Origin of the sequence: Christiangramia oceanisediminis (assembly GCF_022570735.2) — a bacterium.
Classification (GTDB): domain Bacteria; phylum Bacteroidota; class Bacteroidia; order Flavobacteriales; family Flavobacteriaceae; genus Christiangramia; species Christiangramia oceanisediminis.
The window spans coordinates 865,073-980,415 of record NZ_JANCNS010000002.1 but is presented as its reverse complement, the minus strand read 5'-3'; the positions used below and the strand labels follow the sequence as shown (position 1 = coordinate 980,415).

Annotated in this window: 108 protein-coding genes, 1 tRNA gene and 1 pseudogene (1 of these 110 cut by a window edge); 79 read left to right on the top strand and 31 right to left on the bottom strand. The window is 36.9% G+C overall.

The annotated features are described in order from the left end of the window. Positions 1-1,212: 1,212 nt before the first annotated feature. From MKO06_RS11905 to MKO06_RS11755, 31 genes are all read left to right on the top strand, one after another. Complete coding sequence (locus tag MKO06_RS11905; protein WP_241551373.1) at positions 1,213-1,632, top strand: HYC_CC_PP family protein; 420 nt, start codon at positions 1,213-1,215, stop codon at positions 1,630-1,632. A 128-nt stretch (positions 1,633-1,760) separates the two neighbouring features. Next, positions 1,761-5,546 (top strand): efflux RND transporter permease subunit, encoded by a 3,786-nt coding sequence (locus tag MKO06_RS11900; RefSeq protein WP_241551372.1) that lies wholly within the window; start codon positions 1,761-1,763, stop codon positions 5,544-5,546. Beyond that, positions 5,543-6,838, top strand: coding sequence for a TolC family protein (locus MKO06_RS11895; protein WP_241551371.1), 1,296 nt, complete (start codon positions 5,543-5,545; stop codon positions 6,836-6,838). The genes MKO06_RS11900 and MKO06_RS11895 overlap by 4 nt, the downstream gene beginning before the upstream one ends. 5 nt (positions 6,839-6,843) lie before the next feature. Beyond that, positions 6,844-7,410 (top strand): helix-turn-helix domain-containing protein, encoded by a 567-nt coding sequence (locus tag MKO06_RS11890; RefSeq protein ID WP_241551370.1) that lies wholly within the window; start codon positions 6,844-6,846, stop codon positions 7,408-7,410. A gap of 74 nt (positions 7,411-7,484) precedes the next feature. Continuing rightward, on the top strand, positions 7,485-9,854 hold the full coding sequence (locus MKO06_RS11885; RefSeq protein WP_241551369.1) for a multicopper oxidase domain-containing protein: 2,370 nt from the start codon (positions 7,485-7,487) through the stop codon (positions 9,852-9,854). Positions 9,855-9,879: 25 nt separating this feature from the next. After that, positions 9,880-10,473, top strand: coding sequence for a DUF3347 domain-containing protein (locus MKO06_RS11880; RefSeq protein WP_241551368.1), 594 nt, complete (start codon positions 9,880-9,882; stop codon positions 10,471-10,473). Then, positions 10,474-10,929, top strand: coding sequence for a heme-binding domain-containing protein (locus tag MKO06_RS11875; protein WP_241551367.1), 456 nt, complete (start codon positions 10,474-10,476; stop codon positions 10,927-10,929). 566 nt (positions 10,930-11,495) lie between these two features. Beyond that, entirely contained in the window at positions 11,496-12,143 is a 648-nt protein-coding gene (locus MKO06_RS11870; RefSeq protein ID WP_241551366.1) for a DUF2231 domain-containing protein, read from the top strand. A 9-nt stretch (positions 12,144-12,152) separates the two neighbouring features. Further along, positions 12,153-13,652, top strand: a complete 1,500-nt coding sequence (locus MKO06_RS11865) for an FMN-binding glutamate synthase family protein (protein WP_241551365.1) — start codon at positions 12,153-12,155, stop codon at positions 13,650-13,652. Positions 13,653-13,654: 2 nt separating this feature from the next. Beyond that, positions 13,655-14,203, top strand: coding sequence for an ion channel (locus tag MKO06_RS11860; protein ID WP_241551364.1), 549 nt, complete (start codon positions 13,655-13,657; stop codon positions 14,201-14,203). Positions 14,204-14,220: 17 nt separating this feature from the next. Continuing rightward, on the top strand, positions 14,221-14,697 hold the full coding sequence (locus MKO06_RS11855) for a nuclear transport factor 2 family protein (protein ID WP_241551363.1): 477 nt from the start codon (positions 14,221-14,223) through the stop codon (positions 14,695-14,697). A gap of 9 nt (positions 14,698-14,706) precedes the next feature. After that, positions 14,707-15,933 carry a permease gene (locus MKO06_RS11850; protein ID WP_241551362.1) on the top strand — a complete coding sequence of 409 codons (1,227 nt, stop codon included), beginning with the start codon at positions 14,707-14,709 and terminating at the stop codon, positions 15,931-15,933. 2 nt (positions 15,934-15,935) lie between these two features. Beyond that, positions 15,936-18,458 carry a heavy metal translocating P-type ATPase gene (locus tag MKO06_RS11845; RefSeq protein WP_241551361.1) on the top strand — a complete coding sequence of 841 codons (2,523 nt, stop codon included), beginning with the start codon at positions 15,936-15,938 and terminating at the stop codon, positions 18,456-18,458. 13 nt (positions 18,459-18,471) lie between these two features. Further along, entirely contained in the window at positions 18,472-19,059 is a 588-nt protein-coding gene (locus MKO06_RS11840; protein WP_241551360.1) for a DUF2911 domain-containing protein, read from the top strand. A gap of 1 nt (position 19,060) precedes the next feature. After that, positions 19,061-19,771: a PepSY domain-containing protein gene (locus MKO06_RS11835; RefSeq protein WP_241551359.1), complete on the top strand. Its 711-nt coding sequence runs from the start codon at positions 19,061-19,063 to the stop codon at positions 19,769-19,771. A gap of 144 nt (positions 19,772-19,915) precedes the next feature. Further along, positions 19,916-20,479, top strand: a complete 564-nt coding sequence (locus MKO06_RS11830; RefSeq protein ID WP_241551358.1) for a DUF305 domain-containing protein — start codon at positions 19,916-19,918, stop codon at positions 20,477-20,479. A 217-nt stretch (positions 20,480-20,696) separates the two neighbouring features. Continuing rightward, complete coding sequence (locus MKO06_RS11825; RefSeq protein ID WP_241551357.1) at positions 20,697-22,439, top strand: efflux RND transporter periplasmic adaptor subunit; 1,743 nt, start codon at positions 20,697-20,699, stop codon at positions 22,437-22,439. Positions 22,440-22,702: 263 nt separating this feature from the next. Then, positions 22,703-22,981, top strand: a complete 279-nt coding sequence (locus MKO06_RS11820) for a hypothetical protein (RefSeq protein WP_241551356.1) — start codon at positions 22,703-22,705, stop codon at positions 22,979-22,981. A 44-nt stretch (positions 22,982-23,025) separates the two neighbouring features. Beyond that, on the top strand, positions 23,026-23,220 hold the full coding sequence (locus MKO06_RS11815) for a DUF932 domain-containing protein (RefSeq protein ID WP_241552053.1): 195 nt from the start codon (positions 23,026-23,028) through the stop codon (positions 23,218-23,220). 753 nt (positions 23,221-23,973) lie between these two features. After that, a complete protein-coding gene (locus tag MKO06_RS11810) occupies positions 23,974-24,213 on the top strand; it encodes a hypothetical protein (protein ID WP_241551355.1) in 240 nt (79 codons plus the stop codon). 11 nt (positions 24,214-24,224) lie between these two features. Then, positions 24,225-24,581: a single-stranded DNA-binding protein gene (locus MKO06_RS11805; RefSeq protein ID WP_241551354.1), complete on the top strand. Its 357-nt coding sequence runs from the start codon at positions 24,225-24,227 to the stop codon at positions 24,579-24,581. 77 nt (positions 24,582-24,658) lie between these two features. Next, the gene (locus MKO06_RS11800) at positions 24,659-25,108 is read left to right on the top strand and encodes a JAB domain-containing protein (protein WP_241551353.1); all 450 of its coding nucleotides are present in this window, start codon (positions 24,659-24,661) and stop codon (positions 25,106-25,108) included. Between the two features lie 11 nt (positions 25,109-25,119). Further along, positions 25,120-25,317: a hypothetical protein gene (locus MKO06_RS11795; RefSeq protein ID WP_241551352.1), complete on the top strand. Its 198-nt coding sequence runs from the start codon at positions 25,120-25,122 to the stop codon at positions 25,315-25,317. Between the two features lie 442 nt (positions 25,318-25,759). Next, positions 25,760-26,110, top strand: a complete 351-nt coding sequence (locus MKO06_RS11790) for a BfmA/BtgA family mobilization protein (protein ID WP_241551351.1) — start codon at positions 25,760-25,762, stop codon at positions 26,108-26,110. 11 nt (positions 26,111-26,121) lie between these two features. Further along, entirely contained in the window at positions 26,122-27,153 is a 1,032-nt protein-coding gene (mobB, locus tag MKO06_RS11785) for a MobB family relaxase (protein ID WP_241551350.1), read from the top strand. Between the two features lie 13 nt (positions 27,154-27,166). After that, positions 27,167-28,750: a type IV secretory system conjugative DNA transfer family protein gene (locus tag MKO06_RS11780; protein ID WP_241552052.1), complete on the top strand. Its 1,584-nt coding sequence runs from the start codon at positions 27,167-27,169 to the stop codon at positions 28,748-28,750. 190 nt (positions 28,751-28,940) lie between these two features. Further along, positions 28,941-32,564 carry a DUF7149 domain-containing protein gene (locus MKO06_RS11775; RefSeq protein ID WP_241551349.1) on the top strand — a complete coding sequence of 1,208 codons (3,624 nt, stop codon included), beginning with the start codon at positions 28,941-28,943 and terminating at the stop codon, positions 32,562-32,564. 87 nt (positions 32,565-32,651) lie between these two features. Further along, a complete protein-coding gene (locus tag MKO06_RS11770) occupies positions 32,652-33,422 on the top strand; it encodes a DUF1883 domain-containing protein (protein WP_241551348.1) in 771 nt (256 codons plus the stop codon). A 169-nt stretch (positions 33,423-33,591) separates the two neighbouring features. Further along, complete coding sequence (locus tag MKO06_RS11765) at positions 33,592-35,616, top strand: hypothetical protein (protein WP_241551347.1); 2,025 nt, start codon at positions 33,592-33,594, stop codon at positions 35,614-35,616. Between the two features lie 157 nt (positions 35,617-35,773). Then, entirely contained in the window at positions 35,774-36,565 is a 792-nt protein-coding gene (locus MKO06_RS11760) for a type IV toxin-antitoxin system AbiEi family antitoxin domain-containing protein (RefSeq protein WP_241551346.1), read from the top strand. Beyond that, positions 36,562-37,350, top strand: coding sequence for a nucleotidyl transferase AbiEii/AbiGii toxin family protein (locus MKO06_RS11755; RefSeq protein ID WP_241551345.1), 789 nt, complete (start codon positions 36,562-36,564; stop codon positions 37,348-37,350). Before MKO06_RS11760 ends, MKO06_RS11755 begins: the two co-directional genes overlap by 4 nt. 4 nt (positions 37,351-37,354) lie before the next feature. Here MKO06_RS11755 and MKO06_RS11750 read toward each other — a convergent pair whose 3' ends face one another. From MKO06_RS11750 to MKO06_RS11710, 9 genes are read right to left on the bottom strand one after another with little or no spacing between them, the layout of a single operon-like run. Continuing rightward, positions 37,355-37,714: a hypothetical protein gene (locus MKO06_RS11750; RefSeq protein ID WP_241551344.1), complete on the bottom strand. Its 360-nt coding sequence runs from the start codon at positions 37,712-37,714 to the stop codon at positions 37,355-37,357. An 8-nt stretch (positions 37,715-37,722) separates the two neighbouring features. Further along, positions 37,723-38,583, bottom strand: a complete 861-nt coding sequence (locus MKO06_RS11745; RefSeq protein WP_241551343.1) for a DUF4138 domain-containing protein — start codon at positions 38,581-38,583, stop codon at positions 37,723-37,725. Between the two features lie 14 nt (positions 38,584-38,597). Beyond that, positions 38,598-39,533, bottom strand: coding sequence for a conjugative transposon protein TraM (traM, locus tag MKO06_RS11740; protein WP_241551342.1), 936 nt, complete (start codon positions 39,531-39,533; stop codon positions 38,598-38,600). After that, the gene (locus MKO06_RS11735; protein ID WP_241551341.1) at positions 39,523-40,137 is read right to left on the bottom strand and encodes a conjugal transfer protein TraK; all 615 of its coding nucleotides are present in this window, start codon (positions 40,135-40,137) and stop codon (positions 39,523-39,525) included. The genes traM and MKO06_RS11735 overlap by 11 nt, the downstream gene beginning before the upstream one ends. Positions 40,138-40,157: 20 nt before the next feature. Next, the gene (locus MKO06_RS11730) at positions 40,158-40,994 is read right to left on the bottom strand and encodes a hypothetical protein (RefSeq protein ID WP_241551340.1); all 837 of its coding nucleotides are present in this window, start codon (positions 40,992-40,994) and stop codon (positions 40,158-40,160) included. 9 nt (positions 40,995-41,003) lie between these two features. Continuing rightward, entirely contained in the window at positions 41,004-41,585 is a 582-nt protein-coding gene (locus tag MKO06_RS11725) for a conjugal transfer protein (RefSeq protein WP_241551339.1), read from the bottom strand. A gap of 4 nt (positions 41,586-41,589) precedes the next feature. Then, on the bottom strand, positions 41,590-43,992 hold the full coding sequence (locus MKO06_RS11720) for a TraG family conjugative transposon ATPase (protein WP_241551338.1): 2,403 nt from the start codon (positions 43,990-43,992) through the stop codon (positions 41,590-41,592). Continuing rightward, positions 43,979-44,263 carry a hypothetical protein gene (locus MKO06_RS11715; protein ID WP_241551337.1) on the bottom strand — a complete coding sequence of 95 codons (285 nt, stop codon included), beginning with the start codon at positions 44,261-44,263 and terminating at the stop codon, positions 43,979-43,981. Before MKO06_RS11715 ends, MKO06_RS11720 begins: the two co-directional genes overlap by 14 nt. A gap of 30 nt (positions 44,264-44,293) precedes the next feature. Next, positions 44,294-44,581, bottom strand: a complete 288-nt coding sequence (locus MKO06_RS11710; RefSeq protein WP_241551336.1) for a hypothetical protein — start codon at positions 44,579-44,581, stop codon at positions 44,294-44,296. 189 nt (positions 44,582-44,770) lie between these two features. On the opposite strand from MKO06_RS11710, the gene MKO06_RS11705 reads away from it, so the two are divergent. From MKO06_RS11705 to MKO06_RS11680, 6 genes are all read left to right on the top strand, one after another. Continuing rightward, the gene (locus MKO06_RS11705; protein ID WP_241551335.1) at positions 44,771-45,403 is read left to right on the top strand and encodes an N-acetylmuramoyl-L-alanine amidase family protein; all 633 of its coding nucleotides are present in this window, start codon (positions 44,771-44,773) and stop codon (positions 45,401-45,403) included. A 189-nt stretch (positions 45,404-45,592) separates the two neighbouring features. Further along, the gene (locus tag MKO06_RS11700; protein WP_241551334.1) at positions 45,593-47,494 is read left to right on the top strand and encodes a hypothetical protein; all 1,902 of its coding nucleotides are present in this window, start codon (positions 45,593-45,595) and stop codon (positions 47,492-47,494) included. Next, positions 47,491-48,579, top strand: coding sequence for a phosphoribosyltransferase-like protein (locus MKO06_RS11695; RefSeq protein ID WP_241551333.1), 1,089 nt, complete (start codon positions 47,491-47,493; stop codon positions 48,577-48,579). The genes MKO06_RS11700 and MKO06_RS11695 overlap by 4 nt, the downstream gene beginning before the upstream one ends. A 29-nt stretch (positions 48,580-48,608) precedes the next feature. Beyond that, on the top strand, positions 48,609-50,462 hold the full coding sequence (locus MKO06_RS11690) for an ORC-CDC6 family AAA ATPase (RefSeq protein WP_241551332.1): 1,854 nt from the start codon (positions 48,609-48,611) through the stop codon (positions 50,460-50,462). Next, positions 50,447-51,583 (top strand): hypothetical protein, encoded by a 1,137-nt coding sequence (locus tag MKO06_RS11685; protein WP_241551331.1) that lies wholly within the window; start codon positions 50,447-50,449, stop codon positions 51,581-51,583. The genes MKO06_RS11690 and MKO06_RS11685 overlap by 16 nt, the downstream gene beginning before the upstream one ends. Positions 51,584-51,591: 8 nt before the next feature. Then, complete coding sequence (locus MKO06_RS11680; RefSeq protein WP_241551330.1) at positions 51,592-52,611, top strand: PfkB family carbohydrate kinase; 1,020 nt, start codon at positions 51,592-51,594, stop codon at positions 52,609-52,611. Positions 52,612-52,620: 9 nt separating this feature from the next. Here MKO06_RS11680 and MKO06_RS11675 read toward each other — a convergent pair whose 3' ends face one another. The 5 genes from MKO06_RS11675 to MKO06_RS11655 form a co-directional block, all read right to left on the bottom strand. Further along, positions 52,621-53,274, bottom strand: a complete 654-nt coding sequence (locus tag MKO06_RS11675; RefSeq protein ID WP_241551329.1) for a P-loop NTPase family protein — start codon at positions 53,272-53,274, stop codon at positions 52,621-52,623. Beyond that, positions 53,258-54,010 carry a hypothetical protein gene (locus MKO06_RS11670; protein WP_241551328.1) on the bottom strand — a complete coding sequence of 251 codons (753 nt, stop codon included), beginning with the start codon at positions 54,008-54,010 and terminating at the stop codon, positions 53,258-53,260. Before MKO06_RS11670 ends, MKO06_RS11675 begins: the two co-directional genes overlap by 17 nt. 3 nt (positions 54,011-54,013) lie before the next feature. Then, on the bottom strand, positions 54,014-54,298 hold the full coding sequence (locus tag MKO06_RS11665; protein WP_241551327.1) for a helix-turn-helix domain-containing protein: 285 nt from the start codon (positions 54,296-54,298) through the stop codon (positions 54,014-54,016). A gap of 283 nt (positions 54,299-54,581) precedes the next feature. Next, the gene (locus MKO06_RS11660; RefSeq protein ID WP_241551326.1) at positions 54,582-55,415 is read right to left on the bottom strand and encodes an RteC domain-containing protein; all 834 of its coding nucleotides are present in this window, start codon (positions 55,413-55,415) and stop codon (positions 54,582-54,584) included. A gap of 101 nt (positions 55,416-55,516) precedes the next feature. Beyond that, positions 55,517-57,925, bottom strand: a complete 2,409-nt coding sequence (locus tag MKO06_RS11655) for a bifunctional aminotransferase class I/II-fold pyridoxal phosphate-dependent enzyme/GNAT family N-acetyltransferase (protein WP_241551325.1) — start codon at positions 57,923-57,925, stop codon at positions 55,517-55,519. Positions 57,926-58,099: 174 nt separating this feature from the next. Here MKO06_RS11655 and MKO06_RS11650 point away from each other — a divergent pair, with 174 nt between their 5' ends. The 3 genes from MKO06_RS11650 (at position 58,100) to MKO06_RS11640 (ending at position 59,887) form a co-directional block, all read left to right on the top strand. Next, positions 58,100-58,522 carry a DUF7793 family protein gene (locus tag MKO06_RS11650; RefSeq protein WP_241551324.1) on the top strand — a complete coding sequence of 141 codons (423 nt, stop codon included), beginning with the start codon at positions 58,100-58,102 and terminating at the stop codon, positions 58,520-58,522. 18 nt (positions 58,523-58,540) lie between these two features. Beyond that, a complete protein-coding gene (locus MKO06_RS11645; protein WP_241551323.1) occupies positions 58,541-59,461 on the top strand; it encodes a helix-turn-helix domain-containing protein in 921 nt (306 codons plus the stop codon). A 138-nt stretch (positions 59,462-59,599) separates the two neighbouring features. Then, complete coding sequence (locus MKO06_RS11640; protein WP_241551322.1) at positions 59,600-59,887, top strand: DUF6520 family protein; 288 nt, start codon at positions 59,600-59,602, stop codon at positions 59,885-59,887. A gap of 66 nt (positions 59,888-59,953) precedes the next feature. On the opposite strand, the gene MKO06_RS11635 is transcribed toward MKO06_RS11640, so the two are convergent. The 3 genes from MKO06_RS11635 to MKO06_RS11625 are packed head-to-tail and all read right to left on the bottom strand — an operon-like array spanning position 59,954 to position 67,176. After that, positions 59,954-62,785 (bottom strand): M16 family metallopeptidase, encoded by a 2,832-nt coding sequence (locus MKO06_RS11635; protein WP_241551321.1) that lies wholly within the window; start codon positions 62,783-62,785, stop codon positions 59,954-59,956. Further along, on the bottom strand, positions 62,772-64,178 hold the full coding sequence (locus tag MKO06_RS11630; RefSeq protein WP_256946181.1) for a RagB/SusD family nutrient uptake outer membrane protein: 1,407 nt from the start codon (positions 64,176-64,178) through the stop codon (positions 62,772-62,774). Before MKO06_RS11630 ends, MKO06_RS11635 begins: the two co-directional genes overlap by 14 nt. Positions 64,179-64,188: 10 nt before the next feature. Continuing rightward, entirely contained in the window at positions 64,189-67,176 is a 2,988-nt protein-coding gene (locus MKO06_RS11625) for a SusC/RagA family TonB-linked outer membrane protein (protein ID WP_241551319.1), read from the bottom strand. A gap of 738 nt (positions 67,177-67,914) precedes the next feature. Between MKO06_RS11625 and MKO06_RS11620 the strand changes: the two genes are divergently transcribed. The 7 genes from MKO06_RS11620 to MKO06_RS11595 all read left to right on the top strand — a co-directional run bounded on the left by MKO06_RS11620 (position 67,915) and on the right by MKO06_RS11595 (position 72,023). Further along, positions 67,915-68,163 (top strand): transcriptional regulator, encoded by a 249-nt coding sequence (locus tag MKO06_RS11620; RefSeq protein ID WP_241551318.1) that lies wholly within the window; start codon positions 67,915-67,917, stop codon positions 68,161-68,163. Positions 68,164-68,255: 92 nt separating this feature from the next. Beyond that, positions 68,256-68,375, top strand: coding sequence for a helix-turn-helix domain-containing protein (locus tag MKO06_RS17175; protein ID WP_425248413.1), 120 nt, complete (start codon positions 68,256-68,258; stop codon positions 68,373-68,375). 105 nt (positions 68,376-68,480) lie between these two features. Continuing rightward, positions 68,481-69,113 (top strand): ribonuclease H1 domain-containing protein, encoded by a 633-nt coding sequence (locus tag MKO06_RS11615; RefSeq protein ID WP_241551317.1) that lies wholly within the window; start codon positions 68,481-68,483, stop codon positions 69,111-69,113. 165 nt (positions 69,114-69,278) lie between these two features. Then, the gene (locus tag MKO06_RS11610; RefSeq protein ID WP_241551316.1) at positions 69,279-70,070 is read left to right on the top strand and encodes a hypothetical protein; all 792 of its coding nucleotides are present in this window, start codon (positions 69,279-69,281) and stop codon (positions 70,068-70,070) included. A 60-nt stretch (positions 70,071-70,130) separates the two neighbouring features. Further along, complete coding sequence (locus MKO06_RS11605; RefSeq protein ID WP_241551315.1) at positions 70,131-71,111, top strand: hypothetical protein; 981 nt, start codon at positions 70,131-70,133, stop codon at positions 71,109-71,111. 23 nt (positions 71,112-71,134) lie between these two features. Continuing rightward, positions 71,135-71,491: an STAS-like domain-containing protein gene (locus tag MKO06_RS11600; protein WP_241551314.1), complete on the top strand. Its 357-nt coding sequence runs from the start codon at positions 71,135-71,137 to the stop codon at positions 71,489-71,491. Beyond that, positions 71,451-72,023: a PIN domain-containing protein gene (locus tag MKO06_RS11595; protein WP_241551313.1), complete on the top strand. Its 573-nt coding sequence runs from the start codon at positions 71,451-71,453 to the stop codon at positions 72,021-72,023. Before MKO06_RS11600 ends, MKO06_RS11595 begins: the two co-directional genes overlap by 41 nt. A 186-nt stretch (positions 72,024-72,209) precedes the next feature. Here MKO06_RS11595 and MKO06_RS11590 read toward each other — a convergent pair whose 3' ends face one another. Together MKO06_RS11590 and MKO06_RS11585 are read right to left on the bottom strand one after the other, a co-directional pair. Continuing rightward, entirely contained in the window at positions 72,210-72,566 is a 357-nt protein-coding gene (locus tag MKO06_RS11590) for a hypothetical protein (protein ID WP_241551312.1), read from the bottom strand. Positions 72,567-72,869: 303 nt separating this feature from the next. Beyond that, positions 72,870-72,983: pseudogene (locus MKO06_RS11585) on the bottom strand (IS110 family transposase); the annotation flags it as partial. Between the two features lie 381 nt (positions 72,984-73,364). On the opposite strand from MKO06_RS11585, the gene MKO06_RS11580 reads away from it, so the two are divergent. The 17 genes from MKO06_RS11580 to MKO06_RS11500 all read left to right on the top strand — a co-directional run bounded on the left by MKO06_RS11580 (position 73,365) and on the right by MKO06_RS11500 (position 90,731). Continuing rightward, positions 73,365-73,910 carry a DUF3347 domain-containing protein gene (locus MKO06_RS11580; RefSeq protein WP_241551311.1) on the top strand — a complete coding sequence of 182 codons (546 nt, stop codon included), beginning with the start codon at positions 73,365-73,367 and terminating at the stop codon, positions 73,908-73,910. A 30-nt stretch (positions 73,911-73,940) separates the two neighbouring features. Then, complete coding sequence (locus MKO06_RS11575) at positions 73,941-74,432, top strand: DUF305 domain-containing protein (protein ID WP_241551310.1); 492 nt, start codon at positions 73,941-73,943, stop codon at positions 74,430-74,432. Positions 74,433-74,477: 45 nt separating this feature from the next. Continuing rightward, on the top strand, positions 74,478-76,868 hold the full coding sequence (locus MKO06_RS11570) for a multicopper oxidase domain-containing protein (protein ID WP_241551309.1): 2,391 nt from the start codon (positions 74,478-74,480) through the stop codon (positions 76,866-76,868). 147 nt (positions 76,869-77,015) lie between these two features. After that, positions 77,016-77,714 (top strand): DUF2231 domain-containing protein, encoded by a 699-nt coding sequence (locus tag MKO06_RS11565; RefSeq protein ID WP_241551308.1) that lies wholly within the window; start codon positions 77,016-77,018, stop codon positions 77,712-77,714. 433 nt (positions 77,715-78,147) lie between these two features. After that, the gene (locus tag MKO06_RS11560) at positions 78,148-79,143 is read left to right on the top strand and encodes a potassium channel family protein (RefSeq protein ID WP_241551307.1); all 996 of its coding nucleotides are present in this window, start codon (positions 78,148-78,150) and stop codon (positions 79,141-79,143) included. 647 nt (positions 79,144-79,790) lie between these two features. Continuing rightward, a complete protein-coding gene (locus MKO06_RS11555) occupies positions 79,791-80,606 on the top strand; it encodes a sulfite exporter TauE/SafE family protein (RefSeq protein ID WP_241551306.1) in 816 nt (271 codons plus the stop codon). A gap of 23 nt (positions 80,607-80,629) precedes the next feature. Then, positions 80,630-80,947, top strand: coding sequence for a rhodanese-like domain-containing protein (locus MKO06_RS11550; RefSeq protein ID WP_241551305.1), 318 nt, complete (start codon positions 80,630-80,632; stop codon positions 80,945-80,947). A gap of 15 nt (positions 80,948-80,962) precedes the next feature. After that, on the top strand, positions 80,963-81,571 hold the full coding sequence (locus MKO06_RS11545) for a class I SAM-dependent methyltransferase (RefSeq protein WP_241551304.1): 609 nt from the start codon (positions 80,963-80,965) through the stop codon (positions 81,569-81,571). Between the two features lie 80 nt (positions 81,572-81,651). Beyond that, positions 81,652-82,992: an MBL fold metallo-hydrolase gene (locus MKO06_RS11540; protein WP_241551303.1), complete on the top strand. Its 1,341-nt coding sequence runs from the start codon at positions 81,652-81,654 to the stop codon at positions 82,990-82,992. Next, entirely contained in the window at positions 82,992-84,206 is a 1,215-nt protein-coding gene (locus MKO06_RS11535) for an MFS transporter (RefSeq protein WP_256946180.1), read from the top strand. Before MKO06_RS11540 ends, MKO06_RS11535 begins: the two co-directional genes overlap by 1 nt. A gap of 126 nt (positions 84,207-84,332) precedes the next feature. Then, positions 84,333-84,890 carry a YeeE/YedE family protein gene (locus MKO06_RS11530; protein WP_083645683.1) on the top strand — a complete coding sequence of 186 codons (558 nt, stop codon included), beginning with the start codon at positions 84,333-84,335 and terminating at the stop codon, positions 84,888-84,890. A gap of 3 nt (positions 84,891-84,893) precedes the next feature. Further along, positions 84,894-85,307 (top strand): DUF6691 family protein, encoded by a 414-nt coding sequence (locus tag MKO06_RS11525; RefSeq protein ID WP_083646230.1) that lies wholly within the window; start codon positions 84,894-84,896, stop codon positions 85,305-85,307. A 13-nt stretch (positions 85,308-85,320) separates the two neighbouring features. Next, complete coding sequence (locus MKO06_RS11520; RefSeq protein WP_083646232.1) at positions 85,321-85,953, top strand: Crp/Fnr family transcriptional regulator; 633 nt, start codon at positions 85,321-85,323, stop codon at positions 85,951-85,953. A gap of 105 nt (positions 85,954-86,058) precedes the next feature. Continuing rightward, the gene (locus tag MKO06_RS11515; protein ID WP_241551302.1) at positions 86,059-86,367 is read left to right on the top strand and encodes a hypothetical protein; all 309 of its coding nucleotides are present in this window, start codon (positions 86,059-86,061) and stop codon (positions 86,365-86,367) included. A gap of 154 nt (positions 86,368-86,521) precedes the next feature. Further along, complete coding sequence (locus MKO06_RS11510; protein ID WP_083645681.1) at positions 86,522-87,115, top strand: TlpA family protein disulfide reductase; 594 nt, start codon at positions 86,522-86,524, stop codon at positions 87,113-87,115. A gap of 36 nt (positions 87,116-87,151) precedes the next feature. Further along, positions 87,152-89,230 (top strand): protein-disulfide reductase DsbD family protein, encoded by a 2,079-nt coding sequence (locus MKO06_RS11505; protein WP_241551301.1) that lies wholly within the window; start codon positions 87,152-87,154, stop codon positions 89,228-89,230. A gap of 73 nt (positions 89,231-89,303) precedes the next feature. Next, positions 89,304-90,731, top strand: a complete 1,428-nt coding sequence (locus MKO06_RS11500) for a bifunctional metallophosphatase/5'-nucleotidase (protein WP_083645679.1) — start codon at positions 89,304-89,306, stop codon at positions 90,729-90,731. A 51-nt stretch (positions 90,732-90,782) separates the two neighbouring features. Here MKO06_RS11500 and MKO06_RS11495 read toward each other — a convergent pair whose 3' ends face one another. Beyond that, positions 90,783-91,310: a DsrE family protein gene (locus tag MKO06_RS11495; RefSeq protein WP_083645678.1), complete on the bottom strand. Its 528-nt coding sequence runs from the start codon at positions 91,308-91,310 to the stop codon at positions 90,783-90,785. 28 nt (positions 91,311-91,338) lie between these two features. Next, positions 91,339-92,946: a bifunctional metallophosphatase/5'-nucleotidase gene (locus MKO06_RS11490; protein WP_241551300.1), complete on the bottom strand. Its 1,608-nt coding sequence runs from the start codon at positions 92,944-92,946 to the stop codon at positions 91,339-91,341. A gap of 163 nt (positions 92,947-93,109) precedes the next feature. Between MKO06_RS11490 and MKO06_RS11485 the strand changes: the two genes are divergently transcribed. After that, complete coding sequence (locus MKO06_RS11485; protein ID WP_083645676.1) at positions 93,110-94,141, top strand: c-type cytochrome; 1,032 nt, start codon at positions 93,110-93,112, stop codon at positions 94,139-94,141. Positions 94,142-94,191: 50 nt separating this feature from the next. Continuing rightward, positions 94,192-95,493, top strand: a complete 1,302-nt coding sequence (locus MKO06_RS11480; RefSeq protein ID WP_256946179.1) for an OprD family outer membrane porin — start codon at positions 94,192-94,194, stop codon at positions 95,491-95,493. Positions 95,494-95,524: 31 nt separating this feature from the next. Here MKO06_RS11480 and MKO06_RS11475 read toward each other — a convergent pair whose 3' ends face one another. Further along, positions 95,525-95,911, bottom strand: a complete 387-nt coding sequence (locus tag MKO06_RS11475; RefSeq protein ID WP_083645675.1) for a DUF302 domain-containing protein — start codon at positions 95,909-95,911, stop codon at positions 95,525-95,527. Positions 95,912-96,084: 173 nt separating this feature from the next. On the opposite strand from MKO06_RS11475, the gene MKO06_RS11470 reads away from it, so the two are divergent. The 8 genes from MKO06_RS11470 (at position 96,085) to MKO06_RS11435 (ending at position 104,043) form a co-directional block, all read left to right on the top strand. Next, entirely contained in the window at positions 96,085-96,417 is a 333-nt protein-coding gene (locus tag MKO06_RS11470; protein ID WP_083645674.1) for a hypothetical protein, read from the top strand. A 62-nt stretch (positions 96,418-96,479) separates the two neighbouring features. Further along, complete coding sequence (locus MKO06_RS11465) at positions 96,480-96,887, top strand: DoxX family protein (protein WP_083645673.1); 408 nt, start codon at positions 96,480-96,482, stop codon at positions 96,885-96,887. Beyond that, on the top strand, positions 96,884-97,306 hold the full coding sequence (locus MKO06_RS11460) for a DsrE family protein (RefSeq protein WP_083645672.1): 423 nt from the start codon (positions 96,884-96,886) through the stop codon (positions 97,304-97,306). Before MKO06_RS11465 ends, MKO06_RS11460 begins: the two co-directional genes overlap by 4 nt. A gap of 162 nt (positions 97,307-97,468) precedes the next feature. Then, the gene (locus MKO06_RS11455) at positions 97,469-97,852 is read left to right on the top strand and encodes a hypothetical protein (protein WP_236995823.1); all 384 of its coding nucleotides are present in this window, start codon (positions 97,469-97,471) and stop codon (positions 97,850-97,852) included. A 73-nt stretch (positions 97,853-97,925) separates the two neighbouring features. Continuing rightward, positions 97,926-99,110: a TolC family protein gene (locus tag MKO06_RS11450; protein ID WP_083645671.1), complete on the top strand. Its 1,185-nt coding sequence runs from the start codon at positions 97,926-97,928 to the stop codon at positions 99,108-99,110. A 15-nt stretch (positions 99,111-99,125) separates the two neighbouring features. Continuing rightward, complete coding sequence (locus MKO06_RS11445) at positions 99,126-99,401, top strand: hypothetical protein (protein WP_083645670.1); 276 nt, start codon at positions 99,126-99,128, stop codon at positions 99,399-99,401. A 16-nt stretch (positions 99,402-99,417) separates the two neighbouring features. After that, positions 99,418-100,920, top strand: coding sequence for an efflux RND transporter periplasmic adaptor subunit (locus MKO06_RS11440; protein WP_083645669.1), 1,503 nt, complete (start codon positions 99,418-99,420; stop codon positions 100,918-100,920). Between the two features lie 18 nt (positions 100,921-100,938). Further along, a complete protein-coding gene (locus tag MKO06_RS11435) occupies positions 100,939-104,043 on the top strand; it encodes an efflux RND transporter permease subunit (RefSeq protein ID WP_083645668.1) in 3,105 nt (1,034 codons plus the stop codon). Between the two features lie 290 nt (positions 104,044-104,333). Here the strand turns inward: MKO06_RS11435 and MKO06_RS11430 are convergent, their stop codons facing one another. The 6 genes from MKO06_RS11430 to MKO06_RS11405 form a co-directional block, all read right to left on the bottom strand. Continuing rightward, the gene (locus MKO06_RS11430) at positions 104,334-104,540 is read right to left on the bottom strand and encodes a GDCCVxC domain-containing (seleno)protein (protein WP_083645667.1); all 207 of its coding nucleotides are present in this window, start codon (positions 104,538-104,540) and stop codon (positions 104,334-104,336) included. A gap of 17 nt (positions 104,541-104,557) precedes the next feature. After that, positions 104,558-105,904, bottom strand: a complete 1,347-nt coding sequence (locus MKO06_RS11425) for a dihydrolipoyl dehydrogenase family protein (RefSeq protein WP_083645666.1) — start codon at positions 105,902-105,904, stop codon at positions 104,558-104,560. Between the two features lies 1 nt (position 105,905). Further along, the gene (gene merTP, locus MKO06_RS11420; protein ID WP_241551299.1) at positions 105,906-106,526 is read right to left on the bottom strand and encodes a mercuric transport protein MerTP; all 621 of its coding nucleotides are present in this window, start codon (positions 106,524-106,526) and stop codon (positions 105,906-105,908) included. A gap of 5 nt (positions 106,527-106,531) precedes the next feature. Then, complete coding sequence (locus MKO06_RS11415; protein WP_083645664.1) at positions 106,532-106,897, bottom strand: ArsR/SmtB family transcription factor; 366 nt, start codon at positions 106,895-106,897, stop codon at positions 106,532-106,534. A 699-nt stretch (positions 106,898-107,596) separates the two neighbouring features. Next, positions 107,597-107,670: transfer RNA gene (locus MKO06_RS11410), tRNA-Arg, on the bottom strand. A 204-nt stretch (positions 107,671-107,874) separates the two neighbouring features. Next, positions 107,875-108,129, bottom strand: a complete 255-nt coding sequence (locus MKO06_RS11405) for a hypothetical protein (protein WP_241551298.1) — start codon at positions 108,127-108,129, stop codon at positions 107,875-107,877. Positions 108,130-108,312: 183 nt separating this feature from the next. On the opposite strand from MKO06_RS11405, the gene MKO06_RS11400 reads away from it, so the two are divergent. The 5 genes from MKO06_RS11400 to MKO06_RS11380 are packed head-to-tail and all read left to right on the top strand — an operon-like array spanning position 108,313 to position 112,358. Beyond that, entirely contained in the window at positions 108,313-108,456 is a 144-nt protein-coding gene (locus MKO06_RS11400) for a hypothetical protein (RefSeq protein WP_241551297.1), read from the top strand. After that, positions 108,453-109,169 (top strand): glycosyltransferase family 2 protein, encoded by a 717-nt coding sequence (locus tag MKO06_RS11395; RefSeq protein ID WP_241551296.1) that lies wholly within the window; start codon positions 108,453-108,455, stop codon positions 109,167-109,169. The genes MKO06_RS11400 and MKO06_RS11395 overlap by 4 nt, the downstream gene beginning before the upstream one ends. Continuing rightward, positions 109,162-109,788 (top strand): lipid-A-disaccharide synthase N-terminal domain-containing protein, encoded by a 627-nt coding sequence (locus tag MKO06_RS11390; RefSeq protein WP_241551295.1) that lies wholly within the window; start codon positions 109,162-109,164, stop codon positions 109,786-109,788. Before MKO06_RS11395 ends, MKO06_RS11390 begins: the two co-directional genes overlap by 8 nt. Then, positions 109,772-111,397 carry an ArnT family glycosyltransferase gene (locus MKO06_RS11385; protein WP_241551294.1) on the top strand — a complete coding sequence of 542 codons (1,626 nt, stop codon included), beginning with the start codon at positions 109,772-109,774 and terminating at the stop codon, positions 111,395-111,397. The genes MKO06_RS11390 and MKO06_RS11385 overlap by 17 nt, the downstream gene beginning before the upstream one ends. After that, positions 111,390-112,358 carry a type I phosphomannose isomerase catalytic subunit gene (locus MKO06_RS11380; protein WP_241551293.1) on the top strand — a complete coding sequence of 323 codons (969 nt, stop codon included), beginning with the start codon at positions 111,390-111,392 and terminating at the stop codon, positions 112,356-112,358. Before MKO06_RS11385 ends, MKO06_RS11380 begins: the two co-directional genes overlap by 8 nt. Before the next feature lie 17 nt (positions 112,359-112,375). Here MKO06_RS11380 and MKO06_RS11375 read toward each other — a convergent pair whose 3' ends face one another. The 3 genes from MKO06_RS11375 to MKO06_RS11365 form a co-directional block, all read right to left on the bottom strand. Next, the gene (locus MKO06_RS11375; protein WP_256946178.1) at positions 112,376-113,347 is read right to left on the bottom strand and encodes a quinone oxidoreductase family protein; all 972 of its coding nucleotides are present in this window, start codon (positions 113,345-113,347) and stop codon (positions 112,376-112,378) included. A gap of 11 nt (positions 113,348-113,358) precedes the next feature. After that, complete coding sequence (mgrA, locus tag MKO06_RS11370) at positions 113,359-114,354, bottom strand: L-glyceraldehyde 3-phosphate reductase (protein ID WP_241551292.1); 996 nt, start codon at positions 114,352-114,354, stop codon at positions 113,359-113,361. A 558-nt stretch (positions 114,355-114,912) separates the two neighbouring features. Continuing rightward, positions 114,913-115,343, bottom strand: partial view of a hypothetical protein gene (locus MKO06_RS11365; protein ID WP_241551291.1) — the 3' portion only. It continues 28 nt past the right edge of the window; only the last 431 of its 459 coding nucleotides appear in the window; its start codon lies off the right edge, out of view; its stop codon occupies positions 114,913-114,915.

The following is a 115,343-nucleotide window of genomic DNA, read 5'->3' as shown; positions in this document are numbered from 1 at the left end:
CAACGAAATTTCGTATCTCATTAGTTTTTTTGAGGGATTCCAATACAATTTCAGCAGTACTTATATGTTGTGTTACTAAACTAAGTTCTTAAGAAGGTATTTTGGTAGATTCCGTATTAGACCATATTAACGCAGATTTTTGGTTATAGGCTGCAAGAACAACTATAGTATATAGATTAGAATGCTTTGGAACGTTATTATCATATTATTTTCTCGTTAAGTATTGGAGTCTAAAATTTATTGTACTTCTGTAATATGTCCAGCCAGGGGATTCTTAATTCTACGGCTCTTTAAATATTTTGTAAATATTCTATATAGCTAGTTTCATCATTATAAAAAAAAAGATTGGCGTTCTGGCTTAATTACTCCCTTTATGGCCGGCTTTCATCTTCATAATATTGTAGTTGGATTTGTATTAAGGTAAGGAAAAGGGAAAGGTTCTTTTGCCAATTCTATGCCCAATTTCAAGTCTTAAAGTCAATTTTCTCGAATATCTTTACTCACTTTAGTCGCCTGAATGCTTTCCCTTTGTTCAACAAAGAACAAAGGGAAATCTATTCTAATTTACCAGGCATAAAGAACCTTTTGACCATTTGTCTGTTGGTTGGCAAGGTGGACACTTAAATCGTTTAAAAGCTAAGATCTTGTAATTTTAATTTCCTTTCAGAAAACCCTATTTGAGATCCCTGAAATTTTAATAAAAAAATTTTTTTTGAAGGAGAGGGAGCGTTGTTTCAATTTGGTAATAGTGGTGGAAATGAAAAGGAAGCTTCTTATTAGTGGCAAGTGTTTAGGGTTAAATGTAGCAAATACTGCAAATTTCACTCCTTTATTAATACAGACAATTTAAGTTGAAAGTAAAATTCACCTGTACTTAAAAATGGAAAGAATTCCTTTAGTAATACAATTGATATAGAGATTTATAATTATCCTGAAGTTATTAAATCGGAATTTAAACGTTATAATAGTTTTTTAAATATTGACAAAGCGAATTTGGTTGCTCTGGTAGAAGCCTCAGAATTCGGGTCTGATAAATAATTCATAATGATACTATACGGAATCAAATGAATATAAAGAACATTTTTCATGCCTTATTTCCATAGCATTTATAGCTTCTAATAAAGAAAAATAGCTTTTTCAGAGCTACTATTAGCAAGATAAATAAATGTTAATCTTAATAAGAATTGTTAATTTTTTGTAATTTTGCATTAAATGAAGCAATTGATTCACAAATCAATGACAGTTTTTATGGCAGCCGTAGTTCTTATGACTACGATGTCATTTACTATTGATATGCACTATTGTGGAGATTCATTGGTAGATTTTTCATTTGTTCAGAAAGCGGAAACCTGCGGAATGGAGAAAGCAAAAACTACTAACAGTTGTTCAAACCCAACGATTTCAGAAAAGTCTTGTTGTTCAGATCAGCAACTTATCATTGAAGGCCAAGACGATTTAAAACAAGATTTTACACAACTAACTTTTGAACAACAAATCTTTGTTGCATCTTTTACTTATTCTTACATAATTATTTTTGAAGGGTCTCAATCAAAAGTGATTCCTTTCTCAGATCACTCGCCTCCATTTATCAGGCAGGATTTGCAGGTATTGTACCAGACATTCATAATTTGATTTATTAGACAGTTCCGGTTTTATCCGGGATTAAAGCTCTACGATCCATCGTTAGGGTAGATTTTGTTATTTCCAATCATTTGAAAATAACCCAATATTCATGTGTAACTGTCTAATTACCAATATGTATGCTAAATAAAAGCATTAAATTTCTTATAGAGAATAAACTTGTTGCGGTACTCATACTAACCCTGTTTGTAGGTTGGGGAGTTGTTACTGCACCCTTCAATTGGGAAACAGGTATTTTACCGACTGATCCTGTAGCAGTGGATGCCATACCAGATATTGGCGAAAACCAGCAAATCGTATTCACCAAATGGCAAGGACGTTCACCGCAGGACATCGAAGACCAGATTACCTATCCACTTACAACTTCATTATTGGGAATCCCTGGGGTCAAGACAATCCGAAGCTCTTCAATGTTCGGTTTTTCAAGTATTTATATCATTTTCGAAGAAGATGTAGAATTTTATTGGTCGCGCAGCCGTATTCTGGAAAAGCTTAATTCACTTCCTGCTAATTTATTGCCCGATGGTGTAAACCCTGCATTGGGTCCAGACGCGACGGGATTAGGTCAGATATTTTGGTACACTCTGGAAGGTCGTGATAAAGATGGCAACGTAACTGGTGGTTGGGATTTACAAGAATTACGCAGCATACAGGATTATTATGTGAAATACGGCTTGTCTTCTGCAAGCGGTGTTTCCGAAGTGGCCTCAATTGGTGGTTATGTCCAGGAATACCAAGTGGATGTTGACCCTGAAAAAATGCGACAGTACAACATCGGTTTGACCGATATTGTAATGGCGGTCAAAGAAAGTAACCAGGACATTGGTGCTCAGACTTTGGAAATCAATCAAGCTGAGTACTTGGTTCGTGGTTTGGGATACGTAAAGTCCATAGCAGATATTGAAAATGCAGTTGTCACCTCAGAAGACTTTACTTCAATTCGAATTAAAGACATTGCGAAGGTTCATCTAGGACCACAAACTCGACGTGGTATTCTAGATAAAGAAGGAGCCGAAGTGGTAGGCGGGGTAGTGGTAGCTCGTTACGGTGCTAACCCATTGGAAGTCATCAATAATGTAAAAGATCAAATTGCCGAATTATCATCCGGATTACCTACAAAAACCTTGGCAGATGGTCGTACTTCACAAGTGACTATCGTTCCCTTTTACGACCGTACACAACTTATTCAGGAAACACTTCACACGCTCAATGAAGCTCTCACGCTTGAAATCTTAATTACCATTTTGGTCATCATCGTAATGGTGTTCAACCTGCGTGCATCCATTCTAATCTCTGGCCTATTGCCTGTTGCCGTTTTAATGGTTTTCATAACAATGAAGATTTTTAATGTAGATGCCAACATTGTTGCCTTGTCAGGAATTGCCATTGCTATCGGTACGATGGTAGACGTGGGCGTCATACTTGCTGAAAATATGATTCGGCATTTGGAAGATGAAAAATTACGCTTTCGCGAAAACGGGATAGAATACAGTACGAACGAAATTATTTATAACGCCACCTCGGAAGTTTCTGGGGCTATCTTGACCGCAGTACTGACAACCATAATCAGTTTCCTGCCGGTATTCACTATGATAGGCGCTGAGGGGAAATTATTTCGGCCACTCGCCTTTACAAAAACAATGGCACTAGCTGCATCACTTGTCATCGCTTTGTTTTTGATTCCACCCTTTGCAGCATTCTTGTTTAGAAAAACCTCTTTACGGGAGCACACAAAATATGCGATTAATGGCCTATTAATTATTTTGGGAATCGTTTCAATCTTCTTTGGGAATTGGCTTGGACTTATTCTCATAGCTTTCGGAATCAATGGTATATATTTCATAAGAGCTAAAGAAAAAAAACAAAGCGTTTCCCTTTCTGGATTTCATTTCGACCTCACCCAAAATCTCATTAATATTATCATTTCAGTGGCAGCTATTGTATTCCTACTGGCTGAATACTGGCGACCGCTTGGTTTCGATCGCAGTATTTTTATGAACTTGGTTTTTGTGGCAATAATCTGCTTTGGGTTGTTGGGTATGTTCTCATTGTTCCGCAGATACTATGACAGCATTTTACGCTGGGCACTTCAAAATCGATACCTGTTTTTAATCATCCCAACAACAGTGATGATTTTAGGAGCTATCATAATGGGCAATACAGGAAAAGAATTTATGCCCGCACTTAATGAAGGTTCATTCTTATTAATGCCTACATCCTTACCACATGCTGGAGTTGAAGAAAATAAGCGTGTTCTACAACAACTGGATATGGCTGTGGCAAGCATCCCTGAAATAGAAACCGTGGTTGGGAAAGCGGGTAGAACGGAATCTGCTCTTGACCCAGCGCCACTCTCGATGTATGAAAATGTCATTCAATACAAGTCTGAATATATGCGAAATCAGAATGGCGAAAGACAACGCTACCGTGTGAACGATGATGGTTTATTTGTTCTTAAATATGACAAGTTCATTATAAACCCCAATAATGAAATTGACAATGGTGCAAATTATGAAGCATCACAACTAAAAACAAGTGCAACTCGCGACGATTTGATTGAAGATAGCGATGGGGAATACTACCGTAACTGGCGACCGGAGATAGGTAGCCCTGATGATATATGGAATGAAATTGTAAAGGTGACCAAGTTACCAGGCGTGACTTCCGCACCCAAATTACAGCCCATTGAGACTCGACTGGTGATGTTACAAACGGGTATGCGGGCACCAATGGGAATTAAGGTAAAAGGACCTGATTTGAAAACCATAGAAAACTTTGGTCTGCAACTGGAAGACATCCTAAAACAAGCCGAAGGTATCAAAGAACAAGCCGTTTTTGCAGACCGTATTGTGGGTAAACCTTATATGCTAATTGATATCAAGCGAGAACAATTGGCACGTTACGGTGTATCCATTATGGATGTGCAGGAAATCTTACAGGTGGCCGTAGGCGGTATGCCGCTTACCCAAACAGTAGAAGGACGTGAGCGCTATGGTGTTAGAGTTCGTTATCCGCGAGAATTACGTGCAAATCCAGAGGATTTAAAAAGTATTTATGTTCCTGTTGAAAATGGTAGTCCGGTTCCTTTGGGCGAATTGGTAGATATACGCTATGAGCAAGGCCCGCAGGTCATTAAAAGTGAAGACACTTTCTTGATTGGCTACGTGCTGTTTGACAAGCTTGATGGCTTTGCTGAAGTAGATGTTGTGGAAAATGCACAAGCGCTCATTCAGCAAAAAATCGATAATGGCGATCTGGTCGTACCACAAGGTATCAGTTACCGATTTACAGGAACGTACGAAAATCAAATTAGGGCTGAAAGAACCCTTTCTGTAGTTGTGCCTTTGGCATTGCTAATAATTTTCTTGATTCTGTATTTCCAGTTCCGTTCGGTTTCCACATCATTGATGGTCTTTACAGGTATTACCGTAGCTTTTGGTGGTGGTTTTATAATGATTTGGCTATACGGTCAAGATTGGTTCTTCAATTTCAGTTTTTTTGGTGAAAACCTACGCGATTTGTTCAATATGAAAACCATAAATTTAAGTGTGGCCGTTTGGGTCGGTTTTATAGCCCTTTTCGGTATTGCAACTGATGATGGTGTTGTTATGGCAACCTATTTAGATCAATCTTTCAAAAGCAATGAGCCAGACAGCAAAAAAGGCATACGTCTCGCCACATTGGAAGCGGCAGGAAAACGTATACGCCCGTGTTTGATGACCACCGTGACCACAGTTTTGGCATTGTTGCCAGTACTCACATCGACAGGAAAAGGAAGCGATATAATGATACCGATGGCCATTCCAATTTTTGGCGGAATGATAATCGATGTCACATCTTATTTCCTCTTACCAGTATTATATAGCTGGAAAAAAGAATACCAACTTAAAAGGGCAAACAAATGAAGAAATTGAAATATATACTGGTGTTTTTGTTCGTCTCAACAGTAACTTGTATTGAGCGCAGTCGAAGCGCGAAAGCTTACCTGAACGCAGTTCTAATATTGAGCGTTGGACTGATTTCAATCGGCGGGCAGGCGCAACAACTACAAAGCTATATCGAAGAAGCCGAAAGTAATAACCCAGAGATTCAGGCTTTTGAATTGCAATACAATATTGCCGAAGAAAAAGTCAATGAAGCGAACTGGCTACCCAATACGGAAGTAAGTGCAGGCTATTTTGTAAGTGAGCCTGAAACAAGAGTGGGCGCACAACGAGCACGGATTGGCGTAAAACAGATGTTGCCTTGGTTCGGTACTATTAACGCACGTGAAAATTATGCGACTTCAATGGCGGAAGCTGAATATGTGGAAATCACAATCGCCAAACGAAAATTGGCGCTTTCAGTAGCCCAATCCTATTATAGATTGTATGAAACAAGAGCAAAGCAAAAAATACTTGAAGAGAACATTCAACTATTAAAAACCTATGAGCAACTTGCCCTTACCTCGGTAGAAGTGAGCAAGGCATCTGCAGTAGATGTACTGCGGTTGCAGATTCGTCAAAATGAATTGCAACAACAAAAAGAGGTATTAGAAGAAGAATTCAATTCAGAACAAACAACCTTCAACAATCTTCTAAATCGGAACGAAAATATGTCGGTTGATATAGTTGCAGCAATGGCAATACCAGATAAAGACCCCATATATGGCACGGAAGCATTATCGCTCAATCCTGAACTAATCAAATACGAAAAACTTTACGAATCCATATCTCAATCAGAATTACTCAATCAACGTGAGAGCCTACCTATGGTTGGCTTTGGCGTGGATTACCTGCCAGTAACTGCACGTGATGATGCAATGTTCACTGATAACGGAAAAGATATCTTGATGCCTATGGTTTCGGTTTCCATACCCATTTTTAACAATAGGTACAAGTCTATTTCAAGGCAAAATGAGTTACGCCAAAAGAAGATCGAAACCCAAAAAGAGCAACAATTGAATGTTTTGGAATCAGCTTTCGCAAAAGCGATATCCCAACGCAACCAGGCTCGAATTAAATTCAACACCCAAGCTAAGAATTTAATGCAAGCCAATGATGCCGAGCAAATTCTTATCAAGAATTATGAAACGGGAACCATAGATTTTAATGACGTACTCGATATACAGGAACTGCAATTGAAATTTCAGATGAATCAGATAGAATCGGTTCAGATGTATTACGTGCAACAATCCATAATCAATTATTTAATTTAATAGCAATGGTAAAAGATTTTCACATAAAAAATATGGTGTGCGACCGTTGCATCAAGGTTTTAGAGGATGAACTATTTAAGGCTAACATTAGTCTGTTGGATATTGAGTTAGGTAGGCTTCGATTGAATATCAATGAAAAAGAACAATTGAACAAACTAATCGAAATTTTAGAAAGAAATGGATTTGCACTCATCACTTCTACCGAGGATAAATTAACCGAGAAAGTAAAAATTGAATTGATAAAGTTAATGGATGAATTGCCACTTAAAATCGATGGAAAGTTATCAGATTTTCTTGCGAATAAATTACAAAGAGACTATTCAAAAATCAGCAAGATGTTTTCCATTACAGAAGGCATTACTATTGAAAAATATTTTATCAAACTGAGGATAGAAAAGGTCAAGGAACTTATCCAAACACCCGATTATAATTTCACCGAAATAAGCCAATTGCTCGATTACAGCAACGTCAATCATCTAAGCAAGCAATTTAAAAGTGAGACTGGAATGAGTCTGAGCGATTATAAGGATGGACAGAAAAATTTTAGAAATCCTTTGGACAAGATTGTATAGATATAAACCAAAATTATAACACAACAAGCTGAGTGTCAATAATATTTTTGTTAAACAATAACTATGAGAAAACTATGAAATTCCTAACAATTATCACATTACTGCTATTTTCTTCTATTGCATTTGCCCAAGTGGGAACTAACGGACAGGATAGAAAAGAAGAAGGAAGACCTGTTAAGGAGTACAACCTTACTATTGAAGAAAATGAAATGACACTCGCTGGTGTAACCGCTAAAGGAATGACCATCAATGGTGGTATTCCTGGACCGGTTTTGGAATTTAATGAAGGAGACCTTGCTATTATCAATGTAACCAATAAAATGGATGAAGAAACTTCTGTGCACTGGCACGGGTTAATACTTCCCAATTTTTATGATGGTGTACCTTATTTAACAACACCGCCAATAAAACCCGGTACGACATTTCAATATAGAATTCCTATTAATCAATCAGGAACCTATTGGTACCATTCCCATACGATGCTACAGGAGCAAAGCGGTGTTTATGGTTCAATAATCATTCAACCTAAAGAAAAAACATTGGATTATGACAAAGATTTGGTAGTTGTTCTATCAGATTGGACCAACGAAGATCCAATGAATGTATTGCGAAACCTTAAAAGGGGGAATGAATGGTATCAAGTTAAAAAAGGAACAGCAGTACCATTAAGTAGAGTCATAAAAGAAGGTGCCTTGGGAGCACAATTTAAGTTCTGGCGAGATAGAATGGAAGGTGCTGATATAGCAGACATTTATTATCCCGCATTCTTGAGCAATGGTAAATCTCTTGCAGAATATCCAGAATTTAAACCAGGGGAAAAAGTACGTCTTCGCTTTATTAATGCCTCGGCTTCTACTTACTACTGGGTGGATTTCGGTGGCGGTAATCCATTGTTAGTTGCAAGTGACGGTGTTGATGTGCAGCCCGTTTCTAAAAGCAGGTTTCTCTTTGGTATAGCTGAGACATATGATGTTATCGTTACTATTCCTGAAGGTACTTTAGAGGTTACTGCTACGGCACAAGATGGCTCTGGTCATACCTCTATACAATTAGGGAACGGGACTCTCTATCCAGCTAAAAGAGTTGACAGACCTGATAAAGTGGAGATGATGATGCAAATGGCTGAAATGGATATGAAAATGGGCGCACCTGCAATGGTAGGTAACGAAAAGAAGAAAACACCAGAATATTTGAAGGAGAATTATGGAATGAAGATGGATATGAAGGACGGTCAGATGAAAATGGGGATGCACGATAAGAAATCAATGAAAGACAATAAAATGAGCGACCAGATGAAGATGGGTGATACGATGGGAATGAAAAAGGACAAAATGAAAATGAACCAAGCAGGGGATTCAGACAAAATGAGCGATCATATGCAGCACGATATGTCCAAGATGCAGAAGGATACATCTTTATTTGATTACGAAACCCGTAAAACCTATTTCAATTACGATTTTTTAAAGGCAAAAGAGAATACTACATATAATGATGATTTGCCAGTAAACGATATCCTGTTGAACCTGACCGGCAATATGCAACGATATGTTTGGAGTATGAATGGCGTACCATTATCAGAAACCGACAAAATTAAAATAAGAGGAGGTGAAGTAACCAGAATTACACTTAATAACCTCACGATGATGCATCATCCAATGCATTTGCACGGACATTACTTTAGGGTCATCAACGAAAATGGTGAACGCTCGCCATTGAAACATACGGTCAATGTGCCACCGATGCAGAAAGTGGTCATCGAGTTTTATAACGAGGAGTATGGTGATTGGTTCTTTCACTGCCATATCCTGTACCATATGATGGGTGGTATGGCACGCATTTTCAGTTATGATACCCCAAGGGACGAAAGGATGCAGGATTTTCCTGTTCAAAAACTGATTGACGAAACTGACCATTATTATTCGTGGGGGATGGCGCGCTTGGGCTCAAACTTCAATGAACTCTTTCTAATGTCAAGCAATATCCGCAATGAGTTCGGACTAAGGGCCGAATTTGACTATGACAAAAACCTTGAAGCCGAAGTGAACTACAACAGATACTTGAATGATTGGGTGCGCCTATATGCAGGGGTAAATACAGAAACAGAAATGCCTAATTCCTTCGATGAGTTCAATACCGTAGGATTGGTCGGGGTAAAGTATTTTACGCCATATAGATTTTTTGTAGATGTGAGTATGGACCATCAACTACGCCCAAGAATTCGTCTGGACAGGGAAATCCTGATTTTTCCAAGAATTTTTCTGGAAGGCGAATATGAGTATAGGGCAGACTTTGGGTGGGTCAATGATTTAGAGGATAACAAATCCTTTGAAAGTGAAACTCAATGGTTGGTAGGAGCATCTTATATTATCTCGCGTAATTTTTCAATTCAAGCAAATTATAACAATCGATATGGCTGGGGTGGCGGCTTATTAGCCCGATTTTAGAAAATAATAACTTAAAACAACGAAAATGAAATCAGTAAAAAGAACAATGGGTACAATGGCACTTGCTGCTATAATGATTTTAACGGTTTCCTGTAAAGACGGAAACAAAGAGGAAGCTCCTACGCCTATGAGCAGTGAAATGCACCAAGAAACGATGAGTGGTGATGAAATGGCAATGAACAATGGTCAAGATGCAAAAGCAGAAGCTATTTTGCACGAATACTTTAATTTAAAGGACGCTTTGGTTAACGATGATAATGGTAAAGCAAAAGAGCTTGGTAACACATTAGCGAAATCACTTAAAGCTTTTGATGTATCCAACTATTCCGATAATGAACAAAGTGAATTAAAAGACATAATTGAAGATGCCACAGAACACGCGGAGCATATTGGAGAGAGCGATATTAAGCATCAACGCGAGCATTTTAAGACGTTGAGCAAAGACGTTACCGATATGGTAGCCATTACCGGAACCGATAAAAAACTCTATGAGCAGTTCTGCCCTATGTACAACAAAAACGAAGGCGGAGCTTGGCTGAGTATGAATAAAGAAATCAGGAATCCCTATTTCGGTGCCCAAATGCTGAAATGTGGTAAAGTGCAACGTGAAATAAACTAATTGAAAGTTTTAAAATTCATAGCGTGGATAGCATTAATTGCTTTTGTGGTCATTCAGTTCTTTCCGATAGATTATAACCAGAGTGAGACTGTACCGCAAACAGATTTTATGCTTGTCAATAAAGTGCCTGTAACGGTTGAGAAATCGTTGCAGGTTTCCTGTTATGATTGCCATAGTAACAATACCGATTATCCCTGGTACAGTAAGATACAACCTTCTGCTTGGTATTTGGAAGATCATATCAAAAACGGTAAAAAGGAATTGAATTTCAACGAATGGGGCAACCTTTCCGACCGAAGGAAAAACAGCAAATTACGGTCTATCATAAAACAGATTGAGAATGGGGAAATGCCTTTGGATAGCTATACGCTCATTCATAAGGATGCTATTTTTTCAAAAGAGGAAAAGGAAGCAGTATTGAACTATATGAAAACTTTGAAAGATGATTTAGAGTAAAGTCCTGATACGGGAAGGGAACTTTTTTCATTGATGGTTGGTTAGTTAGAACCCCTTCCCATCTCAGGCAAATATTAAGTCCTAATAAGAGAGAAGGCTCATATTTATGATTAGTTACATAACGCCTTTTCTCTTAATTAGGCACAATAAATTTATTGAAAAAGAAAAGTTGATTTAGTTAACAGTAGCCCGAATATGGAAGAGACGATGCATTAATTAGTGATGATGAAGATCTTCCCTTTCCGGGCAAAATTGAGAATTATTGAAAAAGAGAAGTTTAGTGAAGAGTACTTGATTTTGGAATGTGGGGATTTCAGATTGGTTTATTGGTTAATACCAGTTGGTCTCTCATTTTCAAGTATAGCCTAATAATTTCAGTTCCATAATTTCAAGCTGAAAAATATATGAAGTTGATGAAGGATTGCTGCAATACAAATAATGGCAAAGCGCCAAGTAAAAGTCTATTTAGGAAGTGGACTAGCTATATAGTCTATGCAATTATTGTTGTCATAGTTATAGGAGCTTTGGTATTGCAAATATTAGGTAAAAATTAAGAACTGTAAGAAATGAAAACAATAAAAATCTTTTCAATTATTTTGGTCATTGCCTTTTCAGGCAGTTTCACCAATGTTTTTGCCCTAACTGAAAAACGAAACGATTTTGATAAAATTGAATTATCGACTAATATAACATCAATTACACAATCGGACGACATAAAAGCAGATTTTGATGCGTTTCCCAACCTGCATCCTATGGTGGTACATTTTCCTATCGTACTGCTCATTATTGCAGTTCTCTTGCAGCTCATACAGCTTTTTACATTGAATCGAACAATGGATTGGGTTATGCTCTTAATGGTAGGGGCAGGGTTTATAGGCGCATATGTAGCCAGCACTTTGGTGCATCCGCACACTGCAGAATTGACCGAAATAGCCCAAAGAATATTAGACCAACACGATAAATATGCGGAATGGACACTGTGGTCCAGCGCTCTTGCTGCGATTTTAAAAATAGTAAGTCTGTTCTGGGTCAAATTAAAGCGCGGCTTCGAAATAGCGGTTTTTTTGGTTATGGCATTTTCGGCATTTTCGGTTTCGGAAGCTGGACATTATGGTTCGCAGCTGGTATATATAGAAGGAGTTGGTCCACAAGGAAAATATATCGAGATTGAAAATGAAGAAAGCCAAGGCGAAAGTGACGAACATTCACATTAAACAAAACCAATGAGAAAGGGATTTATTATCACGGGCATCATCTTGATTTTGGCATTAGCTGCCATAATTATTCTATACCCATTTTTGTGGTGGTTGGCTTTGATACTACTTCCAATTCTATTTTTGGGTCTAATAGATTATTTTCAAAAATCCAATAATATAAGACGCACCTATCCTCTGCTGGGAAGAATTACCAATCTATTGGAAAAACAACGTCACGTCGTTCAAGAAACGGTTTTATTGAATAGAACAGAGGGAAAACCTTTCAATTGGATACAGAAAGAAATTGTTTATAAACGTGCCGAGGACGCGGTCAAAAACCAACCCTTTGGAACGCAGATTCCGTATGACGAAGTTGGTCGCGAATGGTTTACCCATTCTACGTATCCTGCAAAGGAAATCAAAGATGATTTTAGGGTTACCATAGGGAGTTCAAAATGCTCAAAACCCTATTCAGCAAGTATTCTAAATCTGGCAGGGATGAGCTATGGTTCCATAAGCAAAAATGCGACCCTAGCCTTTAATGGCGGTGCAAAAATCGCAGGCTTTGCCCAAAATACTGGCGAAGGTGGATTTACGCCCTACCATCAGGAATATGGAGCCGATGTTATTTTTCAGTTTGGTACTGGATATTTTGGATGTAGAACAGAAGAAGGGGATTTCGACCCTAAAAAATTTGCTGAAATCGCATCCAATGAGGTGGTCAAAATGATTGAGATAAAAGTCTCACAAGGTGCAAAACCCGGTTTTGGGGCCATTCTTCCTGCCAAAAAAAATACCGAGGAAATCGCAAAGTACAGGGACGTAGAAAAAGGAACCGAAATTCTATCGCCACCACATCACGCCGCATTTAGCAATGATTCGGAAATGATTGCCTTTATACAAGAATTACGAAAACTTTCTGGAGGAAAGCCCATAGGGATTAAAATGTGCATCGGACAGAAAGACGAATTCGAACGAATGGTTCGCACTTTTGCTGAAAAGCAAAACTATCCAGATTTTATATCCATTGACGGCGCAGAAGGCGGTTCGGGTGCTGCACATATGGAATCGCTGCATTGGGCCGGGCTTCCCATAATTGAAGCCATACATTTTGCACAATCCATTTTAGAGAAATATAAGCTTCGTGATGAGATAAAATTAATGGCAGCAGGAAAAATAATATCAGCTTTTGATATCTATAGAATGTTGGCACTTGGTGCCGATGCTTGCTATAGTGCCAGAGGGATGATGTTTGCCTTGGGCTGCGTACAATCCTTAAAATGCAATCTAGATACCTGCCCTACGGGAATCACCACAATGGAACCTTCAAGGGTCGCATCATTGGTAGTAGAAGATAAAAAGACCAAAGTAGCCAACTACCATAAAAACACCATTGAAGCTTTTAAGGAGCTGCTAAAATCAATGGGGATTGAAAATAGAAGAAGTATCGACAAAAAGTATATAATAAGAAGAATAAATGAGAACGATACAAAGACGTATGATGAGATTTTTATAGATAACCAATAAGAATGGATAAAGAAAAAGACATAGAAACCACAAGGGCGTTTTATGGGCAGCTTTTCAACAGCTCAAAGTATGTTCTATTGGTGCTGCTTATTGCTTCAGTAATCGAACTGTATGCGCTACCTACTATGGAAGGGCCTTATACTATGATTATCCTACTGGCCTTAACATTACTAAAGATAGGATTCATTATAGCCTTGTCCTTTAACCAACTAATGAAGATAATTGGTCAGAGCCATCTATTGAGCCACGTACTGGTGTTGTTCGGATACCTGATTGTGTTGATAGTTTTCTCGTTTGCAATAGATTACACAGCGTTGCAGTTTGTGGATGCTATTCATTTTAAAATGAACAACAGTATAGGCAATGATGGACTGTCGGTATTTTTTGATTTATCCTATTTCAGTTTGATAACATTCTCATCAGTAGGATATGGTGATATAGTGCCCATTTCCCTACCTGCAAAAACCTTGGTGGTGCTTGAAGTGGCACTGCGGTTTTTCGTCCTCGTCTTTGGTATAGCAAATGTGAATAGAATTCGGGTAAATAAATAACCCTTAAAACTTAAAGAATGAAAACAATAAAATTAACTACGGTGGTAATGTTGCTCATAATAGCGACAAGCCCACTATTTGGACAAGATGCAAACACGGAAAAAGAAGCAGTGCTTACAGTAATGAAAACCTATAAGGGTGCTATACAAAACCTTACGACCGATGGAACTTTCGAATTATTTACCGAGAATTCCGAGGTTTTTGAATCGGGAGGTGTCGAGGGTACGTACAGCCACTATATAGAGCATCATTTAGGACCGGAATTAGGTCATTTTGAAAAATTTGAATTTACAGATTATGAAATCAATGTAAAGGTAGATGTGCCCTACGCCTTTACTACCGAAACGTACATATATACAATTGTCCTTAATCCGGACGATAAAAGAAATAACCGGACTATAAAGAAAAAAGGGGTAGCAACGTCAATCCTTGAAAAAATAGATGGAAAATGGAAGATTACAAAAATGCATTCGTCTTCCAGAAACGTGAAATAAATTGAATATATGACTGATTTCCTAAAACAATGGGGCGAAGCCGCATATACGACTACCGGATTTTTCTGGATGGCTTTATGGGCGTTTATATTGGGCTATATCATCAGTAGCATGATACAGATTTTTGTGACCGAAAAACGAATGCAAAAAGCAATGGGCGAAAAGGAAGGAAAAAGTATGCTCTTGGGTACTTTTTTCGGCTTTATAAGTAGCTCGTGCAGTTTTGCCGCGCTGGCGGGAACTAAATCAATCTTCAAGAAAGGCGCAAGTTTTTCATCTTCCATAGCGTATCTACTGGCATCTACAAATTTGGTTATAGAATTGGGAATCATCATTTCCATTTTTCTGGGATGGCAATTTGTTGTGGGCGAGTATGTAGGTGGCATATTGCTAATTCTCATTTGTTGGATATTGATACGCATGATCAATCCTAAGAAGCTTATTGAGAAAACACGAAAAAATCTTGAAAGTGAAGAGGATGATGCGATGGACGGTTCCAAGGATTGGAAAAAACAGATTAAGAAGGAAGAGAGCTGGGCACGTGTAGCTAAAAAATATAAGATGGAATGGCAAATGGTCTGGAAGGACGTAACCGTAGGCTTTACCATCGCTGGGATTGTAGCGGCATTCGTTCCCGATTCCTTTTTTCAGACCTTGTTTATCAATAGTGGTCAAGGCAATACAGATTTTACTTTTCTTGAAATTCTGGAACATATCGTGGTCGGTCCGGTTGCTGCGTTTTTGACGTTTATCGGTTCAATGGGTAATATTCCTTTGGCAGCTTTACTCTTTGGTAAGGGCGTAAGTTTTGCAGGGGTTATGGCATTTATTTTTAGCGACTTGGTCGTTTTTCCCGTATTGCGTATCAATGCAAAATACTACGGATGGAAGATGTCATTGTTTATATTATTCCTGCTGTTTACGGCTTTGATTGGTACATCACTGGCCTTACATTATAGTTTCGACTTGCTTAGTATACTGCCAGACCCCTCGCAGGTAAAAATTCAGGATAGCGAGTACTTCAAGATTGACTACACTTTCTTTTTGAACATCGCCTTTTTAGCAATTTCAGGTTATATGATTTACTTGGGTTTTTATAAGAAGAAAGATGTTGAGCACTCTATGAGCGAGATGGCACCAAAAAGCCAATTGCTGGAAACCATCTTAAAATATGCAGCATTCATTTGCTATGTATGGCTTGCAGGTGGTTTGATTGTAAAATTCATAATTCAATAAAAATGAAACACACCTATCACATACAAGGAATGACCTGCAACGGTTGTCGAAATCACGTAGAGCAGACACTTTCAAAAGTGGAAGGTGTGACCAATGCTTCGGTTAATTTAGAAAAAGAAGAGGCGACCATTGAAATGGAATCGCATATTCCTATCGAAACATTTCAGGAAGCACTAAAACAAGATGGTGGTTCGTATAGCATCCACAAACCAGGCGAGCATCATCATAAAGATGATTCCGCTTCTGCGAAAGCGAAAAAAGAAAAACAGACAGGTAATGGCACAGGTACTTTCTATTGCCCAATGCATTGCGAAGGCGATAAAACTTATAACAAACCAGGAGATTGCCCAGTCTGCGGAATGGATTTAGTTGAAGAGCAAAATTTGTCAGCTACAACTACTAGTGAACAGTGGACCTGCCCAATGCATCCTGAAATCGTAAAGGACGAGCCGGGAAGCTGTCCTATATGCGGTATGGATTTGGTGCCGATGGAACCTGATTTATCTACCGAAGAGAAGACCTATAAGAATTTACTCAAGAAATTTTGGATAGCAGTAGCCTTTACGCTTCCTATTTTCCTAATCGCTATGAGTGAGATGATTCCCAACAATCCGCTATACGATGTAATGGAGCAGAAATGGTGGAACTGGATTCAATTTGGGCTATCGATTCCTGTGGTGTTTTATGCCACTTGGATGTTCTTTGAACGTGCCTACCGAAGTATCAAAACGTGGAATCTCAATATGTTCACACTAATTGGTATTGGTGCGGGCGTGGCCTGGCTCTTTAGTGTTTTTGGGATGCTGTTTCCAGATTTTTTTCCAGAACAATTTAAAACAGAATCTGGTGCGGTTCACGTGTATTTTGAAGCCGCTACTGTCATCCTCACATTGGTTTTGATGGGTCAGGTTTTGGAAGCCCGTGCGCATAGCAAAACCAATTCAGCAGTCAAAGAATTATTGAAACTTGCACCCAATAAAGCAGTACGCGTAGTGGATGGAAACGAAGAAGAAGTTTCCATAGACCAAATTGAAAAAGGCGATGTGCTCCGAGTAAAGCCAGGAGATAAAATTCCTGTGGATGGCAAAATTACCGAAGGAGAAACTACCGTAGATGAATCAATGATTTCGGGAGAGCCTATTCCAGTTAATAAAACTATTGATGATAAAGTAAGTAGCGGTACCATTAACGGGAACCAGTCTTTCTTGATGGAAGCCGAAAAAGTAGGTAGCGACACCTTGCTTTCCCAAATCATACATATGGTAAACGATGCCAGTCGCAGTCGCGCCCCTATCCAGAAACTGGCAGATACCGTTTCAGGATATTTTGTACCTGTAGTGGTTATCATTGCGGTCATCACCTTTATTGTCTGGGCAATTTGGGGACCAGAGCCAGCTTATGTTTTTGCCCTTGTAAATGCCATTGCCGTATTGATTATTGCCTGTCCGTGTGCGTTAGGATTGGCAACGCCGATGTCCGTTATGGTAGGTGTTGGTAAAGGAGCACAAAATGGTGTGTTGATTAAAAATGCCGAAGCTCTTGAGAAAATGGACAAAGTGGACACACTTATCGTGGATAAAACAGGAACCATTACCGAAGGAAAACCTACGGTTGAGAAAATTGGGTCGTTTGATGAATCTCGCTTTCGCAAAAGCGAAATTCTATATCTTATCGCATCCCTAAACAGTTCCAGCGAGCATCCCCTTGCCGAAGCAACCGTAAAATTCGGAAAGGAGCAGAAGGTCGAAATATCAAAAACCGAAAACTTTAGCGCAGTAACCGGAAAAGGCGTAGAAGGAACAGTTGATGGCAAGAAGCTCGATTTGGGAAATGCCAAAATGATGGAGTATGCCAATGCCACACTATCGTCTGAAATGGAGAGCGAAGCACAATCCTTTCAAAAACAGGGCAAAACGGTTTCCTACTTATCCATTGATGGCGAAGTTTCAGGCTATGTGGTTATTGGCGATAAAATAAAAGAAACGAGTGCCAAGGCAATCAAAGAATTACAGGACAAAGGCATTGAAGTGATAATGCTTACCGGAGATAATCACGACACCGCCCAGGCAGTTGCCAGCGAACTCAATCTCGCTGACTTCAAAGCAGGAATGTTACCTGAAAACAAACTGGACGAGGTTAAAAAACTTCAAGAAAAAGGTCACGTAGTTGCAATGGCAGGGGATGGTATAAACGATGCGCCAGCACTGGCAAAAAGTGATGTGGGTATCGCAATGGGTACAGGAACCGATGTCGCTATAGAAAGCGCGATGATAACCTTGGTAAAAGGCGATTTGCACGGTATCGTAAAAGCAAGAAACCTTAGCCACAAAGTTATGCGTAACATAAAACAAAATCTATTTTTTGCTATGATATACAATACGCTGGGTGTACCGATTGCGGCAGGTGTATTATTCCCATTTTTCGGAATTCTATTATCGCCTATGATTGCAGCTTTGGCAATGAGTTTTAGTTCAGTTTCTGTAATAGCAAACGCACTTAGACTCAGAACAAAATCAATTAACTAAACCATCCTATATAATGAAAAACAGTATAATTCTATTATGTATTATCCTTTTAGCCTCTTGTAAAGAAACTTCAAAGGAAGCACAAGAATTGCCCATTACCGAAAAAACAGAGCACAATTCAACAAGTGCAGAACCTGCTAAGAAAAAACCACTAAGTCCGCATACAAGCGCAATGGCGATGGTGGGCGATGCACATATTCATATTGATTATTCATCACCAGGTGTTCGTAAACGAATCATTTTCGGTGGTTTACTGCCTTATGATACCGTTTGGCAAGCAGGAGCCCATATGGCCACTTGGATGGAAACCAATAAGGATTTGACCATTGAAGGTAAAGAGTTGAAGGCAGGAAAATATGGATTTTTTGTTATTCCAAATCAAGAGGAATGGACAATTATTTTTAATACAAACTGGAACCAGCACGGCAAAGATGAATATGACGAGAAAGATGATGTGTTGCGATTTAAAGTTACCCCTAAAATTTCCGAAGAAATCCAGGAACATTTAGAATATAAAGTAACAAAGACTACCGATGATTCAGGAACAATTAGCTTGAGTTGGGAAAAGGTTTTTATTGAATTTCCTTTTGAAGTAAAATAAAATGGTCAAAAGAAAAACCGCACTTAAAATAAGAAAGGCGCATCGCTATCTGGGTATCTTTTTAGGTATTCAGTTCTTGATGTGGACGATTAGCGGAATGTATTTCAGCTGGACAGATATTGATGAGATACACGGCGACCATTTCAAAAAAGAGATTCCTGAACAAACTGCATTTTCAGATTTAGTGGGAAGTTCTCAACTGAATATTCAGCAACCGATTAAGTCATTAGAATTACTTGAAATAGCGGATGCGCCCTATTATTGGATTAATGAGACTGTGCTTTACAATGCACTTACAGGAACAGAGAAAGAGGAACTCACAGAACAAGAAGCAATCAAAGTAGCAGAACGCTATATGTTGGCCGATTTAGAATTTGACCAAATACAACGGATTGAATCTGTAGGCGACCACCACGAGTACCGCGAAAGACCATTACCAGCTTATGAGATTTCATATAAAACCGATGCAAATTTAAAAGCCTATGTGGCGATTGAAAATGGAGCTTTTCAAACAGTACGTCATCGCGATTGGCGTTGGTTCGATTTTCTCTGGATGACGCATACTATGGACTACCAAGGACGAGACAATTTTAATACAATAGTGCTAAGAGCTTTTTCGCTTTTAGGCTTGATAACGGTGTTTAGTGGATTTCTACTTTGGTACACCAGTTCACCCACAATTAGAAAAATAATTAAAACAAAACGTAAATAATTAATTTAAAATCAACTATTATGGAAAATTCAAATGAACACAAAAAGAAAAATCAGTATACAAATTTTGTAGGAATGCTCACTTACTTTTTGTAACGATGTAAACCACAAATTAACTAAATCTTTAATTCTAAATTTAAATAAAATGGAAAACAAACATAACAACAAAGGAAAATACGGTAAATTCTTTGCAATGATTGCAACTTCAATGGTCGCAATGTTTTTTTTAATGTACACGCATTCGTATCAGATTATAGATCATTTCTGGTACAGTGAGACCAGATTTTTTATGACACTAATTATGGGTGGTTCAATGGTCATAATTATGCTATTATATATGCTAAATATGTACAAAGACCGAAATAAAAATTTAATGATATTAAGCCTAGGCGTTTTACTCATTGCAGGCGGAATCGGGTTAGTTAGGAGTCAGGTTACGGTTTCTGGTACAGATTATATGGAAGGAATGATTCCCCATCACTCTATAGCTATTTTAACTAGCGAACGATCTAAAATTAAGGATATCCGGGTAAGAAAACTTGCCGACGAAATCATAAAAGCACAACGCCGGGAAATAATGGAAATGGAATGGTTAATTAAGGATATAAAAGAAAATGGAATTGTTGAAACAGAAAATGAAAGGCAAAATAGACCTGTGCCAAAATTTGAAGGCAAGTTAGATCAAGAAACAAAGAATATTGAAAATTAAAAAATGATAGCAGTTGATAAAGGTAAACTACCTTTAAATCTAGTATAGGTAATTACCTGTTCTCAACTGCTTTTGAAAGCATATAATCCTGACAATCGAGCGTGTCAATATTTAAGATCTGGAGGTAGAGAGACTTGCCGAAGATATTATCAAAGCACAACGAAAGGAATTGAAGAAATAAAGCAAATGATTGATAGGTTGCAAAACGAAACATAGTATGAACAAAAACATTTTATATATAGCAATTGCAGTAATCGTAGGACTATTGGCGGGCTGGCTCATTTTTGGTCGTTCCGGTAGTGAAGCAAGTGCAAACATGGACGTTTCTGAAATGTCAGATACCCACGACCACTCTGGCGAATCAGAGAACCAAATGTGGACCTGCTCAATGCACCCACAGATTATGCAGCCCGAACCAGGCGACTGCCCTATATGTGGAATGGATTTGATACCTGCTGAATCTGGTGCCGATGGCCTCGCAATGAATGAGATTAAAATGACAGAGAACGCAATGGCGCTGGCCAACATTCAAACTACTATTGTGGGTAATGGCACTAGGTCAGAAGATGATGGAATGATTTCGCTTTCGGGCAAAATCGCCACCAACGAAGAAAACAATGCTGTACAAGCAAGCTATTTTGATGGGCGTATCGAACGTTTGAATGTTAATTATGAAGGCCAAAAAGTAAATCGTGGTCAAATACTGGCTACCATTTATGCACCAAATTTGGTCGCTGCACAGCAAGAATTGCTCACAACAGCTTCATTAAAAGAATCGCAACCTGAACTGTACAAGGCAGTGCGAAAAAAATTGAAAAATTGGAAGCTTTCCGAAAGCCAGATTGATGCCATAGAATCCTCTGGAAACGTGCGCGATAATTTCCCTGTATATGCCACCGTTTCAGGAACGGTTTCAGAAGTGATGGCACGTGAAGGCGACTATGTAAAACAAGGTCAGCCTATTTTGAAAGTAAGCGATTTAAATTCAATTTGGGCAGAATTTGATGCCTATGAAAATCAAATTTCAAATTTAAAAGTAGGCCAAAAAATAAAAGTAGTAACCAATGCTTATGCCAATAAAGAATTTGACGCTACGGTTTCTTTTATTGACCCAATATTGAACAATGCAACGAGAACGGTTACCGTTAGAGCAACACTTAAAAATACAGATAACCTCTTTAAACCAGGAATGTTTGTAACGGGTAAACTCAAAGGAGAAATGAAGATGAACAATCAAGTTATTATAGTTCCTGCAAGTGCCGTAATGTGGACAGGCGAACGCTCTTTGGTCTACATGAAAACCAATCCGAACGAACCCGTTTTTGAAATGCGTGAAGTTACCATTGGAAACCGTAATGGCGAAAATTATACTATTACAGAGGGCTTACAAAATGGCGATGAGATTGTGACCAACGGAACATTTACAGTAGATGCAGCAGCGCAATTACAAGGCAAAAAATCAATGATGAATCAGGGAAAGAAAGAGAGTTCAATGATGCCAATGTCTGAAATGGAAATGGAATTTTCAGAGAATTTTCAGAGGCAATTTAAAATGGCGCTCAAGCCTTATTTACGGATGAAAGATGCTTTGGTAGCGGGCGATGCAAATCAGGTTTCCGCTTTCGCGGAAGCAACATCAACTTCTTTAAAATCCACAGATATTAAAAGTCTCGGTAGTATGGAACAATCACATGTCAAGAAAAGTATCGAAATGCTCGATGCCATTGCAACGAACGATATTCTTGAAAATCAACGTGGACATTTCGTGATATTAAATGAAAATTTGGTACCCATTGTGATGAGTGTAAATGGAACTGATGCGATGCTATATGTTCAGAAATGCCCTATGGCCAATAATAATAAAGGCGCAATTTGGCTAAGCGCTGAAAAGGACATACGCAACCCTTATTATGGTGATGCAATGCTTACTTGCGGTAGTGTGATTGAGGAAATTGAATAGTTTTTTCCTTTAGCGTTCTAAGAAGTTAAGTCCCGATTACCTTTAAGATACTTTTCAATTTTTTATAACCCCTTTCGATAGAGAGGGGTTTATTTTCATACAATATATGCGCAAGGTAAACTCGTAAAATACTAGTATCAAAAAACTACGGCATAAAGCCAAGTTCTTCTCCCACTACTCATTTGTTCCGTTTCCTTTGAAGCTGATATTTTAGCTTCCGTTTGGGTACCGCTCAAAGATTTTTTAAGTAAAATACAAAAGTGATGTATTTACGAAATTTACAACAGGATGAAATCTTCATTCCATCAGAAATGAAATCCTTAAAAACTTTAACCCAGATGGAATCCCTACGAGAGCTTGAAAATGATATTATCTCAAACGGCAAAATCGTCAATATGGTATCTAACAGTTATGGCAACTTTCTGAATCAACTGTTCTTCAAGAAACCTGAAGAAATGCTAATAGAAGCACAACTGAACTTCCGCAAGCTCACCATCAATAAAACTGATAAGCCTTTCATACAGACTTTATCATCGAGGTGAAAAGCCAGTTAACAGTCAAGAACGACAAGGACTTGATACTACTAATGCTTCGGTTTAAGAATTCTTATGATGGTAGGGAAAAGACCTCTGGACATTTTGAATTTTATAGAGAAGTGTGCTCAAACGGTCTGCACGTTTCACAAGCAGAAATCGAGTTTTCCATCAAGCACAGTAAAAACAACACTCATCTGATAATACCAAGGTTGAACCATCTATTCGATAAGTTTCTGGATAATTAGTTTTAAACTATTACCAAGAAACTTGATAAAATGAAAGAGTTTAAAGTTATTGATACAAAAGAATTCGTAAATGCTGTATTGGATAGGATAAAGCTATTCAGATACTACTGCAGTGACAAGAATAACGACCCTTCAAAAAGTCTCGTGAAGTCATTGAAATATTAAACTATGAAGCCTTGTTGCTTAATGAGGAACCGAATCTTTGATTGGGTTACATTGCCTTAAACGCAGTATTGCACAATTACATTGAACAAAAGCTACAGCCAACAAGAACGGTTGGGTAAAAAGCTGTTTGATGAAGTCTATGCTTTAGCATAAATTAAATATAGGTTTGTCCAGTACCTCAAACTGGATTTTTTTGTGCTTAATATTCAGAGGTCAAATAAAACTGTCATTCAGCACATTCCCCTTCATTTCGCAAAAAGTTATACTTCGGGAAAAGAGCTTCACCACAAATATCCTGGACACCATCCCGAATTTCGACTTTCCACTCCGTTAACCCGATCCGCTATATTTGAACGGAACACTTCTTTACAAACCAAAATTGTGAATGGAGTCCGCCACATCGGAATTCCATTTATTATTTGGTACCGCTTCCTATGTTTTTGTATTTCACAAAATCTTATAGAATGTACTTCCGTACCCTCACTGCCACTCCCTTTTTTTGAAAGCAAAATACCAACATTTGGAAGTTGAACGGACTGCATAAGCCAGTCGTTCCTCCTTTTTATAAGTCCTTATCAATTCCAAATATTGAAAAATGTATCAGCAACAAAAAAAGAAAACAGCGAGGGCGCTATAGGAAGTAAATCTAAAATGAAGCTTATGAAATCTTACAAAAACATAAAAAAGGAAGCGGCACCAAAGAAAACAAAAAAGGAAAACGCTCAAGATATAATAAGTAAATCATTTCAAAAAAATATCAAAGTAAACTATCTGAAAAGCTCAGATAGCATTTTAATTAATCCTGTCTGCCGAAAGGTAGATCTTTAAATCTTTTAATTATGAGAACGCTTAGAAACAAAGTTCAGTTAATCGGGAATGTGGGGCAGGCCCCGGAAATCAAGAATCTTGAAAGTGGTAAAAAAGTAGCCAGTTTCTCCATTGCAACCAATGAATTTTATAAAAATTCAAAGGGCGAAAAAGTACAGGATACACAATGGCATAACATCGTAGCCTGGGGTAAAACCGCTGAAATCGTAGAAAGTTATGTGGCCAAAGGCAAAGAAATTGCCATTGAAGGTAAACTAACCAATCGCTCCTATGAAAATAAGGAAGGAGAAAAAAGATACGTAACCGAAGTGGTAGCAAGTGAAATTCTTTTACTGGGAGGTGGGAATGCTAATAACGATACTCATTAGCAGTTAAATAAAAGAGGGCGGGTACTTGCTCATGGTAACGCCCTCTTTTTCATTTCAACCCTTTAAATCAAATTAAAATGAAAGCACAAGTTAATGAAATATCTATAAAATATCAGGGGAATTTTAAGATCTCACAGGCACCGAAAATAACTTCTTCCGTAAATGCGGCAGAGCTATTATTTGATACGTGGAATAAAGACCAGATAGGACTGCAGGAATGTTTTAAAGTTATGCTCTTAAACAATGCCAATAGAGTGAAGGGCATTTTTGAAGTTTCTACCGGTGGAATTACCGGCACCCTCGTAGATTTGCGCATACTGTTTGCAGTTGTTCTTAAAAGTCTTAGCTGTTCGGTGATCCTTTCGCATAATCACCCTTCAGGAACTTTAAAACCCAGTGAGGCGGATAAACGCCTGACAGAAAAAATTAAAAAGGCAGGGGAACTTTTAGATATTAAAATCCTTGATCATTTAATCCTGACCCCCGATGGTGATTATTTTAGTTTTGCTGATAATGGAATCCTTTAAACCAAAAAGCTATGATATATCTAAATTATTCAGACTTAAACCACGAGGCAAAAAAGCGACTTTTGGAAAATTCAAAATGGGATGTAGAGCAAGAATGTGGCAATGATATAAGGAGATACGCAAAAGAACATGGTTTCAATTTTAAACGGCTTATCGAAGAAGAAGCGCTGCGAAATTTGCATACTTACATCTATATTTTTAATATTTGAAATAAATCAAATATGATAATTAGCACCTTTGATTTTGCAGAGGTGTTTTTTTTGGGTTGGAAATTGAAATTCATAAAAAAACCTTATCTTTAAAATGCTGATCTTCAGCGTTTATATTTACGTATAGTGAGCCTATTATTTTGACTTTCGCTGCTCCCTATACCCATCAATTTATTTTATAAGGAATCTTGAATTCTAAGAAAAAGGCAATTGGCGTTTAGCCAGATTGTATAATTTTTTTGTCCGCCTGGCGGGACAAAAAGGAATAGCAAGAGGGTAACACGCGATGCGATGTTAGAGATTGCCTTTTAATTTTAAAACGCTGTAAATCAGTTATTTAAAATCGTTCAAGAATTCCTGAAAATTGAAATTTGCGGCAAATGGGCTTGAAACCCCAGTAAACAGGCAGGTATTTGCGGCAAATTGATAAAATCAGCGAAATATGGAGCCTTTGAAGAATATTCGATTTAAGAAAAAAACCGCGGAACGTTTTCAGGAATTTTCACGTACCCATTTTAAAACCCATTCAGAAGCCCTGGCTACCATGCTTGATTTTTTCTTCTACAACGAGATTTCTCCGAAGGAAAAATTAGGTCCTACTGGAAGAAAAATAGAAAACTCATTGAAAAAAAGAATGAATGCGATTATCGCCATTATGAAGGATGTGGAAAAAAATAAAGCCAATCCCACCCTGGCGATTTTGCAATCCCTATTGGAAGGGAATGAACCGAAAAAGAAAACGTTGATCCTGGAAAAAAACAGTTCCCGGAAGGAAGATCAGAAGAAATATTAAAAAACTGAATCATGTACATCACTATTTCAGCTCAAAAATTAGGCGGCACCTTTTCACAGAGTTCAGGGGATTATGTGGAGTATCTGGAAAAAGAGAATGAAGGTGTGGAACAGGAGGATATGGAACATTTCTTTAATCAGGACAGGGAGGGTATTTCTGCGAGGGAAGTAGTTCAGGAAATTGACGGAAATACTGCAAAATTGAAGAAAGTTGAGCCTAAGTTTTATGCCATTACCGTAAGTCCGTCTTCATATGAACTAAAAAGATTGCAAAACAGTAGTGAAGATCTCAAACGCTATACCCGCGAGCTTATAAAGGATTATGCCGCATGCTTTAACCGTGAAATCAATGGTAGGGCCATTACAGCAAATGATATTAAATATTATGCAAAAATCGAACATCAGCGGGCTTTTAAAGGAACGGATCGCCAGGTAAAAGAAAATCAACCTTATGCCAGCAAAATTCTAAAATGCAAAGACGACATTCAAAAAATTAAACGTGGTGAAATAGAGGGTAATATTCCAAGTCTTGAAAAAAAGATCGCGAAGCTGGAAAAGGAAGCACCACATCAGCAGGGAGGGGAACGAATTGCTCAGGGGATGCCCAAGGAAGGTAACCAAAGCCACATCCACATTATAGTTAGCCGAAAGGATGTCTCCAATTCCTATAGTCTGTCCCCGGGAAGCAAGTACAAGGCTTCGGAAGTAGAAATGAACGGGAAACTGGTTAAAAGGGGTTTTGACCGTGATCAGTTTTTTTCGAGGGCAGAACAAACTTTTGATAAAACCTTTCAGTATCAGCGAAATTTTGTCGAAACCTATCCGGCCCGGAAAGAGTTTATTAAAAACCCGAAAATGTATTTCTCCGCGCTTATTGGTTTACCGACCAGTGAAAAAGCAATTGCGGTTAAGATGTTAAGGGAATCCGGGATGCCCATGCTACCAAAGATCCCCGCCAATAAAGTGCAGTTGGCTTTAAAAGTAATCAATAAAATAAAACAAGGTGTGGATACGGCCATCCGCTCCGGTTCAATAGGGATTTAATTTAAAAATTATGATGACGACGCTATCCACTATAATTGCCATACTGTTAGTACTTCACATCCTGTTTTTTCTGATTTACAGGATCTCCAGATTCGCTTTTATGATTAACTTAATAATCACCGTCATTATGATATTTCTTATGGCATACCCAGGTCTGGATTTAAGCGATTTATCTAGTCTCGTAGTTTATTATGGCTGTCCGTTAATGTTGGGAAATACCGCCCTCTATGTATTCAGTAATAGGGATGATGATGGGGCTTCTGAAGCAAAATACAAGGTGGTTTTTAAAATAAACCACGGAAAATTTCAGATTAAAAATATCATGCGGGGTGCCTCGATTATTGGAGCTGCCGGAAGTGGTAAAACGGAAAGTGTGGTTCATAGTTTTTTAAAACATTTCAGCAACTACTCCTTTAGTGGGGTGATCCACGATTATAAGGATTTTGAAATTACGGAAATGGCCTATCCGCTTTTCAATAACCCCAACATTCCCTTTTATGTTGTTTCCTTTGATAAGATACTGCATAAAGTAAATCCCATAGCACCCAGATATCTGGAAAATGAGGAGAGTGTGAACGAGATTTCCAGGGTGCTCATTGAAAATCTTTTAGAGCAAAAGGAATCAGGTGCAACCGGTACCAATAAGTTCTTTAATGATGCTGCGGAAGGCCTGGTAGGCGGACTCATGTGGAAACTTAAGACTTCCTATCCCCAATACTGCAGCCTGCCACATTTAATTCTGATTTATCAAATTCTGGATACCGATAGCCTGATTGCTTTTTTGGAGACTAATCCTACTTCCCGCGCCATGGCCAGCGCATTTATAAGCGGAAAAGATTCGGAAAGGCAGACGGCAGGGGTAAAAAGTACGCTGGCAAATGCCCTTAAAAAGATCAGCACCAAACAGATTTTTATGGCCTTGTCTGCAGATGGAGTTCCCCTCAATATAAATCATCCGGAAAATCCGGCGGTTATTTCTCTGGTGAACAATCCCAAGTATGAAACTGCCTATTCCCCTGTAATAGCGACTATACTGCATACTATTACCAAGCAAATGAGTATTCGAAACTCTAATTCTTCCTTCCTTTTAATGGAAGAGGCTTCCACGATTAGATTGCTGAATATGCACAGAATCCCGGCTACCTTGAGAAGCTATGATATCGCTACGGTGTATGTAATGCAGGATAAGATCCAGAATGATATGATGTACGGCGATAAAGCCAGTAAAGCTATTCTGGCCAATCTGTCCTATCAGTTTTTCGGAAAGGTGAACGATCCGGACACAGCTAAATATTATGAACGCTTTTTCGAAATTGTAAAAGGCGAAACCAGGACGGTAATGAGAGGAGAGGGACTGGATTTTGATACTAAAATATCTATAGGAGAGCGGGAAATGGCAAAAGTAAGGGCCGATTCCTTCTTTCGTTTAAAACAAGGCGAATTTATTACGTATGCCGATGGAAAGGATAAAAAAGTGCAATTTAAAATCCCAAAGATTGAACGAGCTTTACCGGACGATTCCATGTTTTATACACAAGCTGAAATAGAGGCTAATTTCGAGAAGATTTATCAGGAGGCGAGGTCGATATTTAGTTAACTCCCATCTTTTTCAGCTTTATTTCTATTAACTTTTACTTGTTGAAAGGTTTTCTAATGCTGAAGCATAACTTTTGAATCTTCTTTATATATTGTTAAAAATTTATATCGGTTATTCATACTATATGATTTTTCCGATTCAGAGAGTCTTCCCTACAAACTCTCTGTATTAATACTAACCTCATTTCTGCATGACCGAACAGGAAATTGATTCGAATAATTTTAATATACTTAAGCCCCGAAAGGCACTTAATAAGGCATTTTTAAAGGTAAAACCCAATCGCTCCCAAATTGAGCGGTTTAAAGATAATCTTAAGGATTTACTGGACAGGACCAATGATACCGAATCTGAAGAATTTCACAAAAATCTGGTAATAGATTTCCTGAAGAAGACTTATTACGATCCTAATCATTTTATCAATACCAAAGGCCGTAATGACCTGGTGATCCATAATGGAAATAAAGCTAAAAGTACTGTTGGGGTTATCATTGAGGCAAAGAAGCCTACGAATCGGGCAGAAATGCTCAGTAAAGAGAAGATCAATGTAAAGGCATTTCAGGAACTGGTATTGTATTATCTCAGAGAGCGTATTTCCCAGAAGAATCTTGAGGTGAAATATGTGATCGCAACCAACATTAATGAGTGGTTTATTTTCGATGCCAATTTCTTTGATAAAGCTTTCGCTCAGAATAAGCGACTTGTAAGTCAGTTTATAGATTTTGAGGCGGGAAGACTGGCCGGGAAAACGACCGATTTCTTCTATAAAGAGATAGCTGAACCTTTTATCGCACAGATGCAACAAGAGGTGGAATTCACCCATTTTGACATCCGGAACTTCGAAAAACCGCTGCGGAACAACAATCCAAAAGATGATAATAAGCTGATAGCCCTCTTTAAATTATTGTCTCCCGAACATTTGCTGAAACTGCCATTCACAAATGACAGCAATAGCCTGGATAAACGTTTTTACGGAGAGTTACTTCATATTATAGGCCTTACTGAAACAAAACAGGGCGGCAAGAAGGTGATTGAAAGGCAAAAAGAGGGACATCGAAACACCGGTTCTTTTTTAGAAAATGCCATCATCCAGCTGGATAGTACAGACAAGATAAGCCGTTTGGAGAATCCTACACATTTCGGGGATACCCATCAGGAAAGGCTGTTTAATGTAGGATTGGAATTAAGTATTACCTGGCTTAACAGGATCTTATTCCTGAAACTGCTCGAAGCACAACTAATTACTTATCATAAAGGCGACAGGTCTTATGAATTCCTTAGCCTGGACAGGATACATAATTATGATGACCTCAATAGTTTGTTTTTCCAGGTGCTGGCACGGCAGTATGATGATAGAAATGATGATGTAAAAACACTTTTTGAAAAGGTGCCTTATCTCAATAGTTCATTGTTTGAACCAACAGATATTGAACACTCCACTTTGTTTATCAGTAACCTTCGGGACGATAAAGAGTTACCAATCTACAGCGCCACCGTTTTAAAGGATAAAAAAGGAAAAAAGCGCAGTGGAGAGATTAATGCGCTGGAATATCTTTTTGAATTTCTCAACGCCTACGACTTTAGCAGTGAAGGAGGGGAGACAATCCAAGAAGATAACAAAACCCTTATCAATGCCTCTGTGCTGGGTCTTATTTTTGAAAAGATCAATGGTTATAAAGACGGTTCTTTCTTTACGCCGGGTTTCATTACTATGTACATGTGCCGGGAGACCATCAGGAAAGCGGTGGTGCAAAAATTTAATGAAACTAAGAGTTGGGACTGTAAAAATCTGGATGAACTTTATGATTGCATAGAAGACCGTAAGGAAGCCAATGAGCTAATCAACAGTTTAAAGATATGTGATCCCGCAGTGGGATCGGGACATTTTCTGGTTTCGGCACTGAATGAGATGATCGCTATTAAGAATGACCTTAATATTCTGCAGGATCGCTCGGGCAGAAGACTTAAAGAATACCAGGTGGAAGTGGTTAACGATGAACTCATTGTGACCGATGAGGAAGGAGAACTCTTTGAATATAACCCAACCACCAAAGAAAGCCAGCGCATACAGGAAGCGCTTTTCCATGAAAAGCAACAGATCATTGAAAACTGTCTTTTTGGGGTAGATATAAATCCAAACTCTATTAAGATCTGCCGACTAAGATTGTGGATCGAGCTGCTCAAGAACGCTTATTACAAGAATGAAACGGAGTTAGAGACGCTACCGAATATTGACATTAATATAAAGTGCGGAAATTCGCTTATCAGCCGGTTTGACCTGGATGCAGATCTAAGCAAGGCCCTTAAAGACAGCAAATGGAGTATTGATAGTTACCGGGTAGCCGTGGATACTTACCGGAATGCTCAAAACAAAGAGCAAAAGCGGGAGATGGAAAAGATCATCCACGATATCAAGAACGATTTTAGAAAGGATATTGATACCCCATTTAGAAGACAATTGGGTGGTGCAAAAGCAAATTTAAGCGAAGTAGAAACTGAGATTAATATTAAAAAACAATGGGGTGAAAAGATTCCAAAATCATTAACTAAACTTTTAAATAGTAGGAAAAAGAGATACGGTAAATTAAAAGCTGAAAAGGAGCAAATTGAAGAGAATAAAATTTACGATAATGCTTTTGAATGGCGCTTTGAGTTTCCGGAAGTATTGGATGATAATGGGGATTATATAGGCTTTGATGTGGTGATTGGGAATCCGCCCTATGTACCTGGTAAAGATATTCCCGTTAATTACAGAACGTTCATAAAGAAAAATTTTCACCTATCAAGTGGAAAGTACGATCTGTATATTGCAATACTTGAAAGAGCTTTAAAAATTTCTAGTCAATCGTCTAAATTGAATTTTATCATTCCTAATACGATTTTGGCAAATGAAAATGCTTCCTTGCTCCGAAAGGAACTTATTTCTAAAAAGTTATTAAGTCGTTTTGTGATTTTAGATGAAAATGTATTTGAGGAAGCGTTTGTTGAAAGTGTAATTTTAGAAATCGACAAGAGCAAAAACAAATCTATGTTTCAAGTTTTAAATTCGGACTTCAACTTGATCCGGAATATTAAAACAAGTGAATTAAGCTCTGAAGATAGCTATAGAATCCAACCTAATATTTCTTTAGAAGAAGTTCAGATTATTAATACAATACTAAAAAACTCGAATCCACTTTCTGATATTTTAGATTTCTGTATTGGTATTCAGGTTGGTGGGCATGGTGATAGCAAAATGTTTAAAGAAAAGTATATTACGAATTCTTATATCGATGAATCTTGTAAGAAGGTGATTGACGGAAAAGATTTTGACACTTTCACAATAAATTGGAATTCAAAATTTATCAAATATGGTAGCTGGTTACATCGTAAAAGAGATCCTAAGTATTTTGAAAACCCTAAAATACTTATAAGACAGATTGGTGAAACACCTTTTTGTACTCTGGATTTCGATAACTATTATACCTTAAATACTATTTATAATGGCATTTTAGTCAATGATGACTATGACTTAAAATATGTATTTGGGCTGATTACAAGTAAAACTTTAAAATTCTTTTGGAAAACTAAATTTCATGATGGCAAATCTTTGTTTCCTAAGATTAAAAAAAGTCAATTGGTTCAAATACCAGTATTTCAGGGTTCAATGGAAGAGCAAGCAAAAATTGCAAAATTAGTAGACCATATCATTCAAATTAAAAAGAATAAACCAGAAGCCAATATTTCATCTTTTGAATCAGAAATTGACCAGCTTGTTTATGAGCTTTATGGTTTAACTGAGGAGGAGATTGAGATTGTGGAAAAGGCTGTTGAATAGTATTGTACGGCTTATTTTGCTTATATACGTAATAAATAAGAATTAATATAACGAGTTGTACATAGTGTCTAAAAAATTGCGAATAGAATGAACTTCACCAAATACGATTTAGGAAATAAACAAAAAGGAGATATTGTTGAAATAACATTACAAGGTAGCGCAGCCAATGTACGACTTATGAATTCATCCAATTTTCAGAGTTATCGAAATGGAAGAAGACATAGTTATATTGGAGGTTTAGCGAAAAGGTCACCAGTTCGTTTACAAATACCGAATTCTGGACATTGGTATGTAACAGTAGATATGCAAGGACTAAGAGGAACTACAAGAAGTTCAATAAGAATGATGCCAAGCGCATTACCTGAGATGCGCCAGCCTTCACTTTCAACAGTTCCATCTTTAGTGCAAAATCGAGAAAAAGCGCCAGAATATGATAACGAAATTAGAGAATATGATGTTTTCATTTCTCACGCTTCTGAAGATAAAGACGAAGTTGTCAGACCTTTGGCTTTGGCTCTAAAATCAGTAGGACTGAAAGTTTGGTACGATGAATTTGAAATGAAAATTGGAGATTCGTTAAGAAGAAAAATAGATAAAGGATTAGCAAATAGTCGATTTGGAATAGTTGTCTTATCTAAAGATTTTATTCGTAAAGGATGGACAAATTATGAACTTGACGGAATTATAACGAAATCTGTTTCTGACGAACAAGTAATGTTACCAATTTGGCACAATCTGACTAAAAGAGAAGTTATTGATTATAGTCCATCTTTAGCAGACAAATTAGCCAGGAATACTTCTTCATTCACAGTTGAAGAAATTGCGACAGAAATTGCCGAAGTAATAAATAATAGATAAAGAACTATGTATAACAAGTCGGTTCATCTCAAATAACGGGTATTGTCGAAATAGTGTAATTTTAGAAACCACGAAATAAAAAAGTTAAGCTGACAAGTCCACATCCCTAATCCGCAACTTGGGATAGCATAGAAAGTTGGCTGTAATGTTTTAGAAAAATTTATATTATATGGAAGTTCCCGTTAAGAATATTGTAGAGCAAGTTGATTTAACTCAAGAGGATGTATTATTACCGTTAATGGAATGCATTGTAAATTCTATTATAAGCTTACAACAGTCGGATCTTCCAGACAGAGAAAAGAAAATTCAAATTCAAATTATCAGAGGAGAATTACCACAAAGTCCAACTTTCGAAAATGTAAAAACCATAAATTCATTTAAAATAATAGATAATGGTATTGGCTTTAATACCAAAAATTACTTATCATTTGAAACGCCATTTTCACAAATTAATAAAGATTATGGTTGTAAGGGTGTCGGAAGGTTTACAGTATTAGCAGCATACGAGAAATACTTAGTTGATAGTAATTATCAAGAAAATGGCAAATGGTTTAATAGAGTTTTTTCATTTACAGTCCAGAAAGAAGTCAATAAGATAGATTTCAAAGAGTCAAAAAATAAAAACTATAAAACAGTAATTGATTTAGAAAATTGTAATAATCCACTTGTACTAGAAAAATCAGCTATTCCATTAGAACGCATTGCGGAAGCTATTATGCAACACTGTTTAATTTATTATCTGAATGAAAAATTACCCAGAATAGAAGTTTGGGAAAAGGAAAATGATCAAGTAGAAATTATAAATGATTTATTTGCAAAGGTTTCTCAAGATAAGGAGAGGGAATTTGAACTTAATAACAAAAAGTTTCGTCTTTATATAACTAAGACATTAAAAGAAGGAAATCGTAAAAATAATTATCTCTATTATTGCGCTAATTCAAGGACAGTAGGAGATGCAAGAAATTTAAAATATATAAATAATATTTTTAACCATCCAATCTTAATGAATGGTAATAATTATTTTTTTGATATATATTTAGTCTCGGATTATTTAAACCAAAATGTCTATAAAACAAGGAATGGATTTAAAATTCCTAAAGAAAAAGAAAATTTACTTTTTGACAATTCGGATATATTAACTTTTCAAGAAATAGAGCAAAAAGTATCTGAAATAATTGAGGAAGAATACGATTCGTATATTACTGCAGCTAGAGAAAAAAGTTTATCAAAAGTACAATCTTACATTTTAGAAAAGGCTCCGAGATATAATTCCTTCCTTAAGAATCCAAAAATTCTAAAATCGATTCCACCTAATTTGCCTGAAGATAAACTTGAAGAACATCTTTATAGTATATCCTATAATGCAAGAAAGAGTGTTGAGAAAAACATAGAGAAATTTATACAAAATAAGTCAGTTAATGAAGAAGCTATAAAACAAATAATTGACGATATCAAGGAGAAAACTTCTTATGATGTAGACAGTTTAGCTGATTATATGATGAGAAGAAGAGCGATAATTGATCTTTTCGATAAATTCTTGGATGCTGATGAAAATAACCAGTATAAATTAGAGGAAGATATTCATAATTTGATATTTCCTATGGGATTCACAAATAATGAATTAGATTTCGAAAATCATAATCTCTGGTTACTTGATGAACGTTTCATAACATATAAATTTATTGCGTCTGATAAACCAATTACTTCTTATTCACAATTTAAAAGTCGCAAGGAAGCTGATCTCCTAATGGTAGACACTCCCAAAATGTTTGATAATCCAATTAGCTTTGGTGACAGAAGTAGCGGTGAAGTTAATTCAATGGTAATATTTGAATTTAAACGCCCTGGTGATATAGCACATCAGAAAAGGAAAACAGATTATAGATGGGAATTTTCCGATTTAATTGAACCCTATTTTGATGATTTTCTGTACACTCCAATCAAGAAAAATTATAAAGGAAATCAGGTCATTATTAAGGAAACAACCCCAAAATTTGGATTTATAATTTTAGATATAGTCCCGGAACCACTTGCAAAATACAATAAAAACAAGGGCTGGAAAACTACACCGTTTGGAACATATTTCAAAATTGAATCGGAAACGAATATGCACATAGAAGTGATGACTTTTAGAAAATTAGTAGAGTTTTCTAGAAACCGTCATAATCCTTTTTTTGATAAATTATTTGCCTAATACTACAGTTAAAGATGATTCAACGTAAATAATCGGTATTGTTGAAAAATTGTAATTAGCAATATTTCAAATTCTAATTTTATGAACTATCCTGAATAATAGTATTTATTTTAGTTTTACACCTTTTTTCGGTATATTTATCGAATAAATACTAAAAATGTCTGCATCCGAATATATAAATAAACTATTACGTGTTGAGGAATATTCCTTTTCGCTGGCCGAACTTTTAAAAGAAACCGGTAAAGGCAAAACTGCACTTATAAGAGAACTTGACCGTTTAATTGAAAAGGGTGAGGTCATCAATCTTCGTCAGGGCTTTTATTTAATCCTCACGCCAAGATACTCCAGCTTTGGAAAGTTACCCATCAATCTATATATCCATAAGTTGTTTGATTATTTAGAACGCAAATATTACCTGGGGTTTTATAGCGCGGCCAAAGTATATGGAGCCAGCCATCAGCAGGCACAGCGAGATTATGTAATGTCCCAGACACCTAAACTTCTGGACATTCAGAAATCAGCTATCGACATCCGGTTTTTAACGACTTCCGTTTGGCCTAAAAATAATATTATTTCCAAAAAGTCAGATGCAGGGATCTATCATATTTCGAGTCCGGCGCTTACCCTGGCAGATCTGGTTCGTTATCAAAACAAGCTGGGCGGTATCAACCGGATGCTTTCCACGATAGAAGAACTAATGGAAGAAGTAACCCAAAATGACCTGGAAGATCTGCTAAACTGGTTTGATCACAAAGCAACCTTGCAGCGTTTAGGTTTTTTAATTTCAGAAATAGATGCAAATAATGGTCTGGATGATCTTATTTTTGCACACCTGAGTAAACAAAAGTTTTATCCTGTTTTATTACAACCCGATACTGAGCAAAGACCCGGTGCCGTTGACAACAAATGGAAAGTAGATATTAACCTGCAATTAGAAAGTGATATATGATCTCAAAACCTTATATAGCCCAATGGCAGGAACACGCTCCATGGAAAGAATTTGCACAGGTAGAACAGGATTTGATTATTAGCCGGGCCCTGGTAGAAATTTTTTCTGATGATTTTCTGCGGGATAATTTAGCTTTTAGAGGTGGTACAGCCTTACATAAATTATATCTGGACCCGGCTCCAAGATATTCCGAAGATATAGACCTGGTACAAATTAAAGAAGGCCCTATCAAACCTATTATGAAGCGAATAGGGGAGGTGATCACCTTTTTTGAAGAAGAAAGGAGCACACAAATAAGAGGACACGGTGCAAAGGCTTTATATCGATTTACTTCAGAATATGAAGAAGAACGTCGCCGGCTCAAACTGGAGATCAATTGCAAGGAGCATTTTAATGTACTGGAATGGGTCGATTTTCCATTTGAAATTGATAACCCCTGGTTTAAAGGAAACGTCGCCATAACTACCTATAGCATTAATGAACTTTTAGGTACAAAACTAAGGGCATTGTATCAGCGCAGTAAAGGAAGGGATCTCTTCGATTTGGATTATTCAAGAAGAAATATGGAACTTGATTTAGATGAAATAATCAAATGTTTTAATGCTTATATGGAATTTTCGGTTGGAAAAGTGCCTTCGCAAAAAGAGTTCCTTCAAAATATCGAAGCCAAAGAAAATGATCCGGGCTTTACCGGAGATATGGAAGGCTTGATAAGACCGGAAATAACCTATGACCAGAAAGCAGCTTTCCAATGGTTAAAGGAAAATATTATTTCAAGAATGTGATCTACTAGAAAGGACTGCGCTCCCGTAAACCGGTTTCAGTTACTTTCCACATACCTTCTTTTCTAATTAGCTTAAAGGTTTCTGGCCTGTCAGCATAAGCAGAATTGAACTTTACCCAGGCAGTATCGCCATAGACAGTATCTCTAACTACTGAGAAATTAGATTCTTCGGCTTTAACATTGGTAAATTGATCCTGTACGGAAATATAGGATTGATAGATGCCAGGGGTTGTATATTTTTTTAACTCGGCATTATCGCGATTGTAAAAACTTTCTACTACAAGCCTGGCCGTTTCTTCAGGTGATTTTGGACTATCTCCACAACTAATAGCACAGATCATCGAAAAAAATAATAACTTCTTCATAAGGATGTTTAATTAGGGTTGTTGATAAACCGTGTTTTTACATTTAGTTTTAAACTCCGTTCCCCGGTTTGTTCATTGAGTTCAACCACTAATTTTTTATCATCTCCCAAAGAAAACTTGGGAAGTACAAAGACAATTCTTCTCGTTTCATTTTCTAAAACTTTTAATGGTACCTGATGTGTATGGACTGGCTGTTTTTCCAATTTTTGAATTGATTTTCTTTTCCCCTGTTTCTTTGTTTCTATATAAAATTTTAGAAAATTAAGATCATAATCCAGAGAAGAGGTATTTTCGATTTCAATAACGAAATACAGTGCTGACCTATCAAATACTATATTTTCTACACTTAAGACAATTCCATTAGCACGCTTTTTTATCCTGCCAATCTTCTGATTTCTGTCAAGAAGAAATTCACTAAACCTATTATAATATAAATCGCTTTTTTCGGTTTGATTTCCAAAACTGTCTTTTGGCTTACTTTCTTTTAAAACAGGTTTTTCATTCCCAATACTTTGGGTCCTGGAAACGAAATAATTTAGTTTGTTCAGTTGCTGTTTGTACCTTACAATATACGAAAAAACAGAACCATTTGTATTGATAATGAGTAAATTACTGTCTTCTCCCGGTGTGGCCTGCAATAATCCAAAATATTGTTCCTTTTCTCTATTATAGGTAAATACAAAATTTTCTGAACCGGTTACTCCCTGTTTAATGGGATCAGGAAAAAACAGGGCGACATTCTTTGTGTCGTTGGCATAGATTGTATCCAAAATAATGGTTTTAGAAAGCCTTGATAAGTTCTTCTGAGCATTCAGATTTCCGAAAGGAACAGCACTCAGTATGCTTAAAATAATGATTAGATTTTTCATAATAATAATGTGAATTAATACCCTGGGGCTTTTAAAATGAGTTTATAGGTATTGGTTACCGTCACCTTGATGTTCCGGTTATCGCGTTGAAATACTTTTTTGATACCGCTTACTTGTGGTACCCCGGTAATATTAATGTCCTGTACAAGGTCATCTATAACTTCCTGGGTAGCATCGGCTCTTAAACTGTTTTCCACATAGATCCCTTCGCTGCCATCCTGAAGATCGTATGCCTTGAGTTTTACCGGTTTGTGGTTGATATTCTCAATGTCTATCAAGGCCCTGTTTGGCTGAAAGCTTATAAACCCAAAAACGGGGGTATTTTTAGGGACGAGCATCCCATTTATTCTGGCATCCTCACTCAGGCGCATGCGTAACCTGTAATTTTGTTTAACCACCTGTGTTCCATCAACTTCAGCGTAGATCATGTTATCGGTATCTGATGAACCCAGCTCTGAATTTTCGGAGGGGTTTGAACTGAAAAAGAGCTGGTGTTCCAAACCTATTTCTTTAGAAGAAGTTACCGTAGACACTTTGGGTAAAATGGAATCAATTTCGGCTTTGTTTTTTTGGATGATTGCTGAAGCTTCACCCCGATATGGATTTTCCGAATACCGGATGCGCCCGGAATTGTAAATGCTATCTACAATGCGCTGTTTTTCTTTATCTATCAAATCTGGATCGTAAAAGCCGGCTGAGTCTATCAAGCTTTCATCATAGATGCTGGGAGCATTGGTTTCCTTCACTTCTTTTAAGGCATTGATAGCATCCAGTTTTGAAGAATATTCTTCCTGCTCTTTGCCAATTTCAGGAACGGTGGTTTGTCTTAGGTTATCCTTTTCATTATCATTATCATTATCAGACATTATTGTAAAGGAATATGCCACAATGAATAGGACCACTACGGCTAGTACCGAAGCAAATACGATTTTACTTTTTTCAATTTTCATTTTTGAGTTTTTTAAGGGAGTTTTCAAAATAATTCGTAATGAGAAGTCCGTGTGTATTATTAGGATAATTGCGATCCACAACGAGTAAGTTTCCGGTGGAAATCAGTTCATAAGTATCTGTGATCGTACCCCGGTTGATTTCAAAAATAGTAGAGGTTCTGAATTGATAAGGCTCATTCGACAAATCCAGTTCTGATTCAATACTCAGCACTTTTTGGACCAGGGAATATTGTATCAACCGGTTATAGACCCCATCGGCCTTCTTTTGCCGATAAAGGTTGTCCACCGAGCTATTGCCCAGCCATAATGCTTTTTCTAAGTTCTTTTCATAATTGCTGGCATCTATATTATAGAAGTAGGTATGGAAGAGTTCCAGATGGGCGAGGACTTCAACTTTCAGATTTTCCTTTTGGGCAACCCATTTCAGGGGAATAACTGATCCATCAGTATTGATGGCGAATGCATTGTTCATGGATTTTCGATATATGTCATACACCATCAATCCCGAGAACCCACTTGATCCCAGGGCAAGAAGTACAACCATCATTACTATAAACCGATTGAGTTTTAGGACGGAATAGATATTTCTATAAGCTGTTCTCATATTATTTTAGTTTATATGAATTAAGAAGTGAAAAGTTTAAATGTGAATGAAGTAGCACGTCGATAAAGCTTAAATTTTAAAAAAACGATAAAGCCGATAGATCCTGCTTCCACAATGATTTTGATTATATTATTATCGGTAGAGTTCCCTAATAGATTTGCCCAGAAATTCGTATTGATTTCCGCATAAAGGTTGTTTACAAAAACGTTGACCAGAAAGAATGCAGGTACCAGCATATAAACCGCAGCATACAGTTTAAAAAAATTGTAGGCCATCTCCCTGAATTTTTCAAATACGGCCAGGCTAATAATCAGGGGAAAGAATGCCTGCATGATCCCGAGCAAAAAGTAACGTTCAGCTAAAAAGAGCGGATAAATGAAAAGATCCAATACCCAAAGGAACAAACCAATCACAAAAGAGATCACCTTTACCGGATATAATGGAGTTACCAGTGCATCATAAAGAAGGGACATTGCTTTGGTCGCAACTTCCAATGGACCCACATCGGTTTCCAAATCAATATCTTGAAGCTGAAGCGGTATAAGGGCGGGAGCCGTGTCCTTGTACTGGGATTCTATGGCCACCAGGATACTATCAAAAAAGCCAAGTACCTGCGTTGAAAATATGACCAACAATACCACCGCAAAATTCTTTGCCAGTTCTTCCGGGCTAAGCCCCCAAGTATAGCCTTCCTTATCGGCAATTCCTTCGTTGTATTTTTTTAAAATATTCACCAGAAAAAAAAGCACGGCAAGGATTTTCATCCCTGCAATAGTGTATTGCGAAAAGTCACTGTTTTTAATAACCTGAAAAACAGCATCTACATATTCCAATCCTATTCCTAAAAAAATACCCATAACCTTTATTTAATAGTCTGTTTCCCGGTTATTGATTTTATCCTGCATTTCCCGAAAGGAAATGATGTCTCGGTAGCGCTGGGTTTTCAGTTGGATTTCTGAAACCATCTCTTTGGATTGAAGTTCTTTTTCCTTTAAAATGGCCGCGCGTTCCGCATCGGTCATTTTTAGGTAATCGCTGGATAAAATCTGCTCTATAAAGTCCAGATCGTCCAGGGAATTTTCTATAATGGCATTGAAAGAATCTGAAATACGCGTAACCTCCTCAGGTTTGATATATGGAGAATTCAGGATTTCCCTAAGGTCATCGCGTACCACATCAAAAAGTCGCTCATTGTTGGCCGCAATTTCCCGAACCGCTTTTAGTTGCTTGACCACGTTATTTACTTTTACCAGATTCTCTTTTTGCTGTTTGAGGAATTCAACCGTTTTAAGCAGTTGCGAGGTTTGTTTTGCCGATTCGATTAGTGACTTGGCCAGGCTAATAAAATTGGTGTTGTCATAAACCGGCATCCCCTGGGCCGTAGCACGGCCAGGCATTAATAGGGCAAAAGCTATTGCCATTACTAAAATTCTGATGTTGTTTTGCATAGTTTTAAATTTTAGAGGTGAATTCAATTATTGCTTGTTCCATAGATTTATGTTGGTCATAAAGCTTCATTATGGCGTCGTTTTCTGTTCCATCTGTTAGGTAAGCTGCATAAACTTCTTTGGGAACTTCGAGACGGAAGATGTTGCTTTGCTTTCCGATCTTGATAAACATTTCCGTGTATTTTCTGGGTCCGGTAAGATTGTTCTTAATAGACTTTAACTGGTTGAGATCGTGTTTGGAGAGGTTTAATCGCCTGACCAGCTCCTCATATCCTTTTTCATTATGAAGGCTGTAAATCACCTGTGTATTCTCCAAGATACTCGCTGAAGTGGAATTGTTTGGAAGCTGGTTAATGGATTGTAAAATGATCCCTATAGCACCATTCTGTTTACGGATCGCCTGGTAATAGAATTCCACGCTTTCCAATACGTTTTCAAATTTCAGTTGCTTGGCAAACTCATCAAATAGGATGATACCTTTTTCCGAACGGTTTTTCCATATTGTTCTTTGAATGGCAGATTTGATCAGCTTCAGCATCACCGAAAGGATTTCCTTGTTATCCTTTACTTCATCCAGTTCAAAAACGATCAGGCGTTTGTCCTCAATTTTATAGGTCTGGTCTTCGCTCACTTCAAAAAGGAAACTATATAGACCATCGCGAACATACTCCGACATTATGTGCAGGAAGTTGGTAATATTGAAGTAGTCGGGATGGATTTTAAGCTTACTAAGCAGATCTTTTTGATTGCTTTCGATAAAATGATAAAAGCCATCCAGAGAATGGTTCTCAGGAGTGGATTCATAATAGTGGCGTAATATCTTTTTGATAGAAACCGATTGTGCCTTGGTTACCTTCAAATCAGAGGCGAACAATTCAAACAGAAATACCGATAAATCTTCCATACGATCCGGTGTTAGATCATCCTGGTTATCGATATAAAACGGATTGATTCCTAAATTTTTTCCGCTCTCGTAGCGAAGCACCGTATATTTTCCAGGATATAGTTTAGCGAATTTGGTGTAGGAACCTCCCAAATCGATAATGACCAGGCGTACACCGTTTTCAAAATATTGCCGCAGGATATTGTTGGCCAAAAAAGACTTGCCTTCGCCTGTAGGGGCAAAAATGGCAAAATTTCGTGCCTTGATCCGTTTCTTTTTCTCGTCCCAGACATCTTTGAGCACGGGGATATTATGTTCCCGGTCATTAAAGATGATACCGGTAGCATCAGACTTATAATTCGTGTTATTAATAAACAGGCATAAGGCATGTTTTAAGTCGGTTACATATAGATCTTCGTTGGAAAAGTTGGAAGAAAAGCAGCAATAACTGTTTAGTATGTAATTTTTACGTTCCTCACCTCTGGGGTAGTAGGGGAGGATATCCAGTTCTTTGAATTCGGTTTTAATCTTTGAAGCAATCCTATCCAGATTTTTAGCTTCACGATCCCAATATATAATGTTTAAATGACCACGTATTATGCGAGCGTTGTCATCGGCATTAATCTGATCCAGGATATGCTGGATTTTACCTAGCACCACTTTGTTTTGAGAACCAAAATTGGAACTCTTTTTTAATTCTTCAACCTTTTTATCCAACAGCTTACGCCACTTATGTTTATCATCCAGGTATAAAATCTGGTTGACGATATGGTTTTCAGTCAGGGTAAGCCCTAATCCATCAATAAAGCCCTGGTGAAATACAAAATCGTCTGAAGTAAATTTCTCATTGGTCTTACTACTTTGTACGCTTTCACCAAAGCACAGTTCACTGTTAATGGCCAGCGCGTCAAAATAGTTTTCTCCTATATTGACGTTCTTTTTGTCCAGTAAGATATCGGTATCAAAGCCTTCATTAAAGCCATTGAAATAGCCGTTGGTCAGGTTCTCTATCTCTTCCGCTTTAAGCGGAACGAGTTCTATTTTACGGCTGTTATTGATAAAGGAAACAGAATCGCTGACGGCACCGATAAAACTGTTTACGCTATCATCCAGTTCCCTGACAACCGCCTTTGAGATATTGCGAAACGGATTGACATATTTTGGATTATTAAGAGCCTTGTTTTTGGTTAGGATAAAGAATAAGAAACAACGATGCTGCATATATTCCCTTCCTTTAAAATGATCATGGGTAGCCTTTTCCAAAAAAGTTTGATTCGACAATTTATCCGAAGAATACTTCTTCTTTATATAGATGTCCTGCTTGTGAACGACCGTGCCAACTGGAAGCGATTTCAACGCCTGAAACCAAGTACCATGGATATCCTCAAAATCTTTTTCGGATAGGGAATATATTTCAGGCATGATCACTTCATAGCACAGGACCACATTGCCATTGTTGGCAAAAATGATATTATCCTGCACATCCGCGATAGGCCGGTATGTTGATAGGTTAATCCTTTTCATAATATAATCCTGAATTTTTTCGGTTGCTGATAATGTTAGGGAAGGAACCTTCCAGTTGGAAGAGTTGCGGATTGTTTGTTATCCTCGTTAAAGCGATATAAAGAGCAGAATTGAAGCTTAAGACTCCTATGATAATGCCAAAGCTGAAGGAGAAGATAATCACCAGGAGTGAAGCCACTATGGAAATCATCATCATTGCAAACAGGGACAAAGGCAATCCAAAAATGATCGCCGTTTTTCTCATATTTCTGTAAACCTCGAATTTTTTCATAAAGCATAGTTTTAAAAGCATCTTAGGGGCTTACACAACAATGGTGATTAGATAGGTAAAGATGCCGACTACCGCTCCCGCAATGAGTACAAAGACCAGCACACGGGTAATCCCTTTTTTGAGATCGGAATTTTCGCCAAAGAAATGTCCGGCATTAAAAAGAAATCCAATTAGGAAAATAACCCCAAGGATAATAGGGAAGATGGTCCTGATGGTATCGGAAACATCATTAACGGAATCTTCAATTCCCCCAATTTGGGCAAAAAGGGATGTTGTGAGCAGTGAAACAAAAGTTGCCAAATAAATTGATTTTTTCATAACGGAACAGTTTAGATTTTTGTGTTGTTTTCGTTCAAGGAAAATTACATATATTTAACTTTAAATATCTGCAAATCAGTTATTTGTGAATAAAATATTAATTAGTTTAGTTTGAATTCCGATACTGCTATTTGACATCAAATTCTATGAATTTTAATAGGTAAGTTGTTAATAACCCGAAAACTGAAAATGAAAAAAGCCCTTAAAAACGTCAGTTTTGTGATTTTGCTCTTGAAAATGTGTCTCATTTTCGGACAGGGAAGACCAGATCAAAAAATAATAGTTATTGATCCGGGACACGGCGGAAAAGATTCAGGTGCCGTTGGAATAAATGGTGTTCAGGAAAAGGATGTGGTGTTGAATATTGCAAATGAAATTTTGAGGCTTAATGAGAATTTGGAAGTTCCGTTTGATATTTATTTGACTCGGTATAGTGATACCCTGATTTCATTGTCCGATAGAACCAAATTGGCAAAAGCTGTAAAGGCAGATCTATTTATTTCGCTGCACTGTAACCATTCTGATAATCCAGATGCAAGGGGAATTGAAGTTTATGTAGCTAATTCTAAATCTAAGTATTCAGATGAGGCTACCTGGCTTGCGTTTCTAATTCAAGATGAACTGAATAAGAAGTTGGGTTTTGAGAGTAGGGGAGTGAAGTTTTCGAATTTTCAGGTGCTTCGAGAAACAGCGGGTTTTATGCCTTCGGTTCTTTTGGAATTGGGGTTTTTGAGTAATTGGGATGAGGCGGTTTACTACAAGACTTCTAAACCTTATGAAGCTTTAGCAATATTATTTTTCGAAAGGTTAATTAATATTTAGAGAATTATGAAAGAAATGAGGCTCAAACTTTATCTATTCTACAATCAATTTTGAGAATTATATGGAAGGAATTCCAGGGGCTTTTAAATAGATTCAGAAACAGGTTTTAAATAAATTTCAGCAAATGAGAAAATGCTGTGGAATAATATTATATTGCCAATTCGCAAATTTTAATACTGTCATTTAAAGATGGGTAAACCATTTACTGAAGAACTTAAACTAAATTATGACTCATTAAATTGGGTTTCAGAGCTTAATCTTGATGCACTAAAAAAATCAATAGAAAGTTGTCGAAATACCACCGTCTATATTATAGGTTCTGGTGGTTCTTTAAGTGCTTGTTATCTTCTTGAATTCTTATTTGAGCAAAATGGTGTCGTAGCCAAGTCTGTTACACCTTTGGAAGTAATGTATTCTAAAAAGAACTTTAGCAACTCAAGTTTTTTCTTGGTCAGCTCAAGTGGAAAAAATAAAGATATCCTTTTTGCTTATAAGAGCATTATCAAAGAAAATCCTAAGGCATTGCATACAATTTGTATGGCGAAAGGTTCTCCTTTAAGAAAGTTATCCGATTTATACTCCAAAGCTAAAATTTATGAGTATGAAATCCCAACAGGAAGAGACGGATTTTTGGCTACCAATTCCCTATTAGCATATTTTGCTATATTCACTAGGGTTTTCGGTGAGTTAAAGGGTTTAAATGCTCTCAAAGAAAATGTCAGGGATATTTCGAAAACCATAAAAGAGTTTTCGGGTAAAATTGATGCGAGTTACACTTTGTTTGTGCTATACAGTGGTTCGAGTAAATGTGTGGCAATGGATATTGAATCAAAATGCATTGAGGCTTCACTTTGCGATTTGACTACCGCTGACTATCGAAATTTTGGACATGGAAGACATAATTGGTTTGACAAAAGACCAAAGAATTCCGCAATAGTTTTGCTCACTAATAATATTGACAGGTCACTTGCGGAAAAAACTATTAAGGTTCTACCAAAGGCGATACCTTCTATAATTATTGATAGTAAATGTCAGTTTCCTATGTCAAGCATAGACCAATTGTTGCAATCGTTTCGGCTAGTCGAGGTACTAGGCAAGAACGCAAATATCGATCCTGGCAGACCAGGTGTCCCTGAATTTGGCAGAAAGTTATATAATCTCAGTTACTACTCTATATTCAAAAAAAAATCCTCTGTATCTACTAGGGCTTACAATTCAATTTATAGAAAAATAGGTGTTCTTGATATTGACAACCCTAAATTACTGAAAGCCTGGAACAAAAGCTATGAGAATTTTATTAAAAAGATTAAGAGTGAAAAACTTACTACGATAATATTTGACTTTGATGGTACATTATGTAGTAGCTTGAAACGATATGAAGGTGTAGATGATATAATTAAGAGTAGACTAATTGAAATTCTGGAAAAAGGATTTTTAATTGGTATCTCAACAGGCAGAGGTAAATCTGCTAGAGAAAATCTACAAACTTTTATCCCTGAAAAGTTTTATGACAATGTCTTTATCTCATATTATAACGGTTTTGAAACAGGTAATTTGGGTCAAAATGAACTTCCAAACCTGAAGCTAGAGGCCGAAGAGTCTATTTTAAAATCTTACGAAATTTTAAAATCCAAATTAAAGGGGTATGAAGTCTCTATAGAACTGCGTCCAGGTCAAATTACCATTGAGATTGAAAGTAAGAATAATGCCGGAAAACTGAAGTCCTATATAAAAGGAACAATATTAAGCCACGCAGACCTCAATGTACAAATATTAGAGTCTGACCACTCAATTGATATAATTCCAAAAAACACATCAAAGCTTTCAATAGTCAATTTCTGTAAACAGCAAGAAAAAACACTAGGATTAAAAGGTAGTTATTTATGTATAGGGGATAAAGGGATGTGGCCAGGCAATGATTATAAGTTACTTGGGGCAAGTTTATCACTTAGCGTTGACGAGGTTTCTTTAGAGAAAGACACCTGTTGGAATTTAGCCAGTTTGGGATTAAGTAATGTAGAGGCAACTGAAGAATATCTTAGTAAAATTCGTTTCTACGAAAATCATATGAAATTCGAAATCAATAAATGAGACAGAGATTAGCAGAAAAATTGTTGCTTAAAATAATGCAATGGGATGTAGATGAAGTTCAGGTTGAAAGACCTATGCTACAAGCAATATCTAATTTTAAGTATGATGAATACAGGCAGTTCTCACCTGGAATGCTTTTTTTAGGGAGTCTTACCAGCTGGTTACGACAATTCAAAACTATAGAGGAAAGAAAGGTCGCCTATAATTTCGTTAAGACACAACTTGAATTTATATCTGAGAACCAAATTCAGCAACTTGTGTCTTTAGCTTTTTCAGATGCGGTACAACCATTTTTGTTCACAAAAACCGGTAATGAATTAAATGTCGACCATTTCAAAATAAATGAAATTTATCATAGCGATGAATATAAGAGCAATAAGAGGAAAACACTATTTATTGGTCTTAGTGACGGTTCCAGAATCGATTATTTCAGAAGAATGAGTGGGCTGAATAACGAACAGGTTTTTTCCACTTACTATATTTCAGAAGAAAAATCTGCTGACCTTCAAAAGGAATTAAAGAAAGATGGTCACGAGAAATTTAGTTCCATATTTCTCATAGATGATTTTACAGCTAGCGGTAAAAGTTATTTTAGATTGGAAGCTGATAAATACAAAGGCAAGATTTTTAAGTTTATTGACTTTTTATTGCATCCGGAAAACTACAAGGATAATTCTTTACAAGAATTGATCAGTATTGATTCCTTAGAGATAAATGTACTGTTTTACATTGCTACGGAAGAAGCTAAAGAATATTTGGAGAAGTCTATTGCTGAATGGAAAGAAAAAAATAAAAGTTCAATAACCATCAACATAAGTGTTATACAAATAATTCCCAATTCGATTAAAAAGGGAATCGAAGAGGATAAGGCATTCAATAAAATAATGAAAGATTATTTTGACGATAGCATCATAGATGTACATTACAAAAAGGGCAAGTGGGATAAGCCATATTTAGGCTTTAATGAATGTTCTTTGCCGTTAGTTTTAAACCATAATACACCCAATAATTCAATACCTATTTTGTGGTTTCCTGACGATAAAGAATATAGAGGTTTATTTCCTAGGATAACAAGGCATTTCTAATGAGCAATAAATTAAGAAATCCTTTCAAAATGAGAGCATCTGAAAAAATAGAATCAGATGTTAATTTCCTACGCCTATTCAGCCCAGAAGTATTAAATGTACTTATTGAGCAGCAAAAGGAACAGAATCTATGGGGAAACGTACTATTTATAAGAAGTTCAGCAGGTGCTGGGAAAACATCATTGTTGAGAATATTTGAGCCTGGTTTATTGTCTCTAGTTCATAATCACAAGGGCAATTCAGATTACAAAGAAACGCATTCTAAATTGAAAATGCTTGGAGTAATTGATAACAAAAAGGTTTTAGCCCTCGGTATATTGATTAAATGCACAAGAAATTATGAATTGCTAGAAGAGATTGATATCAACCCACATCACAAGAAAAGATTGTTCTATGCACTTTTGAATTCAAGATTAATTTTGGCTACCCTAAAAAGAGTAACCGAACTAAAAAATCTAAATTTTCCTGACGATTTGGACCAAATTACTTTTGATTATAAGGACAACCATAATTACTTTAAAAAAATTAATCTGCCCTGCACAGGGAAGGATCTTTTTAATTGGGCATCAAATCTTGAGGTTGAAATATATGAGGTCTTAGATAGCTTTTTGACAGTTGATTATGATTCCATAGAGGGTCACGATGAGTTATTTTCAATCTATTCCTTGAATCCGGAACACATCAAGTTCAATGGAGAGCAAGTTGCGGAGAAGGTAATTTTTATGATTGACGATGCGCACAAATTATCTAAAAATCAGCGAAAATCTCTTTTCGAATATATAACAGAACAGCGGCAGTATTGTAGCGTATGGATTTCCGAAAGATTAGTAAAAATTGAAGATTTCAGTTCCTTTTTAAACAGGGATTATAATGAAATTAACCTTGAGAGTTTTTGGAGCAGCAATACAGCCAAATTTAACAAAGCGCTTTTACAGATATCCCTTGGTAGGGCAAGTTATTCTACAGAAGGTATAACGTCATTTAGAGAATATTTGAGTGATTTTATAGAGACGAGTACTTACCAAAGCAAATTAAGTACAGCGATTAATAAATCGATTGCAGAACTCTCTAAGGTTTCGTCTTTCAATTCAAAATTTAGTGAATGGGTAGACTACCTCGTTAATGAAATTGGTGAAGAAATTACACCAGAAAGAGCATACCTAATCAGAAAGGCCATATTATTGATCCATAGAGACGAAAACAAGAATCAACTTGATTTTAACTTTTCACTCTCTAAAGAACAACTTTTGGAAGGCAACAATGAATTGATTAGTGCAGGTAAATTGTTTTTAAACAGGTATGATAAGATACCTTACTATTACGGTTTTTCGAATCTTTCGAAAATTTCAAGTAATAACATTGAACAATTTTTATCATTTGCGTCTGAAATATTCGAGGGGATTTTATCCAATTCAATAGCTGGAAAAAACCCGTCCTTAACAGCTGAGCGTCAAGAAAAAATCATCAAAAAGGTTATAGCTCAAAAATGGGATGAATTGGATATACTTTTACCTAACTCGCTAGAGGTAAAAAGATTTATAAATAATTTAGGTACGTTTCTACAGTCAAAAACCTTTTCTGATACCGCATCGTATGCCCCAGGCATAACAGGATTTGCTATTCATCAAAAGTCGACCCTTCAACTCATAAAAGATGAAGATTGGGAAGATAGTGAATTCTATGACCCTTTGAGAGAAGTTATGAAAACTTGCTTGGCATATAATCTTTTTGAAGTTCAAAATGTTATACAGGGAAAAAAGGGCCAGCAATGGGATGTTTATTATCTAAATAGATGGCTTTGTGTTATGTACAATTTACCTCTTCAGCTCGGAGGTTGGAATAAAATAAAACCCAATGAATTATTAAGATGGATAAAAAAGTAGTAGAATCTTCAAACCTTCGTTGGGATCCTTATATCTTCTTCAAAAACGATCAGTGTAATACTTTTTTTAAGAAGCATTTTTTAGAAAATGGAAACAATAGAAAGATACTATTTATTTTAGGATTAGGTTTTGATCCCAGAATGAATTTCGGTATTAAGGAGTTAAATAACGAAGTAAACCCTCTAGAAATCGAAGTGATTCTTTTAAAATTTAGACAAGAAAAAAATAAGCATTCCAAGAAGTATAAAGCATTAACAGATTCAAATTTAGCAGAGATCAAATCACTAAAAAATGTAAACATAACCGAAATTCAGCTAAAGGATATAGGTAAAAAAAGGGAAATAGAGGCTGCTAAGTTTTTTACAAAACAACTAATATCTGGTTACACAGATATTTTTCTAGATATAAGTTCCCTGCCCAGGAGCATATATTTTTCAACTACTGGTAAAATTTTAAGTTTAATAGATAATATAAAAGGTGGTAGTAATATAAATTTTTTCATTGCCACTACTGAAAATGCCGAAATTGATTCGATGATAACAGAGGTAGGAATAAATAATGATTTAGAGTACCAACACGGATTTGGCGGCCAAATAGAAGTTGTTTCAAAAAGCATCCCTAAAATTTGGTTTCCTCTTACGGGAGAGGGAAAAACAAACCAGTTTAGAAGTGCCAATCAGTTCATTGAGCCAGCAGAAATATGCCCTTTGTTGCCATTCCCATCCAAAGACTTAAGACGGTCTGATAATATTTATATTGAGAATCATGATTTATTCTTTAATGAGTTACAAATCGAGTCTCAAAATATTATGTACGTACCGGAACAAAATCCTTTTGAGGCTTACAAGAAAATAATTAAAGCGGCTGATAATTACAACAAGACATTGAGTGAGCTAGGTGGTTGCAAGGCTATTATATCGAGTTTTTCCAGCAAACTTTTATCTATAGGAGCAATTTTAGCAGCTTACGAATACAAGAATAAAAAGAAGAAGCTGAGCATTGGTATCCTAAATGTAAATTCTATGGATTACAAAATTGAATACGAAAATGAATTAAATAATACAGTAAAAAAAAGTGAACTTTTCGTAAATTGGCTAACGGGAATTCCATACCAAAATTAAATTTTTAGATGAATAACAATGTATGTGTTGGCACTGGTTTAGTGGCACTTGATATAATTTTAAATGATAATAAAAAGACAGAACCTCTTATTACAGCTGGGGGTTCCTGCGGAAATGTGCTGACTATCTTATCCTTTTTAGGCTGGAATAGTTATCCAATAGCAAGATTGGACGGAAGTGAGGCAACTCAGCTTATTTTGGAGGATCTCGCCAAAAATAATGTAAACACTTCATTAATATCCAAAAAAGAGGATGGAAGTGCGCCAATTATTATTCATAGGATCCTAACGGATAGAAATGGAAATCCTAAGCATCGATTTGAATTCAGAAGCCCAAAGACAGGAAAATGGTTTCCCAATTTTAAACCAGTGCTAAATAAGAGCGTAAGTGATTTAGAACCGAGATTACCATTAGCAGATTTTTATTATTTCGATAGACTTAATCGATCATCTATTGAGTTAGCCAAAATCAATAAAAAGAATGGTGCTACTATTTTCTTTGAACCATCTTCAATCGGTAATGAAAAAATGTTTGCAGAAGCATTAGCTATATCTGATATTATCAAAGTTTCAAATGAAAGAATTTCGGATTATAAAGTTAAATTTCAAAAAGCCAATGTTACTTTAGAAATAATAACTCTTGGCGAAGAGGGACTAGATTACAGATTTAAAAACGGTAAATGGATTCATTCTGAACCAATCAATATAGATGGATTGATAGACTCAGCTGGTGCAGGAGATTGGTGTTCTGCAGGAATCATTAAAAAATTATCGGAAATTGAAAAGTCTATTGATAAATTCAATCACGATGAAATATCTAGTTGCCTGAATTATGGACAAAAGTTAGGTGCGATTAATTGTCTCTACGTCGGAGCTAGAGGATTAATGGGTTATATAGATGAGAAAGAATTAGATAAGTTGACGAATATACTAGGTAAAGAATCTGAATTGTTCCTTGACTATACGAAGAGCGGGATTGCTAAAGAAAAATCAAATACCAATCAAGAATTTTTAAAAGAACTTGTTTAGATATTTTTACTACCTCTTATCCCCAGCCCGCGTATCAAAAGCAATCAAATTAAACAATTCCCTCATCCGGCTACGTACCCGGTTGCCGTAGCGGTCTTCCAGTTCTTCGGCGTTAAGATTGGTAGTGGCGTGGGTTTTTAGGTTGGTCTCAAGAAAAAGGTCATAACGTGAGAGCAGGATTTCCCCGATTACATTACAATCCTTTCCGTAGTGGCGTCCTATGGGTTCTACCCCCATATCATCAAAACAGAAAAAACTACTTTCTCCATAGTCTTCTATGGTTTTGTAACCCAGATGATTAAAAGCAAAAACTATATTACGGCAGGGCATGACTACATATTTTCGCTGGTGAGGCACTAAGAAATGTAAGAGTTTCATAAGGCTCGTTTTGCCACATCCCACGGGTCCGGAAAGCAAGATTCCTTTATTTACATCAATACCAAATTTTCTGCAATTCTCTTTGTCCTTAATAAAGTAGGAGCAAAGCTTTAGTAAAATTTCTTTATCCTTTTTGTAGATTTTAAATTTTTCTCCAAAGAGGAGTTTTCCTTTGGCATTTAGATACACCAGGATTTTAGGAAAATCATATTGCACAGATTTTCCATCAAATTTCCCTAAAGAATATTCCATGCCTCCTTCGGCAATTTTAGAGGGGTTGTCCATAATCTTTGAGTTTAGTGGTTCGCAGGTTGTCCCGAATATGGGACGCTTTCTTTTTGGTTTCCTTTTGTTTCTCGTTGAATAATTCGGTTTTTTCCATCCAGTGGATTGCTAAGGCCCGCCAGTCCCGTACCTGGTTTCCGTCACTTGTTTTCCAGTCATTAGCCTGGTAATGTTCGAAGAATTTTTTTCCTTCATCAGCAGGAAAACCTTTAACTTCAAAAAAAATTAAAACGGCCTGCCTGCCCTTTGGCTTTTTATTAATGTTTATTTGTTTAGTATTGTTTATATAAGGTACCAATGCTTGTCCACTGACGGGACGCTGCGGGTCTACAACCTGTCCATTCATAGGATGGTGCTGGTACATCACTGGTTCCCGTATGGGATAGTACTGTTCCGCAACCTGTTCCAATATGGGATCGTAGTCTCCCGCAACCGGTTCATCAGTTGTCCCGAAAATGGACATCTTAATTTCACTTCCTTTATAAGGATTATTGGAAGGAAAATAAGAGAGATAATCCCATGAATCCAGATCGGTGATACAGCGATGATAGGTAGATTTTGAGCCTATCTTGGCCACACGCATTAGTTCTCTGCGGTTTACAAAAAATCTATCGGCAAAACGGCTGCTGTTCCATTCCTGGAATAAAGCCATATATAGGCTGATATGTGTCGGGTTCAGGCGGTCATCAAAAAAGAATGTTGAAAAAGCCGCGTTAAGTAGCTTTATATAATTCATCTTTTATAAATCAAAATTGGTTCGTACCCTATTTTCATCCATCACCCGGTGGATCTCCTGGATATCATAGTAAATAATCCCGCCTACCTTGGTATAAGGCAGCGTACCATTAATCCGAAAATTTTGCAAAGTGCCAGGACTAATTTTTAATAGATCCATAACTTCGGAAGATTTTAAATAGCGTTTAAGTGTCCCGGAAGATTGTTTGGAAAGAATACTTCTTAGTTCTTCGAGCAATTCCATTTTGAATTCCCGAAGGTCGTCTGTGGTAATAATACTTGTTGGCATAATAGAACATTTTTTAATAGAAAGGGACTATCAAATGGTTAAAGCTTTTAAATTGATAGCCCCTATCTGGGTTTGACTTTCGTTCTACTAAATTGGTACTGTTTGATGGTTATTTTTCCCTATATGTTTCGTAGTTACGAGAAAATTTAACGTTTAATAATAATTAATGGAATTTGGAGGGTTATAGTGGTGAAAAGGAATTCAACAGGTGTTTCGATGTCAGAAAAAATGGAATGGAAAGTGGGAGTGCTGCTTTTCGTAGTTACGAGTGACTACGAAAAGTTCAGTTTTCATCATCCTGGTTCATCTTAGCTTCCAGGCGAATGATAAGATTTTGCAAATATTTTGCCCTAGGACCTTTTCGGGACTTGATTTCAGAGTAGGTTTTATAAATATTTTCCAGCTTGATATTAAAGAAGTCTTCAAAGGAAGAAGTAACTGTACTAATATCTACTGCTCCGTGATTAAGATCCCCATTTGCATAGACGGCATAGATAAGTTCCACTAGAGCTGTTTTCGAGCCAGACCACAACATAATTTTATGCTTCTTGTCAAGGGAAGCATCTTGTTTTCCAGGTTTGATAGATTCCATGGCTTCGCGGACATAATGAATGAGCCGGTACATCGCCTGTATTTTTGCCCATAACATATCGTGTGAACTGGAGAACTCGGGATACTGATAATAATTGATCATGGGAGTGAACGGAAAGTTCTTCCGGTGGTGTCTAGTAAAGAGCTGATGATCCAGGTACTCATGCCCCTGTTCCATATACTGTACAAAATCATTGTTCTTGTAGAAAAATTTGTTGATTTTCTGCAGCTCTTTTTCAAAGAAGGTATACTGGAAATTTTTCCCTGCTTTTGGTTTACGTACCTCACATGACCTAACCTCCGAAAAGTAGATCAGGTAACTCATCGGGCAGGGTTTTATTTTTTTAAAAAATGTTATTTCATCAGGGGTACTTTCAAAATCTTCTTTTTCTACTATTTCCTTTAATTTAGATAAGGTCCCGTTAGCTATATCAATTCCTTTATCCGCTTTTTTAAGGGGAATTGGTATAGGAACAACGGTAGCGTTAAGTTCGTTGTGAAATTCATGTATTACATCGTCAAACATCTTATTCTTACCTTGAATTATTAAAAAATAGTGTGGTAACGGGATCTTCAAATTGCTTGGTTTTTTACAAAGACTAAGTAGGGGGGCAATTATTATATCACTTATGAAAATTCATTTCTCATCATATCCAATTGTTCCAACTGAAAATTATCTGAAGCCTGAATAAAAGCTTGTTTTTCAATTATTTTTGCTCCGAATTTTCGTTTTTCAAAGGAAGCGCTAAATCCTAGATCTATTTTTTGATAGTTTAAGTTCTTAGCCCTTTTAATGGTCTGGTATAACAACTGGCGATAGACCTGAAATTCCCTGGAATAGTCATAATCCATCCCGATTAAAATGGGAATATAAATCCCATGCGGATTTTTATAACAAAACATAACCCCTACAATTTGGTTTTCCGGCTTAAGCTTTAATTCGATAAACTCCCAGGCCGGATGGGATGCCATATTCTGAAATACTTTCTTTGGATAAGTAAAGGTATTTAACCCAAAATTCTTTGCTTTCACATTTTTATAGAGTTCATGATACTTCTCAATCCTTTCTGAAGTAGGAAAGTCTATAATTGCAATCTTGAATTTTTCTTCAAATGGCTGAACCTCTTTTCTAAAATGTTTTCGGGACCTGGAACTTAAGGTTTCGATAAATTCTTCTTCGCTGTTCCAATTCAAATCCTTAATCACGCAGGAGTCAGGCATAGCGATGGGAATATAACCCTCCTTTTGAAACAGTTCAGCCAATGGAGTTGACTTTTTAAAATCGCGCAGTACAGACATTCCGACACCTAGTTTTTCTCCCAGCTCTTCGATTCTATATAACAGTTCTTTTAGAGCTTCGTCAGATTTTGAATGCTTACGGTCTACATACAAATGAGTTCCTTCAGTGAAGAGACATCCCATGGAAAGAACCTTGGTGGTCATCGCATAAGGATCTGCTTGCCTGTCTTTCTCAATGGCTTTAGACACCGAATCAGGTGCAAGCATATCATTCTTCCATAAACCACTGGTTAAAAATGTGGCTAAAATTGGATACCCCTTGTGATCTGAAATTATAAAATAGTGGAACGTCCAGTTATGCTCTTTCCGGTCATTATTTGAAAAGCATTTTTCCAAAAATTGCAGGCCTTCCACATTGAGCATATTGTGATTTCCGAGTAATTTATTCCATAATTCTGGATCGATGTCTTCAATACTATCTGCACAAATCACTGATAAATCGAAATCTAATTCTCTTTTAGTAATCTTTTGATTGACAGGAATATTAAAAGCTTTTCCAACCCTCTCCAGAGTATTATTTGTGGCCTTTAGTGCTTTTTCATAATGATACTCCAAGGCATCCACAAGAGCTTTAATATCTTCTAATTCATTGTGACAGGAAATGGTAATTCTTACCCCTGTATTTTTCACCGGAACCGCTGGGAATAATCCCAGGTTTACAAAAAATCCTTCATCCAGCATTCGCTTGACAAAATTATATCCGGTGGCGGGTAAGCCGGTACCTATATAAAAAACCGGGGAGTCGTTTTTGGATATTAAAGGCAGGTTGGTTTGTGCAAGCAGTTCATTAAAATAATTAATTCGTAGTTGCAATGCATTTTGTAATGTATAAATCTCGGTGGAAAGGTGGATATCGGCTGAAGCGTTTGCAGCAGCAACTGCACTGGGTTCTAATTGAGCAGAGAAGGTGAGGGGACCCCCGAAGTTTTTGATTTTTCGAAATAGGGTTTTATCGGGGCAAACTAAAACGGCACCAGAGGCTCCAAAGGTTTTGCTCAAGGTTCCAAATAACAGGATGTTTTCAGGTAATTCTTTCAGGACTTCCATTATATAACCACTACCGTTATGTCCTTTCCAGCTCATTCCGTGCACATCGTCAAAATATAAATGCAGTTGAGGATATTTATGACTAAGTGCTATAAGATCTTCTACGGGAGCATAGTCTCCATACATGGAATACACCCCATCAGCCATATACCATATTTTTTTAACCTTTCCGGATATTTTCTTGATACGATCTTCCAGCATATCCAGCGAATTATGGCGAATCAAGCTTACAGGGATGCCTCTTATTTTAAGCAATTGAGCGGCATTTTGAACGCTCCAGTGTACCTGGTGGTCTAAGATTACCGCATCATCGTCCCTTACCGCAGTTGGTATAACGGCTATATGACCTAGTGTACTGTTTTTAGTTATAAGGATCGGGTTGTTGTAGATAGATTCTATTTTTTGCTCTAATTTCGCATATAAGGGATGCGAGATATAAGTCTTGGAAAGAGGAAACTGGGTGCCGTATTTTTGTATAGCCTCTATGGCGGCGTTCTTAAGCCGCTGATCTTGTTCGAGACCAAGATAACCAGTGGTTCCAAAATGGAAGGATTCTATTCCATTAACTGTTATCTTACGTCCATTTAATCCTGATCCCTCCGCATGTAAGTGTAGGACTCCAGCTTTAGTTGCATTGGTGATTACTTCATCTACGGTATCCAGAAAATTGTTGTGCTTGATCTTTGCCATGATTTTTTATTATAAAAATTATATTTCAAGCTATGACAAATATTATTTATAAATCTAACCGTTATTACTAAAAGTCTTTTCAGAACAGTTATACGTCTTTTCATTCAAATGCTGGTAAATGCTATGGAAATAACTTTGACAAATAGCATATAAACCCATTTAAGGTGTTCTGATATGCTTTTAAATTATATTATTGTATATATTAGTGATATCCAAAACTTTAGCGGAATGGTGGTGGATGGTAGTTATGCAAAAATGTGGATTAGTGAAGGAATCCTGTTCTTTGTCTATAAAGAGATTTATGAGATCAATAGGAGTATGGCCAAACAGATCGTAAGCCAACGCTTACAGTTACAGAATGAAAATTCGTATCCCATTTTTTGTGATCTAAGAGCCGTTACTAATGCTCATAAAGAGGCGAGGGATTATCTTGCGATTGAAGGGTCCTATATGACTACGGCACTTGCATTACTGGTAGAAGACGAGCATGCCATGGCCATCACTCAACTTTATATAAAAACAAGCAATCCTGATTATCCTACCCGGGTATTTACAGATAAGCAGAAGGCACTGTCGTTCCTGCAGGAATATAAATAGTAAAGTTTATACTGAGTTATGAAAAAACCAATTAACAATGATGAGAAAATGAGGTTCAATGCCTTGTACCAGCAAATAATTGAAATTGCCTGCGGGAATTTCATGTTTCGTCAGGAACCATCAGGGCGTAGAGATCCAATTGATACAGTTACTGTTTTATTGAATATGATGTCGGAGGAGATATATAATTTTTGTTTCGTAGCACAAAAACAAGAAGAGCAACCGGAAATACATTTTTCGATATTCCTAGATAAAAAATTTCATATAACAGCCTATTCTTCCAATACTCCTGACATTTTGAAATGGAATCAGGATATGTACGACAGGCCGGTTTCTGAAATTCTTTCAAAAAACTCGAAAAAAGCGTTGATAGATGAACTTGATTTAGGCACTGATAGAGCTTATCAGCGATTGATTCCTGTTGACTTTCTGTCTGAAAATAGAAGCCTGTATAGATCTCCCTGTATTATTCAGGGGATGGTGGGTGAATCCATCTGCGCTACTGTGATCACAGCTTTTCGTTTTTCAAATGGAAATGAATCGGCGAAGAATGCAACAAATACCAATGAATCATCAAAACCAGAAAAAAAGGAAACTGCCGCCACAAAAATGCTTATGAAAAAAGTACGTCTTTACGTGCTCAGAAATTTGCATACAGATCTGCCTTCCCTTAAAGAATTAGGACTTATTCATCGTACCAATAAAACTAAGCTTAAAGAAGGATTTAAGAAAATGTATGGTACTACCATCCATCGTTTCCATATGGAGAAAAGGCTCGAAAAAGGAGCACTTTTAATTCGGAATACGGAATTGCCTATCTCTATGATTACCCAGAAGTGCGGTTTTAAAGATCACTCCCATTTTTCAAAAAATTTTAAAATCCAGTTTGGACAGACACCTTCGGAGTATAGAATAAAAAATATAAGCTCAATTTCATAAGAGAATAGTTTTACGGCTTTTACGACCATTTTATTTGAAGGTATTTAGTGAAATTTACTATTGTAAAATCTTTCTGCGCACAAAGTAGGAGAAACCGAAAATCCTTCAAAGAGTAGGTATATTTTAAATCTTTATATTATGAAAAAGTTATTTTTAATTCCGATAATGGCACTTCTCGTTGTATTTGGGATGTCCTTTACTAACGAAGGAAGTGAAATTGAAGAGCAGCCTGAAGTTGTTGCCAGTGACTATATACGTGTAAATGGAAACTGGCAATCTATATCTGAACAGGATTGTAATACTGGTTCCTATGACTGTAAGGTTAAATTTACAGAGAATGGCCAGGAATTCAGAGTATATGATGAAATGGACTTAAGTTCGTTGAAAATCAGTCCGACTCCAGATGCCAAATTAATTACTCCATAACTAGGATAATTAATCTTAGTTAATAGCGCCTTGAAAAATTCAAGGCGCTATTCTTTTCCAATTGAATTAAAACTCAATTTCTGGTAAAATGATAAGTTGCTGGCTGGTTTCTACAGACAGATATTTCATGGCAGCCTTATTCATTTCCTCAAGATTTATAAAATGAGATATTACCGATTCGTATTTTAAGACTTTCTCTTCTGGGTCTTCATTATGTTGTAGCGATTTTTTTAGATATTCAGGCCAGAAATTAAGCATCCAGAATGTTTCCAGATTTTGTCCATATTTATTTCGTTCCTGATCTATAGCCGTGTTAAGCCACTCTATAGTAACCCCATTTTCTTTAAGAGAATGAAACTCTTCTAAGGCAAATTGAATCATTCTCTGTTCATTACCGACCTCACTGTCAAAACTAATTTTGAATGCATATATACCGTTTTTATAATCCATCCATTTTCCAGATGCTCTCGGAGTATAACAATCAATGCGTAGTCTGTCAAATATCATTTGATTTAATTTCTTGACCAGCAAATCCAGTTGTACCTGGGTTTTAATATCTTTAGCAACCCTTACTGGAAATGATAATTCGACAACGGCCTGTTTAAGGTTTTTGAAGTGAACTGTTTCTTCGAACGGTTTGTAATTATATTGATAATTTTCTACTGTCTTAGAATATTGATTTGTCAATGTTGGAAACTCAGAAAGATAGTGAGTTATTTGAGGGAGCAACTTATCGGTATCAAAGTCTCCTGTGATTATAAAAGTATAACCACTTAGATTTCCAAAACCTTTCTTATATGCTCTCAAATATGTTGAATAATCAATTTCCCGAAGCTCATCTTTAGAGAGTTTGGGCAAATTTGAATATTGAAGTTCATTAGAGATATCTTTTAATAATACATCATTTAAACCATATTTATAGCCACTCATCAACTCCTGCTTATCGGATTTCCAGGATTGGAAAGCTTTAGAATTTTCATTTGGATCTGTAATATATAGATATAATAGATTAAAGAAATTTTTGACATCCTCTGCCCTAAATTCCCCTTCAATATTAAATTCATTTTCGGTGGTTTGAGATCGTAGACGAATTTGCTTATTAATCATAAAATCCTGTAACTGAAATTTCGAATAACCCCCTGCCTCACCTGATATGATCATATCTGGAGACGCGGTTGTAGCAATATAATTTTTGACATCTGAAGTCGCTACCGAAATTTTTTTATATCCCAGAATAGAAACTACATCGTCATAGCGGGGAGATGCCGGTGCACTAGGTTTAAACACCAAATTAATTCCGTTATTCAATTTTACCTTGGTCAATCCTATTATATTCTCCTTATAATTTTCTTTATAAATTTTATTTTGACTAATCGAAGAAAATTGATTCGGTAGCGAATCAATAGGTATAAAATTAAAAACGGGCTGTGAAGAGGAATCTCTAGAATTTTTCAACCATTTCATTATTTGTCCATGATCAGGTATTTGTTCATCATCCACATTAAAAAATATAAAATCAGTATCTATATTAAGATTCCATTGATCAGCTATATAATCTGAAATTTCCGATACACCTATATCCTTCAATATATCTTTCTTTTCATCTAATGGCCAGGTCTTATTGTTATAAATAAAATGATCCTGAAATTTCAAAGCTATATCTTGTGAGTTATTAGCCTTTATAATTAGTTCATTCAGAAGTTCGGATTTTTCCTTATTTAACAGCGAGGTATTGATTTGTTCCTTTATAATTCGATCGGCTTTAAAAAAGTTAAATATTTTCTCCTCAATATTTTCATCCTTTCGTACTGGAATTTCCCATAAGCTTACCTGAAGTTGTCGGTTTGCCAAGCCGTTAGCTCCAAACTTGTTAGTATACCTTATAAAAGGCGGTTCATATTGCTTCATAAGTGGGCTATGCAATTTTGTTAATATATTCATACTAAGCCGTTGCAAAATCATATTTTTCAAATCTTCTTTTGACCGGAGAATATCATCATCATGATTGATTTTCTTCTTCAATATTATGATTCTTCTTTTTTTATTAATTGAATCACGAATACTAACATATTGATTTTTACCGGGTAGCTGTAAATCAAATTTCTTATTGATTATTTCGGGATCTTTGGGATTATTCGCCACTTTTAGATCGGTAAATTTTTTTCGTATTATAGTTTCCAGACTATCTACATTCACATCTCCAACAATTATTGCTGCTTGCAAATCAGGACGATACCAGTCTTTATAGAATTTACTAATCTCATTTAAGTCGACATGCTTCATGCTTTCAACTTTTTTCGGATACTTAATTAAATGAAAATTAGTATTAGAGAGTGTCGTATTGCTTAAAGTATCAAGTAGCCAGTGATTATAAAAATCCTTAGGTCTTCCTTCCGCTATAACAGCACCACTTTGAAGAGCTAAATCTTCAGGCTTAAATAACATATTAGTTGACCATTCGTGAAGAATTTGCATGGCGGCATTCAATCTAACCTGATTTCCCGCCGCAAAGCTTAATGTATAATGTGTCTTTTCGTAGTCAGTCCTGGCATGATTATATATTCCTATAGAATCTGTAAAGTTTGTCAGATTTGGAAATTTACCAGTATAAAAAGATCCCATATGCTCTATTAGATGAGCGTATTCTATTTGATTTTGAGATTCTTGAAAATATCCAGCTTTTACCGATAATATCATCTCAATTCTTCCTGGCGGATTTTCATTATGTTTTAGGTAATAAGTAAATCCATTATCTAACTTTCCGTACCTTACGGTAGAGTCTAGAATTTTTAAATTTTCTTGATTTTCCTTAATGGCTTTTTGCGAGAATGCCGTAGAACCACCGAATAAAATAAATAATATGATTAACGTATGTTGTATCATTTTAATAACCTTCATTTTGAGTTAGATTTGGGTTTTTTATTCGTTCGGTCTCAGGAATTGGATATAATAAATCAGTATCTTCCCATAATGAGTTTTCATCGTCAAGCACTTCTGATGAACGACCGCTACGTTTTAGATCTAACCAGCGGTGTCCCCATTCTGCAAATAGCTCTTTTCTGCGCTGAAGGTATATTTCGTCAAGTAACTCAGTCTGTTCGATAGTAGGATTTAAATCAGCCAATAAATCCAAGCCGGCTCTTTGCCTAATGATATCTAAATCTGAGATAGCCCCGGTAAGATTATTTTGCATAGCTCTCGCCTCGGCACGAATTAAATACTGCTCAGCTAGTCTCAAAACCATGGAGTACTCCTTTATTGGATATTCGGTGCTATTCCAGATTTTATATTTAAAAATAAAATGAGCATCCTTTGATTCATTGTAACCTATCCAGTTGAGTAACCGTCGATCTTCGGTGTCAAATTGCTCTACAAAATCTTCCTCCAGGCGTATTGCTGCAAAGAATGAAAATATTGGATCTATAATGAAAAAGTTTCCTTCATTGGTCTGTGTCGAGATACCATTTCCTCCAATTGGTGAAATCTGCCAAATCGCCTCCTTGCTATTCGCTAAAAAAACTTCGTTTAGATCATTCAGCAATTCGTAGGTTCCATTTTCGGCAATCAACTGGCCGCTCAATTCTTCGGCCTTAGCCCAGTTTTCAGTATATAAGTAGAACCGTGCCATCAGAGCCCTTATGGTATTTTTATTAACCCTTGTTCGTTCTCCATTTTCGTAGTCTAAAGCCAATTCTTCTTCCGCTTGTTCCAAGTCTGAAAGAATCTGGTCGTAGATTTCCGCTTTAGGGGTTCTGAATGCCAACTGGTTTTCGCGATAATCGGTACTTAGAATAAGTGGAACATCTCCATATAAGTTAACCAGATAGAAGTATGTAAAGGCCCTTACAAATCTGGCTTGTCCATCCATTTGCTTTTTGAAATCCTGATCAAGCTCTTGTGAATTATTTATTCCTTCCAGAAATGAATTGGTAATATAGATCATATTATAAGCACTGGACCAGATATTTAAGTTGTCAGGATTATCAGGGCTTATCTCATTTTGTTCAAACTCCATCCGGGAAAGATTAGTGGTACTTATATTGCTGATATTATCAGCAGACAGTCCGGCAAGAGTTGTAATACTGCTCCTGTACCCATTAGAAAAATCCAGCTGGAATAACTCATTGTAAATTCCGGTCATGGCGCTTTTTACTGTTGCTTCATTATTAAACACTTCTTCGCGGATTAATTGGTTTGAAGGGGGATCCAGTTCCACCATATCTTCGCATGAAAGCGTAAAAATGCTTAAAAGAATAATTAGTAATTGTTTTGTATAATTTAATAGTCTCATATTATCTGAATTAAAGATTAAGCTGTAAGCCAGCTGTAATAGATCTTAAGTTCCCCAATAACAAATCTGAAGTTGCGGATTCCGGATCGAGGCCGGTGTAGGGGGTAATTGTCCATAAATTTTGTCCATGTAGAAATAGTTGGGCTTTTTTGAGATTGACACGATCCAGTATCTTAGAGGATAAATCATAACTTAGTGACAGCGTTTTCAATCTCAAAAATGACGCGTCTTCGTATGGAAAGGAACTTTCCAGAACATTGCGATAAGACTTTCCTCCCAGAAAGGAGGCAGAATATCTTTGATAACGGTCGTTATCCAAAACAGAGCTTAAAACATTTTTATTAATACCCGCCTGAAAGTTGGTCTGGATTCCTTCCTGCTTTATAAATTGAAATAAGAACTGTAGGTTGAAATTTCTATAACTCAGATGATTACTAATGCCACCAAAGAATTGTCTGTTTAGATCCTTGATGATCACTCGATCTTTAAAATCAAGCTTGTCATCATTATTAATATCCTTTACAGTGTATAAAGCAGTTTCGGGGTCAAGACCGTTATAATCATATAATAAAGCAATATTTAAAGGATATCCTTCTCGATACGTGTTGGAATAAGAAGATTGTTCCAGTTCTGGATAGTCGATTAATTTATTTTTTGGAACAGTAACATTTAAATTTGACCTCCAGCTAAAATTATTTTTATCTAAATTGAGGGTTGTCAATTCGATCTCCAGTCCCTTATTTTCAACGGTTGCAGGTAGGTTGGCCTGAACTGAAGTAAAGCCAGTGATATACGGCAGAGAATATCCCACTAATTGGTTAGAAGACCTATTACGATACCAGCTTAATCCAAGATTAACACGGTCATTAAAAAACCCCAGTTGTAGTGCTGCCTCAAGTTTACGATTTACTTCCCACGAATAATCAGGATTCGCTAATGAAGTAGGGTATAGACCATTAATACCTCTGGTAGCCTGATATGAATCAAGATAACCATAATCCCCAATTTGGTCATTCCCTGTACTTCCGTAGCTTCCGCGAAGCTTTGCAAAGGAGAGAATAGAGAGATTATTTTTAATAAACTCTTCTTCACTAATTATCCAGGCTGCCCCAATCGCGCCAAAATTGGCAAATCGATTATTAGGTCCAAAGCGGGAAGAACCATCTCTACGAGCAGTAAAATTCAGGAAATATTTCTTATCCCAGTTTAGTCCAATACGGGAAAAGATCGCTGCGTATTTATATTCCGTTTCGCTGCTTTTGGCATTGAGGATACTTTCAGCAGAACTTAAATTACCTATGAGCGCTTCAGATGCATATGCGCTTCCCTGAAAACTGCTAAGGGTTGAATTATTTGTTTGGAAAGTTCCTCCTAATAAAAATTCGGTATGGAATTTTTCAAACTTTTTATCATAGGTTAGCTGTGGTTCTATGATCCAGGATCTTCGACCTGTACTAAGATGAAAAGAATTATTTTCCGGGTTGCTTGAAGGGTTGTAAGATCGTGCGGGCAACTTCCATAATTCGTTACTTTGATAATCAGCATACCCAAGGCTGGATTTTAGTTTAAACCCATTAAAAATCTCATATGAAAGTAGCACGTTTGAAGTTAAGTTCTTTGTGTGTGTACTTGTAGTATTAAAGAAGCCTTCAAAGGGGTTGGTGAGTCCTGCGGCTCCCCATTCTTCCCAGTTAAGGGTAGTGTCTTCATTGAAAATTGCAGGCGCATTCGGAGGCAATAGAATAATCGATGGATCCAGATTGCCATTGCCAACCAGGTTATTTCGATCTGTTCCATAATTTATCTTTAGATTTAATCGAAATTTATTATTTTTTGATAAATGGTTTAATGCGATATCACCAGTCCATTTTCTGTAATCGTAATCTCCGGGGTAAACGGTACCCTGTGTAAAATAGGATCCTCCTAGTCTAAAAGAAGTATTTTCATCTCCACCGGTAAATGACAAATTAGCATTAGTGACTTCGGATTTTCCACCTAACAAATACTCCTGCCAGTCGGTATAGCGATCCTGATTCCATAATACGAGATCATAAGCATTGTTCACATCCGGTTCAACTCCATCATTTTGAAATGCTTCTCGTCTTACCTGTAAATACTCTTCGGTATTTAATAAATCCATTCTTCCCGGTACTGTAGAAACACCGGTATATATCCTTGCCTCAAGTCCTGTTCCATACTTATAGCCGGATTTCGTAGTAATTAAAACGACTCCATTGGAGCCCCGGGAGCCATAAATTGCAGTAGCATCAGCATCTTTAAGCACCTCAATACTTTCGATGTTAGCCGGGTTCAGATTATTTAAAGGATCAATTCCTGATGTACTTAATAGAGAGTTGCTTTCTACCGGAACCGAACTAATTGGAACACCGTCTATAATATAAAGCGGGTAATTCCCATCTTGGCGTAAACTGTTGGTGCCCCTTATTTTTATGGTAGAGGCCATACCGGGATTAGCCCCTCCGGAAACAATTTCTACCCCGGCCATTCTTCCCTGTAAAGCCTGTATAGGACTAACCACAGGCTGATTTTCTATTTCCTCCGCTTTAACTCGGGAAATGTTCCCTGTACGCTCCCGCTGGGTGGTAGTGTAGTAACCTGCATTGATCTCTACTTCTTTAAGTGAAGAGATATCTTCTTCCAGGACTATATTAATAGTAGATCGACCATTAATCATTATTTCCACGTCTTTAAACCCTATAGATGTAACAACCAGGGTATCCTGTGCATTGGCATTTATACTATAATTTCCTAACAGGTCTGTGTTTGTACCATACTGCTTATTTTTTACCAGAAGTGTAACTCCAGGTAAATACTTTCCATTAATATCCGTAACTGTACCAGTAATTGGTTGCTGATAAAATAGGGAAGGAGTAGAGAGGCTGGCGGCTTTAGCCTGACCCATCGCCAACATGACTAATAAAGCCATGGCTAGAAGGAACATGATAATAAGCATGCCCCTCTTGTAAAAATTTTTCATAATTTTACATTAGTTAAATGAAACATTTGTTTTATTAAAGCTTAGGCCTTCCCCCGCCAGACGCCAATCTTAAGGGAAGGCTTTCTTGCTTTTACCCGTAAAAACGAGTGTTCACTTTTTTCTTTTTAAATGCCCAGTGGGGGCTTTCATTCGCATTTTTTTTTGTGGCTAAACAAACTATTAAAATGGAGCAAAAAAAAATTACCTTACCCTAGCCACCTCTATATGAGAACTGGCTATTGCCCACCCAACTGCTATTACTTTTACAAATAATAGCAACCCACGGGATTATTAGCGGAATTATCTCGTTCCCGTAAACAAGCTTAATAAAAACACTCCGCAAGGAATGCCGGCCGCTTTGACCTTTTTTAAAATGTAGGGTTAATTGTTAGCGACGTCTTTTTAGTGAAGAAACAAATGCTTTAAATATAGTAGAGCAGGTTTAGCCTAAATACAAAAAAGGCGTGAGAGCTCATCTTATTGCATCAGAGGTACTGGTATACCTTAAAACCACAATAAGCAGCAAACTCACGCCCGGGTCGTGAGCATCCTTACTTATCCTCTCGTGGTTTATTTGAAAATTACCAGTTTTCTGACGCGAGATTCAAAGCGAATGCTTCTAATATTTTACTTTAAGAAGTTTCGCAAATATATTATAATGAATCAAATATAATAAAAAAATCTTTATTCGGATTATAATCCGAGATATTTCTTCACTCTTCCTTTTTATTTGTAAAAATGGCGGATAGAAATAAAAAAATAGTAGAATTTTTGTATCATAAATGGATCAGTAAAATCACAAATAATAGTGATTTTGCTAAAAACCATAATATTGACGAGAAAACAGTTCGATTAATTAAAGAAAGGAAAGATTATAGAACCAGTCTTGAAACAATAGAAAATATATGTGAGGCTGAAAATTTAAATCTATCCCAGTTTTTTCGAGAGGTTGAAGAAATGTTTCCAGAAGTTAAATTCAGGAAATAAATCTAAAATTCCGTAACCACGAATTTATTTTTTCCTAATTGATTATCCCACCCTCTTTCTTTCACAAACGTTGACTATCTAACGAAAGCACTATTATAAAAAAGATTTTTGTAGAAATAGAGCGGGGAGAGGCTAATCCAAGCTTTGAAAAATTGATTACTCTGGCAATAGTTTTAGAGGTTTCTTTTAAAGAATTATTCAACTACGATTAATGGTTAAAACTTCTTAACCCTGAAACATCCTTCGATAAATATTTATATTTGGTATGATAAAACTAGGTTGTCGAAAGCCTTAAAAAAAATTACTACAAACAATTTATGGCAAAGAAAAAATACTACGTCGTTTGGGAAGGTAGAAAAACAGGAATACTAGATAGTTGGGATGAATGCACAAAAAGTACTCAGGGATACAAAGGAGCTAAATTTAAATCCTTTAAAAGTTTGGAATTAGCCAAAAAAGCATATTCAGAAGAATATGAAGATTATAAAGGAAAAACATTTACTGGATCAGAATTATCCAAAGAAGAAATTGACTTAATTGGAAAACCAAATTTAAATTCCGTTTCTGTAGATGCAGCATGTAGTGTGAATCCAGGAAAAATGGAATTTAAAGGTGTTGATACAAATACTAGAGAAATTATTTTTCAACGAGGTCCATTCAGAGGTGGTACTAATAATATTGGTGAATTTCTTGCCATCGTATTAGCAAGCGCTATATTGAAAAAGAATAATGATTTAAGACCTATTTATACGGATAGCAAAGTTGCTATGGGATGGGTGAAATATAAAAATTGTGGGAGTTACCTAGAACAGAATGAAAACAATAAAGAAATTTTTGAACTAATAAAAAATGCGGAAAAGTGGTTGGAAAATAATCAAATTGAAAATCAAATTTTAAAATGGGAAACTAAAGCTTGGGGAGATATCCCAGCTGATTATAGCCGAAAATAAAAATTAAAAATGAGCCCAAAAAGAACGAGTCATCGTTCATTCTCAGCATCGTTAGTAGAAATCCAATTAAGCGTAACTAACGATTAATAAGCCCAGAAGTTCAGTTCCCTTATACATTATGGCGATAACAGAGACTGGCAACAATGAGTTTAAAATTGATTCCGAATGAAATACATTTATATCATTATAAATCCAAGATTCAGAAAATATTCACTTATAAATAGTACGAACAAATCCTTAGAAAAAATAACTTCTGAATTAAATGAAAAGTATGCAAATCCAGAGATTGCTAATGATTTTTATAAAATTGTTTATTCAAAAGAAATCAATGGAGATATTTCTGATACTTTAAAACGATTAAAAGAATATAAATTACCAGGAAGTGAATTTTATAATATCAAAGGTAATTTGGCCATAGAAATTTTGGAAAATGAGTTATCAAAAAATGTAATTGCAGAGGGAGAACTATTTGATTGGTGGAATTGTTTAAATGTGAGTTGGAAATACACTTTTGAGAAGAAAATATATACTCAAACAAGGCAAGGTGAAGAGGGTCCCAATTTTGATAAAATAACTATCAAAGACCTTAGAGAACTTTTACTTATTGAAAATCTTACTGTATGGAGAAAGGGAATCAAATCACTAGAGCCACTTAAATTATTTAAAAAATTAAAGAAACTTAACTGCGGTGACACGGATAGTTTTTCTGACTTAGAACCAATATCGGAACTTTACAAATTAGAAGAATTAAATATCGTAAATACTAAAATTAAATCATTAAAACCTTTATCTAAGCTCTTGAATTTAAGAAGACTCTACTGTTTTAAAACTCGAGTTAACTCAATTAGCGCAATTTTACATTTAACGAATTTAGAGATCCTCAAAACTAATTATGATATCCCTAGTAATGAATTGAGCGTATTAAGAAAAAATAATCCCAATTGTAAGATAAACTAAAGCCTATACTAAAATATTATATCGCCAATAGCTGGCACCGTTAGAAAGAAAATAATTAACTTGACCAACGAACCAATACTAAGCCGACAAAACCGCATCCTTATTCCGCCAACTGACGATAACCGTTGTAAGCAAGCCAGAAAGAAAGAATTTATGAGAAAAATTTATATTCCTATAAAAGTAACTTCAAGTGCTAAAGGATATGAACTCTTAATAAGATTATATGATGATTTAAAAGATCTACAAGATGAAATAATTCATCTAAGTTTATATAACGTTCAATGGTTTGAGGCAAATTTAGCCGCAGTATTAGGCGCAATAATTGAAAATTTGGAGAATAAGAACAACAAAGTGTATTTGGTAGATGTTGAAGAATTTCGCCAAAAAACAGATATTTTATATAGAAATGGTTTTCTTCCATACTATGGTATAGAGGGAGAAAATTTAATGAATAGTAGTACTCAAATTCCCTATAAGAAATTCAGAGAATCAGACCACAAAATTTATAATCAATACATTCAAGTTGAGTTATTGGATAATCCAGATTTTCCAAAACACAGTAGAAAATTAGGAATTGAAATTAAAAGAAATATTTACGAGTTATTTGAAAATGCAAGAACTCATGGTAGATGTAAAAATATCCATACTTGCGGTCAATTTTATCCTGGCAAAAAACGATTACATATTACCATAGTTGATACGGGAAAAACAATAATCAATAATGTCTTAAGTTTTTTAAAAAAAGAACTGTCTTCTTCAGAATGTATTGAATGGGCCATGGAAACAGGCAATACAACAAAAATTGGAAACACACCTGGAGGATTGGGATTGGGTTTAATTATGGAGTTTATTAATCTAAATAAAGGAAAAATTCAAATTGTATCTTCTAATGGATTTTGGGAATTAAGGGAGAGTAAAATGGAAAAATATGATTTAAATTTTAGTTTCCCGGGCACCATTGCCAATTTAGAATTTAATTTACAAGAAGACAAAATTTATAGTTTTGCAAATGAGACTCCAGATATGGATAATATTTTTTAATTTTGTATACTAATTGGTGGAATATGTCAGTAGAAGTTTTAATAAAGGATTTAATCAAAACTAATTTCGCCGTCTCCACGGATGATGGTAATCAAGTTTTTGATATTGTTAATAAAAATCTATCCAAAAAAGAATCTATCATATTAGATTTTAAGGGTATAAGTTTGATGACCACTGCTTTCTTAAATGCTGCAATCGGTCAATTGTATAGTAACAAGGATTTTTCTAGTGAATTCTTAAATTCAAACTTAAAATTACAAAACGTTCCTGAACAGGATAAAGCTTTATTTGGTATGGTGGTAAAGCGTGCGAAAGAATATTTTGCCAATAAAGAAAGTTTTGAAAGAAACACCAACGATTCCATGTATGGCCATAATTAAAATCCAAAACTATAGGGCAAAATTTGGAGATCAATTTTTTTTTGACACTAATATTTGGCTTTTGATTTATGGTCCAGTTGCCAATTATCAAAAAAAAGATCAAAAGGAATACTCAAAATTTTTAGCAGAGATAATTACTCGAAATTATCCCATCTATATAACTTCAATGGTAATCTCTGAATTTGGTAACGTAATTTTAAGAAGAGATTTCAGACAATGGGCAGACAATCAAGTTAATAATCCAAGCCCAGATTTTAAAAAAGATTTTATTGGCACTCAAGATTATATAGGATCGGTCCAAGATATAAAACAACTAATACAAGATATTCTTGCTTTGCCGATTGTAACTAAAATTCCAGATGACTTTAATAATCTGGATATTAATTCAATACTAAATCATTTTGATTTAGTTGATTTTAATGATTCTTACATCTCTATTCTGGCTGAGAAGAAAAAATACAAAATTGTAACAAACGATAAAGACTTTCAAAAATTAAAAGATTCAGTAGAAATTATTACTACACAGGTATAGCAAACCTGGCCAGCTTACAACAACGGTTCCTATGAAAAGCAATAAGCGGCAGCGTTAGAAAGAAAATAAATAACTTGATCAACAAATCAATACTAAGCCGACAAATCCGCGTCCTCTTCTCCGCCAACTGGCGATAGCCGTGAACGGCAAGATATTTAATAGTAAATTGGGTTGTCATTATATAGTTTAATCACCCTCACTTAGTGAAAAGCTTCCATCACCATTAAAGGAAGAAAGAGTTATTTTCACTGACCAGATTCCCGAAGTTCCACTAGATGTTACACCCGAAAAAGAATCGGATTCCATCGCACCGCTTAAAGATCTATCTAAAACAACATTGCCATTTGAATCTTTAACCTCTATTTCAAATAATCCATTTCTTGAAGAAGTAATATCAGCATTATAATCGGCTGTGTTTAGAGAATTTTGCCAAAAAAATGTCCGTGTTGCACTACCACCGTTCCCAGTAAAATCACCATCAACATCTCCAAAAAAATCATCTCCATCATCGAAAAGAACTGTTCCGTTGACAGTTAATTCCACGGATTGAGTTGAACTATCGTCATCAGAACTACAATTAATATTTATTGCAAGTAAAGTTGAAAATAGAATTAAAAAAGCTGATTTGAAAATATTATTTTTAACATGAGTAGAAATTTAAAGCTTTAAACTAAAACGTTTATTATAAAACAATATTATTATTTTTAATCTGGAATTATTTAGATCTAAAGAAATACAATTTGTACAACAAAGAACTAAGGTAAAATCCAAGTACTTTTAAGCTAATTTCTACATATAATTTTCCTGGTAATAAGTTCCTGATTTAGCAATGGCAAATGCCTGTTAAAGGAGTTTGTTACACACGGCTATTAGTGCCAGTTTCTTACTCTTTCCTATCTCTTTGATTCGCTCATAGATCTCTATATAAGCTCTATAAGACTTACAAGCAAAAAAGCTACAAGAATTTTTGGGAAAATATAAAAAGCTCAAAAAGTATTTACACCTAAGAGGATGAAAATTCCCCCTCTTCACGAAATTCATATTAATAGAGAATTAAGAAATATCGAAAATAATTTTGAAAGTTTTTTCAGTAAAATTGAAATTATTTGTGATCACAAATCTTTAATTTTGGTATCCTGCGATCTGTTAAATTTTAGATTATTTAAATTTAATATGCTAAAAATCTTTCGGATGGTTAGATGTCGAGGGTTTTAGTTTTAGCTACTTGCAGTACATCAAATTAGATTTCAATAGTTTTTCAGATGAACCAGTAAACTTTTTTGTTTGATACAAAAAGGGAAATAATAAATAGTTTATAATTAAAACCAATCAATTAATATTATGAAATTTTCAATTAAAATTGGGCTAATCCCTCTGGCAATTTTGTTATTTATCTCTTGTGTAGATAATAAAGGGAAACAGTCAGTGGAGATAAATACTCCTGAAGAAGTTAAAGAAGCTGAAAAGAAAACCGCAGATGTCGCAGACCAGGATTTTATTGATGGTATGACCGGTAAAATATGGCATAATTATCTGGAAATGAAAATAGCATTGACTAATAGCGATGCCGGTCAGGTTCAGGATGTTGCCAAAAGTATGGAAGAATCATTCACTCAAGAAAGAGCAGAAATGAAATCTTTAGCCGGGGAGATTGCCAGCACAGATGATCTTGAGAAACAGCGCGAGCTATTTTCAAAATTTACTGAAAAAGCAGGGCCTATGTTTGAAGAAGCGCTTTCAGGTGGAACCATTTATAAGAAGTTCTGCCCTATGGCATTTAATAATCAGGGTGCCTACTGGTACGCCGATGTTTCTGAGATTAAGAACCCATATTTCGGTGAAAAAATGCTGAAATGTGGATCTGTAAGAAAAACCATTGAAAAGTAGTTTTTATCATACTAACCAATAACCAAAAAAATGAATTCAGAAGAGAACAATAATAAGAACATGAAAGGAAACAATTATGGCAAATTCTTTCTTATGTTGGGATTATCCTTTGTAGCTATGTATATCACAATGTATTTGAATACTTATGAATTTGACCATGTTTACTTTAGTCTAACCCGTTTTTACATGACCTGTTTAGGGATTGCCGCTATGGCCGTTATAATGCTATCCCTTATGTTGAACATGTACAACAATAAGAAAAAGAATATCGCCATTTATATAGGAAGCCTTGTACTATTTATAAGTGCCCTGGGTCTCGTAAGAGCGCAGAGACCCATTATTGGTGATGTTCTGTATATGAAGGCAATGATACCACACCATTCCATTGCTGTTTTAACCAGTAAAAGAGCTGATCTAAAAGATCCCGAGACTAAAAAACTGGCCGAAGAAATTATTGAAGCACAGAAAAGGGAGATCGCTCAAATGAAGAAAATAATATATCGTCTGGAAAATCAGGACTAATAAATAGAAGAGAGGGGATTCCCTCTCTTTTTTATCATATGCAAAATGAAAATGAAGAATTATATACTCTTACTCATAGTTTTAATAGGAATGACGGCACGAGCTCAGAGAGAGCTAGAGGCCTCGGTGGAAGGAAATGTGAATGAGCTTCCGGTACGAGAATACCATTTAACGATTAATCAGGAAAAAGTAAATAAAGCGGGTAAAGAAGTCATGGGGATGACGGTGAATGGAGGGATCCCCGGGCCCACCCTGGAATTTACCGAGGGAGAATATGCTGTGATCTATGTTGAAAATAAAATGGATGTGGAAACATCTATTCACTGGCATGGAATGTTGCTCCCTAATTATTTTGATGGAGTTCCTTATTTAACTACTCCGCCTATTAAGCCCGGCACTACTTTTAAGTATGAATTTGAGATAAAGCAAAATGGAACCTATTGGTATCACTCCCATACAATGTTGCAGGAACAAAGCGGTGTTTTTGGGTCTCTTTTAATTAATCCAAAGGAAAAAGAACTGGAGTATGATAAAGATCTGGTACTGGTATTATCAGACTGGACCAATGAAAAGCCAAAGGATGTTCTTAGATTTCTGAAAAGAGGAACTGAATGGTATAATATTAAAAAAGGTACTGCGACCCCGCTCAACCAGGTAATAAAGCGTGGAGCCTTTGGTGCCCAATTAGATTTTTGGAGACAACGTATGGAGGGCGCTGACATTGCAGATATATATTATCCCGCCTTCCTGATTAACGGAGAAGAAAAAATTGAATATCCTGAATTTAAACCTGGAGAAAAAGTAAGGTTGCGAATTATTGATGGTTCAGCCTCTACCTCGTTCTGGATGACATTTGGAGGCGAGACGCCGACATTGGTTTCTGCTGATGGAAAAAATGTAGTTCCGGTGAAACGCAATAAAACCTTTATAGGGGTTGCCGAAACCTATGATTTTATTGTGGAGATTCCTGAAGACAGAAAGCTGGAGTTTAAAATAATGGCCCAGGACGGTTCAGGCACCGCTTCAGCATTTCTTGGACGGGGAGAAGTATTGCCTGCGCCAGAAGTCGCCCGGCCAGATAAGATTGGAATGATGCAGAAAATGGCAAAAATGAAGATGAAAATGGGTGCTCCGGCTTTGCAATCCCGGCCTAATCACCCCGAACCATATGAACTTAAGGAGAAATGGGGCATGCAGATGGATGATATGAACATGGAGGGAATGAATCATAGTGAAATGCAGATGGAAAATGAGACTAAGAAGATGCAAACGAACGACTCTAAGATGAATCATTCAACAATGCAGATGGCGAAAGATTCTTCAATGAAAAAAATGGATCATTCAATGAATCATTCTAATATGAAAAAGGAGAACGAACCTATGAGAATGGCAGGAATGGAAAAGGAGGGCATGAAGGGTATGGATATGTTTTCAGAATATAATTATGATTATTTGAAAGCTACTGAAAAAACCGATTTCAATGATAGTATACCAGTAAGGAATGTATTATTGAACCTTACAGGAAATATGAACCGATATATTTGGAGTTTAAACGGGGTGCCGCTTTCCGAAGCCGATAAAATAAAAATAGAGGGGGATGAGGTGACGCGAATAACATTTAATAACCTTACGATGATGCACCACCCAATGCATCTCCACGGGCATTTCTTTAGGGTGATCAATAAAAATGGTGAGTATTCTCCATTGAAGCACACGGTAAATGTGCCCCCAATGCAAGAGGTTACCATCGAATTTTATGGAAATGAATACGGCGACTGGTTTTTTCATTGTCATATTCTTTATCATATGGATGCCGGAATGGCCAGGATCGTAAGTTATGATACCCAAAGGAATGAACGTATGAAACCCTTCCCTGTAAGTAATTTGATAAGGGAAACAAATAAATTCTATACCTGGGGGATGCTGGATGCAGCGTCACATATGACAGAGTTGAATGTGGTAAGCTCTAATATTAGGAATCAATTTACAGCATTGGCAGAATATGGTTGGAATGAGAACCTGGAGGCTGAATTTTCTTATGAATATTATATCAATGACTGGGTGCGACTATTTGGAGGGATTAATGTTGAGAATGAAATGGAGAACAGTATGGACGAGCTTAGTACCACTGCCATTGGAGGAATAAGATATTTTACTCCCTATATGTTTCAAATGGATGTGAGACTGGATAGTAAATTAAGACCACAAATAAGCCTGGCCCGGGAGATTATGATCTTTCCAAGATTAGCCGTTTTCGGGGAGTATGAATTTCAGGCAGATTTTGGCTGGGTAGACGAACTTGAACCCGGGAAAGATTTTGAAAATGAGCAAACCTGGAGCGCAGGCCTGGAGTATTTCTTAAGTAAAAACTTTTCATTAATGGGTAGCTATGATAATCGTTTTGGTGCCGGAGGTGGATTATCTCTACGGTTTTAGCCAAAGTTTCAGGGGAATATCTATTGATGATGAACCTGCAGGGTCTTTTGGAATAGGACAGTATTTTGATTATTTAATTTAATTGGTTGAAAAATAGAATGTTTGTTTCAATAAGATCCTGCTCTTTAATTTTAAAAAATACTTAATATGAAAAATCGTATCTTTTTAATTCTATTAGTGCTGAATATTAGCTTAATTTCTGCACAGCATAGTCACGATGAAAATACGGCACACGATTATGACAGTATAACTAGTTCTTCAATTTCAAAGGAGACTGAAACACAGGTTGAACAACATGGAGAGGCTGATGAAGCTATAACCCCGGAGCTTTCGGGTCTTGACCAGGAAGTAAAGGCTAGTTTAGATTCTTTCCCTAACCTACATCCTCTAATCGTACACTTTCCAATAGTACTACTTCTATTAGGAGCAATTTTACAGCTTATTCAGTTGTTTGTGATTAAACGAAATTTGGACTGGGTAATTTTGCTGTGTACAGGAGTTGGATTTATTGGAGCCTACATCGCTGGAGTATATGCCCATCCACATGCTCATGATCTTACAGAAACAGCAAAGAAAGTATTAGAGCAACATGATATCTATGCAGAGTGGACGATTTATTCAAGTGCCCTTGCTTCAATATTAAAGCTAGGTAGTCTTTTTCTTATAAAAAGGAATAGAATTTTCGAAATAGTTACGGCATTGGTTCTGGTTTTTTCGGCTTATTCTGTATCTGAAGCGGGACATTACGGAGCACAATTAGTTTATCTTGAAGGTGTGGGACCACAGGGAAAATTTCTTGAATCAAAATCAGCGCCCGGTGAAACCAGTGAAGGACATTCTCATTAAAATAAAAGTATGATAAGAATATAATTATAAGTTTTTTGATGCTTCCCATTAGGAAACCAGGTATGTGGCGGGTATTTTTTATTAATTTCAATCTATTTGTTCCGGATAATAGATTACATACAGAATTCCGATAATATTTTGCGGAACTATCCAATCCATGGGAGATTTACCAATTAAATGGAAAAAGCAATGTCATTTACTCCAAGAAACTTTTTTCTTAATTAGATACAAAAAGAGATTATTTATTAAAGAGTAGCTATCCTCAATAAAAAGAGGCCTTTTAGTACTGAATAATCTTATGAGAGTGCCGGTGGGGTGGCCAATTTAATAGTTTGAATATGACCTATAAGGACAGAAATACTTTAGATTTTTCAATTACCATTAAAATAATTTTTCTGTCTGTTATTAATATATCAAAGAAATATTACCAAATATGGATTTTTATTTTATTGTAGGCGTAATCCTATACTTTGCAATAGTTCTAGATATACTACAAACCACCTTATCTATGCAAGGTGGTGGTTGGATTACTAGCAAATTTTCACATCATTTCTGGAAATTTTTTCTTGCGATTTCGGGCAGGAACGGAAAATCAAAAGTCCTGGCCCACACCGGATATTTTCTGCTAATATTTATTGTTTTAATTTGGGTACTAATTTTATGGGCAAGTCTGATTCTAATTCTTTCAGCTTATCCAGGATCTATTTTAGATAGTACTACGCAAATGCCGACTAATATTTGGCAGAAGGTCTACTATAGTGGATTTACAATATCTACGTTGGGAATGGGTGATTTTGTTCCTTCAACAAATGTATGGAGAATAATTACCAGTATATATTCATTCACAGGACTAATCCTTCTCACCATGTCTGTAACTTATTTCATTCCTGTATTATCTGCGGTTATAGATCAACGTAAACTTGGAATTAAACTAAGCACTCTAGGCAGCAGTCCAGAAGAAATAGTGATTAACGGTTGGAATGGCAAGGATTTTAATTGCCTGCTTCGTAAAATAGACAACATATCAGATTTAATTATTAAATATAGTCAGCAGCATCGTGCCTATCCTGTAATCCATTATTTTCATAATGTAAAAGAGAAAAATGCAATTATTCTTCAATTGGCAAAGTTATACGAAGCACTATCAATTCTATCAGTTCACGTCAAAGAAGAAATAAGACCAGAGGAAAATGATTTAAAGCCTTTGGTAATTGCTTTCGAAAATTATTTTGAAGTTCTTGCTGAAGTCACACATATAAGTACTGGCAAATCTGTGCCCCCATTACCAGGTAGAAATAAGCTTATTGAAAAACAGCTAGTACTGGATTTACAGAATTATGACTTTTCTGAGGATGTTAATCTGAATAGGAAAATTTTTAAAACACTCGTTCATCAGGACGGGTGGGATTGGAAGCAGGTAGTTACATAGAATTCTTAATTGTACTGCACCAATTGGTATTTGAGTGGGTGAATAGATACCGAAACCTATAATAAAATTGTGACACATAGTTTAATAAACTAATTCTAGAGACTAAATTTTACATTTGATAACATAATCAATTATTAAAAGAAAGCCAGCCTATTGCAGAATAGCTTGAAAAAGAATGACTAAGGTCAGGTAGGATTATAAAAATTTGGTGGTAGAAAAACTGTAGGTTTTTCGAATAAGGATTAATAAAGCGCATTTTCATAAATTTCTTTGAGAAAATATAACATGCAGGTATAAATTAAAAGCAGTTGTTTCAATCTAGAAAATTCCACAATGTTTTTACAGAAAGATTTCTGTCTGTTCCCCCCTGCTTTTGGAGTAGAGGAAGAAACATTGGTCGATTTTCACAATGTTCCCGATAATTCTAAAGCAAACTAAATTTCTGCGGCATTTCTCGATAAAGTTTATTTCAGGAATTTTTTACTGATCAAATAAATTTTGTCCTTTCCCTTGGCATCCGCCAAAAAAATAACCAGCATGTATTTTCGATCTCAATTTCAGCTAAGCCTTAATAACCCTGTGTTACAAATGTTACTGTAGCTACAAAAGCATAAAGTTAATTTCGTGGTCGATTAAAAAATTGATAAATGGAATTACTTGAAATTTTTGGTTATGTAAGTTCTCTTATTATAGGGATCTCACTTGGTTTAATAGGTGGCGGTGGTTCTATTCTCGCAGTACCAGTACTGGCATATCTTTTTTCAATGGGAGAGAGGGTGGCTACCGCGTATTCATTATTTATCGTTGGGGCCAGTGCCCTGGTAGGTGGTATCCAGCAACATTCCAAAGGCTATGTAGACTGGAAAACGGCAGTGATTTTCGGTATTCCTGCGGTTATAGGTGTCACCATTGTTAGGCATTATGTGGTTCCGGCTTTACCTGAAACATTGTTCTTTATTCAAGATTTTGAATTTACCAGAAGGATGGCCATGTTCGGGTTATTTGCCGTGCTTATGATACCCGCTGCTTTTTCCATGTTGCGAAAAAAGTCTCCTGATGCAGACCAGGAGAAGAATAAAAAGGTGAAATATAATTATCCGCTAATTCTGGTTGAAGGTTTGATTGTAGGAGCTATTACAGGAATGATTGGAGCCGGTGGAGGCTTTCTTATTATTCCCGCTTTAGTCATTTTGGCAAACATTGAAATGAAGACTGCGGTGGGAACTTCGCTCATTATAATTGCTTTTAAATCTCTACTGGGCTTCTTTTTGGGAGATGCCATAACCATGGAAATAGACTGGGTATTCCTAGGTATAATTACGGCCCTTTCTTTTACGGGGATTTTTATAGGCTCCTATTTAAGCAATTATATTAATGGAGCCCGTTTAAAAAAAGGTTTCGGTTACTTTATATTCCTTATGGCCGGATTCATTTTCTACATGGAATTCTTCGTTAAAAATTAGATAACAATTCAAATTAAAAATAAATGGAAAATTTAAATACAGATGATTTTGCTCATAAAATCAAACAGGATAAAAATGCTGTGATCATAGATGTGCGAACCCCCAAAGAATGGAAAGATGGTATAATACCTAATGCGAGATTAATTAATCTATTTGAGCCCGTCACTTTCCAAAGGGAGATAACAGGTTTGGATAAAGATAGAAATTATTATATATACTGTCGTAGTGGAAACAGAAGTGGGCAGGCTTGTAAAATTATGGAATCCAAAGGTTTTAAAACTTATAATCTTAGTGGTGGTATTATGCAATGGAATAAAGAACTCTCTAAACCGGTATTCTAGATTTATTTTAATATAATGAACGATAAAACTAAGGAATTCTGGGAAAATAGATATAGTGAACGGGAGTATGCCTATGGGGAACAACCAAATGATTTCTTTCAAAATGAACTAGAGAAATTAAAACCAGCGTCTATCCTTCTACCTGCCGAGGGAGAAGGACGAAATGCTGTTTTTGCTTCCAAACAGGCTTGGGATGTGATTGCATTTGATCTCAGTACTATGGCAAAAATCAAAGCTTTCAGTCTTGCAAAAAAGAATGAAGTGGATATAAGTTTTAAGGTTTCTTCTGTATTGGATTTCCAAAGTGATAGAAAATTTGATGTGATAGCCCTTATTTATGCTCATTTTGACGCCGATATAAGGATTAAAAGCCACCAGCACTTAATTAATCTTTTAAAGCCCGGTGGAGTTTTAATTTTTGAAGCATTCTCAAAAAAACAATTAGGTTACAAATCCGGCGGACCGAAAGATTTAAAGATGCTATTTTCCATTGATGAGATGAAAAGTGAATTTTCAGGTTTAACAATCCAATATCTTGAAGAGCTACGAATAAACCAGAAGGAAGGAAAATATCATCAGGGCAAAAGCAGCGTTATTCGTATGGTTGGAAAAAATCTGACATAGCGATTCAGGCACGTAACAATTGTTACTGTAGGTTTCAATTGTATTTGGCAATTTTACAGTAGAAATTTAAAATATAATTTATGAAGATAAAACAGTTTAAAGATGATCCATTATCACATTTTTCTTATGCTCTGGTAAGCAATGGAGAAATGGCTTTAATTGATCCCGCCAGAAATCCAATCCAGTATTATAAGTATGCTGAAGAAGAAAATGCTAAAATTGTAGCTGTCATGGAAACACACCCACATGCCGATTTTGTAAGCGGCCATCTTCAGATACATAAAGAAACGGGAGCCACTATTTATATCAGTGAAAAAGTTGGGGTAAACTATCCCCATCAGGCTTTTGATGAAGGGGATAGTGTTGCCATAGGAGATGTTACCATCAAACCAATATTCACCCCGGGACATTCTCCGGATAGTTTGACCTTCTATGCTTTTGACAATAAGGAACATATCTTATTTACGGGAGATACGTTATTTATCGGGGATGTGGGGCGTCCGGATTTAAGGGAAAAAGCCGGCAATACGAAAGCAAAGCGTAAAGAGCTTGCTCAAATGATGTATCAGTCTATTCAAAATAAATTCGATGATCTGCCAGATGAGGCTATAATTTATCCTGCTCACGGTGCAGGTTCGTTGTGTGGTAAGAATATGAGTGACGCCAATAGCAGTACTTTAGGCAATGAACGTATGGGTAATTGGGCTTTTATAAAGCAAACCGAAGAAGAATTTGTTTCTGAGATTTTAAAGGATCAACCATTTATACCCTCTTATTTTGGTTTCAACGTAGACCTTAATCGGGAAGGTGCAGAAAATGTCCAGGCTGCTAAATATCGAGCACCAATACATTTAAATGTTGAAAATATTGAAGATGAATTTCTTGTAGTAGATACCAGGGATGAACAGATTTATAAAAAGAGTCATCTTCCCTATAGTATTAATATCATGGCGCGGAGTGAAAGCGACAAGTTTGAAACCTGGCTTGGAGCTATTATTGAACCTGAAGAACAATTTTATTTAGTACTAGAAACAATTGATAAACTGGATGAAATCCTTGAAAGGGTTGCAAAAATTGGTTACGAAAAACAATTAAAAGGAATTTTTACTTTATCTGATAAGATTACAAATTCTTCGGAAAAATTTGATGTGGCAACTTTCGATGAAAATAAAGAAAACTATACGATTGTAGATATTCGTAATGATGCTGAAGTTTCTGAGGCTAAGATCTTTGAAAATTCTTATCATATCCCTTTAAACGAATTACGAGAAAGTATAGGAGCCCTTCCTAAAGATAAACCCCTTGTGGTGCATTGTGCCGGAGGATATCGTAGTGCTGCCGGCAGCAGTATTTTAGAAAGTGAAATTGAGGAAGTTGCGGTTTATGATTTAAGCGAGGATGTAAAAAAATATAAATCCTAGTGAGCCAAAAACTTGGCTTAAAGGAAAATTGGAAACAGTTTTCCTTACTGGTTTTAATAAATGCCTTTGTTGGTGGAATGGTGGGACTGGAGAGAAGTATCTTCCCCCAATACGCCCAGGAAATTTTTGGTATAGAATCTAATACTGCGATTCTATCGTTTATAACGGCCTTTGGTATTACCAAGGCCGTTACTAATTTAATGACCGGAAGATTTGCCAACAGGTTTGGCAGAAAACCTTTGTTGGTTTTCGGCTGGCTGTTTGCCATTCCTATCCCTTTTATTTTAATGTATGCAACATCCTGGAATTGGGTGATTTTTGCTAATATTCTTTTAGGGATTAACCAGGGTTTAACCTGGAGTAGTACGGTAGTCATGAAAATTGATCTGGTAGGCGAGAAGGTTCGTGGGCTGGCGATGGGGCTAAACGAGTTCTCGGGTTACCTTGCCGTAGGGATAATTGCGTTTTTATCTGGCTATGTTGCAAATAAGTATGGGATCACACCTTATCCTTTTTACATTGGAATAGGGATCTCTGTGGTGGGTTTAATAATGAGTTATCTTTTTATAAAAGATACCAGGACATTTGTAACGATAGAAAAGGTTAGTAATAGTACTTCTCCCTTAAAAAATGTTTTTTTAGATACTACTTTCCGAAACAGGACTTTGAGCTCTGTTACCCAGGCAGGACTGGTTAATAATTTGAACGACGGAATGATTTGGGGATTGTTACCCATTATTCTTTTGCAGGCAGATTATGATTCAAAATCCATTGGTATCATTACGGCAGTTTACCCTACCGCATGGGGGATAGGTCAATTATTTACCGGTAGAATGTCTGATATTTACTCAAAAAAAGGATTGCTTTTCTGGGGAATGTTATTACAGGGAATCGCAATCCTCATTCTACCATTTACAGAAGATTTTTTCTTTATGGTGGCTATTGCTTTTATTTTAGGATTAGGTACGGCACTGGTGTATCCAACCTTCTTATCTGCTATCGCCACGGCAACCAATCCCACCCAACGGGCTGAAAGTATTGGCGCATTTAGATTTTGGCGTGATTCGGGTTATGCCATTGGAGCGATCCTATCAGGAATTATTGCTGACCTGTTTGGCGTTTCATTTGCAATTATTTCAATTGCTTTAATAACCATATGTTCAGCAGGAATAATTAAATTAAGAATGCCTGAAAAAATAAATTCTGAACCGTAGGCAGGCTATGTATTCTAAATCGATACGACGTGAAAATTTTAAATTTTAGAGTTCTATTGCAGTATGTAACAAAGGTTACCGAGTATGCACTGCCTATTCAATATATTCGCCTAAAAATAATATAATATGGAATTGATCTACGAACCCTGGCCCTGGTATATTTCCGGGCCTTTAATTGCGGCAACGATGTTCGTGTTGCTCTATACGGGAAAACAATTTGGAATGTCTTCTAACCTACGTACCATGTGTTCTGCGACAGGGGCCGGTAAAGCGGCCGATTTCTTTAGGTTTGACTGGAAGAAAGAGAGATGGAACCTTATGGTGGTTTTAGGTGCTGTACTGGGTGGTTTTTTTGCTTCTACATATCTATCCAATAATACGGTAGAAATAAATGAAAGACTGGCAGATAAATTAAGCAATGAATATGGTATCCATAGTGCGGGAGAAGCTTATATGCCTACCGAAATTTTTGCTATGCAGAATCTGGGTGATCCGCTTGTTTTATTTGTATTGATCGCCGGTGGTTTTTTGGTTGGCTTCGGGGCCAGGTACGCGGGTGGTTGTACTTCAGGGCATGCAATATCAGGATTAAGCAACCTGCAACTTCCATCCTTAATAGCCGTAATTGGCTTTTTTATTGGTGGCCTTATAATGATACATTTATTTTACCCATTAATATTTTAAATGATGAGATATATTACCTACGTTTTAATCGGATTCTTTTTTGGTATTATAATGTATAAATCTGAAGCAGCTTCCTGGTTCAGAATTTATGAAATGTTTGAATTTGGAGCGTTCCATATGTATGGAATAATTGGTTCGGCATTAATTATCGGTGTGCTGGGTGTTCAATATATAAAGAGAAATAATATAAAAGCGATGGGCGGGCAGGAGATGCAGTTAAAGCCAAAAGATAAAAGCATTGCCCGTTACTTAATTGGTGGGATCATTTTTGGATTGGGTTGGGCCCTTGCCGGTGCCTGCCCGGGTCCTATGTATGTGCTTGCAGGAGCTGGTTATATTTCGATACTGGTGGTGATCGCGGCTGCTTTATTCGGAACCTTTGTATATGGCCTGTTGCGAAATAAACTTCCTCATTAAAAAAGCTTCTGCTATGAAAACTGATTTATATGAAGCCTATTCCTTTGTGTTCGAAGAGGAATTGCTAAATGAAATATCTGAAATTGGGACCTTTAAGGAAATTCCTGCTGGAGAAGTAATTTTAAGTGCAGAAGAGTACGTTACCTCTATACCTTTATTACTGGATGGAGCTATAAAAATTTCCCGGGTAGATGATGATGGTGACGAGTTATTACTCTATTTCCTTGAAAGAGGAGATACGTGCGCAGTTACACTCACTTGTTGTTTAGATAGAAGTAAAAGTGATATAAAAGCAGTTACCGAGAAGGATACCAGTTTAATTATGGTTCCTGTAGGAAAAATGGAGGAATGGATTGTAAAATATAAATCCTGGCGAACCTTTGTTTTTCAAAGTTACAGCTTACGACTTAAGGAAATGCTGGATGCAATAGATTCAGTAGCATTTCTTAAGATGGATAAAAGATTGTTTCAATATTTGCAGGATAAGGCAAAGGTAAATCAAAATGAAATCCTGCAAATAACACATCAGGACATCGCTTACGATCTTCATACTTCCCGTGTTGTTATTTCCAGATTGCTAAAAACCTTAGAGATGGAAGGTAAAATTTCATTACGCAGAAATAGTATTGTAATAATTGATTTATAATTTCCCTTGGTTATGTAACAAATGTTACTTGATCTACTCATACTGTTCATTACTTTTGACTTTATGAACCTACGATCATACATAGCAATAATTCTTGCCCTTATTATGTTTGGTAAGTTAATTGCCCTGGATTCAAATATTCTGGGGGAGATCGTAAATTCAGACAAAATTAGTTATGTAAAGAAACATTGTGATTTGAATGCTGGTAAGAAGTCTTTAGATGGTAACTTTAACCAGTCATCTGATGGAATTCAAATTACTTTTCATTCGTTTTGTAATTCCGTATTTCAGATAGAAAAACAACTGGAAGATGAAGTTGTTATTCAGCTCAATTTCAAAAGGAATTTCAAACACATTTATGCCGAAACAAGGGCATTTACTTACAAATTTGTTCCTCCTCCTAAATTATCCTGATTTTTTAAAAGGTTCATTTAACTGAACTACAAATTCTTATTTATGAAGCTGGAATAATCAGCTTCTAATCTAATTATATAATCAGGCAATAAACCTTCTTGGATGTTTTAAAATATTGTAAGCATATCGGGTTATTGCATTAAAAAATTTAGTGATGAATAAAAAAGTAAAGAAAAATCTTCTCGAATATGGTATTACAGGAACGATTATACTCACCTTATTTTTAACCGGATTACATACCGAAGTTTTTGGTTTTGTACAACGAGGAGTTTTAAAGACGGGATTAATGAATCCAGATGTAGAAGCAAAATCAAATCCGAAAGAACAAGCCAAAAAACCTAAAGCCGATTTCAACATGAGCCTTATCAATTCTAAGGGTGAACGCGTTGAAATGGAAGAATTTCGAGGTAAAGTCATTTTCTTTAATATGTGGGCAACCTGGTGTCCTCCCTGTGTGGCAGAAATGCCGGGAATAAATAATATGTACAATGATGTAAAAGGTGAAGAAGTTGCCTTTATAATGCTTTCTTTAGATAATGAATTTCAAAAAGCTATAGATTTTAATAAGAGGAAAGGTTATGATTTTGAAGTATATAAATTGGCCGGAAACTTGCCTCAAATGTACGCTTCCCAGGCAATCCCCACTACTTATATTATAGATGCAGATGGAAATCTGGCCTTAACTCATCAGGGTATGGGAGATTACGACACTCAGGAATTCAAAGAATTTCTAGACGGTCTCAAATAGGCTTAAGGTCAATTTAAATCTAAAAAATAAGTCTTTATGAGATATATTAAATTCTTAATGTTCTTGCTGAGTATTTTCATCAGCTCCTTATCAAGTTATGGCCAGGTGATGGATCCACCGAATTGGGAGGTGTCTGTAGATAAAGAAAAACTAGAACCGGGAGATACGATCGTAATCAGTTTTCAGGCAGAGGTTCCTGCCGACTGGTATTTATATTCAAGCGACTTTGATCCCGAACTGGGACCGATGCTTACCGAGATTAATTTTGGTGAAAATCAATCTTATGAAGTTATTGGTGATCTCATCCCTGTTGACCCAAAAGAAAAATATGACGAATTATGGGGAGGTAAGTACACTTATTTTACGGGTATAGCTGAATTTCAACAGCGTATTAAGATTAGAAGCAGTGTACCCAAAATAGAAGCTGTAGCCATTTATCAAATATGTTCTGATGTTACAGGACAGTGTATCCCCTTTGAAACGGATTTGGTATGGAACAGCAAGAAAGAGGATTTTTTACAAAATCAGAGTGCCAGCATAAAAGATGGAAATGATCTTATATCCTCAAAAGAATTGAAATCTTTTAAGAATGAGTTTAAAATAGAAGAAAAGGAGGAAGGCGGAGCTTTCCTTCTTACCTTTTTTCTACTATCCTTTGGGGCCGGTCTGGCAGCTTTGTTAACACCTTGTGTTTTTCCTATGATTCCCATGACAGTAACCTATTTCACAAAATCTAACATCAGTCGGGCAAATGGAATAAGTCAGGCATTATTATATGGTTTTTCGATTATTCTGATTTATACGTTAATAGGAACAGTGTTTTCTTTATTGTTTGGTGCCGATTTCGCTAATTTTCTTAGTACACATTGGCTACCCAATCTTTTTTTCTTTGCAGTTTTTCTACTATTTGCACTATCCTTTTTTGGATTATTTGAGATCCGTCTGCCAAATTCATTTGTGAATAAAATAGATGCACAATCTAACAAAGGTGGTTTGTTAGGTATTTTTTTTATGGCTTTTACTTTAGTGCTGGTTGGTTTTAGTTGTACCGGGCCAATTGCAGGAACAATTTTATTGCAAGCGGCTAATGGGGAAACTATAAAACCCCTAATTGGGATGCTAGGGTTTTCGCTGGCATTTGCACTGCCTTTTACGCTGTTTGCAATATTTCCCCATTGGTTAAAATCATTACCCAAAAGTGGAGGCTGGCTCAATACGGTTAAGGTTGTTCTGGGGTTTGTGGAATTGGCATTAGCCCTGAAATTTTTGAGTATAGTGGACCAGGTTTATCACTGGGAATTTCTTGACCGCGATATTTATTTAGCTCTTTGGATTGTGATTTTTGCATTTCTTGGATTTTACCTGTTGGGTAAAATTCAATTTCCACATGAAAAGAAAACGGAAAGTGCTTCAGTATACAGAGTCATATCGGCTATATTAATATTTAGCTTTGTGGTCTATTTGATTCCGGGATTATTTGGTGCACCATTAAAACCATTAGCAGGATATTTACCACCTATGAGCAGCCAAAATTTTAACATGAATACTTCAACTCTGGTAAGTGAAAACGAAGTTGATAGTAATATTACAAATTGCGGAACTCCGAAATATAATGACCTTCTGGAATTACCTCACAATATCCAGGGATATTTTGATTATGATCAGGCATTGGAATGTGCGCAAAAGCAAAATAAACCCATTTTTATTGACTTTACAGGTCATGGCTGCGTTAATTGCCGTGAAATGGAAGCTACAGTCTGGAGTGATCCAAGGGTTTTGAAACGGCTGAAAAACGATTATGTGGTAGTAGCGCTATATGTAGATGAAAAAACAGAATTACCAGAATCTGAATGGTATGTTTCAGCCCATGATCAAAAAGTTAAAAAAACCATTGGCAAACAGAATCTGGATTTCATGATCCAAAAGCTAAACGCCAATGCGCAACCATATTATACGCTGGTTGATACTAGTGGCTCTTTATTGAGTGCTCCAAAAGGCTATGATCTAAATGTTGAAAATTTCGTTGAATTTTTAGACAATGGTTTAAAGGAATTCGATGCAAGACAAGAAAAGAATATTGCTTCGACAGGGATAATTCAGAATAAGGAGGATTAAATACAGTGTAGGGAGTATACTGATTTACTTAAAAATTTTGGAACACACGCTATTCTCTTAAAAAACAGATACTATGAAATTAAATGTTTTATTTATAAACGATGTACATGGTTATATCGCCCCACATCCCGAGCTATTTTATAATGAAACCGGGGAAGTGGTAGAAACTGCCGGAGGTTATGCTCATATTGCAGGATTCGCGGAACAAATTCGTAAAAGAAACCCTAATACATTATTCTTTGATGGGGGAGATACCCTGCACGGAACAAAACCTGTTGTAGATTCTGAGGGCAAAGCTCTTGTACCTATTTTAAATGCGTTAAAGCTTGATGCACTTGTAGGGCATTGGGATTTTGCCTATGGACCTGATCGATTGAAAGAGTTAAATACTCAACTGGAATTTCCGGTATTGGGGTGTAACATATATTCAGAAGATGGGTCAAATTTTTTACAACCCACTGCCATGTATGAAAAGGCAGGTCTTAAAATTGGCGTAATAGGTATTAGCGCTATGATCGTGGATAAAGTGATGCCCGAAAAGATGAGCAAAGGTCTAAAGTTTACCTCCGGTTTGGATGAAGTATCAGAATATGTAAAAAATTTAAAAGCCAGGGGATCTGATATAATAATCTTGCTTTCCCATAATGGGTTTCCGCAGGATGTTGAACTTCTGAAAAAAGTGGAAGGTATAGATATTTGTCTGAGTGCCCATACCCATAATAGAATTTATAAACCTATTGAAATTAATGGTACACGTATAGTACAATGCGGATGCCACGGCGCCTTCATAGGGAATTTTATTCTTGAAATAGAGGATAAAAAGATTAAAGCCTATGATTACGAACTTGTTAAAGTGGATGCTTCATTACCAAAAAATACCAAAGTAGACACCATGGTTCAAAATCTGCTAAAACCCTATCAAGAGATAAGAGAACTGGCTATTGGTAGTACTACCGAGACATTACATCGCTATAATACCATAAATTCTACTTTGGACGAATTATTGCTTCGATCGATTGCCAATAGTACCGCAACAGAGATTGTCTTTTCGAACGGATGGCGTTACGGTGCACCCATTCCCAAAGGAAATATTACAGAGAACGATTTATATAATATTGCCCCAATGAATCCTCCTGTTTCCACAGTAGAACTTACAGGTGCAGAAATTAAGGAGATGTTGGAAGAAAACCTGGAGCGTACCTTTTGTTGTGATCCCATTGGTCAAATGGGAGGCTATGTGAAACGTTGTTTAGGATTACAAGTAAATTTTCGCATTGAGAATCCTAAAGGTCATCGCATCCAGGAAATATATTTTAAAAGTGACCATATCAATTTTGATAAAATATATAAAGTGGGGTTTGTTACCACGCAAGGGGTTGCTCGTAAATATGGTAAAAATAGAAAAAGACACGAACAAACGGCCGTAGCAGCTATGAAGGAGTATTTGAAGAAAAATCCAGTTTTTACACCCAGCAAAGTTGGAAGTTTTAGGCTGGTTTGAATGAGCTTATTTTAGAAAAAATAAATTAATACTCCGCAAAGTTTCCTGAAATTAAGGAATCAATGCATAGCCTTTTAACTGATAGTTCGGTAAGACAGTTAAAGCTGAAAGAGCCATTTCAACATACAAATTGAGGTGTTCTTTTTCTATATTTCTTGAAGCCATAGCCTGCCCACAAACCAAAACTGTCACTCCGTTTTCTTTTAAAAGCCTTAATAACCCCATATTGGGATTTTGGGTTTGAAAACGCTTTTTATATTCTTTGTCAGTTAAAATCGCATAAGTGGCCTCTCCATGTAAAACAGCCACAATATCAATCTTTTCATTAGATATATTTCCGGCTTTTAGTATATTCAAGGTCCGGGCAATTCTCCATAACCCCACGTTAACACCTTCTTTTTCCTTTTCGCTATCAATATTAAAAATCATTTTATAGGTTAGGGAAGTGTCAGGTAATTCAGCTGCATCTTCAAAATACTTGATCTTCCCATAACCTTCTATTTCAGGAGTCTGCCATTCCTGTGCTTTCATTTGAAAACTGATTGTAAGAATTATTAAAATCTTTAATGTTGTTTTCATAAAAATCTTTTTTTAATCAAAGTAAAGATTATTTGGTAACGCTAATCTCTCCCATATTTTCAGGAAAATCAAGCTCAGCTACTTTTCTTAATTTCTCTAATATAAATTCAGTTAGAATTATATCTGTCTTTTCAATATTAGTGCCTTTTGAAAATTCTGCATAATTATGAATCCCGTTTAGCATACCTGAATGTGTGGCAATTTTATATAGCTTGCTATCTACTAAAGACTCATTGTTAATTTTTATATCTGATATCCGTTTTCCAATAGGCCTGGAAAGATCTACATGATAATGAATGCCCGATGACTGAATAAGACCTCCCACAATATCCAATTTATTTTCAGGCTTTAAATTTGTAGCCGTTTGCTCTAATGTTTTTCTTATCTGATCTCCCGTCATTTCCAGGGTCACAATTTTTGCAGGATGAGGGAGTAACTTGTATATATCCTCACTGGTAATAGTTCCCTTTAAGGAAATCCCATATCCCACACCGGGAAGAAATGCGGCATCAGTTTTGAAATTGTCCTTCATCAACGTGGTCACTACTTTATCAAAAGGGCTTTCAGATTTATATTGTCTTCCAATAATTGTATCGGTTTGTGTAATTTTTTCTTCTAGTTGGGACACAAATGGCTTACGAAGCTCTTTCACTAATTTCTGCTGTTCCTCATCTGCTGTATAGGTATCATGCCATAAATAGTGATATCGCGTTTTGATGCCAGACAATTTTTTATTTGTAATTATCATTTCAGTTTCACCTAATACTGCAGCATCAGACAAAGCCTGCACTACGTAGGTCTGGTTGATTTTAATTGGTGGTTCTATAACATCATGGCTATGGGCGCCAATAATTAGATCAATCCCATTTATTTTTTCAGCTATTATTTTATCTACCGCCATACCTTCGTGGGAAAGCAAAACAATAATATCGGCTTTGGTTTTCAATTCAGGAAGATATTTGTCAACTGCTTCTATCCCCTTAATAAATTTTAAGCCTTTGATATTTTTAGAATTTCCTGTTAGAGGAGTATTCCTATACCCAATTGGCAGCAAACCAATTTTTAAATCACCTCTTTCCAATATGATATAAGGATCTTGAAAGATTGGGCTTCCGGTTTCCTGATCTATTATGTTGGCTGCACGCATCGGAAAATTAGCCATTGTCTCCAGTTCACGAGTCCTCTCCAGGCTATAATCAAAATCATGATTTCCCAGCACCATCAAATCATAATTTAGTTTATTCATCATCAGAATCATCGCTTCACCTTTCGTTAAATTCCCTAACTGGTCATCACTAAAAGTATCTCCGCCATCAAGCAGAATTATATGGTCATTCCCTTTCTCTTTTCTAATTGATTTTATAGCCGTTGCCATCCAGGCCATTCCACCTATTTTTCCCTCTTTTTCAAATCTCATTAGATTATCAATAGAATCGCCGGTTTGAGCGGTGGCATTATCTAAAGTGGTGGTGAAAGGCATATAGGAACCATGCATATCATTGGTATGTAAAACCGAAACTTTTTTAACCTTATCTATATTATTTGAATTTGTTCCCACAATATTCTTAGCAGATTTACATCCCGCCAAAAGGATACAAGAAATCACTAACAAAACTGATAATTTAAGTCCTGACATATTATTCATGTTTAATTTTCATTCAAATTTTCGAAAATAGGATCTTCATTGCTATCCCCCTGTAACATTTGTTACATAGCTTTTTATAAGTAAGTTTTATGTTTGAAAATTATGCATTTATCTGGTTAAACCTGTTGATTTTGAATGTTTTTAGTTTATTGTTATGAAAGATTTTAGATCTTTGATAAGGTCCATTACATATTTTTTTAGCTCCTTAATTGCACTCATTGTAGTATTGTTCATTGGTATCTTTTTATTCGATTCCAATCCTTCCTTATTTATTAAAAGTGAGATTTCTTCGGAAGCCTGGCAACCTAAAGATGTTGATGCAGAGTTAGCCTCAGGTTTTATGCCTTCGGATGTAAAATATGGGTATCAGCTTATAGCCGAATCTTCGAAATATATGGGACCTCAGGCACAAGATCCTGGGATGCGTTATGCTGGCAACAACCTTGCTTGTATCAATTGCCACTTAAAGGCAGGTACCCAACCTGGGTCAGCCTCATGGGTAGGTGTTACTGAGCGTTTTCCTCAATTTCGTGGAAGATCCAATAGTGAAGGAACTATTGAAGACAGAATTAATGGCTGTATGCAACGAAGTATGGACGGGGAAAAACTTCCTACAGAATCCCGGGAAATGAAATCTATCGTGGCTTATATGAAATGGTTGGGAGAAGATTTACCAGAAGAAAGGGAAAAAGAATTTAAAGGTTTCCCTAAAATCAACATTCCTGATATTGCGGTTAACCTGGAAAAAGGTAAAGCACTATTTATTAAAGAATGTGCGGTTTGCCATGGGGAGGATGGACAAGGTCAGCGATTGGCAGATTCCACTAAAGGATATCAATACCCTCCTCTTTGGGGCCCAGACAGTTATAATAATGGTGCGGGAATGCACCGGGTAATAACCGCTGCCCAATTTATCAAGGGCAACATGCCTTTTGGCCAGGCTACCTGGGATAATCCTAAATTAAGTGATGAAGAGGCTTACCATCTGGCCGGTTATATCAATAGCTTTGAGCGTCCTCAGAAAAGTAATTTAGAAAAAGATTATCCAGATCTAAAATTAAAGCCAGTTTCAACCCCATATGGACCATGGGCGGATACTTTTTCTTCAACTCAACATAAATATGGCCCATTTCCACCTATTATGGAATATTACCAACAGGAATACGGCTTAACAAAAAATAAATGATTAGATATTTTTCCGCTTTAATAATTTTAGCATTCTTTAGCCCCACTGCGTTGATTTCACAGGAACTTGAAGAAGATAAAAAACGCAGTATCCTTTCCGGGCAATTGCGTTCTTACTATATGAATACTTTTAATAAAGGATCCTTAAAAGATTTCAAGGCCCTGGCAATAGGAGGGAAGTTAAAATATCAATTCATCCCGAACGAAAACTTAAATTTTGGGATTGCGGTTTATAATTCTACCAATTTGGGATTACAAAATTTGACAATTCCAGATATGCAAACAGGAAAATTGAGCAGGTATGAGGAAGGCCTTTTTGACCGTTTAAATTTAGAAAATAAAGCTATATTTTTAATTGGAGAACTCTATGCTAATTATAAAATTCAACAACACGAATTTAGCCTGGGTCGTATGAAAATTAAATCCCCTTTCGTCAACCCGGAAGATGGAAGGATGATTCCAAGTCTTTTTCAGGGGTTTCGTTATCAATATACCCCCACCAAAACCATACATTTTCAAGCAGGGATTTTTAATGCAGTGGCACCCAGATCTACTGGGGAATTTTATGGCATTGGTGAAAGTATTGGTACATATGCTACGGGTAGGGACTGGTCTGGTAATCCCGCCCAATATGCCAATAATACAGATTCGGATTTTCTTTTTATTGCCAATGCAGATATTAAAATTACAGAGAGCCTGAGTTTTGAAACCTGGAACTATTTTATAGAGAACGTATCCAATTCATTTTATTTGAAACCCAAACTTGATATTAACGAAAATGTTGATCTCGAAATGGAATGGTTGCATCAAAACAGGATTGGTGATGGTGGAAACTCGATAGATTCATTGCGTTATTTTCAAGCGAATTCATCGGATATTCTGGGCTTGAAAGTGAAATATAACTGGAGCGATAATACTTCTTTATCATTAGGCTATGACAGAATTCTTCCTCACGGTCAGTTCATTTTTCCACGAGAATGGGGACGGGAATTCCTATTTAGTTTTCAAAAAAGGGAGCGAAGCGAAGGTTCCGCAGACAACCATGCATTAATTATTTATTATGATGATACTTTTACTTTAGGCGATCCTCAGTCAAAAATAAAATCGGTTCTTAGTATAGGCCACCAATGGAAACCTTCAGTTTTAGATCCTGAATTAAATAAATATGCGGTACCTGATTATACCCATATAAATCTTGATTTATTTTTCTCTTTTAAGAAATTGAAAAACCTAAAACCGGAACTATTATTTGTAACTAAATTCGCAAATGGGGATTTTCCTGATAACCCAAATTTTTATCTAAATAAGACAGATTTATTTCACGTGGATCTAATTTTGAATTATAATTTTTAGAATATATTTTAACCTGCGTAAATAAGGAGTTCTATAGTTGGGTTAGTACCTTTTTCAATTTGTCGGCAATTTCATCGGCGATGTGCTCTAATTCTTCGTTTTCAACAGCCTGCATCGATGCCATTGGATTTACGGCGGCAACTTCAATTTTTCCCTTTTCCAGTTCCTGAACTATTACATTACATGGTAACATAGTACCGATTTTATCTTCTGCCTGCAAAGCTTTGTGAGCATAAGGGGCATTACAGGCTCCCAGGATACGATAGTTTTTAAAATCGATGTCTAGTTTTTTCTTAAGGGTTTCCGTAACATTTATTTCTGTTAAAACTCCAAAACCTTTTTTTTCCAGTTCATCGGTTACTTTTTTAATTACTGCCTCAAATTCGCCGGTAATGGTCTTATCAAAATAATATTTCATAGCTTTTATTTTTTAATTAAGTTTCAATATAAGACTATATAAAGAGATATTCAGTAACGATTGTTACATAAACTGAAGACATCTTTTTTATGTAACAAAGGTTACATGGCGTAGATATCATTTCTTATATATTTGAAATTCATATGCTAATAAAACAATATATAGCGATAATTATGCTGGTGATTTTTTCCGGAAAACTTATCACCATAGATTCTGAATTATTTAGTTTGTTACTTAAGACTAATGAAATTGTGCTATTAAACCCTATTTGTGAGAAGAAAAGTGACGATATGAAGAAATTGGGCTACCAATTTAAAGCTTCTTCCCGGGTGCATGTATTGAAACTAGCCAGGATCTGTTCTAATAATTATCAACAGCCTGTAGGAAAAGATATTCCTGAAGTTTCATACTCTGTAGATAAGCAATTCAAATATCGAAAACTTCAAAAAAGTAATGACCACTCTAAAAAATTATACCCACCTCCTAAATATTCAATGGTGATTTGACTAGAACTGGTTTAGATATACGTTATGCTAAACTAATTTATACACCTAAACTATTGAAATTAATGAAAGCAAAAATTTCTGTATCCTATAGATCGGTACAGCTATTTCGCATATTACTTAGCGGAATATTTTTAGTAGCAAGTTTTAATCATATTTTAAATCTTGAAAAGACATTAAACCGAATTGATCAGGCAAGGTTTAAAGGTATAGCCTACTTTTTTGGGAATCCGGAGTACCTGGTGATCATATCTGGAATAGTAATGATGATTGCAGGCTTTTTTCTCCTGATTGGCTTTAAGACACGCTGGGCAGCGATAGCTCTTGCTGCTGTTATTATACCAATTACATTAACCGTCCAGGTTGGACAAATTCACACTTTAGGACCTCTTTTTAAAAATATAGCAATCTTAGGGGGACTCCTGTTTTTTATATTAAACGATATTCAAACTTTTAAAAAAGAAAAATTATGAAAAAGCTAATTTTAGGATTATTTATCCTTACACTAACGTTCACAAATGTATTAAACGCGCAAACCTCCAAACAGGATCACCACTCACATAATTATGTGGTGCTCACTAAAAAGATCCCCCAACTCCAGCCAATAATTTTGACGGCTGAAGCCCTGGCGGAAGAAGATGGGAAGAGCTTTGGCGATTTTCAGGCGATCATCTGCGGAAAGACTGTTGAAGATCTCACTGATAAGGAAATGATGAAAAAATTTATTGAAAAAGCTCAAAAAGCCCACGTTAAAATTGTGGTGTGTGGGTTTTCTCTGAAAAAATTCAAAGTCAGTAAAGAAGATATTCCTGAGGAACTTGAAGTCGTAGACAATGGCATCTTGCATGATTTTCAACTTCAAAAGAAAGGCTATTTGAGTATAGAACTCTAAATAGTTAGATGTTTATTTAATTGAAGTATAAACCATAAGGGCTAAGGTTCTTATGGTTTATTTTATTATTTATCAATTCTCTGCTATAAATTGCTATTTTTGTACTCTGTGCAAATCAAAAATCAAATAAAAGCCTTATTTCTTCTCAGCATTTTTATGCTGATGTCCTTTCATCAGGTCATACCTCATGCACATCACGAACATAAGGAGAAGAAAGAGGAGATTGCGCATCATCATTCAGGTGAAGATCATCATCACCAGGATAAGAACGAAGAGAATAATTCAGGAGATTTTCTATCCTATTTATTAGCGATTCATTCTCATACCTCTACTTCCAGTGAAATTCTCGTTCTAAAAGAACATTCGGAAAATTTCAGATTTCAAAAGACAGAAATTAAAAAGAAAACCGATCAGGAATTTTATAATGTAGATTGGGTGTTAATCGATCAGGAATCACTGAAGTTAAAAATTTATCAATCTCCCAACCATTATTTCAATCCCTATTTATCCTTACTCTCGCTTCGGGGACCGCCCCAATTAGTTTAATCACTAAGTCGTGCCGTTGTTTTTTAACAGCAGGCAGACCCTTGTTTTATAGATTAAACTAAAATCAAAATTTATGTACAGATATATAGTTTCCGCTATTTGCGGAATCCTTATCTCTATTGGCTCTTTTGCTCAAAGTCCCGGAGTAAAAGGTGTTCTGGATGAAATAAGCCGGAATAACAGACAGCTTAAGGCTTACCAGTCATACATGGCCAGTCAGACCCTTAGCAACAAGACAGATAACAACCTTCAGGATCCTGAGGTTTCAGCCTTTTATCTTCCATTTGGAGAACATGAGACTGGTAATTATTCAGAATACCAAATCTCACAGAGGTTTGAATTCCCCAGCGTTTACAGTGCCCGAAGCAAAAGGATAGAAAGGCAGAAAGAACTACTTGAGTTTGAGTATAATGCCGTGCGGCAGGAAGTACTTTTAAATGCTAAAAAACAGCTTTTGGAGCTACAAATTCTGCAGAAGCGAAAGAAGCTGGAGCAGGAAAGAGTTGAGCAGGCCAAAGAGGTTTATGATCAGATCCGGCGTTTATTTGAAGCCGAACAGATCGGTATTTTGGAACTCAATAAATCTAAAATAGCCTGGTTGCAGGAACAGTTTGAAATAGACCAGATTAATATCCAGATCAGGAATACGCTTTTAAATCTTCAGAAATTAAATGGCGGAAATGCTGTTAATACAGATCAGATCCAGTTGATGGAAGATTCTGAATTAGCAACTATGCAGAGGCTATGGGAAGAAAAACTTTCCGCAGACGCAGAGGTTCAGCAATTAACTGCCCGTGAAGCTTTGGCTGAGCAGCAGGTAAAACTGGAAAAGAATAAGATCCTTCCCAACCTAAGCATAGGCTATAATTATCAGGGAGTGAATTCCAATAATTATTCCGGGTTCTTAGGCGGCCTTTCAATTCCCCTATGGAATAGCAATAATAAAGTGAAGGCAGCTAAAGCAAATCTCGAGTTTACCCAGGCCAATACGGGTGCCGAAACCGCTGAACTTTATACCCGGTTTCAGGAGAACTATCAGCAATATCAATTATTAAAAAGAAAATTTGAGGAATACGAAGAGACTTTCAAGGATCTGAATTCCGAAGAACTTTTATTCAAAGCCTACGAGCTTGGTGAACTTTCCTTTCTGGATTATTACCGGGAAGTTGAATTCTACAGGCAGGCTTACAATAAGAAGCTGGAAATGGAGAAAGAACTCCTTCAGCTAAAAGCAACCCTATTAAAACATCAATTATAATTAAAATTTAAAAATATGAATTTCAGGAATTTATTTTTCGCAGCAATATTAGTATTTGGATTTTCAGCATGTAGAGATACTGCCAAAGAGGATCACGGTCATGAGCATGAGGAAGGCACCGAAACTCATGAGGAAGATGCGCATGGACATCCCCATAATGAAGATGGAAGTCATATGGAAGGAGATCATATGGAGCAGGAAGAATTTAAAGTAGGTGAGGATTCATTGGAAATGCATGAAGAATCTGATCATCATACGCATGATGACGGAACCGAGCATGAAGATCATTAAAAAATAGAAATTTAACATGAAATATATTTATATAACATGCATCGCACTTTTTCTTTTTTCCTGCGGAAATAACGAGGAAGCAGAACACGCGCATGATGCAGAAGGAAACCATGTAGGCTCCGAAGTTCCTGCGATTAGTAAAACCATTTGGACAAACCAGACAGAACTTTTCGTGGAATTTCCGGCTTTGGTGGAAGGCAGAACCAGCAAATTTGCAGCTCATTTTACGGTGTTGGACAAACATCAACCTGTTCGTAAAGGTTCAGTAACGGTGAGCCTTATTAAGGGAGAAACCGGGATTCGCCATAAGGTGGATGCCCCTTCATCCCCAGGAATTTTTTCACCCGCTTTACAGCCGAAAACGCCTGGAACCTATGATCTGGTCTTTGATCTGAAAACTCCTGAGTATTCAGATAGAATCGTGATCGAAGATGTACAGGTTTATGCTTCTGCAGAAGAAGCTTCAAAGAATGTAGCGGAAGCAGAAGAAGGCGGCATCAGCTTTTTAAAGGAGCAGGCCTGGAAAATCGATTTTCAGACGGAACCTGTCACACAGGGAGAAGTGTATGATGTTGTTCATACTTCCGGAATTTGGCAGGCTGCCCCGGGAACTTATAAGACCCTGGCGGCAGGAGCTAATGGAATGGTGAATTTTGTTTCAGAAAACCTTACAGAAGGCACCGAGGTGAAAAGAGGGCAATTATTGATGAACCTGAGCAGTGAAGGACTTTCTTCCAATAATGTACAGGCAGAGATTGCCCAGGCTAAAGCCAGATATGATCAGGTCAAAGCGGAATATGAACGGAAGAAAGAACTCTACGAGGATAAGATTGTTCCCAAGGCGGAATTCGAAAAGGTGGAAAGCGATTTTCGCGTAGCCGAAGCGAATTACCGGGCGCTTGCTTCTAATTACGGCGCAGGCGGGAAGCAAATTAGAGCTCCCTTTGCCGGGTTTATTAAATCCATCAGTACCTCTAACGGAAATTATGTGGAACAGGGAGCACAACTTGTCACCGTCGGGACCGATAAATCACGAATATTGAAAACACAGTTAAGTGCCTCTCACAATCCAAGTAAAGAATCAATTGCCAACGTGTGGTACAAGAGTGAAAATGGAGAATGGAAGGAAGTGGAAGGTTCAGATAGCTCGATAATTTCGGTAGGCAAGGAAGTGGAAGACCGAAAACCGATGATCCCGGTATTTATCAAGGTAAATGATGTGGTTGAAATGCCTGAAGGTAGTTTTACTGAAGTCCAGATTGCTCTGGGTGAAGCTGAAAATGGAATTGTAGTTCCTGAAGCGGCTTTACTGGAAGATTATGGAAATTATTCTGTTATCGTACAAACTGGTGGCGAGAGTTACGAAAGAAGACCTGTAAAGATCGGGAAGCGAAATGGTAAGCACGCGCAGGTTCTTAGCGGACTTGAAGCTGGAGAAGTTGTGGTAACCACAGGTTTCTACCAGGTCAAAATGGCTTCTATGTCCGGTACAACTCCTGCACACGGCCATGATCATTAATCCTGAAAAAGAAACTAGATGTTAAATAAAATATTATCAATTTCGCTTCAGAACAGGCTTTTGGTTCTTCTGGCAGCGGTTGTACTGAGTATTACCGGGTTTTACCTCGCACGTAATATGAACGTAGATGTATTCCCTGATCTTACTGCACCTACTGTGACCATACTTACGGAAGCCCACGGTATGGAGTCGGAAGAAGTAGAGAAACTAGTGACCTACCAGCTTGAGACCGCGATGAATGGCTCGCCAAATGTGAGAAGGATTCGTTCTTCTTCTGCGGCAGGAATTTCTATCGTTTGGGTTGAATTCGACTGGGGCACCGATATTTATAAAGCCAGACAGATCGTAAGTGAGCGTATTCCAATGGTTCGTGAAAACCTGCCCAGTGGGATCGGTGCTCCCACAATGGCACCTATTTCTTCCATTATGGGAGAAGTAATGTTGCTGGGAGTCACTTCAGACAGTCTTAGCCCTATGGAGTTAAGAACATTATCAGACTGGCAGATCCGTCCGCGTATTAAAGCTATCGGAGGGATTGCCAACGTAGTGGTGATTGGAGGTGATTATAAGCAATACCAGGTTTTTGCTAATCCCGGAAAAATGAAATATTACGACGTAAGCCTTGAAGAGCTTACTGAGAAAGTCCGGGAAGCGAATACTAACGCCCCGGGTGGTTTCCTGAATGAATATGGAAATCAGTATATCATTAAAGGAAATGGAAGAGCCTATGCTTTAGAAGATTTGGAAGAAGCTGTGGTCAAGCAGGTAAATGGCCAGAGCATCAAGATCAAAGATATAGCTGAAGTGCAAATTGGATCTGCCGATAAAATTGGTGATGGTTCCCTGAATGCAGAACCGGCGGTTATCCTCACTATATCCAAGCAACCCGATGTGAATACACTGGAGCTTACAGAAAGGCTTGATGAAGCCATCGCCGAACTGGAGACCAGTCTTCCTGAAAGCGTAGAGATCAAAAGCCAGATCTTCCGACAAGCCGATTTTATTGATGCTTCCATAAGTAATCTTAATATGACGCTGCTGGAAGGAGCATTTTTTGTAGTGATTGTACTCTTTATTTTCTTAATGAACTGGCGTACAACCCTCATTTCGCTGCTGGCAATTCCAATTTCATTACTGGTGTCAATAATTGTTTTGAAAATGCTTGGGTATACCATCAATACAATGAGTTTAGGAGGTATGGCTATTGCAATTGGAGCTTTGGTAGATGATGCCATCATTGATGTTGAGAACGTTTACAAACGCCTTCGGGAGAACATTCGAAAACCAAAAGCTGAAAGGCAGGGGGTTATTACAGTGGTAAGGGAAGCTTCGGTTGAAATTAGAAGTTCGATCATCATTGCGACACTTATCATTATTGTTTCTTTTGTACCGCTATTTTTTCTTGGCGGAATGGAAGGGCGATTGCTGAAGCCTCTCGGAATAGCATTTATAACTTCAGTCCTGACTTCTTTGGTGGTGGCGGTAACCGTCACTCCTGTATTGTGCACCTATCTTCTGAAAAAGGAAAAGATGCTGAAGAAACAGGCTGAAGGGACTAAAGTTGAAAGATGGTTACAGAAGTCTTATGCTGATATTCTAAATAGAGCATTAAGGATTCCCAAAACAGTGATAACGGTCACAGTGATCGCTTTTTTACTGAGTATTGCCCTCTTTACTCAATTAGGAAGAAGTTTTCTTCCGGAATTTAATGAGGGTTCTATGGTAATTAGTGTGGTTGGTCCTCCGGGAATGTCGCTGGAAGAAAGCAATAAGACCGGGAAACAGGTAGAGCAATTGTTGCTTGAGATGCCGGAAGTTGCTGTGGTTACCAGAAGAACAGGAAGAGCCGAATTGGACGAGCATGCCCAGGGGGTGAATGCCGCCGAGATCGATGTCCCGTTTACCCTGGAAGATAAGTCCAAGGAGGAATTTTTTGAAGATGTTAGAAATAAACTCAGCATCGTTCCTGGTGTTAATATCACCCTTGGACAGCCTATTGCCCACCGTATAGATCATATGCTCTCAGGAACCAGGGCCAATATCGCGATCAAAATTTTTGGCCCTGATCTGCAACAGTTGTATGAAATAGGTAAAAGCGTGGAGGAGAATATAAAACCTATCGATGGACTTGCCGATGTAGCTGTAGATCAGCAGATCGAAGTACCGCAAATCAAGATCACTCCAAAACGTCAGATCCTTTCCGCTTACGGAATGACAGTTGGCCAGCTGATGGTGCAGGTGGATGTGGCTTTTGCAGGACACGAAGTAGGGGAGATCTATGAAGGACAGAAGTATTTTGATCTGGTGGTACGTTATGAAGAAGGTTTCAGAAATAGCATTGAGAAAATCAAAACCGCTTTGATTGGTCTGCCGAATGGATCACAGGTGCCACTAGAGCAGCTGGCACAAGTTTCTTCGGTTAGCAGCCCTAATACCATAAGCAGGGAAGATGTGCAGCGTAAAATTGTCGTTGCCGCTAATGTGCAGGGCCGTGACTTGAGAAGTGCGGTAGAAGAGATCCGGGAAACTGTAAATTCTTCGGTGACTATTCCGGAAGGTTATAGGGTACAGTATGGCGGGCAGTTCGAAAGTGAGTCAAGAGCTTCGCAAATGCTTTTAATCACGGCCGTGATAGCCATTTTTGTGATCTTTTTATTGCTTTATTTTGAATTCAATAATGTAAAGCTGGCATTTGTTGTACTTATCAATTTGCCATTGGCACTTATTGGCGGAATCCTGATCGTTTACTTTACTTCCGGAATTGTAAGTATAGCTTCTACTATTGGATTTATAAGTCTCTTTGGAATAGCAACCCGAAATGGAATCTTACTCGTTTCGAGATATGAAGATCTAAGAAAAGAAGGTTGGAAAGGTTATGAACTTATAAAAACCGGGGCGTTAGATAGACTGAATCCAATCCTGATGACCGCTTTTACAACTGGTTTGGCGCTTATTCCGCTAGCCTTAAAAGGAGGTGAACCGGGTAGTGAGATCCAAAGCCCTATGGCGGTTGTTATTTTGGGTGGTTTACTTTCTGCAACCATTCTGAATCTGGTGGTTATACCTTGTGTGTATGAACTAGTAACCCATAACAATGCAGGTAATCAAAATATAATTGAATAGAATTTATTAATATAAAAAGAAGCCGTCTCAAAACCTCTTTTTCGTCACCCTGTCCCGATAGCTATCGGGACGATTCAGGGTCTAATAATTATTTAATTTAAAATTGAAAAGATTCTGAAATAAATTCAGAATGACGGATACTTTACGGTTTTGAGATAGCTTCTTAATTTTCCCAGGTTTCAGCATTCCTTCTGAACATGAGCGAAAGAGTGCTATTGTTGCTTTCAATTATTAGAATCAACTTTTTTAAAATTTAGTTTATTTGGTTTTTCCAATACTCGTTTTATTCTTCAACAACAGGCAGAACCCCCCTGTATTGGCGGACAGGCAACCGAACCGTAAGAGCAAAAGACACAACAGTCCCCTTCTTTAGGCTTAAGAACCTGTTTACAGTTTTCACATTCATAAAAAAACTGACAGGCAGTTGTGGGCATTAGCTCTTCCTTTTTATATCCACAATTCGGGCAGGTGAGCTCCGATTTTAATTTCAATTCCATAATAAATTTAATTTTTTCTACAGCATATGGGGTATATCCGACGCCATAGTAGGATAGGCGAAAATCATGGTTCTTAACTCCTGTAATTTCATTTTTGTTTTAATGGCCATGGCGAAAATATTAATGACTTCCTCTGAATTGGGTCCAATTAAATGAGCACCTAATAGAATCTGTTCTTCTTGATCCTCTATTGTTTTAAATGCGTATTCCTTAACGTTCAGACGTTTTGCATTAAACCAATCATCGGCAGATTTATAGTTTACTTTATATTGAATTCCTTTCTCGTTTGCCTGTTTTTCTGTCAATCCCACTGAAGCCATTGTGGGATGGGTAAAAACAACTGTGGGCATTGGCGGATAACTAACTTCTTTTTTATTCCCTTTAATAATGTTGGAAGCCAGTGTATGTCCTTCCAGAACCGCTACAGGAGTCAAAGGTAGTCCCCGTGTATCTGCTGCATCCCCGGCTGCATAAATTCTGGGATTAGAAGTACTTTGTAAATATTCATTTACCGCAATCCCCTTTTTTGAATACGAAATGTTTGCTTTTTCCAGATCAAGATCAAAAATGGCCGGGGGCCTGCCAGCTGAATTAAAAACTGCTTCGACCGTGAAAGATACGTCTTTGCCATTTTTATTTCCTTTCACATTGTAACCTTCTTCGGTTTTTTCTATACCGGAGACTTCAGTTTCCAGAATCAATTTAATTCCTAATTCCTCAGTAGCATTAACAAGATGCTCTACAATATCCTGTTCAAAGTTTTCCAATGGCTTTTTACTGCGATGAACTATAGTGACTTCTGCTCCTGCACGAGCAGCAATGTGAGCAAATTCGAAAGCAATATAACCTCCTCCTATAAATAGTAGGGACTGAGGTAGTTCTTTCAGGTTAAGAAAATCAGTACTTGATAGCGCATATTCCCCACCTTCAAAATCCAGTATTCTTGGTTTTGCCCCTGTAGCAATAACTATTTTATCTGCTTCAATAACTTCATCGCCTACCTGCAAGGTATTATCAGATAAAAATTTAGCGGCAGTGTGATAGGTGTCAATATCTTTATTTTTATATGCTTTTTCAATTTTGGGGGGCATGGCATCTACAAAGGACTGTTTAAATGCCATGATATCTTCCCAATTGACTTTGGGTATGGTATCTATTCCATTTCCTTTAAGCCTTTGGGCAAAATCGCGAACCTCAGTAGCTCCTATAATCACCTTTTTAGGATCACACCCCCGCAGGGCACAAGTACCCCCGTATGGCAATTCATCAGTAATCCCAACTTTAAGTCCTTTGGAGGCACATTTGTTCGCCGCAGTCATTCCGGACATCCCGGAACCAATTACAAATACATCATATTTTTTCATTTCATCTAATCTTTTTCTCCGCAGTAATAGCTTTATATCCAGTCTTATTAATAGCCATAAAGATTTCAGTTGCCGTTACTTTCGATTTATCAAATTCCACTATAGCATTTGAATTTTCATAACTTGCTTTTACAGAGATAATCCCCGGAAGCTTATTTACTTCATTTTCTACATGGGCTTCACATCCTGCACAAGTCATTCCTTCTATTTCAATAATTTTTTTCTCAATATTATTTTCAGCTACTACAAGAATTTCTTTTTCAGAAGTATTATAGAATAACCTTGAATAGTAGGGAAAGGTGAGCATCAAGGCCGTAAAAACAGTAATAACAAACAGAAAACTCTTTGATCGCCAGAAAGAGGTTTTTTCATCTTCGTCACATGCGCATTCTATTTCCTTTTGTGTTCTAGGCTTCAATTTAAGGTACCAGGCGAATACAAGAATTCCTATGGTAAGCCCAATCAAATAAGGTCGGAAAGGTTCTAACCAGGAAAACATGGTAGCAATTCCGCCGCTTCCTGCCAGAATAGCAATAAGTGGCGTTATGCAACATAAAGATGCGGTAATTGCTGTTAATATACTTGCGAATGCAGAATTGGTTGATTTACTGGAAGATTTCATTTAAGCTATTTTTTTGAAGTCCTTAAGGAAGTAAAAATATTGTTCAGTAATGTGGTTTTCTCTCCAACTAATGAATAGTATAGTGTTTGTCCCTCCCTTCGAGACTTTATAAACCCCGCATCTTTAATCTTACGAATATGCTGGGAGATAGCAGGAACACTCATTTCTAAAATATCAGCTATGTCACAGGGACATAATTCATTCTCCATATTTAACAGGAACAGAATTTTTAAACGAACCTCATTTCCGGCAATAGAAAGGAGTTTGGTAATTTCTTTAAAATTATCGTCCATCTTATCTAAGGTCGCTTTGCAATTAAGAAGCTGCTTATGATCAGCTTGTGCTCTGGTACAGGTGATTTCCAGTTTCATAGTATTTAATTATTGAACAAATATATATAAGTATACTTATTTAAGCAAATACTTAAAAATATAAGTGCTTGGATATATATTACAATAAGAGTAGGAGGTACTGACTTACAATTGAGAATTATAACTATGAGAACAACATTCTAGCTAGATTTAATATTTAATCTCAAATAATATTAAATGGTATTATTGTACAATTTGGAAAAGAAAATATAGCTATTCAGTATTTATTCCGTACTAGGTTAAAAAACAAAAGGCTCCCGATTTCTCGAAAGCCTTATTTTTAGTGTACGAGTTTTGAACTCTTGTCCTCCGGGATAGGAATCAAATTGTTAGAAACCGGAAACTGATTTGAAAAAATGAGAATTAATTTTCTTTAATTAATATAAATATGAGAGATAGAAGAACATTCTTCATTCTATAGACTCTTGACCCAGAATTTTTCGAGTTTAATTTCTAAAGGTTTTGATGGAAAGATAAATTTCTCTATCGAAAAAATTACTTGGGTTAATCAAAAATCAATCAAATTGTGTTAAATTTTATAGGTATATGTTAAAATTCCTAAAAGTGTGCGTAAACTGTGCGTATTTATGAAATGACTAAGAGAACAACGCATATTTAAAGAAACTGTTAGCGCCGAATGCTACCATATTTTTAAACCATAAAAAAAGGGACAAACCTTTCGGAAGTCCCTATTTACAGTGATCGCGGCAGGATTCGAACCTGCGACCGTTTGCTTAGAAGGCAAATGCTCTATCCAACTGAGCTACGCGACCGGTGGTGCAATTCTGTATGTCAAATTCGCCTGCTTAGAAGGCAGATGCTCTATCCAGCTGAGCTACGAGACCTTTTTGCGGTTGCAAATATAAGCCACTTTATAAATAAAACAATGCTTTTTTCTTTTAAAATTGAGCTTTTTTAAAAAAAGAAAAACTTCCACAGGGAAGTTTTTGATTATCAGAAATTAAACCTGCCCTGGTTTAATTTTCATGTACTAAATGCTTTTCAAGGTTCAGGCTGCAAACGATGAGTTGATTGATCACTGCCGGAGATTCTTCCCGGTCTTCATGTATGCGTGTATATAATTGATTAAAACGCCTGATGAGTTCAAGCGTATTTAAAGAAAGATTAAAGAAATTACCAGATTCGTGGACTTCTTCAATCATTTTTCGAACCGTTTCAATTTGGGAAAAATCTTCCCTGGTAGTCACGATTTGTTCCTTGCGTACCTGCATAATTAGTTATGTTTAATGAAGCCAGGCAGGTAAGTATCATAGTTTGGGTAGCTCAAATATATGCCGAAATTGATTTCCAAATAAAATTATTCTGTAAAGCGAACAGAATAATCGGTAAATAACATGGAATTACAAATTCATAAAATTACCTTAATTTAGCCGAAATTTTCGAACCCCATTTCTATGCCCGAATTTCTGCTTAAGATTCATCAGGTTTATGACAAGGATGACCTGTTTTCCAGCAAGATCGATTACTCAGTAAAGATTTTGATGAGGATGAATGAAGATATGCTTGACCTTAATTACGGAACTACTGGCAAAGCATGAAATACGAATTCACGATAATAGTACCTGTTTTTAATGAGCAGGAGTGCCTTCACGAATTGCTTGGCCAGCTCAAGGCTTATTTGGCGAAGGCTTCAAAAATAACCAGGGTACTGCTCGTTGATGACGGTTCTACCGATTCGAGTCCGCAGCTAATCAGGGAATTCTGTAGCCAGAATGAATCTTTCAGGTATATTATTTTTGAAAGAAACTTTGGGAAAGGAGCTGCATTAAAAGCTGCTTTTGACCATATCGACACACCCCTGCTGGGATACCTGGACGCCGACCTTCAAACCTATCCACAGGATTTTGAAAAATTGCTGCCTTTTATTGGAGAATATGACCTGGTTACGGGCTGGCGAAGGGATAGGAAAGATACCCTGGTAAAAAGGATCTCTTCCAAAGTAGGTAACGGGGTACGTCATTTCTTCACAAGCGATAAAATGCATGATACTGGTTGCCCGCTAAAGATCATGAAGACCTCATTTGCCAAAAATATTCCTATGTTCAAAGGTTTACAACGATTCCTTCCTGCTATGGTACTGCTGCAGAATGGAAAAATCAAGGAGGTAGAAATTCCTCATTATCCAAGGCTTGCCGGGAAATCGAAGTATAATTTTCGCAACAGATTTATGGGTCCGTTAATAGATTGTTTCGCTTATGTATGGATGAAAAAATCTTATATAAAGTATAAAATTGGCGATAGGAATGAGTAGTTTGATTCTCTATTCCCTCGGTTTTTCGGCCCAGATATTATTTTCAGGCAGGATGATCTTTCAATGGGTACTTTCTGAAAAAAGTAAAAAGCTGGTGACCCCGGCACTTTTCTGGTATTTGAGTTTGCTGGCTTCCTTTCTGCTTTTCGTTTATGGTTATTTCAGGAACGATTTTGCGATCATGTTTGGCCAGACGCTTACGTATTTTATTTATATACGAAACCTTCAGCTACAGGGTGAATGGAATCGTATTCCAAAACTTATGAGATGGTTTCTATGGATCTTTCCCTTGCTCATTGTTTTTTATGGTTTCAATAATCATGCATACGATGCGAGGCAGCTTTTCAGGAATGAAAATATCCCAATCTGGTTGCTCATATTGGGAAGTTTCGCGCAGTTCTTATTTAATCTAAGGTTCTTCTACCAGTGGATTTATTCTGAAAAAAGAAAAATATCACGTCTTCCTATGGGGTTCTGGGTGCTTAGTCTATTAGGATCGGGCCTCATCCTGGTCTACGCCATATTAAGAAAAGATCCGGTTTTGCTCGTAGGACATGGGTTCGGGTTTTTTATCTATATCCGTAATATGCATATTCTGAAATATGAAACTGAAGGATAATTATCTGCTTATACTCGTCCTGGCTTGTATCTCGATCTTTTTTGTGAACCTGGATGCCATTGTTATTAATATCATGGAGGCCCGAAACTTTGCAACGGCACGGGAAATGATCACGCTTGATAACTGGATCTTTACTACCCTGAATAACGAGCCACGATACGAAAAGCCGCCACTGCCTACATGGCTAACCGCGATCTCCATGATGCTCTTTGGAATGAAGAATCTTTTCGCACTTCGGCTGCCTGCAGCAATCATGGGAAGTATAGTAGTGATCTCCATTTATAAACTCGGTTTCAGGTTTACAGCCAACAGGAAGTATTCTTTTATAGCGGGGTTGATTGCATCCACTTCCTTTTACATACTTTATTCAGGACGTGACGGGCAGTGGGATATACATACCCACGCGTGGATGATACTGGCGATCTATTTTTTATACCAGCTTTTTACCACAGCCTCAAAACAATACTTGAACGCGATCCTTGCCGGAATATTCATTGGATGTTCTTTCCTGAGCAAGGGCCCGGTTTCAATGTACGCCCTTTTACTGCCTTTCCTGGTCGCTTTCCCCATAGTTTTCAAATTCTATGAGCCCAGGAGACTTTGGAAACCGGTTTTGTTGATGCTTTTTATGGCATTTATGGTAGCCGCTCCCTGGAGCCTGTATGTTTATTATTTCGATACTTCAGCGGTATCTCAAATAACCGATAAAGAAACCGGAAGATGGCTGGATTACAACGTAAGACCGTTCTATTACTACTGGAGTTTCGTGATACAAAGCGGACTCTGGACCATCCCGGCATTTGTTGCTTTATTATATCCTTATTTAAGGAACAGGGTTTTTAACAAACCTGCTTATAAATTCACCCTTATCTGGACGCTGGCTTCGGTTATTTTACTTTCGGTGATCCCGGAAAAGAAATCAAGGTACCTGCTGCCTGTTTTGATCCCAATGGCGCTGAATACCGGGTTCTATATCGAATACCTTTTCCGAAGTTTCAGGATGATGAAAATGAAGGAAAAGTGGGTGGTGTATTTCAATTTTGGCCTGCTCGCTCTAATTGGCATCATATTCCCGGTTGCTGCATTTACCTATTTCCAGGATGATCTTCAGCAAATATGGCCATGGTTAAGCCTAACATCGGTTTGCTTAATCCTGATAGGCGGCTTCATGCTTTATTTTCTATACAGGAACAGGATCAAACCGGTATTTTACCTGTCCATAGCATTTATAATCAGCATCATCTTCTTTGGATTGCCTATGGCTAATAAAGTTGAGGTGAATCCAGACTATCAAAGCATCAAGGTCGTGGATAGCTATTTAGAAAAAGATCCAATGCCGCTTTACGAGTTCCAGGGTTTTACTCCTGAAATGATCTGGGAATACGGCAAACCTATAGAGACCCTCTGGAACGGGAGCGAATATGTTATTCCGGCAGAAAATGAATTTTTGGTACTGGCCACTCTTGAACAGTCTGTAGAGTTAAAAGAGCACTTTAAAGACTACCAGGTGACCAAATTAGACGAAATTGATATGAATCGTACGGATAACACCCATAGGGAACGCCTGTTTAGATTCTTATATTTGGTAAAAAAGCAACCTAATGATTAACTATCCAATAAAATTCCATCCCATTTTACAGGATAAGATATGGGGAGGCGAAAAACTGAAGAAGTATTTTAACAAGAATACCAACCGCAAGAATGTAGGAGAGAGCTGGGAAATTTCTGGAGTTGAAGGAAATATTTCGGTGGTGAGCAATGGTAGTGAATCGGGGAAAAAGATCGATGATCTTATAGCTGAATATAAAGCCGATCTTGTGGGAAAAAAGGTATATGAACATTTCGGAAATGATTTTCCGCTGTTGATCAAGTTCATCGATGCCAGGACCGATCTTTCGGTTCAATTACATCCCAACGACGAACTGGCCAAACAGCGTCATAATTCCTTCGGAAAAACCGAAATGTGGTATGTAATGCAGGCCGATGAAGGTAGTAAGCTTAATATCGGTTTCAACAGAGATCTCGACAAACGAGAGTATTTAAACTACCTGGAAAAAGGAAAGATCACCGAAGTTTTAAATTTTGAAGAGGTAAAGCCGGGCGATTCGGTTTTTATCAATACTGGGAAAGTTCATGCCATTGGTGGCGGAGTCCTGCTGGCAGAGATCCAGCAAACTTCAGATATCACCTACCGGATCTTTGACTGGAACCGGGTGGATTCTGATGGCAATTCCCGGGAACTGCATACTGCTCTCGCGCTGGATGCCATAGATTTTGAAAAGAAAGACGATTACTGGCTGGAGTATGATAAGGAAACCAACAAATCTTCTACCATAGCTTCCTGTGAATATTTTACCACCAATTTTTTACCGGTGAAGGGGGAAGTGGAAAAGGATTACTCGGCCCTGGATTCTTTCGTGATCTATATGTGCGTTAACGGAATGGCAGAGATCAGTATTGGAGAACATTCAGAAAAGATCAAAAAAGGAGAAAGCCTGCTTATTCCCGCAATTTCAAAGAAGTTCAGAATTAGTGCAACCGAAGCTGAACTGCTGGAAGTTTATATCTAAACCCCAGCAGTTGTTATTTAAGGAATTAGTAGAACCTTGCTGGAACTTTTACCCGATTCCAGGTATTCATGAGCATCCCGGCCATCTTCAAGTGCAAATTTTACCGGTTCCTTGATCTGAAGATTTCCGTTCAAAACCATTTCAAAAAGAGCGTTCGAGCGTTTGATACGCTCTTGAGAAGAGGTAAGGTACCCCCAAAGATCTCCGCCCGTAAGGGTTTTACTGGTATCCATCAGCATCCTGGGATCCACCTTTTTTGGGTCCCCACCACTCATTCCATAAAACACTACCGTTCCGGTTTCCCTGGTCACTTCAAAACTGTCCATCAGGCTGCTGCCAACACTATCGTAAGCAACGTCCACACCTTTTGGCCCCGTGATCTCGAAAACCCTATTTTTCCAGTTCTCATCAAGAATAATGGCATGATCGGCACCGGTATCCAGGATGGTCTTTAATTTTTCTTCATTTCGGGTTAGACCTATTACACGGCCACCTTTAGATTTTACCAATTTTGAAAGCAGCTGGCCTACACCTCCTGAAGCAGCATGAACGAGCACCCAGTCGTTATTTTTAACATGATAGCTATCATTGGCCAGGTAATGAGCAGTAAGACCCTGGAGCAGGAGGGAAGCGGCTGTCTCAAAACCTATCGAATCTGGAAGTGGGATCACATGCTCTTCCGGAACTCCAACGAATTCGGCATTCGCAAAAGCAACATCTGCAATCGCGATTCGGTCCCCAACCTTGAATCGGTCTGACCTGGATTCAACGATCACCCCGGCAGCTTCGTAGCCGGGAATGTAGGGTGGCTCTCCTTTTAAATGATAATTTCCTTTTCTTCGGTAGATATCGGCATAATTAAGACCGATCGCTTTGGTTTGGAGAAGCACTTCTTTTTCACCAATTCTGGGTTTTTCCATTTCACAGATTTCCATCACTTCTGGACCTCCAAATTCCGAAAAGGTGAGCGCCTTCATTTTTTCACCCATATAGTTTCAATTTAGTAGTTCAGGATACTATCGATTTCTTTAAGTTCAGATTCAGAAAAGTTCAGCTGATTAAGCGCTTCTATGTTATCGTTTAATTGAGATACCTTGCTCACACCCACAAGTACCGAAGTAACCCGTTCATCTTTCAGCAACCATGCAACCGCCATCTGGGCCAGACTTTGATCCCGGGCTGCTGCGATCTTGTTAAGCCGGGTAATCTGCTCGACCAGTTCTTTTGTAATTTGGGATTTGTCAAGATAACTCCCCTCTCTGGCTGCCCTGGAATCTTCCGGAATGCCGCCTAAATATTTACTGGTTAGAATACCCTGTTCCAGCGGAGAGAAAACGATACTTCCAATACCAATTTCTTCCAGCGTGTCCAGTAGTTTATCTTCCACCCATCGATCCATCATGTTGTACCTTGGTTGATGGATAAGAAAAGGCGTTCCCTGTTCCTTTAAGATTCGGGCTGCTTTGGCAGTATCTTCAGCATTATATTGAGAAATTCCCACGTACAGGGCTTTTCCCTGTCTTACGATCTGGTCCAGTGCACCCATGGTTTCTTCCAGTGGCGTTTCAGGATCGGGCCTGTGGTGATAGAAAATATCTACATAATCCAGCCCCATTCGTTTTAAAGACTGGTCAAGACTGGCGATAAGATATTTCCGGGATCCGAAATTCCCGTATGGTCCTGGCCACATATCCCAACCTGCCTTGGTAGAAATGATAAGCTCATCGCGGTATTGCTGAAAATCATCACTGAAGAACTTTCCAAAGTTTTTTTCAGCGGAACCGTATGGAGGTCCGTAATTATTGGCAAGGTCAAAATGCGTAATCCCGTTGTCGAAAGCCGTCCTTAAAATTTCGCGGGCATTGTCCTGATTGTCGTGATCACCGAAATTGTGCCAGAGGCCAAGGGAAATAAGAGGCAGTTTGATACCGCTTTTTCCGCAACGCCTGTATTGCATTTTTTCGTATCTGTTTTCTGAAGCTTTATAAGGTCTCATGACTGGTATATTTGATTTATTACAAAGAAATGAATTTATGTTTTTTGTGGAGACAGAAATTAACTTTTATGTCCTGTATGCTTTTTGAAGATTTATAATCTAATTTAATTAATGCGTGGAATAAGATGTTGTATGGTGTACAAAACAACCACCAAAAACCAAAATATCCGGCGAGTGGAGACAGGTTGATTTCATAAAATCGAACCAAGGATACTTCAAAATGTTCAGGAACTTGAAGCATCAGGAAATGGCAAATAAAATTCAAGACGATTTTCTATACTTCCTTATGTATAGCCATCTATTTACGCATCCTGGTATTTGGAGAGGTAAGATTTATTGAACGAAAAATTTCCAACAAGGTTCTTTTTTGGCAAATTTCAATTATCGCTTGTTAATCAGGCCTGTTTTCGTGAAATAAAGAGGTTGAACATCAATTTAATCAGGAAGGATAATCTTCCCTAAAAATTCATGCTCTACTCAAATGCCTGGCACGACATTTCAGGCTGCTGAAGTAAGTTCGGTCAAAGAGAATATCTTTGACGAAACTGGTTGATATCTTTAATTTTTGCTGAAGCTTACAAACAGGCTCGGACCGTCCTGGGGTCCTTCAAGTTCGAGATTCACCAACTTATCTGTAGCCGAAATAACATTATAATTATGGCTAAGTTCAGCCAGTTTGGCTGAAGGTTCGAAGAAGATATGAAAGTCAACATCATCAAAAGAATCGAATTCGCCCCCCGAATCAATATTGACGCGCCAGCTACCAACTAAATTGTCGAGGCTGGAATTCGCCGATAAATTATTATTGGTTTCAAAAACAAATGTATAGTCTTCAAAACGGGCAGTTTCATCAGATCCGTCAATCTCAAATTCAGATACCCGCCATTCACCATCCATGATGATCCTGTTCAATTCCCTGGCTTCCAGTACAGGCTTGTCCAGGTCGTCGTTGTCTTTATCGCATGAAATAAAAAGGGATAGGCAAAAAA

Excerpts from the sequence above, each read along its gene's own strand:
- MKO06_RS11395 (WP_241551296.1), top strand. The coding sequence starts at position 108,453 with ATGAAATACGAATTCACGATAATAGTACCTGTTTTTAATGAGCAGGAG.
- MKO06_RS11770 (WP_241551348.1), top strand. The coding sequence starts at position 32,652 with ATGAACTTCACCAAATACGATTTAGGAAATAAACAAAAAGGAGATATT.
- MKO06_RS11495 (WP_083645678.1), bottom strand. The coding sequence starts at position 91,310 with ATGAAAACAACATTAAAGATTTTAATAATTCTTACAATCAGTTTTCAA.
- MKO06_RS11560 (WP_241551307.1), top strand. The coding sequence starts at position 78,148 with ATGGATTTTTATTTTATTGTAGGCGTAATCCTATACTTTGCAATAGTT.
- MKO06_RS11425 (WP_083645666.1), bottom strand. The coding sequence starts at position 105,904 with ATGAAAAAATATGATGTATTTGTAATTGGTTCCGGGATGTCCGGAATG.
- MKO06_RS11645 (WP_241551323.1), top strand. The coding sequence starts at position 58,541 with ATGAAAAAACCAATTAACAATGATGAGAAAATGAGGTTCAATGCCTTG.
- MKO06_RS11510 (WP_083645681.1), top strand. The coding sequence starts at position 86,522 with ATGAATAAAAAAGTAAAGAAAAATCTTCTCGAATATGGTATTACAGGA.
- MKO06_RS11850 (WP_241551362.1), top strand. The coding sequence starts at position 14,707 with ATGACTGATTTCCTAAAACAATGGGGCGAAGCCGCATATACGACTACC.
- MKO06_RS11780 (WP_241552052.1), top strand. The coding sequence starts at position 27,167 with ATGACGACGCTATCCACTATAATTGCCATACTGTTAGTACTTCACATC.
- MKO06_RS11610 (WP_241551316.1), top strand. The coding sequence starts at position 69,279 with ATGAAATACATTTATATCATTATAAATCCAAGATTCAGAAAATATTCA.
- MKO06_RS11715 (WP_241551337.1), bottom strand. The coding sequence starts at position 44,263 with ATGAAAAAATTCGAGGTTTACAGAAATATGAGAAAAACGGCGATCATT.
- MKO06_RS11685 (WP_241551331.1), top strand. The coding sequence starts at position 50,447 with ATGGATAAAAAAGTAGTAGAATCTTCAAACCTTCGTTGGGATCCTTAT.
- MKO06_RS11630 (WP_256946181.1), bottom strand. The coding sequence starts at position 64,178 with ATGAGACTATTAAATTATACAAAACAATTACTAATTATTCTTTTAAGC.
- MKO06_RS11865 (WP_241551365.1), top strand. The coding sequence starts at position 12,153 with ATGAGAAAGGGATTTATTATCACGGGCATCATCTTGATTTTGGCATTA.
- MKO06_RS11635 (WP_241551321.1), bottom strand. The coding sequence starts at position 62,785 with ATGAAGGTTATTAAAATGATACAACATACGTTAATCATATTATTTATT.
- MKO06_RS11855 (WP_241551363.1), top strand. The coding sequence starts at position 14,221 with ATGAAAACAATAAAATTAACTACGGTGGTAATGTTGCTCATAATAGCG.
- MKO06_RS11665 (WP_241551327.1), bottom strand. The coding sequence starts at position 54,298 with ATGCCAACAAGTATTATTACCACAGACGACCTTCGGGAATTCAAAATG.
- MKO06_RS11515 (WP_241551302.1), top strand. The coding sequence starts at position 86,059 with ATGTTTGGTAAGTTAATTGCCCTGGATTCAAATATTCTGGGGGAGATC.
- MKO06_RS11705 (WP_241551335.1), top strand. The coding sequence starts at position 44,771 with ATGAAAAAAGCCCTTAAAAACGTCAGTTTTGTGATTTTGCTCTTGAAA.
- MKO06_RS11890 (WP_241551370.1), top strand. The coding sequence starts at position 6,844 with ATGGTAAAAGATTTTCACATAAAAAATATGGTGTGCGACCGTTGCATC.
- MKO06_RS11415 (WP_083645664.1), bottom strand. The coding sequence starts at position 106,897 with ATGAAACTGGAAATCACCTGTACCAGAGCACAAGCTGATCATAAGCAG.
- MKO06_RS11720 (WP_241551338.1), bottom strand. The coding sequence starts at position 43,992 with ATGAAAAGGATTAACCTATCAACATACCGGCCTATCGCGGATGTGCAG.
- MKO06_RS11615 (WP_241551317.1), top strand. The coding sequence starts at position 68,481 with ATGGCAAAGAAAAAATACTACGTCGTTTGGGAAGGTAGAAAAACAGGA.
- MKO06_RS11900 (WP_241551372.1), top strand. The coding sequence starts at position 1,761 with ATGCTAAATAAAAGCATTAAATTTCTTATAGAGAATAAACTTGTTGCG.
- MKO06_RS11650 (WP_241551324.1), top strand. The coding sequence starts at position 58,100 with ATGCTTTTAAATTATATTATTGTATATATTAGTGATATCCAAAACTTT.
- MKO06_RS11540 (WP_241551303.1), top strand. The coding sequence starts at position 81,652 with ATGAAGATAAAACAGTTTAAAGATGATCCATTATCACATTTTTCTTAT.
- MKO06_RS11895 (WP_241551371.1), top strand. The coding sequence starts at position 5,543 with ATGAAGAAATTGAAATATATACTGGTGTTTTTGTTCGTCTCAACAGTA.
- MKO06_RS11675 (WP_241551329.1), bottom strand. The coding sequence starts at position 53,274 with ATGGACAACCCCTCTAAAATTGCCGAAGGAGGCATGGAATATTCTTTA.
- MKO06_RS11475 (WP_083645675.1), bottom strand. The coding sequence starts at position 95,911 with ATGAAATATTATTTTGATAAGACCATTACCGGCGAATTTGAGGCAGTA.
- MKO06_RS11380 (WP_241551293.1), top strand. The coding sequence starts at position 111,390 with ATGATTAACTATCCAATAAAATTCCATCCCATTTTACAGGATAAGATA.
- MKO06_RS11905 (WP_241551373.1), top strand. The coding sequence starts at position 1,213 with ATGAAGCAATTGATTCACAAATCAATGACAGTTTTTATGGCAGCCGTA.
- MKO06_RS11830 (WP_241551358.1), top strand. The coding sequence starts at position 19,916 with ATGGAAAACAAACATAACAACAAAGGAAAATACGGTAAATTCTTTGCA.
- MKO06_RS11695 (WP_241551333.1), top strand. The coding sequence starts at position 47,491 with ATGAGACAGAGATTAGCAGAAAAATTGTTGCTTAAAATAATGCAATGG.
- MKO06_RS11690 (WP_241551332.1), top strand. The coding sequence starts at position 48,609 with ATGAGAGCATCTGAAAAAATAGAATCAGATGTTAATTTCCTACGCCTA.
- MKO06_RS11800 (WP_241551353.1), top strand. The coding sequence starts at position 24,659 with ATGAAAGCACAAGTTAATGAAATATCTATAAAATATCAGGGGAATTTT.
- MKO06_RS11620 (WP_241551318.1), top strand. The coding sequence starts at position 67,915 with ATGGCGGATAGAAATAAAAAAATAGTAGAATTTTTGTATCATAAATGG.
- MKO06_RS11505 (WP_241551301.1), top strand. The coding sequence starts at position 87,152 with ATGAGATATATTAAATTCTTAATGTTCTTGCTGAGTATTTTCATCAGC.
- MKO06_RS11845 (WP_241551361.1), top strand. The coding sequence starts at position 15,936 with ATGAAACACACCTATCACATACAAGGAATGACCTGCAACGGTTGTCGA.
- MKO06_RS11710 (WP_241551336.1), bottom strand. The coding sequence starts at position 44,581 with ATGAAAAAATCAATTTATTTGGCAACTTTTGTTTCACTGCTCACAACA.
- MKO06_RS11775 (WP_241551349.1), top strand. The coding sequence starts at position 28,941 with ATGACCGAACAGGAAATTGATTCGAATAATTTTAATATACTTAAGCCC.
- MKO06_RS11745 (WP_241551343.1), bottom strand. The coding sequence starts at position 38,583 with ATGAAAAATCTAATCATTATTTTAAGCATACTGAGTGCTGTTCCTTTC.
- MKO06_RS11805 (WP_241551354.1), top strand. The coding sequence starts at position 24,225 with ATGAGAACGCTTAGAAACAAAGTTCAGTTAATCGGGAATGTGGGGCAG.
- MKO06_RS11580 (WP_241551311.1), top strand. The coding sequence starts at position 73,365 with ATGAAATTTTCAATTAAAATTGGGCTAATCCCTCTGGCAATTTTGTTA.
- MKO06_RS11400 (WP_241551297.1), top strand. The coding sequence starts at position 108,313 with ATGCCCGAATTTCTGCTTAAGATTCATCAGGTTTATGACAAGGATGAC.
- MKO06_RS11840 (WP_241551360.1), top strand. The coding sequence starts at position 18,472 with ATGAAAAACAGTATAATTCTATTATGTATTATCCTTTTAGCCTCTTGT.
- MKO06_RS11820 (WP_241551356.1), top strand. The coding sequence starts at position 22,703 with ATGTATTTACGAAATTTACAACAGGATGAAATCTTCATTCCATCAGAA.
- MKO06_RS11815 (WP_241552053.1), top strand. The coding sequence starts at position 23,026 with ATGCTTCGGTTTAAGAATTCTTATGATGGTAGGGAAAAGACCTCTGGA.
- MKO06_RS11600 (WP_241551314.1), top strand. The coding sequence starts at position 71,135 with ATGTCAGTAGAAGTTTTAATAAAGGATTTAATCAAAACTAATTTCGCC.
- MKO06_RS11860 (WP_241551364.1), top strand. The coding sequence starts at position 13,655 with ATGGATAAAGAAAAAGACATAGAAACCACAAGGGCGTTTTATGGGCAG.
- MKO06_RS11870 (WP_241551366.1), top strand. The coding sequence starts at position 11,496 with ATGAAAACAATAAAAATCTTTTCAATTATTTTGGTCATTGCCTTTTCA.
- MKO06_RS11470 (WP_083645674.1), top strand. The coding sequence starts at position 96,085 with ATGCTGGTGATTTTTTCCGGAAAACTTATCACCATAGATTCTGAATTA.
- MKO06_RS11375 (WP_256946178.1), bottom strand. The coding sequence starts at position 113,347 with ATGGGTGAAAAAATGAAGGCGCTCACCTTTTCGGAATTTGGAGGTCCA.
- MKO06_RS11640 (WP_241551322.1), top strand. The coding sequence starts at position 59,600 with ATGAAAAAGTTATTTTTAATTCCGATAATGGCACTTCTCGTTGTATTT.
- MKO06_RS11385 (WP_241551294.1), top strand. The coding sequence starts at position 109,772 with ATGAAACTGAAGGATAATTATCTGCTTATACTCGTCCTGGCTTGTATC.
- mgrA (WP_241551292.1), bottom strand. The coding sequence starts at position 114,354 with ATGAGACCTTATAAAGCTTCAGAAAACAGATACGAAAAAATGCAATAC.
- MKO06_RS11455 (WP_236995823.1), top strand. The coding sequence starts at position 97,469 with ATGTCCTTTCATCAGGTCATACCTCATGCACATCACGAACATAAGGAG.
- MKO06_RS11525 (WP_083646230.1), top strand. The coding sequence starts at position 84,894 with ATGAGATATATTACCTACGTTTTAATCGGATTCTTTTTTGGTATTATA.
- traM (WP_241551342.1), bottom strand. The coding sequence starts at position 39,533 with ATGAAAATTGAAAAAAGTAAAATCGTATTTGCTTCGGTACTAGCCGTA.
- MKO06_RS11445 (WP_083645670.1), top strand. The coding sequence starts at position 99,126 with ATGAATTTCAGGAATTTATTTTTCGCAGCAATATTAGTATTTGGATTT.
- MKO06_RS11660 (WP_241551326.1), bottom strand. The coding sequence starts at position 55,415 with ATGTTTGACGATGTAATACATGAATTTCACAACGAACTTAACGCTACC.
- MKO06_RS11755 (WP_241551345.1), top strand. The coding sequence starts at position 36,562 with ATGATCTCAAAACCTTATATAGCCCAATGGCAGGAACACGCTCCATGG.
- MKO06_RS11880 (WP_241551368.1), top strand. The coding sequence starts at position 9,880 with ATGAAATCAGTAAAAAGAACAATGGGTACAATGGCACTTGCTGCTATA.
- MKO06_RS11430 (WP_083645667.1), bottom strand. The coding sequence starts at position 104,540 with ATGGAATTGAAATTAAAATCGGAGCTCACCTGCCCGAATTGTGGATAT.
- MKO06_RS11435 (WP_083645668.1), top strand. The coding sequence starts at position 100,939 with ATGTTAAATAAAATATTATCAATTTCGCTTCAGAACAGGCTTTTGGTT.
- MKO06_RS11545 (WP_241551304.1), top strand. The coding sequence starts at position 80,963 with ATGAACGATAAAACTAAGGAATTCTGGGAAAATAGATATAGTGAACGG.
- MKO06_RS11765 (WP_241551347.1), top strand. The coding sequence starts at position 33,592 with ATGGAAGTTCCCGTTAAGAATATTGTAGAGCAAGTTGATTTAACTCAA.
- MKO06_RS11460 (WP_083645672.1), top strand. The coding sequence starts at position 96,884 with ATGAAAAAGCTAATTTTAGGATTATTTATCCTTACACTAACGTTCACA.
- MKO06_RS11550 (WP_241551305.1), top strand. The coding sequence starts at position 80,630 with ATGGAAAATTTAAATACAGATGATTTTGCTCATAAAATCAAACAGGAT.
- MKO06_RS11390 (WP_241551295.1), top strand. The coding sequence starts at position 109,162 with ATGAGTAGTTTGATTCTCTATTCCCTCGGTTTTTCGGCCCAGATATTA.
- MKO06_RS11790 (WP_241551351.1), top strand. The coding sequence starts at position 25,760 with ATGGAGCCTTTGAAGAATATTCGATTTAAGAAAAAAACCGCGGAACGT.
- MKO06_RS11625 (WP_241551319.1), bottom strand. The coding sequence starts at position 67,176 with ATGAAAAATTTTTACAAGAGGGGCATGCTTATTATCATGTTCCTTCTA.
- MKO06_RS11440 (WP_083645669.1), top strand. The coding sequence starts at position 99,418 with ATGAAATATATTTATATAACATGCATCGCACTTTTTCTTTTTTCCTGC.
- MKO06_RS11405 (WP_241551298.1), bottom strand. The coding sequence starts at position 108,129 with ATGCAGGTACGCAAGGAACAAATCGTGACTACCAGGGAAGATTTTTCC.
- MKO06_RS11735 (WP_241551341.1), bottom strand. The coding sequence starts at position 40,137 with ATGAGAACAGCTTATAGAAATATCTATTCCGTCCTAAAACTCAATCGG.
- MKO06_RS11795 (WP_241551352.1), top strand. The coding sequence starts at position 25,120 with ATGATATATCTAAATTATTCAGACTTAAACCACGAGGCAAAAAAGCGA.
- MKO06_RS11885 (WP_241551369.1), top strand. The coding sequence starts at position 7,485 with ATGAAATTCCTAACAATTATCACATTACTGCTATTTTCTTCTATTGCA.
- MKO06_RS11730 (WP_241551340.1), bottom strand. The coding sequence starts at position 40,994 with ATGGGTATTTTTTTAGGAATAGGATTGGAATATGTAGATGCTGTTTTT.
- MKO06_RS11520 (WP_083646232.1), top strand. The coding sequence starts at position 85,321 with ATGAAAACTGATTTATATGAAGCCTATTCCTTTGTGTTCGAAGAGGAA.
- MKO06_RS11500 (WP_083645679.1), top strand. The coding sequence starts at position 89,304 with ATGAAATTAAATGTTTTATTTATAAACGATGTACATGGTTATATCGCC.
- MKO06_RS11680 (WP_241551330.1), top strand. The coding sequence starts at position 51,592 with ATGAATAACAATGTATGTGTTGGCACTGGTTTAGTGGCACTTGATATA.
- MKO06_RS11555 (WP_241551306.1), top strand. The coding sequence starts at position 79,791 with ATGGAATTACTTGAAATTTTTGGTTATGTAAGTTCTCTTATTATAGGG.
- mobB (WP_241551350.1), top strand. The coding sequence starts at position 26,122 with ATGTACATCACTATTTCAGCTCAAAAATTAGGCGGCACCTTTTCACAG.
- MKO06_RS11575 (WP_241551310.1), top strand. The coding sequence starts at position 73,941 with ATGAATTCAGAAGAGAACAATAATAAGAACATGAAAGGAAACAATTAT.
- MKO06_RS11490 (WP_241551300.1), bottom strand. The coding sequence starts at position 92,946 with ATGTCAGGACTTAAATTATCAGTTTTGTTAGTGATTTCTTGTATCCTT.
- MKO06_RS11825 (WP_241551357.1), top strand. The coding sequence starts at position 20,697 with ATGAACAAAAACATTTTATATATAGCAATTGCAGTAATCGTAGGACTA.
- MKO06_RS11700 (WP_241551334.1), top strand. The coding sequence starts at position 45,593 with ATGGGTAAACCATTTACTGAAGAACTTAAACTAAATTATGACTCATTA.
- MKO06_RS11655 (WP_241551325.1), bottom strand. The coding sequence starts at position 57,925 with ATGGCAAAGATCAAGCACAACAATTTTCTGGATACCGTAGATGAAGTA.
- merTP (WP_241551299.1), bottom strand. The coding sequence starts at position 106,526 with ATGAAATCTTCCAGTAAATCAACCAATTCTGCATTCGCAAGTATATTA.
- MKO06_RS11750 (WP_241551344.1), bottom strand. The coding sequence starts at position 37,714 with ATGAAGAAGTTATTATTTTTTTCGATGATCTGTGCTATTAGTTGTGGA.
- MKO06_RS11450 (WP_083645671.1), top strand. The coding sequence starts at position 97,926 with ATGTACAGATATATAGTTTCCGCTATTTGCGGAATCCTTATCTCTATT.
- MKO06_RS11725 (WP_241551339.1), bottom strand. The coding sequence starts at position 41,585 with ATGCAAAACAACATCAGAATTTTAGTAATGGCAATAGCTTTTGCCCTA.
- MKO06_RS11485 (WP_083645676.1), top strand. The coding sequence starts at position 93,110 with ATGAAAGATTTTAGATCTTTGATAAGGTCCATTACATATTTTTTTAGC.
- MKO06_RS11835 (WP_241551359.1), top strand. The coding sequence starts at position 19,061 with ATGGTCAAAAGAAAAACCGCACTTAAAATAAGAAAGGCGCATCGCTAT.
- MKO06_RS11465 (WP_083645673.1), top strand. The coding sequence starts at position 96,480 with ATGAAAGCAAAAATTTCTGTATCCTATAGATCGGTACAGCTATTTCGC.
- MKO06_RS11565 (WP_241551308.1), top strand. The coding sequence starts at position 77,016 with ATGAAAAATCGTATCTTTTTAATTCTATTAGTGCTGAATATTAGCTTA.
- MKO06_RS11670 (WP_241551328.1), bottom strand. The coding sequence starts at position 54,010 with ATGAATTATATAAAGCTACTTAACGCGGCTTTTTCAACATTCTTTTTT.
- MKO06_RS11530 (WP_083645683.1), top strand. The coding sequence starts at position 84,333 with ATGGAATTGATCTACGAACCCTGGCCCTGGTATATTTCCGGGCCTTTA.
- MKO06_RS11760 (WP_241551346.1), top strand. The coding sequence starts at position 35,774 with ATGTCTGCATCCGAATATATAAATAAACTATTACGTGTTGAGGAATAT.
- MKO06_RS11570 (WP_241551309.1), top strand. The coding sequence starts at position 74,478 with ATGAAAATGAAGAATTATATACTCTTACTCATAGTTTTAATAGGAATG.